This is a genomic window from Billgrantia kenyensis (assembly GCF_013697085.1).
GTDB classification, from domain to species: Bacteria; Pseudomonadota; Gammaproteobacteria; order Pseudomonadales; family Halomonadaceae; genus Halomonas; species Halomonas kenyensis.
The window spans coordinates 1-104,346 of record NZ_JACEFT010000017.1; the positions used below are offsets into that span (position 1 = coordinate 1).

97 protein-coding genes, 7 tRNA genes and 1 pseudogene are annotated in these 104,346 nt (G+C 64.4%); 37 read left to right on the plus strand and 68 right to left on the minus strand.

Annotation, left to right across the window (positions count from 1 at the left end; genetic code table 11):
- Positions 1-158: pseudogene (locus tag H1D44_RS13215) on the minus strand (S-(hydroxymethyl)glutathione dehydrogenase); the annotation flags it as partial.
- Positions 159-272: 114 nt separating this feature from the next.
- Between H1D44_RS13215 and H1D44_RS13220 the strand changes: the two are divergent.
- The gene (locus H1D44_RS13220; protein ID WP_181515333.1) at positions 273-1,178 is read left to right on the plus strand and encodes a LysR family transcriptional regulator; all 906 of its coding nucleotides are present in this window, start codon (positions 273-275) and stop codon (positions 1,176-1,178) included.
- Positions 1,179-1,225: 47 nt separating this feature from the next.
- Here the strand turns inward: H1D44_RS13220 and H1D44_RS13225 are convergent, their stop codons facing one another.
- The 6 genes from H1D44_RS13225 to H1D44_RS13250 form a co-directional block, all read right to left on the minus strand.
- Positions 1,226-2,215 carry a branched-chain amino acid ABC transporter permease gene (locus tag H1D44_RS13225; protein WP_181515334.1) on the minus strand — a complete coding sequence of 330 codons (990 nt, stop codon included), beginning with the start codon at positions 2,213-2,215 and terminating at the stop codon, positions 1,226-1,228.
- Positions 2,216-2,219: 4 nt separating this feature from the next.
- A complete protein-coding gene (locus H1D44_RS13230) occupies positions 2,220-3,107 on the minus strand; it encodes a branched-chain amino acid ABC transporter permease (RefSeq protein WP_181515335.1) in 888 nt (295 codons plus the stop codon).
- 65 nt (positions 3,108-3,172) lie between these two features.
- Positions 3,173-4,393: an ABC transporter substrate-binding protein gene (locus H1D44_RS13235; protein WP_181515336.1), complete on the minus strand. Its 1,221-nt coding sequence runs from the start codon at positions 4,391-4,393 to the stop codon at positions 3,173-3,175.
- 195 nt (positions 4,394-4,588) lie between these two features.
- Entirely contained in the window at positions 4,589-5,341 is a 753-nt protein-coding gene (locus H1D44_RS13240; RefSeq protein WP_238984452.1) for an ABC transporter ATP-binding protein, read from the minus strand.
- Complete coding sequence (locus H1D44_RS13245; RefSeq protein WP_181515337.1) at positions 5,338-6,111, minus strand: ABC transporter ATP-binding protein; 774 nt, start codon at positions 6,109-6,111, stop codon at positions 5,338-5,340. Before H1D44_RS13245 ends, H1D44_RS13240 begins: the two co-directional genes overlap by 4 nt.
- Positions 6,112-6,391: 280 nt before the next feature.
- Positions 6,392-7,771 carry an L-serine ammonia-lyase gene (locus tag H1D44_RS13250; protein WP_181515338.1) on the minus strand — a complete coding sequence of 460 codons (1,380 nt, stop codon included), beginning with the start codon at positions 7,769-7,771 and terminating at the stop codon, positions 6,392-6,394.
- A 162-nt stretch (positions 7,772-7,933) separates the two neighbouring features.
- Between H1D44_RS13250 and H1D44_RS13255 the strand changes: the two genes are divergently transcribed.
- Positions 7,934-8,893: a LysR substrate-binding domain-containing protein gene (locus H1D44_RS13255; protein ID WP_181515339.1), complete on the plus strand. Its 960-nt coding sequence runs from the start codon at positions 7,934-7,936 to the stop codon at positions 8,891-8,893.
- 79 nt (positions 8,894-8,972) lie between these two features.
- On the opposite strand, the gene rpoD is transcribed toward H1D44_RS13255, so the two are convergent.
- From rpoD to rpsU, 3 genes are all read right to left on the minus strand, one after another.
- Positions 8,973-10,832 (minus strand): RNA polymerase sigma factor RpoD, encoded by a 1,860-nt coding sequence (rpoD, locus tag H1D44_RS13260; protein WP_181515340.1) that lies wholly within the window; start codon positions 10,830-10,832, stop codon positions 8,973-8,975.
- Positions 10,833-11,071: 239 nt separating this feature from the next.
- A complete protein-coding gene (gene dnaG / locus H1D44_RS13265; RefSeq protein ID WP_181515341.1) occupies positions 11,072-12,892 on the minus strand; it encodes a DNA primase in 1,821 nt (606 codons plus the stop codon).
- Positions 12,893-13,032: 140 nt separating this feature from the next.
- Positions 13,033-13,248 carry a 30S ribosomal protein S21 gene (gene rpsU / locus H1D44_RS13270; protein ID WP_010629611.1) on the minus strand — a complete coding sequence of 72 codons (216 nt, stop codon included), beginning with the start codon at positions 13,246-13,248 and terminating at the stop codon, positions 13,033-13,035.
- A 217-nt stretch (positions 13,249-13,465) separates the two neighbouring features.
- On the opposite strand from rpsU, the gene tsaD reads away from it, so the two are divergent.
- On the plus strand, positions 13,466-14,503 hold the full coding sequence (gene tsaD / locus H1D44_RS13275; protein WP_181515342.1) for a tRNA (adenosine(37)-N6)-threonylcarbamoyltransferase complex transferase subunit TsaD: 1,038 nt from the start codon (positions 13,466-13,468) through the stop codon (positions 14,501-14,503).
- A gap of 26 nt (positions 14,504-14,529) precedes the next feature.
- Here the strand turns inward: tsaD and plsY are convergent, their stop codons facing one another.
- Positions 14,530-15,117, minus strand: a complete 588-nt coding sequence (gene plsY, locus H1D44_RS13280; RefSeq protein ID WP_238984453.1) for a glycerol-3-phosphate 1-O-acyltransferase PlsY — start codon at positions 15,115-15,117, stop codon at positions 14,530-14,532.
- Between the two features lie 137 nt (positions 15,118-15,254).
- Between plsY and folB the strand changes: the two genes are divergently transcribed.
- From folB to H1D44_RS13295, 3 genes are read left to right on the plus strand one after another with little or no spacing between them, the layout of a single operon-like run.
- Entirely contained in the window at positions 15,255-15,620 is a 366-nt protein-coding gene (gene folB, locus H1D44_RS13285) for a dihydroneopterin aldolase (protein ID WP_181515344.1), read from the plus strand.
- A complete protein-coding gene (gene folK / locus H1D44_RS13290) occupies positions 15,620-16,117 on the plus strand; it encodes a 2-amino-4-hydroxy-6-hydroxymethyldihydropteridine diphosphokinase (RefSeq protein ID WP_181515345.1) in 498 nt (165 codons plus the stop codon). Before folB ends, folK begins: the two co-directional genes overlap by 1 nt.
- Positions 16,118-16,177: 60 nt before the next feature.
- Positions 16,178-17,107, plus strand: a complete 930-nt coding sequence (locus tag H1D44_RS13295) for a DHH family phosphoesterase (protein WP_181515346.1) — start codon at positions 16,178-16,180, stop codon at positions 17,105-17,107.
- A gap of 15 nt (positions 17,108-17,122) precedes the next feature.
- On the opposite strand, the gene H1D44_RS13300 is transcribed toward H1D44_RS13295, so the two are convergent.
- The 8 genes from H1D44_RS13300 to H1D44_RS13335 form a co-directional block, all read right to left on the minus strand.
- The gene (locus H1D44_RS13300) at positions 17,123-18,256 is read right to left on the minus strand and encodes a tRNA nucleotidyltransferase/poly(A) polymerase-related protein (RefSeq protein ID WP_181515347.1); all 1,134 of its coding nucleotides are present in this window, start codon (positions 18,254-18,256) and stop codon (positions 17,123-17,125) included.
- Entirely contained in the window at positions 18,253-18,591 is a 339-nt protein-coding gene (gene glpE, locus H1D44_RS13305) for a thiosulfate sulfurtransferase GlpE (RefSeq protein WP_181515348.1), read from the minus strand. The genes H1D44_RS13300 and glpE overlap by 4 nt, the downstream gene beginning before the upstream one ends.
- Before the next feature lie 28 nt (positions 18,592-18,619).
- Positions 18,620-19,447 carry a symmetrical bis(5'-nucleosyl)-tetraphosphatase gene (locus H1D44_RS13310; protein WP_181515349.1) on the minus strand — a complete coding sequence of 276 codons (828 nt, stop codon included), beginning with the start codon at positions 19,445-19,447 and terminating at the stop codon, positions 18,620-18,622.
- Between the two features lie 68 nt (positions 19,448-19,515).
- The gene (gene apaG / locus H1D44_RS13315) at positions 19,516-19,914 is read right to left on the minus strand and encodes a Co2+/Mg2+ efflux protein ApaG (RefSeq protein WP_181515350.1); all 399 of its coding nucleotides are present in this window, start codon (positions 19,912-19,914) and stop codon (positions 19,516-19,518) included.
- Positions 19,911-20,723 carry a 16S rRNA (adenine(1518)-N(6)/adenine(1519)-N(6))-dimethyltransferase RsmA gene (gene rsmA / locus H1D44_RS13320; RefSeq protein WP_181515351.1) on the minus strand — a complete coding sequence of 271 codons (813 nt, stop codon included), beginning with the start codon at positions 20,721-20,723 and terminating at the stop codon, positions 19,911-19,913. The genes apaG and rsmA overlap by 4 nt, the downstream gene beginning before the upstream one ends.
- Positions 20,724-20,749: 26 nt before the next feature.
- Positions 20,750-21,802 (minus strand): 4-hydroxythreonine-4-phosphate dehydrogenase PdxA, encoded by a 1,053-nt coding sequence (gene pdxA, locus H1D44_RS13325; RefSeq protein ID WP_181515352.1) that lies wholly within the window; start codon positions 21,800-21,802, stop codon positions 20,750-20,752.
- Between the two features lie 5 nt (positions 21,803-21,807).
- A complete protein-coding gene (locus tag H1D44_RS13330) occupies positions 21,808-22,473 on the minus strand; it encodes a SurA N-terminal domain-containing protein (RefSeq protein ID WP_181515353.1) in 666 nt (221 codons plus the stop codon).
- Between the two features lie 48 nt (positions 22,474-22,521).
- Positions 22,522-24,969 carry an LPS-assembly protein LptD gene (locus tag H1D44_RS13335; RefSeq protein ID WP_181515354.1) on the minus strand — a complete coding sequence of 816 codons (2,448 nt, stop codon included), beginning with the start codon at positions 24,967-24,969 and terminating at the stop codon, positions 22,522-22,524.
- A gap of 137 nt (positions 24,970-25,106) precedes the next feature.
- Between H1D44_RS13335 and H1D44_RS13340 the strand changes: the two genes are divergently transcribed.
- The 3 genes from H1D44_RS13340 (at position 25,107) to H1D44_RS13350 (ending at position 27,288) form a co-directional block, all read left to right on the plus strand.
- Positions 25,107-26,141: an aminoglycoside phosphotransferase family protein gene (locus H1D44_RS13340; protein ID WP_181515355.1), complete on the plus strand. Its 1,035-nt coding sequence runs from the start codon at positions 25,107-25,109 to the stop codon at positions 26,139-26,141.
- The gene (murU, locus tag H1D44_RS13345; RefSeq protein WP_181515356.1) at positions 26,138-26,803 is read left to right on the plus strand and encodes an N-acetylmuramate alpha-1-phosphate uridylyltransferase MurU; all 666 of its coding nucleotides are present in this window, start codon (positions 26,138-26,140) and stop codon (positions 26,801-26,803) included. Before H1D44_RS13340 ends, murU begins: the two co-directional genes overlap by 4 nt.
- 65 nt (positions 26,804-26,868) lie before the next feature.
- Positions 26,869-27,288 carry an OsmC family protein gene (locus H1D44_RS13350; protein ID WP_181515357.1) on the plus strand — a complete coding sequence of 140 codons (420 nt, stop codon included), beginning with the start codon at positions 26,869-26,871 and terminating at the stop codon, positions 27,286-27,288.
- An 82-nt stretch (positions 27,289-27,370) separates the two neighbouring features.
- On the opposite strand, the gene coq7 is transcribed toward H1D44_RS13350, so the two are convergent.
- From coq7 to phaR, 6 genes are all read right to left on the minus strand, one after another.
- Positions 27,371-28,015 (minus strand): 2-polyprenyl-3-methyl-6-methoxy-1,4-benzoquinone monooxygenase, encoded by a 645-nt coding sequence (coq7, locus tag H1D44_RS13355; protein ID WP_181515358.1) that lies wholly within the window; start codon positions 28,013-28,015, stop codon positions 27,371-27,373.
- A 162-nt stretch (positions 28,016-28,177) separates the two neighbouring features.
- Entirely contained in the window at positions 28,178-28,522 is a 345-nt protein-coding gene (locus tag H1D44_RS13360) for a histidine triad nucleotide-binding protein (RefSeq protein ID WP_181515359.1), read from the minus strand.
- A 52-nt stretch (positions 28,523-28,574) separates the two neighbouring features.
- Positions 28,575-29,447, minus strand: coding sequence for a phosphoribulokinase (locus tag H1D44_RS13365; RefSeq protein WP_181515360.1), 873 nt, complete (start codon positions 29,445-29,447; stop codon positions 28,575-28,577).
- A complete protein-coding gene (locus H1D44_RS13370; RefSeq protein ID WP_181515361.1) occupies positions 29,447-29,887 on the minus strand; it encodes an acyl-CoA thioesterase in 441 nt (146 codons plus the stop codon). The genes H1D44_RS13365 and H1D44_RS13370 overlap by 1 nt, the downstream gene beginning before the upstream one ends.
- 45 nt (positions 29,888-29,932) lie before the next feature.
- The gene (gene purD, locus H1D44_RS13375) at positions 29,933-31,228 is read right to left on the minus strand and encodes a phosphoribosylamine--glycine ligase (protein WP_181515362.1); all 1,296 of its coding nucleotides are present in this window, start codon (positions 31,226-31,228) and stop codon (positions 29,933-29,935) included.
- Between the two features lie 115 nt (positions 31,229-31,343).
- Positions 31,344-31,808 carry a polyhydroxyalkanoate synthesis repressor PhaR gene (phaR, locus tag H1D44_RS13380; RefSeq protein WP_181515363.1) on the minus strand — a complete coding sequence of 155 codons (465 nt, stop codon included), beginning with the start codon at positions 31,806-31,808 and terminating at the stop codon, positions 31,344-31,346.
- A gap of 95 nt (positions 31,809-31,903) precedes the next feature.
- On the opposite strand from phaR, the gene H1D44_RS13385 reads away from it, so the two are divergent.
- Positions 31,904-32,617, plus strand: coding sequence for a 16S rRNA (uracil(1498)-N(3))-methyltransferase (locus tag H1D44_RS13385; RefSeq protein WP_181515364.1), 714 nt, complete (start codon positions 31,904-31,906; stop codon positions 32,615-32,617).
- A gap of 9 nt (positions 32,618-32,626) precedes the next feature.
- Here H1D44_RS13385 and rloA3 read toward each other — a convergent pair whose 3' ends face one another.
- Positions 32,627-33,223: a retropepsin-like aspartic peptidase RloA3 gene (rloA3, locus tag H1D44_RS13390; RefSeq protein ID WP_181515365.1), complete on the minus strand. Its 597-nt coding sequence runs from the start codon at positions 33,221-33,223 to the stop codon at positions 32,627-32,629.
- 122 nt (positions 33,224-33,345) lie between these two features.
- On the opposite strand from rloA3, the gene H1D44_RS13395 reads away from it, so the two are divergent.
- The gene (locus tag H1D44_RS13395; protein ID WP_181515366.1) at positions 33,346-33,930 is read left to right on the plus strand and encodes a PRC-barrel domain containing protein; all 585 of its coding nucleotides are present in this window, start codon (positions 33,346-33,348) and stop codon (positions 33,928-33,930) included.
- Between the two features lie 53 nt (positions 33,931-33,983).
- Here the strand turns inward: H1D44_RS13395 and H1D44_RS13400 are convergent, their stop codons facing one another.
- From H1D44_RS13400 to H1D44_RS13435, 8 genes are all read right to left on the minus strand, one after another.
- The gene (locus H1D44_RS13400; RefSeq protein ID WP_238984454.1) at positions 33,984-35,273 is read right to left on the minus strand and encodes a lytic murein transglycosylase; all 1,290 of its coding nucleotides are present in this window, start codon (positions 35,271-35,273) and stop codon (positions 33,984-33,986) included.
- A gap of 287 nt (positions 35,274-35,560) precedes the next feature.
- Positions 35,561-35,965, minus strand: coding sequence for a monovalent cation/H(+) antiporter subunit G (mnhG, locus tag H1D44_RS13405; protein WP_181515367.1), 405 nt, complete (start codon positions 35,963-35,965; stop codon positions 35,561-35,563).
- Positions 35,958-36,227 carry an MrpF/PhaF family protein gene (locus tag H1D44_RS13410; RefSeq protein WP_181515368.1) on the minus strand — a complete coding sequence of 90 codons (270 nt, stop codon included), beginning with the start codon at positions 36,225-36,227 and terminating at the stop codon, positions 35,958-35,960. The genes mnhG and H1D44_RS13410 overlap by 8 nt, the downstream gene beginning before the upstream one ends.
- Positions 36,228-36,254: 27 nt before the next feature.
- Entirely contained in the window at positions 36,255-36,728 is a 474-nt protein-coding gene (locus H1D44_RS13415) for a Na+/H+ antiporter subunit E (protein WP_181515369.1), read from the minus strand.
- Positions 36,725-38,299: a Na+/H+ antiporter subunit D gene (locus H1D44_RS13420; RefSeq protein ID WP_181515370.1), complete on the minus strand. Its 1,575-nt coding sequence runs from the start codon at positions 38,297-38,299 to the stop codon at positions 36,725-36,727. The genes H1D44_RS13415 and H1D44_RS13420 overlap by 4 nt, the downstream gene beginning before the upstream one ends.
- Positions 38,296-38,643: a Na+/H+ antiporter subunit C gene (locus tag H1D44_RS13425; RefSeq protein WP_181515371.1), complete on the minus strand. Its 348-nt coding sequence runs from the start codon at positions 38,641-38,643 to the stop codon at positions 38,296-38,298. Before H1D44_RS13425 ends, H1D44_RS13420 begins: the two co-directional genes overlap by 4 nt.
- Before the next feature lie 42 nt (positions 38,644-38,685).
- Positions 38,686-39,117: a Na+/H+ antiporter subunit B gene (locus H1D44_RS13430; RefSeq protein WP_181515372.1), complete on the minus strand. Its 432-nt coding sequence runs from the start codon at positions 39,115-39,117 to the stop codon at positions 38,686-38,688.
- Positions 39,110-41,443: a putative monovalent cation/H+ antiporter subunit A gene (locus tag H1D44_RS13435; RefSeq protein WP_181515422.1), complete on the minus strand. Its 2,334-nt coding sequence runs from the start codon at positions 41,441-41,443 to the stop codon at positions 39,110-39,112. The genes H1D44_RS13430 and H1D44_RS13435 overlap by 8 nt, the downstream gene beginning before the upstream one ends.
- Before the next feature lie 110 nt (positions 41,444-41,553).
- On the opposite strand from H1D44_RS13435, the gene H1D44_RS13440 reads away from it, so the two are divergent.
- The 7 genes from H1D44_RS13440 (at position 41,554) to H1D44_RS13470 (ending at position 47,801) form a co-directional block, all read left to right on the plus strand.
- The gene (locus tag H1D44_RS13440; protein ID WP_181515373.1) at positions 41,554-41,799 is read left to right on the plus strand and encodes a hypothetical protein; all 246 of its coding nucleotides are present in this window, start codon (positions 41,554-41,556) and stop codon (positions 41,797-41,799) included.
- Positions 41,800-41,891: 92 nt separating this feature from the next.
- Positions 41,892-44,702: a monovalent cation/H+ antiporter subunit A gene (locus tag H1D44_RS13445; protein WP_181515374.1), complete on the plus strand. Its 2,811-nt coding sequence runs from the start codon at positions 41,892-41,894 to the stop codon at positions 44,700-44,702.
- Positions 44,702-45,046, plus strand: coding sequence for a Na+/H+ antiporter subunit C (locus tag H1D44_RS13450; RefSeq protein ID WP_181515375.1), 345 nt, complete (start codon positions 44,702-44,704; stop codon positions 45,044-45,046). The genes H1D44_RS13445 and H1D44_RS13450 overlap by 1 nt, the downstream gene beginning before the upstream one ends.
- Entirely contained in the window at positions 45,043-46,599 is a 1,557-nt protein-coding gene (locus H1D44_RS13455) for a monovalent cation/H+ antiporter subunit D (protein WP_181515376.1), read from the plus strand. The genes H1D44_RS13450 and H1D44_RS13455 overlap by 4 nt, the downstream gene beginning before the upstream one ends.
- The gene (locus H1D44_RS13460; protein WP_181515377.1) at positions 46,596-47,093 is read left to right on the plus strand and encodes a Na+/H+ antiporter subunit E; all 498 of its coding nucleotides are present in this window, start codon (positions 46,596-46,598) and stop codon (positions 47,091-47,093) included. Before H1D44_RS13455 ends, H1D44_RS13460 begins: the two co-directional genes overlap by 4 nt.
- Positions 47,087-47,356: a K+/H+ antiporter subunit F gene (locus H1D44_RS13465; protein ID WP_181515378.1), complete on the plus strand. Its 270-nt coding sequence runs from the start codon at positions 47,087-47,089 to the stop codon at positions 47,354-47,356. Before H1D44_RS13460 ends, H1D44_RS13465 begins: the two co-directional genes overlap by 7 nt.
- A gap of 10 nt (positions 47,357-47,366) precedes the next feature.
- Complete coding sequence (locus tag H1D44_RS13470; protein WP_181515379.1) at positions 47,367-47,801, plus strand: Na+/H+ antiporter subunit G; 435 nt, start codon at positions 47,367-47,369, stop codon at positions 47,799-47,801.
- 49 nt (positions 47,802-47,850) lie between these two features.
- Here H1D44_RS13470 and hemH read toward each other — a convergent pair whose 3' ends face one another.
- The 11 genes from hemH to rnr form a co-directional block, all read right to left on the minus strand.
- A complete protein-coding gene (gene hemH, locus H1D44_RS13475; RefSeq protein WP_181515380.1) occupies positions 47,851-48,924 on the minus strand; it encodes a ferrochelatase in 1,074 nt (357 codons plus the stop codon).
- Positions 48,925-49,059: 135 nt separating this feature from the next.
- On the minus strand, positions 49,060-49,362 hold the full coding sequence (locus tag H1D44_RS13480; protein ID WP_181515381.1) for a DUF6482 family protein: 303 nt from the start codon (positions 49,360-49,362) through the stop codon (positions 49,060-49,062).
- 192 nt (positions 49,363-49,554) lie between these two features.
- Entirely contained in the window at positions 49,555-49,848 is a 294-nt protein-coding gene (locus tag H1D44_RS13485) for a hypothetical protein (RefSeq protein WP_181515382.1), read from the minus strand.
- Positions 49,849-49,925: 77 nt separating this feature from the next.
- Positions 49,926-51,314, minus strand: a complete 1,389-nt coding sequence (gene dnaB / locus H1D44_RS13490; protein WP_181515383.1) for a replicative DNA helicase — start codon at positions 51,312-51,314, stop codon at positions 49,926-49,928.
- A gap of 147 nt (positions 51,315-51,461) precedes the next feature.
- Entirely contained in the window at positions 51,462-52,958 is a 1,497-nt protein-coding gene (locus H1D44_RS13495) for a carbohydrate porin (protein WP_181515384.1), read from the minus strand.
- Between the two features lie 294 nt (positions 52,959-53,252).
- A complete protein-coding gene (gene rplI, locus H1D44_RS13500) occupies positions 53,253-53,699 on the minus strand; it encodes a 50S ribosomal protein L9 (RefSeq protein WP_181515385.1) in 447 nt (148 codons plus the stop codon).
- Between the two features lie 15 nt (positions 53,700-53,714).
- Positions 53,715-54,569, minus strand: a complete 855-nt coding sequence (locus H1D44_RS13505; RefSeq protein WP_181515386.1) for a YybS family protein — start codon at positions 54,567-54,569, stop codon at positions 53,715-53,717.
- 12 nt (positions 54,570-54,581) lie between these two features.
- Positions 54,582-54,809: a 30S ribosomal protein S18 gene (gene rpsR, locus H1D44_RS13510; RefSeq protein ID WP_102652548.1), complete on the minus strand. Its 228-nt coding sequence runs from the start codon at positions 54,807-54,809 to the stop codon at positions 54,582-54,584.
- A gap of 24 nt (positions 54,810-54,833) precedes the next feature.
- Positions 54,834-55,214 (minus strand): 30S ribosomal protein S6, encoded by a 381-nt coding sequence (gene rpsF / locus H1D44_RS13515; protein WP_181515387.1) that lies wholly within the window; start codon positions 55,212-55,214, stop codon positions 54,834-54,836.
- A 158-nt stretch (positions 55,215-55,372) separates the two neighbouring features.
- Positions 55,373-56,209 (minus strand): 23S rRNA (guanosine(2251)-2'-O)-methyltransferase RlmB, encoded by an 837-nt coding sequence (gene rlmB / locus H1D44_RS13520; protein WP_181515388.1) that lies wholly within the window; start codon positions 56,207-56,209, stop codon positions 55,373-55,375.
- A complete protein-coding gene (rnr, locus tag H1D44_RS13525) occupies positions 56,209-58,599 on the minus strand; it encodes a ribonuclease R (RefSeq protein WP_181515389.1) in 2,391 nt (796 codons plus the stop codon). The genes rlmB and rnr overlap by 1 nt, the downstream gene beginning before the upstream one ends.
- A 240-nt stretch (positions 58,600-58,839) precedes the next feature.
- Between rnr and H1D44_RS13530 the strand changes: the two genes are divergently transcribed.
- The 3 genes from H1D44_RS13530 (at position 58,840) to H1D44_RS13540 (ending at position 59,195) form a co-directional block, all read left to right on the plus strand.
- A tRNA-Leu gene (locus H1D44_RS13530) sits at positions 58,840-58,926 on the plus strand.
- A gap of 32 nt (positions 58,927-58,958) precedes the next feature.
- Positions 58,959-59,045, plus strand: a tRNA-Leu gene (locus H1D44_RS13535).
- Between the two features lie 63 nt (positions 59,046-59,108).
- Positions 59,109-59,195: transfer RNA gene (locus tag H1D44_RS13540), tRNA-Leu, on the plus strand.
- 120 nt (positions 59,196-59,315) lie between these two features.
- On the opposite strand, the gene H1D44_RS13545 is transcribed toward H1D44_RS13540, so the two are convergent.
- The 5 genes from H1D44_RS13545 to coxB form a co-directional block, all read right to left on the minus strand.
- Positions 59,316-60,200 carry a DNA/RNA non-specific endonuclease gene (locus H1D44_RS13545; protein ID WP_181515390.1) on the minus strand — a complete coding sequence of 295 codons (885 nt, stop codon included), beginning with the start codon at positions 60,198-60,200 and terminating at the stop codon, positions 59,316-59,318.
- 86 nt (positions 60,201-60,286) lie between these two features.
- Positions 60,287-60,562 carry an Lrp/AsnC family transcriptional regulator gene (locus tag H1D44_RS13550; RefSeq protein ID WP_086508531.1) on the minus strand — a complete coding sequence of 92 codons (276 nt, stop codon included), beginning with the start codon at positions 60,560-60,562 and terminating at the stop codon, positions 60,287-60,289.
- Between the two features lie 97 nt (positions 60,563-60,659).
- A complete protein-coding gene (locus H1D44_RS13555) occupies positions 60,660-61,010 on the minus strand; it encodes a hypothetical protein (RefSeq protein ID WP_181515391.1) in 351 nt (116 codons plus the stop codon).
- Positions 61,007-63,538 (minus strand): cytochrome c oxidase subunit I, encoded by a 2,532-nt coding sequence (gene ctaD, locus H1D44_RS13560; RefSeq protein WP_181515392.1) that lies wholly within the window; start codon positions 63,536-63,538, stop codon positions 61,007-61,009. The genes H1D44_RS13555 and ctaD overlap by 4 nt, the downstream gene beginning before the upstream one ends.
- On the minus strand, positions 63,535-64,644 hold the full coding sequence (gene coxB / locus H1D44_RS13565) for a cytochrome c oxidase subunit II (RefSeq protein ID WP_238984455.1): 1,110 nt from the start codon (positions 64,642-64,644) through the stop codon (positions 63,535-63,537). Before coxB ends, ctaD begins: the two co-directional genes overlap by 4 nt.
- Between coxB and H1D44_RS13570 the strand changes: the two genes are divergently transcribed.
- The gene (locus tag H1D44_RS13570) at positions 64,633-65,097 is read left to right on the plus strand and encodes a DUF2231 domain-containing protein (RefSeq protein ID WP_181515394.1); all 465 of its coding nucleotides are present in this window, start codon (positions 64,633-64,635) and stop codon (positions 65,095-65,097) included. The two genes, coxB and H1D44_RS13570, sit on opposite strands and share 12 nt — an antisense overlap.
- Before the next feature lie 54 nt (positions 65,098-65,151).
- Here the strand turns inward: H1D44_RS13570 and H1D44_RS13575 are convergent, their stop codons facing one another.
- On the minus strand, positions 65,152-65,571 hold the full coding sequence (locus H1D44_RS13575; protein WP_181515395.1) for a CopD family protein: 420 nt from the start codon (positions 65,569-65,571) through the stop codon (positions 65,152-65,154).
- Positions 65,572-65,850: 279 nt separating this feature from the next.
- Here H1D44_RS13575 and H1D44_RS13580 point away from each other — a divergent pair, with 279 nt between their 5' ends.
- A complete protein-coding gene (locus H1D44_RS13580) occupies positions 65,851-66,186 on the plus strand; it encodes a high-potential iron-sulfur protein (protein ID WP_238984456.1) in 336 nt (111 codons plus the stop codon).
- A gap of 93 nt (positions 66,187-66,279) precedes the next feature.
- Here the strand turns inward: H1D44_RS13580 and H1D44_RS13585 are convergent, their stop codons facing one another.
- From H1D44_RS13585 to H1D44_RS13635, 11 genes are all read right to left on the minus strand, one after another.
- On the minus strand, positions 66,280-67,836 hold the full coding sequence (locus tag H1D44_RS13585; RefSeq protein ID WP_181515396.1) for a SpoVR family protein: 1,557 nt from the start codon (positions 67,834-67,836) through the stop codon (positions 66,280-66,282).
- Between the two features lie 18 nt (positions 67,837-67,854).
- Complete coding sequence (locus tag H1D44_RS13590) at positions 67,855-69,138, minus strand: YeaH/YhbH family protein (RefSeq protein ID WP_181515397.1); 1,284 nt, start codon at positions 69,136-69,138, stop codon at positions 67,855-67,857.
- Positions 69,139-69,161: 23 nt separating this feature from the next.
- Positions 69,162-71,084: a PrkA family serine protein kinase gene (locus H1D44_RS13595; protein WP_181515398.1), complete on the minus strand. Its 1,923-nt coding sequence runs from the start codon at positions 71,082-71,084 to the stop codon at positions 69,162-69,164.
- 381 nt (positions 71,085-71,465) lie between these two features.
- The gene (locus tag H1D44_RS13600) at positions 71,466-72,101 is read right to left on the minus strand and encodes a hypothetical protein (RefSeq protein WP_238984457.1); all 636 of its coding nucleotides are present in this window, start codon (positions 72,099-72,101) and stop codon (positions 71,466-71,468) included.
- A gap of 26 nt (positions 72,102-72,127) precedes the next feature.
- Positions 72,128-73,123 (minus strand): hypothetical protein, encoded by a 996-nt coding sequence (locus H1D44_RS13605; RefSeq protein ID WP_181515399.1) that lies wholly within the window; start codon positions 73,121-73,123, stop codon positions 72,128-72,130.
- A 37-nt stretch (positions 73,124-73,160) separates the two neighbouring features.
- The gene (locus tag H1D44_RS13610; RefSeq protein WP_181515400.1) at positions 73,161-74,159 is read right to left on the minus strand and encodes a hypothetical protein; all 999 of its coding nucleotides are present in this window, start codon (positions 74,157-74,159) and stop codon (positions 73,161-73,163) included.
- Between the two features lie 152 nt (positions 74,160-74,311).
- A complete protein-coding gene (locus tag H1D44_RS13615; protein WP_181515401.1) occupies positions 74,312-75,400 on the minus strand; it encodes a WD40 repeat domain-containing protein in 1,089 nt (362 codons plus the stop codon).
- 42 nt (positions 75,401-75,442) lie between these two features.
- The gene (locus H1D44_RS13620) at positions 75,443-76,450 is read right to left on the minus strand and encodes a hypothetical protein (RefSeq protein ID WP_181515402.1); all 1,008 of its coding nucleotides are present in this window, start codon (positions 76,448-76,450) and stop codon (positions 75,443-75,445) included.
- A 38-nt stretch (positions 76,451-76,488) separates the two neighbouring features.
- Positions 76,489-77,907, minus strand: coding sequence for a hypothetical protein (locus H1D44_RS13625; protein ID WP_181515403.1), 1,419 nt, complete (start codon positions 77,905-77,907; stop codon positions 76,489-76,491).
- Positions 77,904-80,324, minus strand: a complete 2,421-nt coding sequence (locus tag H1D44_RS13630) for a hypothetical protein (RefSeq protein ID WP_181515404.1) — start codon at positions 80,322-80,324, stop codon at positions 77,904-77,906. The genes H1D44_RS13625 and H1D44_RS13630 overlap by 4 nt, the downstream gene beginning before the upstream one ends.
- Positions 80,314-85,779, minus strand: coding sequence for a vWA domain-containing protein (locus tag H1D44_RS13635; protein ID WP_181515405.1), 5,466 nt, complete (start codon positions 85,777-85,779; stop codon positions 80,314-80,316). Before H1D44_RS13635 ends, H1D44_RS13630 begins: the two co-directional genes overlap by 11 nt.
- A 312-nt stretch (positions 85,780-86,091) precedes the next feature.
- On the opposite strand from H1D44_RS13635, the gene H1D44_RS13640 reads away from it, so the two are divergent.
- The 3 genes from H1D44_RS13640 to H1D44_RS13650 are packed head-to-tail and all read left to right on the plus strand — an operon-like array spanning position 86,092 to position 89,437.
- The gene (locus H1D44_RS13640; RefSeq protein ID WP_220128090.1) at positions 86,092-86,598 is read left to right on the plus strand and encodes a putative pterin-binding protein; all 507 of its coding nucleotides are present in this window, start codon (positions 86,092-86,094) and stop codon (positions 86,596-86,598) included.
- On the plus strand, positions 86,598-88,361 hold the full coding sequence (locus H1D44_RS13645) for a sensor histidine kinase (protein ID WP_181515406.1): 1,764 nt from the start codon (positions 86,598-86,600) through the stop codon (positions 88,359-88,361). Before H1D44_RS13640 ends, H1D44_RS13645 begins: the two co-directional genes overlap by 1 nt.
- Positions 88,358-89,437, plus strand: a complete 1,080-nt coding sequence (locus H1D44_RS13650; protein ID WP_181515407.1) for a response regulator — start codon at positions 88,358-88,360, stop codon at positions 89,435-89,437. Before H1D44_RS13645 ends, H1D44_RS13650 begins: the two co-directional genes overlap by 4 nt.
- Here H1D44_RS13650 and H1D44_RS13655 read toward each other — a convergent pair whose 3' ends face one another.
- The 6 genes from H1D44_RS13655 to H1D44_RS13680 all read right to left on the minus strand — a co-directional run bounded on the left by H1D44_RS13655 (position 89,438) and on the right by H1D44_RS13680 (position 92,824).
- A complete protein-coding gene (locus H1D44_RS13655) occupies positions 89,438-91,447 on the minus strand; it encodes an FAD-dependent oxidoreductase (protein WP_181515408.1) in 2,010 nt (669 codons plus the stop codon).
- Positions 91,448-91,633: 186 nt separating this feature from the next.
- Positions 91,634-91,710: transfer RNA gene (locus H1D44_RS13660), tRNA-Asp, on the minus strand.
- Between the two features lie 3 nt (positions 91,711-91,713).
- A tRNA-Val gene (locus tag H1D44_RS13665) sits at positions 91,714-91,790 on the minus strand.
- Between the two features lie 37 nt (positions 91,791-91,827).
- A tRNA-Asp gene (locus tag H1D44_RS13670) sits at positions 91,828-91,904 on the minus strand.
- Positions 91,905-91,959: 55 nt separating this feature from the next.
- Positions 91,960-92,035 (minus strand) — tRNA-Val (locus H1D44_RS13675).
- Positions 92,036-92,173: 138 nt separating this feature from the next.
- Entirely contained in the window at positions 92,174-92,824 is a 651-nt protein-coding gene (locus H1D44_RS13680; RefSeq protein WP_338073468.1) for an alpha/beta family hydrolase, read from the minus strand.
- A gap of 242 nt (positions 92,825-93,066) precedes the next feature.
- Here H1D44_RS13680 and ccoN point away from each other — a divergent pair, with 242 nt between their 5' ends.
- The 11 genes from ccoN to fnr all read left to right on the plus strand — a co-directional run bounded on the left by ccoN (position 93,067) and on the right by fnr (position 104,206).
- Complete coding sequence (ccoN, locus tag H1D44_RS13685; protein ID WP_181515410.1) at positions 93,067-94,494, plus strand: cytochrome-c oxidase, cbb3-type subunit I; 1,428 nt, start codon at positions 93,067-93,069, stop codon at positions 94,492-94,494.
- A gap of 22 nt (positions 94,495-94,516) precedes the next feature.
- The gene (gene ccoO / locus H1D44_RS13690; protein WP_181515411.1) at positions 94,517-95,125 is read left to right on the plus strand and encodes a cytochrome-c oxidase, cbb3-type subunit II; all 609 of its coding nucleotides are present in this window, start codon (positions 94,517-94,519) and stop codon (positions 95,123-95,125) included.
- 2 nt (positions 95,126-95,127) lie between these two features.
- The gene (locus tag H1D44_RS13695) at positions 95,128-95,367 is read left to right on the plus strand and encodes a cbb3-type cytochrome oxidase subunit 3 (protein ID WP_181515412.1); all 240 of its coding nucleotides are present in this window, start codon (positions 95,128-95,130) and stop codon (positions 95,365-95,367) included.
- A complete protein-coding gene (gene ccoP, locus H1D44_RS13700) occupies positions 95,364-96,293 on the plus strand; it encodes a cytochrome-c oxidase, cbb3-type subunit III (RefSeq protein WP_181515413.1) in 930 nt (309 codons plus the stop codon). Before H1D44_RS13695 ends, ccoP begins: the two co-directional genes overlap by 4 nt.
- 129 nt (positions 96,294-96,422) lie before the next feature.
- Positions 96,423-97,862, plus strand: a complete 1,440-nt coding sequence (gene ccoG, locus H1D44_RS13705) for a cytochrome c oxidase accessory protein CcoG (RefSeq protein WP_181515414.1) — start codon at positions 96,423-96,425, stop codon at positions 97,860-97,862.
- 4 nt (positions 97,863-97,866) lie between these two features.
- Positions 97,867-98,376, plus strand: a complete 510-nt coding sequence (locus H1D44_RS13710; protein WP_181515415.1) for a FixH family protein — start codon at positions 97,867-97,869, stop codon at positions 98,374-98,376.
- A 30-nt stretch (positions 98,377-98,406) separates the two neighbouring features.
- A complete protein-coding gene (locus tag H1D44_RS13715) occupies positions 98,407-100,884 on the plus strand; it encodes a heavy metal translocating P-type ATPase (RefSeq protein ID WP_181515416.1) in 2,478 nt (825 codons plus the stop codon).
- Positions 100,881-101,114: a cbb3-type cytochrome oxidase assembly protein CcoS gene (ccoS, locus tag H1D44_RS13720; RefSeq protein ID WP_181515417.1), complete on the plus strand. Its 234-nt coding sequence runs from the start codon at positions 100,881-100,883 to the stop codon at positions 101,112-101,114. Before H1D44_RS13715 ends, ccoS begins: the two co-directional genes overlap by 4 nt.
- A complete protein-coding gene (locus H1D44_RS13725; RefSeq protein ID WP_181515418.1) occupies positions 101,114-101,815 on the plus strand; it encodes a sulfite exporter TauE/SafE family protein in 702 nt (233 codons plus the stop codon). Before ccoS ends, H1D44_RS13725 begins: the two co-directional genes overlap by 1 nt.
- 109 nt (positions 101,816-101,924) lie before the next feature.
- Positions 101,925-103,340, plus strand: coding sequence for an oxygen-independent coproporphyrinogen III oxidase (gene hemN, locus H1D44_RS13730; protein ID WP_238984459.1), 1,416 nt, complete (start codon positions 101,925-101,927; stop codon positions 103,338-103,340).
- Between the two features lie 119 nt (positions 103,341-103,459).
- A complete protein-coding gene (fnr, locus tag H1D44_RS13735; protein ID WP_181515419.1) occupies positions 103,460-104,206 on the plus strand; it encodes a fumarate/nitrate reduction transcriptional regulator Fnr in 747 nt (248 codons plus the stop codon).
- Positions 104,207-104,346: the final 140 nt, after the last annotated feature.

The following is a 104,346-nucleotide window of genomic DNA, read 5'->3' on the forward strand; positions in this document are numbered from 1 at the left end:
TCCGGATCGGCGCCGGAGAGGGTATAGGCATCGGTGTGGCAGACGCTGGTGGCCTTGATGTGGACCAGCACTTCACCTGCCCTGGGTCCTTCCACATCGATCTCGGTGAGCTCGAGAGGCTGGCCGGCGGCCATGGCGACAGCGGCGCGTGATTTCATTCACTTCTCCTGATATTGAGACATCCATCCCTATCAGTGTAGGAGCGAACGGCGTTATGATGACACCGAAATAGCGACACAACATTATTTCTGCACTGCAATAATGGAGTGATCATGGCGCATTGGGATGGCATCGAAGCTTTCGTGGAAGTGGTCAGGCTGGGCACCTTCGCCGCGGCGGCCCGCCGGCTCAATGTCTCCAATTCCCATGTCAGCCGCCAGGTTGCCCTGCTCGAGCAGGAGCTGGGCTTGCCTTTGCTCTATCGCACGACACGCCAAATTCACCTCACCGATGCCGGCGAACGTTACTATGCCCGCTGCCGAGAGCTGCTCGATGGCTTCCGAGAAGCCGAGTTCGACCTGCAGAGCCTACAGGAACGCCCCCATGGCGTGTTGAAGCTTGGATGCGCCACCACCTTCGGTGAGCGCTTTATCGCGCCGCTGGTCAATGACTTCCTGCGCCTGCACCCGCAGCTTGAAATGCGTCTTTACTTGACCAACCGCCAGGTGGATGTCATTGACGAGGGCTACGACGTGGTCGTTCGCATGGGCACCCTGCAGGACTCGTCGCTGGTGGCCCGTCGCCTGTGCGAGAGACGAGAGTTCGTTGTCGCTTCGCCCAGCTACTTTCAAGGCGTATCCCAGCCGCACTCCGTCGCAGAGCTCTCGCAGCACCGCTGTCTCATCGGCACCCGCGATCAGTGGCGCTTTGATATCGACGGGTTGCACCGCGAAGTTCGCGTGAGCGGACCCTGGCATGCCAACTCCGGCCTTGCCCTGCTGGATGCGGCACTGAAAGGGCTGGGGTTGGCGCAGCTGCCCGATTACTACGTCATGCCTTACCTTGCCCGGGGAGAACTGGTCGATGTGCTGACGGCGTTCCAATGTCGCGACGCGGGTGTATGGGCCGTCATGCCACATCATCGCCAGCATGCGGCAAAGGTTCGCCAGTTCGTCGACTATCTGGTCGACAACCTCCCCGGCCTGCTCGAGCAAGCCTGCGACGGCAATCCGGCATGAAAAAAGGCGCCCCTTGGGGCGCCAGGAAGAGGTCTTGCCGACTGCCTTCACTTGAAGTTCTTGCGATACATCTTCATCGCCTCACCGACGATACCGCTGCGGAAGCTGAGTACGCAGATCACGAAGATCACCCCGAGGATCGGACCTACCCAGGTGCCCAGCGGCGACTGCGCCAGCATGTGCTGCAGGCTGACTACCAGGCCGGCGCCGACTACCGGACCGAACAGGGTGCCCACCCCGCCCAGCAGGGTCATCAGGATTACCTCGCCTGACATGTGCCAGTGGGCGTCGGTCAGCGAGGCCAGCTGGAACACCACGGTCTTGGTGGAACCGGCAAGTCCGGCCAGTCCCGCAGAGAGCACGAACGCCAGCAGCTTGTAGGCATCGACGTTGTAGCCCAGCGACACCGCCCTCGGCTCGTTCTCGCGGATCGCCTTGAGCACCTGGCCGTAGGGCGAGTGCACGGCACGCTGCACGATGGCAAAGCCGATGAGGAAGATGACGAACACGAAGTAGTACATCGCCAGGTTGTTGCGCAGGCTGATGAAGCCGAACAGATGCCCCCGCGGCACGCCGTGCAGGCCATCCTCGCCGCCGGTAAAGGGTGCCTGGACGAAAAAGAAGAACACCATCTGCGCCAGGGCCAGGGTCACCATGGCGAAATAGATGCCCTGGCGGCGAATCGCCAGGGCGCCGAACGCCAAGCCCAGCAGCACGGCCGCCCCGGTGCCCACCAAGATGCCGAGTTCCGGGGTGATGGCGGGATAGCTCGACAGCAGGTAGCCGGTGACATATCCCCCAGTGGCCAGGAAGGCCGCGTGGCCGAAGGAGAGCAGCCCGGCATAGCCCAGCAACAGGTTGAAGGCGCAGGCGAACAGGGCAAAGCACAGCACCTTCATCAGGAACACCGGGTAGGCGAAGAAGGGCGCCACCAGGCCGATGACGATCAGCGCCAGGTAGAAGGCGTAGCGACGCTGGTTGGCGCGACGCTCACGCTTCATGGACGGGGTCAGGGTTTGGGTCTGAGTCGTGGCCATGTCGTCATGCCTCCTTGCCGAAGAGTCCGGCGGGCCTGAGCATCAGCACCAGGATCATCACCAGGAAGATCACGGTATTGGCCGCCTCGGGGTAATAGACCTTGGTCAGGCCCTCGATCAGGCCCATGCCCAGGCCGGTGAGCACGGCGCCGAGGATGGAACCCATGCCCCCGATCACCACCACGGCGAACACCACGATCAGCAGATTGGAGCCCATGGTAGGCGATACCGGATAGAGCGGTGCGGCCAGCACCCCGGCGAAGGCGGCCAGCGCCACGCCGAAACCGTAGGTCAGGGTGACCAGCAGCGGCACGTTGACGCCGAAGGCCTGCATCAGCGCCGGGTTCTCGGTGCCGGCGCGCAGGTAGGCGCCGAGACGCGTGCGCTCGATGATGTACCAGGTCACCAGGCACACTGCGATGGCCGCCACCAGCACGAAGGCGCGGTACTTGGGCAGGAACATGAAGCCGGTCTGGAAGCCGCCCTGCAGCGCTTCGGGGGTCGGGTAGCGAGCCCCTGACACACCGAAGAAGTTGACCAGTGTGCCTTCAAAGATCAGCGCCAGGCCGAAGGTGAGCAGCAGGCCGTAAAGATGGTCGAGATGACCGATGCGACGCAGCAGAAAGCGCTCGACCAGCATCCCCAGCAGGCCCACGAACAGCGGCGCCAGCACCAGCGCCGCCCAGAAATTGATGCCCAGGTAACGCATGCCCAGCAGCGTGGCGAAAGCCCCCAGCATGTACATGGCCCCGTGGGCGAAGTTGACGATCTTCAGCAGACCGAAGATCACCGCCAGCCCAAGGCTCAGCAGGGCATAGAAGGCACCGTTGATCAGGCCCAGCAGCAGCTGGCCCATGAACACCGCCAACGGCACTCCGAATATCATCGTCATGGCAGGTTCTCCTCGCCGTCAGAGGGGCGGCGGCCGGGGGCCGCCGCCGGTCTGTCTTGCTCGCTTCAGTTCTGCACCAGCTTGCACTGGCTTTCGGACAGCGGCCGGTAGGCCTCTGCGGCGGGAATGGTGGTCAGGATCTCGTAGAGATCCCACTCACCCTCGGACTCCTCGGGAGACTTCACGCGTGCCAGGTACATGTCGTGAACCATGCGGCCATCCTCGCGCAGCTGGCCGTTGCGAGCGAAGAAGTCATGGATCGGCTGGCTCATCATGTACTCGCGAACCGTCTGAGGATCGTCGCTGCCGGTAGCCTCCACGGCCTGGAGGTAGTGATAGGTGCTGGAGTAGATGCCAGCCTGCACCATGGTCGGCATGCGGCCCACGCGCTCGTAGTAGCGCTCGGACCATTCGCGCGCCTCGTCATCCATGTCCCAGTACCAGCCTGTGGTCAGCAACAGTCCCTGCGTGGCTTCGAGGCCCATGGCGTGGACGTCGTTGAGGAATACCAGCAGGCCGGCAAGCTGCTGGCCGGCTTCCACTACGCCGAACTGACTGGCGGTGTTGATGGCGTTGACGGTATCGGCACCGGCGTTGGCCAGGCCAATGATCTGCGCGCCGGAGCCCTGAGCCTGGAGAATGTAGGAGGAGAAGTCGTCGGTCGGGAACGGATGACGCACACGGCCGATGATCTCGCCACCGTTCTCTTCCACCACGCGGGTCACGTCACCTTCCAGGGCGTGGCCGAAGGCGTAGTCGGCGGTCAGCATGAACCAGGTCTCGCCGCCCTGCTGGACCACGGCCTGGGCGGTGCCGTTGGCCAGCGGATAGGTGTCGTAGACCCAGTGAATGTGATTGGGCGTGCAGTGTTCGTTGGTGATACTGGACGCGGCCGAGGCGGAAACGATGCCGAAGCTGTCATTCTCCTCCAGCACGCGGGTCACGGCGATGGTCACCGAGGAGGCCACCAGCCCGGCCACCATGTCGACATTACGCGTGTCGATCCACTCGCGTACGGTGTTGGCGCCCACGTCGGCGCTATTGCGATCGTCGGCGCTGAAAACCTGGATCGGCGCTCCGTTGACGCTGCCGCCGAAGTCCTCGACCGCCATGCGCAGCGCCTCGAGGCCGCCGGGTCCGGCGAGATCGCGGTAAACACCCGACATGTCTGCAAGATAGCCGATGCGGATTTCGCCATCGCTGATCTCGGCCTGGGCGGTGGTCGCCATGGCGGCGGTGGCGGCAATGGCAATGCTGCTGGCGAGGGTCTTCTTGATGAAGGTCATTTCCGTCTCCATAGCCCTGTCGGGCAGTTTGTTGTTGTCGCGAGTACTACAGATGAGTCGCGTGGTGGTTACGAAACAGTGGCGCAGTATTTGCTTTTATTCTTTCCTTAGACCGAAGTGCAATTAGGCTTTCGCCTGGGGACATCGCCGGCTCGCGGGCTGCGCGCACTTCCGCCGGCATCCTGACCTGCCCGGCTAGACGCCAAGCAAGGAGTTCAGGTGATCCCGCTTTGAGGGCAGCTCTGCCTTGCTGATCTCCTCGATGATTCGGCCGTGCTCCATCACGTAGTGGCGGTCGGCCAATGGGGCAGCGAAGCGGAAGTTCTGCTCCACCAGCACTACGGTCATGCCGCGATCACGCAGCTTGACCAAGACCTCACCAAGCTTCTGCACGATGACCGGAGCCAGCCCTTCGGTGATCTCGTCGAGCAGCAGCATGCGCGCGCCGGTGCGCAGGATGCGGGCCATGGCCAGCATCTGCTGCTCGCCCCCGGATAGCCGGGTGCCTTGGCTGCGGCGACGCTCGTAGAGGTTGGGGAACATCTCGTAGATTTCGTCGAGAGACATCCCGCCGGAGCGCACCGTGGGCGGCAGCAGCAGGTTCTCCTCGACGTCGAGGCTGGCAAAGATGCCGCGCTCCTCGGGGCAGTAACCGATGCCCAGGCGCGGTATCCGGTGCGCCTTCATGCCAATGGTCTCGGTGCCGTTGATCATGATCGAACCGGTACGCCGGCCGACCATGCTCATGATCGCCTTGAGGGTGGTGCTGCGTCCCGCGCCATTGCGGCCCAGCAGGGTCACCAGCTCGCCGCGCCGCACCTCCATGTCGACCCCGTGCAGAATGTGCGACTCGCCATAGAAGGCGTGCAGGTCACGAATGCGCAGCATCTCGGCGCCGTCATGATCGTTGTATTCGGTGCCTGTCGGCCGCTCCAACACCTGATTCATGCGCTGGTCTCCTCTGCCTCGGACTCGCTGCCCATGTAGGCCTCCCGGACCCTGGGGTCTGCCGAGACCGTCTGGTAGTCGCCCTCTGCCAGCACGGCGCCGCGTGCCAGCACGGTGATGCGGTCACACAGCCGGCTGACCACGCTGAGGTTGTGTTCCACCATCAGCACCGTACGCCCCTTGGCCACGCGCCGGATCAGCTCCACGATACGATTGACGTCCTCGGCACCCATGCCCTGGGTCGGCTCGTCGAGCAGCATCAGAGTCGGGTTCATGGCCAAGGTGGTGGCAACCTCGAGGGCACGCTTGCGCCCGTACGGCATTTCCACGGTCAAGACGTCGGCGTACTCGCGCAGGCCAACCTCATCGAGCAGCTCGATGGCACGCTCGTTGAGGTGGTCGAGGGTCCGCTCCGATTTCCAGAAATGGAACGAGGTGCCGATCGGCCGCTGCAGGGCAACGCGAACGTTCTCCAGCGCGGTCATGTGGGCGAAGACCGCCGAGATCTGGAAGGAGCGCACCATGCCCATGCGCGCAATCTCGTTGGCCTTCATGCCGGTGATCGACTTGCCGCGATAGAGAATTTCGCCTTGGGTCGGGGGAAGAAACTTGGTGAGGAGGTTGAAGACGGTCGTCTTGCCGGCGCCATTGGGCCCGATCAAGGCATGGATATGCCCCTCCTGAACCTGCAGGTTGACATCGTCCACGGCGGTGAAGCCGCGGAACTGCTTGGTCAACCCGCGAGTTTCCAGTATGAACTCCTGGGTCATGTGACGTCCTCTCTGGATCGCCTGGACGATCCATGCAGATTTGTTGTCGTTGTGGTGATAAAGGCTGCTGGTTGTGCTTGGCTCAGCCCCGGACTTTTAACCTTTACGTTAACGTAAGCTAGAGGACTCGAGACGAGGGAGCAACCATCCAAGGGTCGAACTCGACCAATGGCGTAGAAGCGCTGCTAATTCACTAGCTTGCAAACGAAAACGCGATGCCGCACAGGCATCGCGCTGAAATCGCGAAAGGGGTTTTCAAGCCGCTGTTTCCTGGCGGCTTTCAGCACTCGATGGCATTGACGGCAAGACCGCCGCGGGAGGTTTCCTTGTACTTGTCCTGCATGTCACGCCCGGTGTCACGCATGGTACGGATCGCCTTGTCGAGTGAAATGAAGTGCTCGCCATCGCCGCGCAGGGCCATCTGGGCCGCATTGATCGCCTTGACCGAAGCGATGGCGTTGCGCTCGATGCAGGGCACCTGAACCAGACCACCCACCGGGTCGCAGGTCAGCCCCAGGTTGTGCTCCAGGCCGATCTCGGCGGCATTCTCCACCTGCGCCACGCTGGCCCCCATCACCTCGGCCAGGCCCGCCGCCGCCATGGCACAGGCCGATCCCACTTCACCCTGGCAGCCGACTTCGGCCCCGGAGATAGAGGCGTTCTTCTTGCACAGGATGCCTACCGCCCCGGCCGCCAACAGGAAGTCCACCACGTCGCGCTCGCTGGCATCCGGCTGGAACTTCATGTAGTAGTGCAGCACGGCAGGGATGATGCCCGCCGCGCCGTTGGTCGGGGCCGTCACCATCCGCCCCCCGGCGGCATTCTCCTCATTCACCGCCAGGGCGAAGACGTTGACCCAGTCCATGGCACCGAAGGTCGTGGCGATCAGGCTCCGATCGTCGCTTGCCGCCAGCAGGCGGCGGTGCAACGCGGCCGCACGGCGCTTGACGTTGAGCCCTCCGGGAAGCACGCCCTCCTGCTGAAAGCCGCGGTCGACGCAGGCCCGCATGGCTTGCCAGATCTGCCACAGCCCGCGGCGTATCTCGTCTTCGCTGCGCCAGGCCTTCTCGTTCTCCAGCATCAGCTCACTGATCCGCATGTCATGCATGCGGCACAGCGCCATCAGTTCGGTGGCGGAGTTGAAGTCGTAGGGTAGCGTGGTGGTGTCCTGGTCGAGTTCGCCGCGCTCGGCCTGGGCCTCGTCGACGACAAAGCCGCCACCCACCGAATAGTAGGTGTTGCGCCACAGCTCGCCGCCATGGGCGTGCGCGACGAGGGTCATGGCATTGGGGTGATAGGGCAAGGACTCCTCGTGCCACTGCATGTCGCGGGCCCAGAGAAAGGGTATCGCCAGGCGGCCATCCAGCAGCAGCGTACTGGCCTCGAGCAGCTCCTCGATGCAGGGTCCGACCATGGCCGGGTCGATCCGGTCCGGGCGCTCCCCCATCAGCCCCATGACCACCGCCCGATCGGTGCCATGCCCCTTGCCGGTGGCGCACAGCGAGCCGTACAGCCTGACCTCGACGCGGGCCACGCGCTCGAGAAGATCTCGCTCCCGCAGCGCCTGCACGAAGTCGAATGCCGCCCGCATCGGCCCCACCGTGTGGGAACTGGACGGCCCGATGCCGATCTTGAACAGGTCGAAGACGCTGATGGCCATTGTCTACCTCCAAGCTGCAGGCTTATCCCAGCGATGCCGTCGCATATGAATAAGCCTGACTAAAACGTGGTTGCCTTCATGGCAGTAATGACCTTATGGTGAAGCCGATGTGCGCCGCCAGCAAACGAGAATATCTGCCCTTTCCTATAGAAATACTAAATCATGAGCCGACTGCTCCACGCCCAGACCCACGCCTGGCTGAAGGTTTTCGCCGTCAGCGCCCGACACCTCTCCTTCACCCGCGCCGCGGAGGAGCTGCATGTCACCACCGGGGCGGTCAGCCAGCAGATCAAGCAGCTCGAGGAGCGGCTGGGCTTCAAGCTGTTTCGCCGCCTGCCGCGGCGCCTGGAGCTCACCGAAGAGGGCAAGCGCCTGGCCGCCGTGGTCGACGAGGCCTACCAGTCGGTGGGCCTGGAAGTGAAACGGCTGCGCAGCGGGGTAATGAGCGGCGTGATTCGCCTGCGCAGCGTGCCGGCCTTCCTGAGCAAGTGGCTGATGCCACGCCTGCCGCGGCTGCAGGCTCGCTTTCCCGACATCGAGCTGCAGGTCATCGCCGAGGACAGCAGCCTGTCGCTGCGCGAGGGCGAGTTCGACCTGGCCATCGACCTCAACGATGGCCATTATCCGGGCCTGGTCATCACCCCCCTGATGGAGGAGGTCATCTTTCCGGTGTGCGCGCCGGCCCTGATGCGACGCCGGCCGCCGCTGCAAGCCCCGGCGGACCTCGCCTGGTACCCCCTGCTGCATGACGTCACCGCCTGGCGCGGCGGCCACGCCCATGCCGAGTGGGAGCACTACCTGCAGGCCATCGAGGCCCCGCCGCTCAACGTCCGTCGCGGCTACACCTTCAATCGCCATCGCCTGGCCCTGGAGGCGGCCGTGGCCGGCATGGGGGTGGCCATTGCCCGTCAGGCGCTGCTTGCCGACGAGCTGAAGACTGGCGCGCTGATCGCCCCCTTTCCCGCCCGCATTCACACCGGCAAGCGTTACGGCATCGTGCATACCAGCGGCGCGCTGGATGACCGCCGCGTGGCCGCCGTGCATGACTGGATCGTCGAGGAGACCCAGCGCCACACCCTCCATGCTGATACTGGGAGTCTGGATCGCCTGACCAGGCCCTGAGTGCAAGACGAAAAAAGCCCACAGCCTTGGCTGTGGGCTTCCTGAACCGGGAGGCTCCTGGACCCAGGAGCGCTCCAGATTACTCGTCGAGGAACGAGCGCAGCGGCTCGGAGCGGCTCGGGTGACGCAGCTTGCGCAGCGCCTTGGCCTCGATCTGACGAATACGCTCGCGGGTGACGTCGAACTGCTTGCCGACCTCCTCGAGGGTGTGGTCGGTGTTCATGTCGATACCGAAGCGCATGCGCAGCACCTTGGCCTCGCGAGCGGTAAGACCACCAAGCACGTTACGAGTGGCCTCGATCAAGCCCTCGCCAGTGGCCAGGTCGACCGGCAGCTGCATGGTGCCATCCTCGATGAAATCGCCCAGGTGCGAATCGTCGTCGTCACCGATGGGCGTCTCCATGGAGATCGGCTCCTTGGCAATCTTGAGCACCTTGCGCACCTTGTCCTCGGGCATCTCGAGACGCTCGCCAAGCTCTTCCGGCGTCGGCTCGCGCCCCATTTCCTGCAGCATCTGCCGGGAGACACGATTGAGCTTGTTGATGGTTTCGATCATGTGCACCGGGATACGAATGGTGCGCGCCTGGTCGGCGATCGAGCGGGTAATGGCCTGACGGATCCACCAGGTGGCATAGGTCGAGAACTTGTAGCCGCGACGATATTCGAACTTGTCCACTGCCTTCATCAGGCCGATGTTGCCTTCCTGAATCAGATCGAGGAACTGCAAGCCGCGGTTGGTGTACTTCTTGGCGATGGAGATCACCAGGCGCAGGTTGGCCTCGACCATCTCTTTCTTGGCTCGACGCGCCTTGGCCTCGCCGATGGAGAGCCGACGGTTGATCTCCTTCAGCTCAGACACCGGCAGTTGGACCATCTCTTCCTCGAAGGAAATCCGGCGCTGGGCTCGCTGGATGTCGGCCCGCAGCGGCTCGAGGCGATCGGCGAACTTGGCATTCGTCGACATGAAATCATCGACCCACGCCTGGCGTGACTCGTTACCCAGGAAGGACTTGATGAAATTCTTGCGCGGCACCTTGGCTTTCTTGACGCAGAGCTGCATCACCGCCTTTTCCTGGGTACGGACCTGCTCGACGCTGATACGCACCTGACCGACCAGGCGCTCGAAATGCTTGGGCACCAGCTTGATCGGCGAGAACAGTTCGGCCAGGCGCTCCATTTCGCTCCGCGCTTCCGCACTTCCACGACCATGCTTGGCCAGGGCCTCACGCACCAGTTCGTTCTGCTCACGAATCTGTTCGAAGCGCGCCCTTGCCTCTTCGGGGTCGGGGCCGCCGGTGCTCTCCTCCTCGGCCTCGGAGTCGTCATCGTCATCTTCGTCGCCATCGGAATCGGCGTCATCGCTGTCGCCGCTCAGCTCGGCTTCGGGAACCTCGGCCTCGGCCACACCGGGAATGCCTTCATCGGGATCGATGAATCCGGAGAAGAGATCGGACAAGCGCCCCGGCGCCTCTTCGTCCTGGGTGGCATCATACGCCTCGAGAATCGAGTCCACTGCGCCGGGCAGCCAGGCCAGGGCCGACATCACCTCGCGCGTACCCTCCTCGATGCGCTTGGCAATCTCGATCTCGCCTTCGCGAGTCAGCAGCTCCACGGTGCCCATCTCGCGCATGTACATGCGAACCGGATCGGTAGTGCGCCCCACGTCGCTCTCGACCGCGGCCAGGGCGGCCACGGCCTCTTCCGCAGCGGATTCGTCGGTGGAGTGATCGGACATCATCAGGGTATCTTCATCGGGAGCCTCCTCGACGACGCTGATACCCATGTCATTGATCATGCCGATGATGTCTTCCACCTGATCGGGATCGGCAATATCCTCGGGAAGGTGGTCGTTGACCTCGGCATAGGTCAGGTAGCCCTGTTCCTTGCCACGCGCGATCAACTCCTTCAGACGTGACTGCTGCTGCGCATTTCCAGCCATAGAAACCCTATCTCGACGAAGAAGAATGAAGCACCTGAAGCGCTGGGTGGAGAAATCTCATCAAGCCAGACAGTATAGCGTTTATCCACGCCTCCTCGCCAGCTCGACCCCATTTGCTCACAGACTCAGGTGTGTTAGTTTGTTCGGTTGTGCTGTCGCAGGGCCCGATCCATGCACCCTATGTGGTGATGGTGGAGAGGAATTCAACCCCACCCCTCGCCATCCGTGACGTCGACCAGTCAACTCCCCAGCCCAGCCAGCAGCGTCATGAGCTGCTTGCGCTCCTCGGGCGACAGTCGTTCGCCCGCCCCCTGCCTTGCCAGCAGGGCATCGATCTGCTCCTGGTGCGATGGCCGCATCTGGTGCCGACGAAAGTGCTCGACCAGTCCATCGAGCTCCTGAGCCCTGGCAGCGCGAGGAATCAACATCTCGCGGCGCGCCAGCGCCGCAAGGCGCTCCCCCTGAGCACTGCCCTGAAAATGGGCCAGTACCACCTGGGGGCTGCGGTAACGGCCGGCACGCAGCAGTCGCACCAGTTCGCGACAGAGCATGGCATCACCCTCTCCTTCGGGGCACCACTGCTCCTCCTCCGGCAAGCGCTCGACCAGCGCCGGCTCGTAAATCAGCAGCTGCAACACGCGTCCCACCAGCCCCAGCGCAGCCTCGCCGACCTGCGGCGTGGCACGCCCCGCCGCCTGGGCCTCGGGGGCAGGCGGCGAGCCGGGGGATGCAGCCGGGGAAGCGGTAGGCTCCTCGTGACCCGCCATGAGCGCTTCGAAGCGAGACTGATTGACACCGGTACGTCGCGAAAGCTCCCCTAACAGCAGCGTCTGCAGCATACCCTGCGGCAGGCGCCTCGCCGCCTTGAGCACCTCGCTGGCGAAGCGCTCGCGCTCTTCCACCTGCGCCAGGTCGCGACCCCGTGCCGCCTGGTCGAAGAGGAACTCCGACAGGGGGCTGGCGCAGGTAATACGATCCTCGAAGGCCTCGGCTCCCTCCCGGCGCACCAGAGTGTCGGGATCCTCTCCCTCGGGCAGGAACAAAAAGCGCGCCTGGCGCCCGTCGATCATCTGCGGCAGGACCGTTTCGAGCGCCCGACTGGCTGCCTGCCGCCCGGCCCGGTCGCCGTCGAAGCAGAACACCACTTCATCGACCATGCGGAACAGCCGCGACAGATGCTCCTCGCTGGTCGAAGTCCCAAGGGTCGCTACGGCGTTGCGTATGCCGAACTGCGCCAGCGCCACCACATCCATGTAGCCCTCGACGATCACCAGCCGCTCAAGCTTGGCATTGGCCTGCCGAGCCTCGAACAGGCCGTAGAGCTCGCGCCCCTTGTGGAAGACCGGCGTTTCGGGCGAATTGAGGTACTTGGGCTTGGCGTCGCCCAGCACCCTGCCGCCGAAGGCAATGGTGCGCCCTCTCACGTCGCGAATCGGAAACATCACCCGGTCGCGGAAGCGATCATAGGTGCGCCCGCTCTCCTCGCGCTGCACCAGCAAGCCATACTCGACCTGGACCGACTCGGGAATCCCCCTGGCGCCGAGATGGCGCTTGAGCCCCTCCCAGTCATTCGGGGCATAGCCGATGCCGAAATCCCTCAGCACCTCCTCCGAGAGGCCGCGCCCGGCCAGGTAATCGCGCGCCTGCTGCCCTTCCGGCATCTTCAATCGCTCGCGATAGAAGCCGGCGGAGACTTCGAGCAGGTTGACAGCCTCCTGGCGCTTGCGTTCGCGCGCCTGGGCACGGGGATCATCCGCCCCTTCGCGCGGCACCTCCAGTCCCAGCCGAGCTGCCAGTTGCTCCACGGCCTCAGGAAAGCGCAGCTTGTCGTACTCCATCAGGAAGCGTAGGGCATTGCCGTGAGCACCGCAGCCAAAGCAGTGGTAGAACTGCTTGTCGGCGCTGACAGTAAATGACGGCGTCTTTTCCTGATGAAACGGGCACAGACCGGAATGATTGCGTCCAGCTTTCTTCAGCTGCACCCGCTCGCCCACCACTTCGACCACGTCGACGCGTGCCAGCAGGTCATCGATGAAACGTTGAGGAATCTGGCCGACCATGTGCTAACAGCCACCTCCCGGCGGGGCAGCGATCTTGAGAGTGGAGCGGTCGTGAAAAACAAGCGGCCACCTGACGGCAGCCGCTTGGTCATCCTTCCGGCAGCGTCACTGCCCGAGGCAGGACGCAACCATAGCACGGATCAATAGAGCCGTTCGAAACGCTTGCGCTCACGCTGGAGCTTCTTGGCGTGACGCTTCACCGCGGCTGCCGCCTTGCGCTTGCGCTCTGCAGTCGGCTTCTCATAGTGCTCGCGACGACGCACTTCAGAGAGGATGCCGGCTTTTTCACAGGAACGCTTGAAACGGCGCAGCGCGACGTCAAACGGCTCGTTATCACGTACTTTGACAGAAGGCATTAAGCACTCACCTACCTTGAATTCTTGAGTTCGGTTTGAACGCACACCCAGGCTCACACAACCAATCGGCGGCTCGCCGGGCGCACGACCCAATTGTACAGCGCACGGTATTTTAGTCGCCGCCGGCAAGCATTGCAAATTCCCGCTTCCCGGAAACGGGATGACAGCGTCAGGATTTGCTAGAATCCCGGCTTTCAGTGTTCACGAGCCTGCATCCATGCGAGTCCTTGGCATCGAGACCTCCTGCGACGAGACCGGCGTCGCCATCTACGATACCGAGCGCGGCCTGCTGGCCGACGCCCTCTACAGCCAGGTCGCCATGCATGCCGAATATGGCGGGGTGGTACCGGAACTGGCCTCGCGGGACCATACCCGGCGCCTGCTGCCGCTGATCCAGCAGGTGCTGGACGATGCGGGAATGTCTCGCCACGAGCTGGATGCGATTGCCTACACCGCCGGCCCCGGGCTGGTGGGCGCGCTGATGGTCGGCGCCAGCACCGCTCACGGCATGGCCCGCGCCCTGGATCTCCCGGTGCTGGGGGTCCACCACATGGAGGGCCACCTGATGGCTCCCATGCTCGAGGACTCGGCCCCCGACTTCCCCTTCGTTGCCCTGCTGGTCTCCGGCGGTCATACACAGCTGGTGGAGGTCCAGGGGCTGGGCCGCTATCGCCTGCTCGGCGAATCGGTGGACGACGCCGCCGGCGAGGCCTTCGACAAGGCTGCCAAGATGCTGGGGCTGGCTTATCCCGGCGGCCCTCAGGTGGCAGCGCTGGCCGAAACCGGCGACCCGACGCGCTTTCGCTTCCCGCGCCCGATGACCGACCGACCCGGGCTCGACTTCAGCTTCTCGGGGCTCAAGACCCACACCCTGACCACGCTCAGGCAGCTGGAGCAGGCCAACCAGCTCGATGAGCAAGCTCGTGCCGACGTGGCCCGGGCCTTCGAAGAGGCGGTGGTCGATACCCTGGTGATCAAGTGTCGCCGCGCGCTCGACGACACCGGCCTCAAGCGGCTGGTGATGGCCGGCGGCGTCAGCGCCAACGCCCGCCTGCGCGAGCGCCTGGCACTGGAGGCGGAGAAACGCGGCGCCCGAGTGTTCTATCCTCGCGGGCGTTTCTGCACCGACAACGGTGCAATGATCGCTCTTGCCGGCGCCTTGCGCCTGCTGGCCGGAGAGCGGGATGAGGTCGGACTGATGAAGGCCGTGCCACGCTGGCCGATGGAACGACTCGAAGCGCCTGCCAGCCCATGAGGACCTGCAGCGCAGGCTCGCTTCGCCTACAGGGCGTGCTCGTCTCCCCGACCCAGGCGCCGGATATTGAGCAGATGGCGCACTACCACCAGCGCGGTAAAGGCCATGATCACGAGCACGTAATCCGGCGCCAGCCACAGGCTGGCCAGCGGTGCCGCAGCGGCACTGGCCAGTGAAGCCAGGGCTGCCGTGCGTACCCGCCAGGCCAACAGCGTCCAGAGGGCGGCACAGCACAGCGCCACCCAGGGCGTGAGCACCAGCAGGACACCGAAGGCGCTGGCCACTGCCTTGCCGCCACGAAAGCGATGCCAGGGCGGATAGCTATGGCCCAGCAGCACGGCCAGGCCCACCAATCCCTGGGCCCAGGGCGCCATCCCCATGGCAATGGCCAACCACAGCACCGGCATCCCCTTGGCCGCATCGAGCAGCAGGGTGGCGACAGCCAGTCGTCGACCATGCAGGCGTAGCACGTTGGAAAAGCCGGGATTGCCGGAGCCCACTTGGCGCGGATCGCCGACTCCCGCCGCGCGGCAGACCCAAAGCGCTCCCAGCAAGGAGCCACTGAGATAACCCAGGAAAGACAGGCCGAGTAGCGGCAAGACTCCTGCGTCCACTTCAACTCCCAACCAGATTTAAGGGGTGCCCCCGCGAATTCTGCCAGCCAGGGCGGCTCAGTGACAGCACCCAAACCTGTCCTTCCCTCCCTGCGCTCACGTACAATCGCACCTTTCCTGTTCTAATGGGAGCCTGCATGGATTGCGTATTGATCGAGTCGCTCGAGCTCGAGACGGTCATCGGCGTGTTCGACTGGGAGCGCACCATACGCCAGCGGCTGCTGCTCGACCTGGAGCTGGCTACCGACACAAGACCGGCCGCCGTCAGCGACGATCTGGCAAAGACGCTCGACTACGCAGCCATCTGCCAGCGCATCATGCGTTTCGCCGATGAGCATGACTTCGCCCTGGTCGAGACCTTCGCCGAGCGCCTGGCCCAGCTGCTGATGCAAGAGTTCGCCGTTCCCTGGCTGCGGCTTACGCTGCGCAAGCCCGGGGCGGTGCCCGCGGCGGCTTCGGTCGGCGTGCGCATCGAGCGCGGCGAGCGGCCGGAGGGCGCCTGATGGCCCTGGTCAGCGTCAGTATCGGCAGCAACATCGACCGCGAGCATCACGTCAGGGCCTGCCTGACTGCGCTTTCCGGCACCTTCGACGGACTGGCCGTGTCCCGCGTCTATGAAAGCGAACCGGTAGGCTTCGAGGATGGCCGCAATTTCTTCAATCTGGCGGCGACCTTCGAAAGCGATTGGACAGTCGGGGAGCTTCAGGCCTGGTGCAAGCGTATCGAGCGCGAGCATGGGCGCCGCAAGGACACGCCCAAGTTCAGCCCGCGCACGCTGGACATCGACCTGCTCACGGTAGGTAGCCTGGTCGGGGAACACGATGGCGTCATGCTGCCTCGCGACGAGATTCTGCATCACGCCTTCGTGCTGCTGCCCCTCTCCGAACTGCTCCCGGACACCCCACACCCCGAGGTCGGCCGAACCTACGCCGAACTGTGGTCCGAGTTCAAGGCAGGCAGTCAACGCCTGTGGCCCGTAGCGTTTGCTAGCAATACTTAGCCACTGCGGTAGACTCACGCGCAATGCTCTCGAGAATGCGACAACAAGAAGGAGTCGGCAATGTCCGCCAAGTTTCGCCTGGTCACGCGCAGTGATTTCGACGGTCTGGTTTGCGGGGCTCTGCTCAAGCATCTCGACCTGATCGATGACATCCTCTTCGTCCATCCCAAGGACATGCAGGATGGCAAGATCGAGATCAGCGAGCGAGACATCACCACCAACCTGCCCTACGTGGCTGGCTGCCACCTCGCCTTCGACCATCACCTGAGCGAAACGCTGCGCAACGTCGAGCGGGCCGACAATCATGTGATCGATGCCGACGCCCCCTCGGCGGCCAGGGTAGTATGGCGCCACTATGGCGGCCACGATGCCTTCCCCCAGCGCTGGGACGACATGATGGAGGCCGTGGACAAGGGCGATTCGGCCCAGTTCGACCGGGAGGAAGTCCTCGATCCGCAGGGGTGGGTGCTGCTCAACTTCATCATGGATGCACGCACCGGGCTCGGCCGCTTCCGCGACTTCCGCATCTCGAATTACCAGCTGATGATGAAGCTGATCGATTACTGCCGCGAGCATTCGATCGAAGAGATCCTCGACCTTACCGACGTACGCGAGCGCATCGACCTCTATCGGGAGCATAGCGACCTGGCCCGAGAGCAGATCCAGCGCTGCGCCCGGGTTCACGGCAACCTGGTGGTCCTCGACCTGCGCGACGAGGAGACCATCTACGCCACCAACCGCTTCGTCATCTATGCGCTCTACCCCGCGTGTAACATCTCTCTACACGTCATGTGGGGGCTCAAGCGGCAGAACACCGTCTTCGCCATCGGCAAGTCGATCCTCGATCGCAGCAGCCGAACCAACGTGGGTGAACTGTGTCTGGAGTACGGTGGTGGCGGACACTTCAACGCCGGCACCTGCCAGATCGACAACGACGAGGCCGAAGCCAGGCTGCGCGAGATCGTCGCCCGCATCAACGCCGACGGGTGAGCGGCCCCGGGACGCCTAAGGCGTGCCCAGCTCGGCCTCGATGATGGTCCGGCGGCGCCGGGCCAGTTCCTCCCCCAGCTTGCCACCGCGATAGCCTTCTGCCACGAGCGACTTCGCCTCCAGCTGCGATACTGCCACCCAGGCTCGCTCGAGCCGCTGCGCCAGCTCGGGGGCGTCTCTCTCCAGCAGGGCCAACAGGGGCAATACCCGCTCGCTGCGGCGCCAGGCATCGATGCCGTCGAGCCAGCGCTGCACGGCCTCGGCATCGATATCGCCCCGCTCGCGCAGCTCTCGTGTCAGTGCGGCCTGGCGGCCCAGGTCACGATAGCTGCGCGGCAGGCGCAGCCGCTCGGCCAACGTCTCCCGCTTCGCCTCATCGAGATGCTCCACCAGACGCGCCCAGCGCCAGCGAGGCAACGCCTCGTCGGCAAGCCCGCTGGGCAGGTGCTCGAGCCGCTCGAGCGCCGGGCTCAGGGTGGTATCGTCCAGCTCCGGCATCAACTCGCCCAGCGCCGCGCAATCGTGCAGGGTGCGAAAGTAGACCGCCGGGGCCGGCTCACCCAGTGCCTTCTCGGTCTCGGTCCAGACCCGCTCCGCCACCAGGTGCGCCAGTTCACCGCTCTCGGCCAGCTCCCGCATGAGGGCCCGCGTCTCGTCGGCAATATCGAAGCCAAGCCGCGAATAGCGTGCCAGGAAGCGCGCTACCCTCAACACCCGCAACGGATCTTCGACGAAGGCCGGCGAGACATGCCGCAGCACTCGCGCCTGCAGGTCATCCAGGCCGCCGTAGGGATCGACCAGCTCCCCCTCCGGCGTCTCGGCCATGGCATTGATGGTGAGATCGCGCCGAGCGAGATCCTCCTCCAACGTCACGTCAGGGCTGGCGTGCACCTCGAAGCCAGTGTAGCCATGCCCCGACTTGCGCTCCGTGCGCGCCAGAGCGTACTCCTCATGGGTGACGGGATGCAGGAAGACCGGAAAATCGCGCCCTACCGGCTTGAAGCCACGCCGCTGCATCTCTGCAGGCGTCGCACCAACCACGACCCAGTCGGTATCGACGGTGGGCCAGCCCAGGCGGGCATCACGCACCGCCCCGCCCACGCGGTAGATGGAAAGGCCTTCGGTCAGCCGATCCCGCGGTGCGCTCATGAGCCGCCGCGCCCCACCCGCTGCGGCAGACGATACTCCCACTCGGTAAAGCCGCCGTCGAGGCTGTACACCTCCTCGAAACCCTGCCCCGCCAACCAGGCCGCGGCCTGTTGACTCGAATGGCCGTGGTAGCAGACCACTACCAGCGGACGCTCACGGGGAACGGATGCCAGCAGCGCCGGCACGCTGTCATTGTCGAGGTGGCGACTGCCGGGAATGTGACCGGCCGCGAAGCTCATGGGGTCGCGGATATCGACCAGGGTGAGCGTGGTATCGTCGTCGAGCCAGGACGTCAGGGTGTCGATCGCCAAGTGCTGGAAAGTCGGGGTCGCCATCGAGGGCCTCCCTGATGAGAGAGTGGATTCAGCGGCGCAGGTGGCTGGAAACGCCGATGCGTTCACCGGTATCCAGATTCAGCGCGGTGAGATTTCCGCCCCACACGCAGCCGGTGTCAGTCGCTTCGGCACGTACCCGGGCGCCTTCAGCCCGCCCCTGGAGCGCCGCCCAGTGCCCGAACACCAGGCGAAGGTCGTCGCGGCGCGGGTAGCGAAACCAGGGGGCGAAACCCGCCGGCGCGCTGTCGAGCCCCTCCTTGGCGCTGAAATCGAGGCATCCGTCGGCATCGATGAAGCGCATGCGTGTCAGCACGTTGACGATGACGCGCAGGCGGTCGATGCCGTCGAGAGAGGCCTGCCAGCAGGCCGGCTCGTTGCCGTACATCTGCTCGAGAAAAGCGCCGCTGCGCTCGCTGCCGAGTCGTGCCTCGACCTCTCCCGCCAGGCCGGCCGCCTCATCGGCGGACCACTGCGGCAACAGCCCCGCGTGCACCATCACGGTGTCTCCACCGGCATCGAAGGCCTGGCGTACCAGCAGCGGCCGCGACTGCAGCCAGTCGAGCAGGGCCTCGCGGTCGGGAGCGGCCAGAATATCGTCGAGGGTATCCTTGCGGTTGAGCCGGGCACCGCCCCGCGCCACTGCCAGGAGATGGAGGTCGTGATTGCCGAGGATGGTGAACGCAGCATTGCCCAGCGCCCTCACCTCACGCAGGCAGGCCAGGGAGTCGGGGCCGCGATTGACCAGATCACCGGCCAACCAGAGTCGGTCGCGAGCGGGAGCGAAGTCGATACGCTCCAGCAGTTCGACGAATTCGGCATGACAGCCCTGCAGATCACCGATAGCGTAATCGGTCATGACACCTTCCCTTGCGGCACGTTTTCGAAACGGACATCGTGCATGCGCCTCACCGTGAGCGGCCGATATCAGTGTATCTGATTGGGTCCGGCCAGGCGGAAGGGCGCAATGGTCACTTCGAAGGGGCGCTGGCTGGCGGTATCGACACAGGTATAGGCCCCTTCCATCACGCCAACCGGACCGTCGAGGATGGCACGGCTGGTGTAGCAGAAGTTCTGCCCGGGCCCGATCATGGGCTGCTGCCCCACCACCCCCTTGCCACGAACCTCCTGAACCTCACCGCTGCCCTGGGTGATGCGCCAGTGACGGGCCAAAAGCTGAACGCTACGCTTCGAGTGATTGTGAATCGTCACCGTATAGCTGAAGACGTAGCGCGACTCCTGTTGGGATGACTCGTCGGCACGATAGGCGGGTTTCACGTCGACGAGGACTTCCTGATCCAGGGGAACGTCGGGAAGCTGGCTCATGGTGTCGCCTCCGTTGCGGCCAGATGATTGGCGATACGCACGAACTCCTCCACGCTCAGGGTCTGGGGACGCCGCGCCGGGTCGATACCCAGCGCTGTCAGGGACTCGCCATCGATCAGGCCCTTGAGATTGTTGCGCAGGGTCTTGCGCCGCTGGGCAAAGGCTTGGCGCACGACGCCGAACAGCAGCGTTTCGTCCGTCGCCGGCCAGGGTAGCTCGGCATAGGGAGCCAGGCGGACGATGGCCGAGTCGACCTTGGGTCGTGGCACGAAGGCCTCCGGCGGCACGGTGAACAGGTCGTCGACCCGGCAGCGGTACTGTGCCATGACCGAGAGCCGGCCCCAGTCGGCTCCCCCCGGCTCGGCCGCCAGGCGGTCGACAACTTCCTTCTGCAGCATGAAATGCATATCGGCGATGGCATCGCCCGCCTCGAGCAGATGACCTATCAGCGGAGTCGAGATGTTGTAGGGCAGGTTGCCTACCACCCTCAACGGCGGGCCTTCTCCGCGCAAGGCGCGAAAATCGAACTTGAGCGCATCGCCTTCGTGCACCACGAAATCGGGATAGTTGAAGAACTGCACGCGCAGTCCGGGGATCAGGTCGCGATCGAGCTCAATGACCTCGAGATGGCCGCCTGCCGATTCCAGCAGCGGCTCGGTCAACGCCCCCTGGCCGGGACCGATCTCCACCAGCCTGTCGCCAGGGCGCGGCGCGATGGCGCGCACGATCCGCGAGATAATGCCGGGGTCACGCAGGAAGTTCTGGCCGAAGCGCTTGCGAGCGCGATGGATCGGCGGGCGCGATGCCATGCAAAGAGTCCTTGTCTGTTCGTTCGTCAGGGTGTCGTCGCGGCTGAACCGCGATTGGCCATCTCGGCGGCCAGTGCCGTGGCCACCCGCAGGCTGCCCGTGTCGGCAATGCCCCGGCCGGCCAGGTCCAGCGCGGTACCGTGGTCGACCGAGGTACGCACGATGGGTAACCCCAGGGTGATGTTGGCGGCCCGGCCAAAGCCGGCGTATTTCAGCACCGGCAGGCCCTGGTCATGGTACATCGCCAGAACGGCGTCAATGCCGGCAAGATGGCGAGGCGTGAACAGGGTATCGGCCGGCAGCGGTCCGTCAAGTGCCATGCCCTCCTGGCGCAGGCGCTCGAGGCAGGGTTCGATCACCTCGATCTCCTCGTGCCCCAGGTGGCCGCCCTCCCCGGCATGGGGATTGAGGCCACACACGGCGATACGGGGCGTGACCAGGCCGAACCAGCGTGTCAGATCGGCATTCACGATGCGCAGAATACGCTCGAGACTTGCCTCGGTGATGGCATCCGCCACTTGCCGCAGCGGCAGGTGGGTGGTGGCAAGCGCCACCCGCAGCGCAGCACTGCCCCGCCAATCAGGCTCTCCGGCATGCAAGGCGCTGTCGGTGGCCAGCATCATCACCACCTCATCGACGCCGCAGGCATCGCGCAAATATTCGGTATGACCGCGAAAGCCGGCGTGGCCGGCATCGAGGATCACTCCCTTGTGCAACGGCGCGGTGACCATGGCGTCGGCACGCCCGCCGAGGCAGGCCTCGATCGCCACATCGAGTGTTTCCAGCACGTAGCCGGCATTGGCCACGGCCAGTTCGCCCGGCCGGCACGGCGCACGCAGTGCCACCGGCCATACCGGCAGCACGCCTGAACGGGCTTCCGGTACGGGCTCTCCCGGCTGCAGTTCAATCAGAGTGACGTCGAGATCCAGCAGCGCCGCCCGCTCGCTCAGCAACCGCGGGTCCCCCACGGCCACGACCCGTCCTGGCAAACGCTCGTCGAGCGCCAGCTGCAGGGTCAGCTCGGGGCCGACCCCGGCGGGCTCGCCGCTGGTCACAGCCAAGACGGGCGATGGAATCATCGCGCTCAACGGCCGCCTGCAAGGCGGTTGTCGACGAAGGCCTCGGCGCGGATCTCCTGCAGCCAGGCGTCCAAGGCCTCGTTGGCCTTGCGCTGGAAAACCATCTGGCGGGCCTGCTCCTGGCTGACGTTGCCCCCCTGCTGCTCGATGAAGCGCTCCACCTCACGGTTGCTGACGTTGACCCGCCCCCCGATCTGGCGTTGATGCAGCTCACGCAGGAGCATCTCGCGGCGGATCTCCTCGCGTACGCTGGCCATGGACAGCCCATCGGCTTCCACCGCATCGGCGAACTGGTCGAGGGTCATGCCGTTGCTCTCGGCAATCTCACGCATCTGTCGGTTGAGCGTGGTGTCGTCGATGCTGAGGCCGGCGTTCCCTGCCATCTGCAGCTGAATCTCCTCGAGGATGATCTGCTCGAGCACGTGCTCACGCAGCATCGACTCGGGTGGCAGCCCTTGCTCCTGCCCCTGGGCCATGAGCTGGCTGCGCGCCTGCTCCATACGCTCTTCGAGCTGGCTTTGCATGATGGCCTGCTGGTTCACCACGGCCACGATACGATCCAGCGACTGTCGCTGCACCGGCTGGAAATCCTGGGCCACGGCCGTCAGCGGCACAGCGCCAAGGCACAGCGCCAGCCCCAGGGCTCCCAGGGCAATTGGCGTAATCCGCATCTCTCTCTTTCCTCTCATATGATTCACTTGTCGAGCGACATTGCTCACTCAGAAATCGGTGGCCCGGTAGCCGGGAATGGCCCGCTCGAAGTAATCGCCGGCATCGCCGCCGACACCACCCAACCCCTTGAACACGAAGCGCAGGAACAGCCCACGCTCGGAAGAATCGTCCTCTACCCTAGCGGTACCCTGGTCGTCGATCCACTCACGCCAGACGACCTGCAGGCCATAGCAGCAGTCATTCCACTGCACGCCCGCCAGTTGGTCGAGCAGGCGCTCGTTGGTGTAGTCGTATACCGCACGGCCGATCAGGTCCACCCGTGGAGAGAGCTTCCAGGCAAATGAAAGATCATACTCTTCACGGTCGTAGTCGCGGAACTCATCATCGTCCGGCTCCACCGAGGGATCGAAGCCTTGGAGTTCCCAACGGTAGCCGAGGTTCAATACGTGGCCGGCGGGGCTGCGATAGCGCAGGTCCAGCGAGGTCCGCTCGGTGCGCTGCTGGTTATCGTCGTAGATCCACTGCCAGCGAGTACTCCAGGCGTCGCTGATCTGCCAGCCGAGCCGGGCAACCAGCGAGGAGCGGTCACGGGTGGCACTGTACCAGCTCTCGAAATCCCCGCCCTCTTCAGGCGGAGGGGGTAGCGTATCCGCGTTGCCATCCATGTCGATGTAGCGATCATCGAAGTAGAAAGCCTGGCCGATGCCCAAGGCCAGCCGCTCGCGGCCCTGGGCATCCTCCAGCAAACGCGAGTCGAGCCCCACCGAGAGCCGGTTCAGGTCTCCGACCCGGTCAGCGCCGGAGAAGCGATACGGTGACCACAGCTGGCTCCAGGAGAGCGCCCGCTGGCTGGTGTCGAAATCGGGGAATTCACGCTGGTCACGGGCCGGCACATAGGCGTAGTTGAGCCGCGGCTCCAGGGTTTGACGATAGGCACGGCCACCGAGATCCAGTTCACGTTCGAACACCAGGCCGCCATCGATGGAGCTCACCGGTATTCCTCGCTGCAGCGAGGTGTCGCGATCGGTCTGGCGCTCACCGTAGTCGAGGTCGTAGGCGGTATAGAGCCACTCCACCTTAGGCTCCAGGTGTCCCCAGCTCTCGTCGAAGCGCCAACCGGTGGCCGGCGCCAGGTGAAGGCGCGTGCCCACGGCAGCCTCGCGCTCACGTGACAGCGCCACCTCGTTCACGTCGCGCCAGAAATAGGTGACGTTGGAGCGCCACTCCTGGTAGAGACCACCCGGCTGCGACCAGCGTGCGTCGGCACTCAGGCTGGGCAGGCGGTAGAACGGCTTGTCACGATCGCGCAGCGGGTCATCCAGCCGCTGGTAGCCCTGGGCGCGGGCATCGAGACGCCACACGTCGCCGCGGTAGTCGACCTGGGCCAGACGCGGCATGTTGCTGGGGTCATCGCCGAAGATGCTGCCGTAGTCGTCGAAGTAGCGCCCGTCGCTGGCGGCCCCGTAGCGCAGGTTGTAGCGGGTGCGAGCATCGAAGAAGCCGCTATGGCGATAGTCGATGTACCAGCGATCTTCGCCCTCGAAGCGCCGTGAGGCCGCATTGGGATCGTCGCTGGAGCCACCGCCGTCACTGGAGAGAAAGGCGCCCTCTACCTGGCCGGCATCGCTGGGAAACAGGTAGCGATATTCGCCGCCAAGCAGCAGCCCTCGGTCGCCGATCCAGCGTGGCGTCAGGGTGGCATCATGGTTGGGTGCGATGTTCCAGTAGAACGGTTGGGCGTAGTCCAGCGCACCGCCGGAAAAACCCAGCTCCGGCCACAGGAATCCGGTATGGCGTCGATCGTCGATGGGGAAGCGCACCCAGGGCCAGTAGAATACCGGCACATTGCCCATCTCCAGGCGCGCGTGACGTGCAGTGCCGAAGCCGCTTTCGCGGTCGAGCACCAGGTCGCCCGTCACCAGGCTCCAGAGGTTGCTGCCCGGGTCACAGGTGGTGAAGCTCGCCGAGGTGAGGCGGAAGCGTCCGTCCTCCAGCCGCTCCAGCTGCAAGGCATCGCCCCGCATATGCTGGTCATGCACGACGAAGTGGGCGGCATCGATGTTGGCCGCCTCGCTGGTGAGGGAAATTTCGCCCGCCTCGCCACGCACCAGCAGGTTGATGTCGCGTAGGGCAAGTGGGCCATCGGCGAACGCACGCTCGCGCTCCGGCGGCATGCTTACCCGCGGTGATTCGAGCTGACTGTCGCCGCGGCGCAGGATTACCTCACCGCCGAGAATGGTTTCGCCGTCCTCGCCATAATAGGCACTGTCGGCCTCGGCGCGGATCTGCTCCGCCAGATCGGGACGAGGCAGCCGGTAGGCGGGCATCACATAGACACCACGGCAGAGTGCCGGGGTGGGCCGGTCGTCGCCCCATGGGTGCCAATCCAGCTGCCAGGCCGGCAATGGCTCGAGCGCCGCCGCCTGCGACGCATAAAGCGCAAGGCCGGATGAAATCAGGCCGGCCAGTGCCGCTCCTGCATGTCGCTTGCCCATGGTCCCTCGATGTCCTTGGCGAAGAGAATCGGTATTATACAGACCGTACCCAGCCTGTCGTATGCGACTGACCGGTCAGCATGCGGCGGTGCCCAGCGGGCGTCAACCGGCACCGTCCGAGACAGCAAGGAGCCAGCATGACCCAGGTCGACACCACGACGCGATTCGAGGCCCTGCGCCAGTGGGCCGCCGCGCAGCACCAGCTTTCCCCTGAGACACTTGATCTGCGCCTGGCCGCCGGCGATGCCAGTTTTCGCCGATACTATCGCCTCAACCTGCCGAGTGGTGGCTCGCGCATACTGATGGATGCCCCTCCCAAGCAGGAGGATAGCCGCCCGTTCGTCGACATCGCCCGCCGTTGGCGGGCCGGCGGCCTGCCGGTGCCGGCCCTGCACGCGATGGATCTCGATGCCGGCTTCCTCGAGCTCGACGACCTGGGCGATACCCCGCTGCAGCTGTGCCTGGCCGGCAATGAAGACCCGCAAACCCTGGCCTGGCACGAGCAGGCGCTGTCGCTGATCCACGAACTGCAGAACCGTGCTGGTCCTGGCGAGCTACCGGCTTATGATGCCGCACTGCTGGGCCGCGAGCTCGACCTGTTTCCCGAATGGTGCCTGGGCCGCTGGCTGGGCATGGCGATGCCAACCAGTTGGGCCGAGCTGCGCCAGGACCTGATCGATTCCGCCCTCGCCCAGCCGTTAGTGACGGTGCACCGCGACTATGACGCGATGAACCTGATGGTGCACGATGAGCAACTCTACCTGATCGACTTCCAGGATGCCGTCGCCGGTCCCATCAGCTACGACCTGATCTCGCTGCTGCGCGGACGCTACTGCCGCTTTCCCCCCGCGCGCTTCGCACGTTGGGTCGAGGCCTTCCGCCAGCGGGCCGTCGAGGACGGCCGGCTACCCAGCACCACCGACAGCGAGACGTTTCAGCGCCAGGCCCAGGCCATGGCAGCCCAGCGCTCGCTCAAGGTGCTGGGGGTTTTTTGCCGCCTGACCCTTCGCGATACTCGCTCGGGATATCTCGAACGCCTGCCACAGTTTCTTCATCACCTCGAGCAGAGCCTCGAGGCACTCCCCGAGCATGCCGCCTTCCAGGCCTGGCTCAAAGACACCTTCCGCCCCGCGCTGGAACGCCGCCTGAGCGAAGCCCGGGAGGCGACATGAAGGCGATGATCCTCGCCGCCGGACTCGGCAAACGCATGCACCCCTTGACCGACCACTGCCCCAAGCCGCTGCTCCCGGTGGCCGGCAAGCCGCTGATCGTGCATCACCTGGAGCGGCTGGCGGCAGCCGGTATCGACGAGGTGGTAATCAACGTCAGCTATCGCGCCGAGCAGATCGTCGAGGCCCTGGGAGACGGTAGCCGCTACGGCCTGCAAATCGCCTGGAGCCGTGAGGCGACGCCGCTGGAGACCGGCGGCGGCATCCACCAGGCGCTGCCGCTGCTGGGCGACGCTCCCTTCCTGCTGGTCAACGGCGACGTCTGGTGCGAGCTCGACCTGGCGCTCCTGCCTGGGCTGGGCGACGACCTGGCCCACTTGGTGCTGGTCGACAACCCCGCTCACCACCCCGACGGCGACTTCCACCTAGACGCCGCAGGACGGGTACATGACGCGGGCGAGCCGAAGCTGACCTTTGCCGGTCTGAGCGTGCTCGACCCGGCGCTGGTGGCCGGCCAGGCGCCGGGCGAATTTCCCTTGGCCCCGCTGCTGCGCGAGGCAATGCGTGCCGGCTGCGTCGGCGGCAGCCATCACCGCGGCGCCTGGGTCGACGTGGGCACGCCGGAGCGGCTGGCCGAGCTGGACCTGACCCTGCGCCAGCGCTGAGCCCAGGCTGGCGCAGTGGTATGCTCTTCGTCATCTACGTACACAGCGATAAGGAAGCCCAGCTCATGAAAGCCAGCGTCAAATGGACCGATGGTCGTCAGTTCGTTGCCGAATCAGGCAGTGGTCACAGCGTGGTGATCGACGGCCCGCCCGACCACGGCGGGCGCAATACCGGGCCGCGCCCGATGGAAATGCTGTTGATGGGTATGGGCGCCTGTGCCTCCTTCGACGTGCTGGAGATCCTCGAGAAATCACGCGCCGGCGTGACCGACTGCTATGCCAGCGTCGAGGCCGAGCGCGCCGATGCGGTACCTGCGGTCTTCACCAAGATCCACCTGCACTTCACCGTCAGCGGCCACAACCTCAAGGAAAGCCAGGTCAAGCGCGCCGTGGAACTCTCCGCCGAGAAATACTGCAGCGCCTCGATCATGCTGGCCAAGGGCGGCGTGGAAGTCACCCACTCCTACAGCATCATCGACGACTGAGCCGGTCAGCAAGATCAACGCATTCGGGCCCGCCAGTACGGGCCCGAATGCGTTGTTTTCCAGGCGTTCTCCCGGCGCGGGATCAGATCCGGTAGACGCTCTTGGTCATGACCTTGGCCATCAGCGACATGCCGAACTTGACCGGTGCCGGGAAGCGCGCCCCGCCGGCTTCCAGTGCAAGATGGGCGTGGTGCGCTTCGTCGATGGCCATCTGACGCAGCACGGCTCGGGAGCGATGGTCCCCCGCGGGCAGCTTGACCATGTGCTCCTCCAGATGCTTGCCCACCTGCTCCTCGGTGGCAGCAACGAAGCCCAGGCTGACCCGATCGCCGATGGCCCCGGCCACCGCCCCCAGCCCGAAGGAGGCGGCATAGAAAACGGGATTGAGCAGGCTGGTCTGGCTGTCGAGCTCCTGCAGCCGCTCGTCGCACCAAGCCAGGTGATCGATCTCCTCCTGGGCGGCCTGCTCCATCTGTTCACGCACCTGAGGTAGCTTGGCAGTGCAACCCTGCCCCTGATACAGGGCCTGGGCACACACCTCGCCGGTATGATTGACTCGCATCAGGCCCGCAGCGTGACGGCGCTCCTCAGCCGTCATGGCGTCATCCTGGATATCCGCCGTCGCCGGTGAAGGGCGACTGGCATGCGCCGCGTGGGGGATCAATGTTCGCAGCACGGTATCGAACTGGTGGACCAGGTTGTCGGCATGGGAATAGTGGCGGTTCATCTCACCCTCGAACGGTTCGCTTCACGTCGTGCTTGCCTGCCCGCGCAAGCTCAGGCCGGCAGGCTAGCACGGCAGCGCCACCCAACGGGGTGGCGCCATGAACAAGGTGCACCTGATGCGTCGCACGCCTCGACGCGCGCGGCTTTCACCGCAAAGCGCCAGCTAGCCAGCCGGCCAAGTAAAGCGGCGACCGGCCATCAGGTGCATATGAATATGATAGACCGTCTGGCCGCCCTGGTCATTGCAGTTCATCACCACGCGGTAGCCAGCATCGGCGTGGCCTCGCTCACCGGCCAGGCGGGCAGCAATGAGGGGTAGCCGGCCGACCAGTCCCTGGTCCTGCTCCTCGATGTCGTTGAGCGTGGCGATGTGCTGCTTGGGAATCACCAGGACATGGGTCGGCGCCTGGGGATTGATGTCGTTGAAGGCCAGCACCTGCTCGTCCTCGTAGACGATGTCGGCAGGAATCTCGCGCTTGACGATCTTGCAGAACAGGCAGTCTTGCATCGGCTCGAACTCCTCTCTCGCTTTCGTGGGCATGCCGCTGGCCGGTCCAGCGTCAGCGAAAACGCCGCTGGGCCAGCAGGTGGCGCACCAGCGGTGCCAGGATCAGCTCGATAGCCAGCGACACCCGTGCGCCCGGCACTACCAGGGTGTGGGGGCGGCTCATGAAGGAATCCTGAATCATGGCCAGCAGCCAGGGGAAGTCCACCGTCGAGGGGTCGCGGAAGCGGATCACCACGAACGACTCGGCGTCGTTGGGGATGTCCTGCACCTCGAAGGGGTTGGAAGTGTCTACCGTAGGCACGCGCTGGAAGTTGATATGGGTGCGCGAGAACTGCGGCTGGATATAGCGCACGTAATCGTTCATGCGTCCCAGGATGGTATCGATCACCGCCTCCTGAGAGTAGCCGCGCAGCTTGATGTCGCGATCGATCTTCTGAATCCATTCCAGATTCATGGTCGGCGCCACGCCCACCAGCAGGTCGACGTGCCGCGCGATATCATGCTCCGCCGTGACCAGGCCACCGTGCAGGCCTTCGTAGAACAGCAAGTCGGTGCCGCAGGGCAGGGGCTGCCACTCGGTGAAGGTGCCGACCTGATAGCCGGCCTCGATCATCTGCTTGTCTTCGGCGTGAATGTAGTGCCGATAGGTGCCGGTGCCGTGCTCGCCGTACTCCTGGAACAGCGCCTCGAGGCGATCCAGCTGGTTGGCTTCCACGGCGAAATGGGAAAGCTGACTCTTGCGCTCCGGCTCCTCGTGGAAGATCCGCGCCAGCTCCTCGCGGGAGTAGCGATGGAAGGCGTCGCCGTCGACGAAGGCGGCATGCACGTCTTCGCGGAGGAACATGCGCTCGAAGGTACGCTTCACCGTGGTGGTCCCGGCTCCGGAGGAGCCGGTCACGGCGATGATCGGATATTCACGGGACATCAGCCCCTCTCCACCTTGGCAAGGGCGTGGCGCACGCTGTCGGGAATCGCCACGCTGCGGCCTTTTTCCGGGTCGATCAGCACCACGTTGAGGCGCGCGGTCGCCACCGGGCGGCCACCTTCGGCATGCAGCACCCGGTGATAGACAACCAGCGCCTTGCCGGTGGGCTCGGCAATGGCCGTTTCCACCACCAGGGCATCCGGCCAGCGGGCCTCGGACTGGTACTGCACGGCCAAGTCGGCCACCACGCTGGGAAAGCCCCCCATATCCCACTCGCTGAGACCGAGGGCGCCGAAAGCCTGGATACGCGCCTCGTGCAGCAGCGAAACCAGGGTGTCATGGCCCAGGTGGCGGCCATAGTTCATGTCCGTGATACGCACCGACAACGGTTGGCGATGCACGATATCGGCGTCGGGATATTCCAGCTTGATGCGCTCCATGCTCGCTCCCTGGTGCTTGTTGTCAATCGGTAAAGGCAGACCGTCTCAGTTGGCCTGCTGCTCCCGGGCAATGGCGCGGTGGGCGATATCACGACGGAACTGCGCATCGGTCCAGCGGATCGCTGCCACGCCCTGGTAAGCCAGGTCACGGGCCTGGGAAACGCCTTGCCCCAGGGCGGTGACGCACAGCACGCGGCCTCCGCTGGTCACGATACGTCCCTGGTCGTCCTCGGCGGAGCCGGCATGAAAGACCTTGCAGCCGGTGGCTTCGGCCGCCTCGAGCCCCTCGATGGCGTCGCCCTTGCGATAGCTGCCAGGATAGCCGCCCGCGGCCATTACCACACCGACGGCAGCGCGCGGATCCCACTCGCAGGTATGGCCGGCCAGCGCGCCTTGCGCTCCGGCTAGGCACAGCTCGGCCAGCTCCGACTGCAGGCGCAGCATGATCGGCTGCGTCTCGGGGTCGCCGAAGCGACAGTTGTACTCGATGACCTTGGGGTTGCCTTCGGCATCGATCATCAGCCCAGCGTAGAGGAAGCCGGTATACGGATGTCCTTCGGCGGCCATGCCATGCACCGTGGGCATGATGACACGCTCCATGATGCGCTCGTACACGCTTTCGGTCACCACCGGTGCCGGCGAGTAGGCGCCCATGCCGCCGGTATTGGGGCCTTCGTCGCCATCCAGGGCACGCTTGTGATCCTGGCTGGTGGCCATGGGCAGCACGGTGGCCCCGTCGACCATGACGATGAAGCTCGCCTCCTCGCCCTCAAGGAATTCCTCGATCACCACCCGGGCTCCTGCGTCGCCGAAGGCGTTGGCCTCGAGCATGTCGCGCACCGCCGCCTCGGCTTCGGCCAGGGTCATGGCCACGATCACGCCCTTGCCCGCCGCCAGGCCGTCGGCCTTGATCACGATAGGCGCACCCTGCTCGGCAAGGTAGCGCAGTGCCGGCTCGACCTCGGTGAAAGTGCGGTATGCCGCAGTGGGAATGGCGTGGCGAGCGAGAAAATCCTTGGTGAAGGACTTCGAACCTTCCAGCTGGGCAGCACCTTGGGTGGGGCCGAAAATTGACAACCCTGCGTCACGGAAACGATCGACCACCCCCTCGACCAGCGGCGCCTCGGGGCCGACGATGGTGAGTTCGACGCCTTCGTCGCGGGCAAAGCTCACCAGACGCTCCAATTCATTGACCTCGATGGCGACGTTGGTCAAGCCCGGCTCATGGGCTGTGCCGGCATTGCCGGGCGCCACGAAAACCCGCTCGACGCGAGGCGATTGAGCGACCTTCCAGGCCAGGGCGTGTTCGCGGCCACCGCCGCCGATGATCAAGACCTTCATCCGCTTAATTTTTCCTGTCTCTTGCTGCGCGGGCCCGAGCGTAGGCCGGGCCCGAGGTTCGGCTGGGAAAACGTCGCGGCATTATGGCAGAAAGCTGTCCGACTCGCCGCCCTGCTCAGGATTTCTTGTCGTCATCCTCGTCCTGCTTGACGTTCTGCCCCTGGCCGATCGCCTGCTGCCAGAAGCGCATGTTCTCTTCGGCCATCTCACGCATCAGTTCCATGGGCGAGTGGCGCATGGCCTGCTGCCACTGGTCCTGCATGCGCTTCTGCTGCTCGAGCATCAGCTGAGTCCCCTGCTCCAGGTAGCGGGCCAGGGGCAACGGCTGCGCCATGTCGTATACGCGTATGAACTGAGCCAGCAGATCGTTGGAAAAGACCTCGGCATCGCCGTCGGCCTGCTCCTGCTCGATGATGATCGACAACAGGATGGTGCGGGTCAGATCCTCGCCGGTCTTGGCATCCTCGACTCGGAACGGCTCCTCGTCGAGCACCAGGCGGCGCAGATCCTCCAGCGTTACATAGCGGCTCTGTTGAGTATCATAGAGCCTACGGTTGGCATACTTGCGAATCACGCGCACGACGGCACTCCTTTTTTTTGAAGGCAGGCTTGCCCTTGGCTGCTATTGTGCACCGCGCAACCGCCCTTGCAAATCGAAGCGACCAACGAGACACGATGAACCTGATCCTGTTCGACCCGGAAGAGATCCAGCACGACCGCCTGGCATGCCTGCGCGACCCCCGCCGCCTGCGTCATCTGAAGGAGGTGCATCGCGCCCAGGTGGGCGATGTCATGACCGTCGGCATCCGCAACGGCGGCATAGGGCGAGGCGAGCTGACGCTACTCTCCGATGACGAAGCGCGCTTCACTCTCGACGACATCGGCATAACGCCTCCCCCGGCGCTGCCGGTACACCTCGTACTTGCCCTGCCACGACCCCGCATGCTGGCCAGGAGCCTCGAGCACGTCACCGCGCTTGGGGTCAAGGAGGTCACCCTGCTGCATACCCGCCGGGTGGAGAAGAGCTACTGGCAGTCCCCCGAGCTCGATCCGGCCAAGATCCACGAGCATCTGCTACTGGGTCTCGAGCAGGCACGCGACACGGTGCTGCCCGAGGTACACCTGGCCAAGGGCTTTCGCCCCTTCGTCGAGGATCGCCTGCCTGCACTTCTCACCGGCCGCCGCGGGCTGCTGGCGCATCCCGGCATGCCTGAACCCTGCCCGAGAGGCCTCGACGGGCCCGCGGTGCTGTTGATCGGGCCGGAAGGCGGATTCATCCCCTACGAAGTGGAGCGCCTGCTTGAGGCCGGCTGCACAGGCATCCACCTGGGCCCGCGCATCCTGCGAGTGGAGACGGCAGTGGTCGCGCTGCTAGCCCGGCTGTTCTGATCCGGCGGCTCAAGCATCATCAGGCTTGATGCCCTCCACTGGCTCATCGTCGTAGCGCATGACCTCGCTTTCATCATCACACTGCGGGCTGTTCAAAAACGTCCGCGTCACGTCGAGCAGCCCCAAATGGCCGATGGTGCGTCGTCCCAACAGCAGGGGGTAGTGCATCTCGCCACGATCGCGCAGGCTGAACTGCTCCTCGTGGACGGTATCGCCCATGCAGATCTTCATCAGCACCACGGGGCGTTCGTCACGCCCGCCGGCGCCGCGCACCCGGATATCACGATAGAGCGGCAGCTCAAGCTGCTCCTCGAAAGACTCGCCGCTGGCCTCGTCGGTCAGCTCGAGCCGAAAGCGCACCCACTCCTCGTCGTCCTTGTCGAAGGTCTCGATATCACGAGCATCCAGGGACGAGGTCAGGGCACCGCTATCCAGCTTGGCCTTGACTTCGACCCCCCAAGGCTCGAGCGTGCTCTTCTCGACCCAGCCGAAGACCGCCTTGTCCTCGTCGGCGATGGCCGGCGCCGCCAGCAGCAGCGCACCCGCGACACCGAGCAGGCAGCGTTGAACATTTTGCCTGGTATATCCGAAGCACTTTCCCTTCATGGACGAACCTCCTTTTGTCATCGACGCTTCATGGACCCTGCTCCGCCGCCGCGGTTCCAGCGACCCGACACTCTTACGTTTACTACACTATCTGTGTCACCAAGGATAAGGAGGGCAATACGATGACACAGCCACGCATCACAAGGACGACCCTCGCCGCCGCGACCGGACTTTTCGTTGCCGGGCTCGCCAGCGGCGTTCAGGCCCAGTTCGAACCGCAGGGGCTTTACTCGACTCGCGCCCTCTTCGATGCCGAGGTGCATTTCGAAGCGGCACCGGACACCCAGCCCGGTGAAGTGGTCGACATCCTGCTCGGTGATGACCGGCAGGTGCACGCCATCGTGGTTCAGCCCGACGACAACATGGGCCTGGAAGGCGACTATCTGGTCATCACCAATGCCAACTATCGCCTGGTCAACTACGAGGATGATGGCGATACGGTTCATGACATCATTGTCGATGCCGACCCGGAGGCGCTCGAAGCCATGCCACGCTACGATCAGGAGTGGTGGGACATGGCGCGCGAGCGAACCCGGGAGGCGTGGCACAGCGCCGGGGAAGGCGCCGACAGCGCGTGGCAGCAGACCCGCCGAGGCGCCGACCGCGTCGGCGAAGGTGCCGAGCAGGCCTGGGAGCGCACGCAGGAAGGTGCCGAACGGGCCGGGCGCACCATCAGCGAAACGCTGGACCGCTGGTCCGGCAACTAAAGCACAACGCTAGCCGATCGCCCCGCCCGGGCTTGCCAAGGCGGGGCTTCGTTTCAGCGCTGGAGCCGTTGAAGCAGGCTCAGGGTGGCAAAGCCATCCGGCGTGACGCCGATGCTGCGCTGGTACTCGCGCAATCCGCGTCGCGTGTTGGGCCCCATGATCCCATCCGGCGCACCCACATCGAAGCCGCGCTGGTTCAGCGCCTGCTGCATCTCGCGCACCTGGCTGCGCGAGAGCGGCTCTACGTCCCTCGGCCAGTCTGCGCGAATGCCTTCGCGCCCGGCAATCCTGTCAGCCAGGGTACCGACGGCCAGGGCATAGCTGGTGGCATTGTTGTAGCGCAGGATGGCCCGGTAGTTGGGTCCCACCAGGAAGGCGGGACCCTCGGCGCCCGCTGGAGCAAGCAACGAGGCTTGCTGGTAACCAGGCAGGCTGCCGCCATCGATGCGGCGCACCCCCTGTTCGGCCCACTCACTGCTCGAGCGGCGCGTGGACAGCTCGGTCTGGGCGTAATCGAAGTCGCTCGGCAACCTCACCTCGACGGCCCAGGGCTGGCCGGACTGCCAGCCAGCCCGTGCCAGGTAGTTGGCCGTGGAAGCCATGACATCCGGGATGCTGTTCCAGATATCGCGGCGCCCATCGCCGTCGCCATCCACGGCATAGCTCTCGAAGCTCGAGGGAATGAACTGTGTGTGGCCCATGGCGCCGGCCCAGGAGCCAATCATGCGCTGTGGTGCGATATCGCCTGATTCGATGATACGCAGGGCCGCCATCAGCTCACCGCGGGCGAAGTCACTACGCCTGCCATCGAACGCCAGGGTCGCCAGCGCCTCGAGGGTGGAGAAATTGCCGAAATTTCCCCCATAGTTGCTCTCGATGCCCCAGATCGCCACGATGATTTCGGCCGGCACGCCATAGCGCTGCTCCATGCGCTCCGCCGTGTCGCGATGCTCGGCGAGCTTGGCGCGTCCCTGGCTGACCCGAGCCTGGGAAACCGCGGTATCCAGGTACTGCCAGATCGGACGTACGAACTCGGGCTGCGAGCGGTCGAGTTCGATCACGCGGGGCTGATAACGCACCCCATCGAGTGCAGCTGCCAGTGTCGCCTCGCTTATCCCCTCGTTGCGCGCCTGGCGACGAAAATCAGCCAGCCAGGAGGTGAAGTCGGCAGGCGGCTCGACCACCGCGGCATTCTCAACTCCTCCCGGGGCGGTGGCCTGCCCTACCGCTTCGGCAACCGCTTCCCCCGCGCCATCATCAGCCGCACTGGCCTCGCTCACCGGGCCGCTCTGGCAGCCCGCCAGAAGCAGTGGCGCCAGGGTGATCATAAGGGTCCGTTTCATTCTCGCTCCTGCTCTCCTTGGCGATGTGAACAGCGATCATCGCGCAGAATGGACGGCGCCACCACCCCTTCGGGCAGGCCACGTGATCACGCAGCCACCCAGGTCGCCATGCCCCCGCATGGCCAGGCTAGTCAGACCTGCCCTCCCCCACGGCAGCCATGAAATACTCCCATGCGCCTGGCGCAATACGCAGCGCGGGAAAGTCGACGCCAGACCGCCAAGACTCATACCGGAACCAACGCAGGAAGCCGCCCGAAGGCGGCCTCTGCGCTAGATGAACGACGGATTTATTTGGGATCGCTGTCCCTTGGCTGATGAACGGCATTGGCATCCGTCTCCAAGCCGCTCTTCAACTCATGGGTAAGGGGATCGTAGTTAGGCCTCAGCTCGTCCTTCACCGTTCCACTCCACAGCTTGGAGCCGACGAAATAGCCTGCCCGGCCAATCACGTGCGCCGCCACCGGAGCGGTCATCAGCACGAAGACGATGATGGCGAAGGCTCGCGCCACCACGGCAACCTCGCCGAAGTGTACCGCCACCGCCAGCATGATCAGGATCACACCCAGTGCGGCCGCCTTGGTGGTCGCATGCATGCGAGTGAGCAGGTCGGGCAAGCGCAGGATCCCCATCGCGGCCAACAGCATGAAGAGGGCCCCGGTCAGGATCAGGAAGCCCTTGATGGTTTCAATCATCTCGCGGTCCCCCACGTTCCAGGAAGCGGGCAAAGGCGATGGCGGCCAGGAAGCCCATCAGGGCGATGACGATGGCCGCGTCGAGAAAGCTGGAAACATCGGTCTGGATGGCATAGACCCCCACCAGTCCCACCACGATACTGGCAAATAGCTCGAGCGCTACCACCCGATCGGGAAGGCTGGGGCCTCTCACGACCCGGACGAAGGCCAGGATCAGGGCAAGGCTCATCAGCACCTGGCTGATCAGAATCACAGTGGCCATATCACTCCCCACTCGCGACAGGCGAAATCAACGGAACAGCTCCAGTGCACGATATTCCATCTCCTTGAGGTTGCGGCGCAGTTCCTCTTCATCGTCGAGGAACATCGCATGGATATAGAGCACCTTACGGTCATCGGAGACGTCCAGGCTGAGGGTGCCCGGCGTCAAGGAGATCAGGTTGGCGACCATGGTGATCTCGAGCTCCGTACGCGCCTCGAGCGGCATGGCAATCACGCCCGGCTTCATGTGCCAAGGCGGTGTCAGAATGTCGAAGCCGACCCGCAGGTTGGCCTGCACCAACTCCTTGATGAAGAACGTCAGGAACCGGATGATCCGCGGAATTCGCGCAGGGTATCCGCGCAAGGCCTCGACCTGCGGCTCGATCAGCACCAGGGTGATGTAACCGAATACCAGCCCGACGACCAGGTTGAGCCCGGAAAAGTCACCGGAAAGAATGACCCAGGCCAGCGCCAGCAGCAGGTTCCAGATAGCTCCGGTCATGGCGTCTCCTCCTGCTCCGGCGCTTCGATCAAGACATCCTCGACGCCCACCTCTGCGCCCAGTACAGCATCGATGTACCCCTGTGGGTGCATGAGCTGGTCGCCGATCTGGTTCATCATCGCCATCAGCGGCTCGGCGAAGATACCCATCAGCAGGGCGAACAGGGCCAGCAGCGCCACCGGCAGGTACATCAGCCACAGGCTCGGCGGCACCATGCGGCTGTCGTCACCCACCAGCACCTCTTCGGCGGGTACCAGGTTGTCCTCCGGCAGGGTCTTCCAGAACACTTCGTTCCAGATCTTGACCATGGAGTAGAGGGTCAGCAGCCCCACCAGCAGGGCGACCGCCGTGACCACGTAGGCCTCCGCCTCGATACCCGCCCGCACGATGACGAACTTGGCGAAGAACCCCGAAAGTGGTGGCACGCCCGCCAGCGCGAAGGCCGACAGGAAAAAGGCCACCGCCAGCCACGGCCGCTCACGATAGAGACCGCCCATTTTCTTGAGCTCGTAGGTTCCCTGCAGTCGCCGGGTGATGCCGCTGATCAGGAACAGATTGGTCTTGACCACGATGTTATGCACCACGGCAAAGATACCCCCGGCGATCGCCAACGGCGTATATAGCGCCAGCCCCAGAATCATGTAGCCGATCTGGCTGACGATATGAAACGACAGGATGCGGCGGAACTCGAACTGAGCAGCCGCGCCGAGCACGCCTGTCACCATGGTCAACGCCGCTCCCCAGAGCAGGATGTCCTGGGTGTAACCGAGCGTCTGGTCGAAAAGCAAGGTGAAGACACGGAACAGGGCGTAGACCCCCACCTTGGTCAGCAGGCCGGCAAACAGCGCCGACACCGCCACCGGCGGCGTGTGGTAGGACGCCGGCAGCCAGAAGAACAGCGGAAAGGCCGCCGCCTTGATGCCGAAGGCCACCATGAACATCACCGCCAGCACTTCAACCATGCCCTGATGCTCGGCCACGGCCAGCCGCTGGGCGGCATCGGCCATGTTGAGTGTGCCGACCATGCCGTACAGCAGCCCCACCGCAGAAAGAAAGATGACCGAGGCCAGCAGGTTCAGGGTGACATACTTGATCGCCCCCTCCATCTGCGCCTTTTCCCCACCGAGAATCAGCAACGCGAAGGAGGCCACCAGCATGACCTCGAACCAGACATAGAGGTTGAAGACATCGCCAGTAAGAAAGGCCCCGGCTACCCCCGCCAGCAGCAAATGCATGAGCGGATAAAAGCCGAAACGCTCATGGCCCGGCCCGGTGGAGGCCAGCGAATAGATCGAGAGCGTCAGTCCGATGATGGCGGTCATCACGACCATCACGGCACTCAGCATGTCCGCCACCAGGGTAATGCCATAGGGGGCCTGCCAGCCGCCCATCTGGATCACCACATAGCCATCCAGTTTGACGGCGACCAGCAGCCACAGCGCCACGCCGAGCAGTGCGAGGTTGCCGGCCACGGCGGTGAAGCGCTGCATGGGACGAGAGCGCCAGAACAGCAGCGAAATGGCACCCGACAACAGCGGCAGAAGAATGGGGAGCGCGACTTCGGGCCTCACGTATCGGTTTCCTTCATCTTGTCCAGGTCATCGGCCTTGACGATCTCATAGGCCCTCCGGATCAGCACCACGGCGAAAGCCAGCACGCCGAAGGCAATCACGATGGCGGTGAGCACCACCGCCTGGGGCAAAGGATCCGCCACCGCCCCCGGTGGCGCCGGCAGGCCCTCCGGTATCAGCGGCGGCGCCCCCCGAATCATGCCTGCAGAGGTGAAGATCAGCAGGTTGGCGGCATTGGAAAGCAGCATCAGTCCGATCACCAGCTTGACGATCGAACGACGCAGCATGAGAAAGATGGCTGCTGCGTAGAGCATGCCAATGGCGACGGCCATCACCGGTTCCATAGCAATCCTCCCGGAGGGTTCGTCGATGGGATATTCGCGTGCTCAAGGCTCATCCTTGTCGACCTCCATCAGCGTCATGACCATGGCCAGCACCGAGCCCAGCACGGCGAGATAGACACCGATATCGAAAATCAGCGGCGTCGAGGCATAGAAGTCGACGCCCGGGATCGTCCACCACTGAGCGGTCAGAAACGGCTGGTCCACGAACCAGGCGGGAAACACCGAGATCATGCCCAGCAGCAGCCCCATGCCGATCAGGTCGCGTGGATCGACCATACGCAACACATCACGGGTGGCGCTGACGCCGAAGGCAAACAGGTAGAGGGTGAACGCACCTGCCGCCACCAGCCCGGCAATGAACCCACCACCCGGCTCGTCGTGTCCACGCAGCAGCAGGAACACGGAGAACAGCAGCTGCAGCGGCATCAGGATTCGCGCCGCCGTGTGCAGTATCAGAGTGCCCGATTTAACCATGGCCCGACTCCTTCTCCGGTGCTGACGGCTTGGCAGACTTGATCGGCGCCCTGAGCTTGAGCATGGCGATGACTCCGATCGCAGCCAGGGCCAGCACGAAGATCTCCCCCAGGGTATCCAACGAGCGATAGTCGACCAGAATCACGTTGACGATATTGCGTCCATGGGCCAACGGTACGCTGTTTTCGATCATGTATTCGGAAATAGGAATGAACTGATCGATACCCCAGGCTGTGAGGATCAACAGGGTGACCAGTACCCCCAGGCTGCCCGCCACCAGGATGTCGCGCACCCGCTCCAGCGGCGTCGACAGGCTGGCAAAGCGCGGCAGCCGGAACAGCACCAGCACCAGCAGGATCACCGTCAACGTCTCCACGAGAAGCTGAGTGATGCCCAGATCCGGCGCGCTGAAGAGGATAAAGGTCAGGGCGATGGAAAAGCCCATGATCCCCACCGATACCACGGCGCTGAGCCGAGAGCGGGAAATGGCGGCGAACAGCGCCCCCAGCACCATCATGGCCACCACGATGACTTCGTGGAATCGAACGTCGAACTCGAAGACGATCTCGAGCGGATGGCGCAGCAGCAACGAGTTGCCAATCAAGGCGATCAGTACCACTACCATTACGAGGATATAGTTGCGCATATAACCGTTCTGCAGGATGCGCGTCTGCCAGTCGGAGACCACTGTCACCCAGTGCATGATGGCTTCGTAGCCCGCTTCGGGCCCGCGGGCCACCACGGGATTGAGCCGGGCAAGATGGGCACGCACGCGGTCCCAGCGCCTGAACAGCGCATAGCCCAGCCCCAGTGTGACGATCGACATGACCAGGGGGATGTTGATGCCGTGCCACAGCGACAGAGAAACGGTGACCGGTTCGCCCATCACCGCCGAGGCTGCCGCGGTGAGCACCCCCATTCCGGCAAGCACCGGCACGACACCGAGCAGCAGCGACAGGGCTGCCAGGCAGGCAGGTCCCAAAAGCATCGACAGCGGCGCTTCGTGCGCCACGCGTGGCGTCGCACGGCGCTCGCCGAAAAACGGCCGCAACGCGATGATGGCCGCCACCGCGATGGTGAGGAAAGCCGAAACGAAGGCCAGCAACAGGATCAGCAAGCCGAAGGTTTGCGCTTCCAGCACCGCCTCGAACATCAACTCCTTGGCGATGAAGCCGAACAGGGGTGGCGCACCGGCCAGCGACAGCGCGGCAATCACGGCAATGATCGCCGTCACCGGCATCAGCGGCCGGAGTCCGCCCATGGCAGTAATGTCCTTGGTGCCGGTCTCGTGGTCGAGGATACCGGCCACCATGAACAGCGCCCCCTTGTAGAGCGAATGGGCGAGCAGGAAGGTGACGAAGGTGATCAGCGCCCCCTCGGTGCCGATGCCCAGCAGCATGGTCAGGGTGCCCAGCGCCATCACCGTGGAGTAGGCCAGCATCTTCTTGATGTTGGTGTGGCGTATGGCCAGGAAGGCGCCGGTGAACATGGTGAAGGCGCCCACTACCGAGAGAATGCCGATCCAGGCTTCGGTACCGCCCAGGCTCGGCTGCAGGCGAGCCAGCAGATAGATGCCGGCTTTTACCATGGTGGCCGAGTGCAGGTAGGCCGACACAGGGGTGGGGGCGGCCATGGCGTTGGGCAACCAGAAGTGGAACGGGAACTGGGCCGACTTGGTGAAGGCGGCCAGCAGCAGGCACAGCAGCATGGGCAGGTAGAGATCGTGCTCGCGCAGATCGACGCCGCCGGCAGTGATTTCCGCCAACGACCAGCTTCCGCTGGCGGTACCGAGCAGCACCAGCCCGGCCATCAGCGCCAGCCCGCCGCCGAAGGTGACGAACAGACCCTGGCGTGCCGACTTGCGCGCCTCGATGTCGGCGTGACTGAAGCCGATCAGCAGATAGGACGTGATGCTGGTCAGCTCCCAGAACACGAACAGGGTGATCAAGCCATCAGCCAGCACCAGCCCCAGCATCGAGACCATGAAGGCCAGCATCACGACATGAAAGCGCACCAGGTCACGGTGGCCCTTGAGGTAGCCGCCGGCGTAGATCAGCACGAAGGTGCCGATGACCGTGATCAACAGCGCGAACAACAACGCCAGGCCATCGATCATGAAGCTCAGGCTCATGCCCAGGGACGGCACCCAGTCCAGCTGCAGGTACAGCACCTCTCCCTGCATCACCGCCGGCACCTGACCGAGAAACCACAGCGCCAGCAGGGCCGGGAACACGGCCAGCACAAAGCTGGCACGCCCCCCGAACCACTGATGAAACAGCGGCGCAAAGGCGGCCAACACGAATCCTGACAGCACGGCAAATTGGATCATGCAGTTCCCTTCTGACAATTCATCCCCGCGACATGGTGCCTGAACACCGGCCACGGAACGATGGTGGGGTATCGCACCGCACCTCCCGAAGCGCTCAGGAGGCCCCCGTGTCTCGTCTCATCGCCACTCAAGAAATCCTTCTTCCGGCCGAAAAAATACGCCCAAAGAATGAGCGTCTGCGGGCGATCCAGGCTGTCTATTGCAGCGCAAAAGGATTAGACTTTGCGCCGCAGCTGGCGACGATGAACGTTGATTTCTCAGTGAAACGGCTTGCTAGTATAGCGATTTGGCAACGCTTTTTCATTCAACGCTCACGACGACCCGGTCTGCCGATCCCTGATCGCTACCATTAGCCTGTGGGTGGTACCCGGCACCCTGCGCCGCGACGATGCATCGCTATCGTGGCGACACATGCCTCGCCCGCCGCCAGAATGGACGAACCACCATGTCGTTGCTGTGGATTCCCCTTCTTACCATCGCCGGTATCTTCGTACCGGTCATCGCCGCCCGTTACGGCCGCAAGGCCTGCATCACCGCCACCCTGATCGCCCCGCTACTCGCCCTCGGCCTGGTGCTGCTGCATGCCCCCAGCGTGATCGCCGGCGACGTGGTCAGCCTACAGATACCCTGGATGCCGCTGCTGGGCCTCGACCTCGCCCTGCGTATCGATGGCCTGACGCTGCTTTTCTCGCTGCTCATCCTGGGTATCGGTAGCCTGATCCTGCTCTACGCCGGGCACTACTTGTCGGCGAAGGAGGACGACGGCCGCTTCCTCGCCTACATGATGCTGTTCATGACCGCCATGCTCGGCATCGCCATGGCGGACAACCTCATCCTGCTATGGCTGTTCTGGGAGCTCACCAGCATTTCCTCGTTCCTGCTGATCGGCTTCTGGGGCCACCGCAGCGATGCCCGGCGTGGCGCACGCATGGCGCTCACCGTCACCGGCGCTGGCGGCCTCGCCCTGCTGGCCGGCGTGCTGCTGATTGGCCAGGCCGTCGGCAGCTTTGCCATGGCGGACGTGCTGGCGTCGGGCGATCTTATCCGGGGATCTGCCAACTACCCCTTGATCCTGGCACTGGTGCTGTTCGGCGCGTTCACCAAGTCGGCCCAGTTCCCGTTCCACTTCTGGCTGCCCCACGCCATGGCCGCCCCCACCCCAGTGTCGGCCTTCCTGCACTCGGCCACCATGGTCAAGGCGGGGGTGCTGCTGATGGCACGCCTCAACCCGGCGCTGGGCGACACTGCGCTGTGGGCGGTCAGCCTGTCGCTAGTGGGGCTGGCGACCATGCTCTACGCCGCCTGGTTCGCCCTGCTGGAGCGAGATCTCAAGGGCATTCTCGCCTTCTCGACCGTCAGTCATCTGGGCCTGATCACGCTGCTGCTGGGTCTGGGCAGCCCGCTGGCCATCGTCGCCGCGGTCTTCCATATCCTCAACCACGCCACCTTCAAGGCGGCACTGTTCATGATGGTGGGGATCATCGATCACGAGACTGGCACCCGCGACATCGACCGCCTTGGGGCACTCTGGTCGATGATGCCATTGACCGGCACCATGACCATACTGGCCGGCTCCGCCATGGCCGGTTTCCCGCCGTTCAATGGCTTCCTGTCCAAGGAGATGCTGTTCGAGCAGAGCCTGATCAACGACCTGCTGGGCGCTCTCAGCCTGGTGATACCGCTGCTGGTAGTGGTAGCCGCCATGCTTTCGGTGGCCTACTCGCTGCGCCTCATCTGGAGTCTGTTCTTTGCCGAACCCAAGCTGACTCGCGAGCAGAAGGCACAGCCGCCCATGAAGGTTCATGACCCGGCGCGCGGCATGCTCGCTCCCGGCCTGTTCCTGGCCGCCATGAGCCTGCTGGTCGGCCTGTTCCCGATGACACTGGCGTCACCGCTACTCAACGCTGCCAGCCTCGCCGTGCAGGGCGAAACCACCCCGGTCTTCCACCTGGCACTGTGGCACGGCCTCAACCTGCCGCTTGCAATGAGCCTGGTGGCCGTCGCCGGCGGCATCATGGTGCTGCGCCAGCAGCGCTACATGGCCCGTATCGCTTCGCTCTTCCCCGAGCGCAACGCCGGGCTGATCTTCGAGGCCGCGGTGCAGCGCTTGATCAAGTGGGCGCTGTGGCTCACCCTGCGCCTGGAAAACGGCTCGCTGCAGCGCTATCAGGCCCTGCTGATACTCAGCGCACTGGTCATGGCCGCCATCGGCCTGGCCCATCTCGACAGCCTGACCGGCGAGCGCGGGCTTCAGCCGCTGGACGGCATGCTGTTCCTCGGTGCCGGGCTGATGGTGTTCGGCGCCATCGGCAGTGCCTTGAGCCACCGCTGGCGACTGGTCTCGCTGCTGATGCTGTCGGTAACGGGCCTGTCGGTGTCGCTGACCTTCGTGCGCTTCTCGGCACCCGACCTGGCCCTGACCCAGCTGTCGGTGGAAGTCGCCTCGATGATCCTGATGATCCTGGCACTGTTCTTCCTCCCCCAGCGCCCGCCCTTGCTGGTGTCCGGACGGCGCATCCTGCGCGACCTGCTGCTGGCTGTCTCGCTGGGCCTGGTCGTCGCCGTGCTCAACTACGCCATACTGACCCGGGAAACCTTGACCATCGCCGACTATTTCCTGCGCGAGAGCGTGCCAGGCGGTGGCGGCACCAACGTGGTCAACGTCATCCTGGTCGATTTCCGGGGCTTCGACACCTTCGGCGAGATCACCGTATTGACCCTCGCCGGGCTGGCCACCTTCAAGTTGCTCAACCGCCTGCGCCTGTTCATGCCATCCGGCAACATCGAGGGCATTCGCTGGTCGCGTCATCGCTACCCGCTGATTCTCTCCGTCGTAGCGCAGATTTTGCTGCCCCTGGCACTGCTGGTTTCGGTCTACATCTTCCTGCGCGGCCACAACCAGCCGGGCGGGGGCTTCATTGCCGGCCTCATCACCGCCACTGCCCTGCTGCTGCAGTACATGGCACGAGGCTACGACTGGACCCGGGAGCGGCTGCCGCTCAACTATTCGATAGTCGCCGTATCCGGCCTGGCCGTCGCCCTGGCCACTGGCCTGGGCAGCTGGCTGTTCGGCTACCCCTTCCTGACTTCGGCGTTCGGCCACTTCCACCTGCCCCTGATTGGCGAGTTCGAGCTGGCCACGGCGATGCTGTTCGATATCGGGGTCTACCTGGCCGTGGTCGGGGCCGTGCTGATGATTCTGATCAACCTGGGCCGCGTCACCACCGTCAACCGCCCAACGCTGGAGGAACGCTGATGGAAGCTCTCTTCTCGATCGTCGTCGGGGTGCTGACGGCCAGCGGCATCTACCTGCTACTGCGCGGACGTACGTTTCCGGTCATCATCGGCCTGGCCCTGCTGGGGTATGCAGTGAACCTGTTTCTGTTCTCCACCGGCGGCCTCAACACCCATGCCGCCGCGGTCATCGGGGAATCGCTCACACCCACCGACCCACTGCCCCAGGCCCTGGTACTCACCGCCATCGTCATCGGCTTTGCCATGACCGCCTTCGTCGTGATCCTGGCGATCCGCGCCCGCGGCGATCTCGGTTCGGATCATGTGGACGGCCAGCAGGGTGAGGAAGGAGACATACCGCGATGAGCCAGCACCTCGTCTCCCTGCCGATTGTGCTGCCCATGCTGGGCGCCTTGATACTGCTGCTCTCCGGCAAGGCCAGCGACACGACCCAGCGCCGGGTAAGCGTACTCTTCACCGGCCTGCTGCTGCTGGTCACCCTGCTGCTGCTGCGCCAGGCCGCCGCAGGGGAGCTGACCTTCTACGCGCTGGGCAACTGGCAGGCCCCCTTCGGCATCGTGCTGATGCTGGACAGGCTTTCGGCACTGATGCTTGTGCTGACGGCAGTGCTGGCCACCGGCTGCATTATGTTTGCCTGCGCCGGCGACGACATGCGCGGCAGCTACTTCCATGGCCTCTTCCAGCTGCAGCTGATGGGCCTGAACGGAGCCTTCCTCACCGGCGACATCTTCAACCTGTTCGTCTTCTTCGAGATCACCCTGCTCGCTTCCTATGCCCTGCTGATGCACGGCGGCGGCAAGGAGCGCGTCGCCGCCGGCCTGCACTATGTCATTCTCAATGTGGCCGGCTCGGCGCTGTTTCTGATCGCCCTTGGCGTCCTCTATGGCGCCACCGGTACGCTGAACATGGCCGACATGGCCCGCCGCGTGGCGCTGATGTCGGGAGACCAGGCCGCCCTGGTGACCGCCGGCGCCCTGCTGCTGATCGTGGTCTTCAGTCTCAAGGCTGCCCTGCTGCCGCTCTACTTCTGGCTGCCACGCACTTACTCCTCGGCGCCGGCTCCGGTTGCCGCGCTGTTCGCCATCATGACCAAGCTGGGTCTGTATGCCATTCTGCGCGTCCACAATCTGATCTTCGTCGACAGCATCGCCGAAACCGCCATCACCAACTGGCTGTGGTGGTCGGGCCTGGCGACGATACTGCTGGCAGCCATCGGCGTATTGGCAGCCCGCGACCTGAGGCCACTCGTGGCCTACCTGGTGCTGGTTTCGGTGGGCACGCTGCTGGCAGCGACTGCCCTGGATACTCCTGCTGCGACCTCCGCCCTGCTTTACTACCTGCCCCACACCACCTTGATCTGTGGCGCGCTGTTTCTCATCGCCGAGTTGATCGGGCAGCAGCGCGGCAAGGCCGGCACGCGACTGGTGCGCGCACGACGCCTGTACCAGCGCCATCTCCTCGGCGGCCTATTCCTGGTCGCTGCGGTAGGCGTGGTAGGCCTGCCTCCCCTGGCCGGATCGTTGGCCAAGCTGCTGCTGATGCAGGCCACCGAGGGCGGCGCCCGGATCTGGCTTTGGCCACTGCTGCTGCTGGCAGCGCTATGTGCCCTGATCGCCATGTCGCGTGCCGGCTCAGTGTTCTTCTGGGCCAGCTACAAGGGCGAGGTGCGTGCCGGCAAGGTCAATCGTGCCCAGCTCTCCGGCGTGCTGTGGCTGCTTGCCTGCGCCCCCCTGCTAGCGGCCTTCGCCGGGCCCATCAGCCACTACGCCCAGGCCACCGCCGACCAACTGGCCGCCCCCCAGATGATCATCGAGCAGTTGCTGGACAATGAATCGACACACGAGCTGGCCCGCAGCCACCTTCCGCCGCTTGCCGGGGCCTCGGGGGATACGCCATGAAGACGACTGGACGCTACTTGCCCACGCCCACCCTGTCGCTGGTGCTGCTGGTGGTGTGGCTGCTGATGGTGCGCAGCATCGCTCCCGGCCAGGTGTTGCTGGGGCTTGTCCTGGCCATTGGCATCCCGCTGCTGACTCGGCGCTTCTGGGAACCGCTACCGCAGGTCAAGCACCCGCTCAAGCTGGCCTGGTTCGTGCTTGTCGTGCTCTACGACATCGTCAAGGCCAACATTCACGTCAGCCTGCTGATCCTGCTGCCGCGGCGTGAGCCGCACCCCGGCTTCGTCGAGTACCCGCTGGAGGTCAAGGACCGCCTGACGGTGACGCTGCTCGCCAATACCATCACCATGACCCCCGGCACGGTATCGACCAACATCCGCCTCGACGGCTCCTCGCTGCTGATCCACGTCCTGGACCTGGACGATGAACAGGCCCTGATCCGCGAGATCCGCGATCGCTACGAGCGGCCGCTCAAGGAGATCTTCGAATGCTAGATACCGCCCTGTTGATCAGCTTGACCCTGATCGTGCTGGCCATGTCCATGAACGTCTATCGGCTGGCCATCGGCCCCGATGTGCCCGACCGCCTGCTGGCCCTCGACACGCTGTACGTCAATTCCATCGCCCTGATCGTGCTGCTGGGACTATGGCTGAATACCAAGACCTACTTCGAGGCGGCAATGCTGATCGCCATGCTCGGTTTCATCGGCACCATGGCCATCTGCCGCTACCTGCTGCGCGGCGACATCATCGAATAGAGGACGTGACATGACCTTCTACGTGATTGCCGAGGCCGTGATCTCCTTCCTGCTGCTGGCAGGGGGTATCTTCGCCTTTACCGGCTCGCTCGGCATGCTGCAGTTCAAGGACTTCTTCATGCGCCTGCACGGTCCCACCAAGGGCACCACGCTGGGTATCGGCTGCGTGCTGATCGCCTCGATGCTCTACTTCACCCTCACCCAGCGCGAGCTGCACGTGCAGGAGCTGTTGATCACGCTGTTCCTGTTCATCACCGCGCCGGTCACCGGCCACATGCTGGCCAAGACCGGCCTGCACATGCATCTGCGCTTCACCACCGGCACGCGAGGCTCGGTGCCGGAGTTCCGCGACGAGGACGTGGGCCAGAGCCGGGTAGCGCGGCCGGCACGGGCGAAACACCCCTGGAAATACCGCAAGCAGAAGCGCTCACGCATGTTCCGTTGAGACGATCAGGCCGCCAGTGGCGGCCTGATCGTCCATTCCCCGCGGTGATTCAGACCCAGCCCCCCAGCTCATTCTCGATGATCGCCAGCAGCGCCTGGATATGGTCATCACGGTCGTTCAGGCACGGAACATAGGTGAAGCGCTCTCCGCCGGCGGCCAGGAAACTGTCGCGGATCTCCTCCTGGATCTCCTCCAGCGTCTCCACGCAGTCGGCGGAGAACGCCGGCGAGACCACGGCGATATGCTTCTTGCCCTGGCGCGCCAGCTCGGCCACGTGATCCACGGTCTGTGGGCCGACCCACTCTTCGGGCCCGAACTGGGACTGGAAGGCGGTCTGGATGGCGCCCTCCTCCCAGTCCAGCCGCTCGCGCAGCAGTCGCGTGGTCTTCTGGCACTGGCAATGGTAGGGGTCGCCCTCCATGAGGAAGCGCTTGGGCACGCCATGGTAGGAGGCGACCAGCACCTCCGGCGGGCTCTCGGCGGCGGCATAGGTCTCGCGCACAGAATTGGCCAGCGCCGCGAGATACGCAGGGTGTTCGAAGTAGGCGGGTACGGTGCGGATAGCCGGCTGCCACTTGAGCTTCATCAGGGTACGGAACGCGTGATCGTTGGCCGTCGCCGTGGTCGGCGAGGCGTACTGCGGGTAGAGCGGGAAGAACAGGATCCGCTCGCAGCCCTCGGCCTGCATGCGGCGCAGCACGCTGTCGGTGGAAGGGTTGCCGTAGCGCATGCAGAAATCCACCAGGATCTGGTCACCATGCCGTTCACGCAGTCCCTCCGCGACCTTGTGCGCCTGGTCCCGGGTGATGGTCAGCAGAGGGCTCTCGTTTTTCTCGGTGTTCCAGATGCCACGGTAGGCCTCACCGGACTTGAACGGCCGGCGCGAGAGGATGATCAGCTGCAGCAGCGGCTGCCATTTCCAGCTCGGGTAGTCGACCACGCGCTTGTCTGAGAGAAACTCGTTGAGGTAGCGGCGCATCGACCAGTAGTCGGTGGCGTCCGGCGTACCCAGGTTGACCAGGACGACGCCTACCTTGGGCCGAGGGATTACGGGATGGTCCGCCGGAGCATGGGCAGGACGTTGCTGCTCCGGCGAGCCCGATTCCACTTGCGATGCGGCCATGCGCTAAGCTCCTTGTGGCGACCGATAAGGAGCTCACATTGTATCAGGCGCAAGCCGGTCAAGGCATCAAGTTATACTATGAAAGCGATTTGTATAACTTGGATCAAGGTTATCGGCCCGCTGCTCATGCAAGTGCTAAAACACCAGCGGCATGCGTGAGGTCAGCGGATCATGATAGTGGGCCTCGCGACCGATGACTTCGTCCTGCGGCACGTGCTGAACCAGGAAGGCACGGTGGATGCCGGCACGCTGCAGCTCGAGATAGACATCCTCCAGCGAACGGAAAACCATGGGCTTGCCGCGCCGGGTCAGCATGTGGCGCGCCCCCTCTACGTCCTCCAGCTCCACCTGGTAACAGTGGCTGCCGGAATGGGTGATCACCCGTACTTCGAAATTGTCGTGACGGGCGACGAAACCCTTGAGCTCTTGAAATTCCATGGTTCCCTCCATGTCTTGGTATCGTTCCGCTACGGAAGCACTGGCCCAATGCCTGTGCGCCCTCATGTCTGCAAGATACACGTCGGGCACAGCATGACTGTGCCCGATAGCAGTTGCATGACAGTAACGTATCAACCTTATGACAGCTTAGCTCCCTAAGGAGTTCCGGAGGTTGTCGCGCGCTGTCGGCAACTACTGGTAGTCCGAGGGGTCGATGGCCTTGGCCAGGGAGTTGCGATCGACCCACTTGCCGGCCTTGGTCTCCTTGTAGCGAAACACCACCCGATCGCCGACCGCCACGGCCAGCTCGGCATCCTCGGTCTGGTAGCTGTAGGCCTCGCCGTCGACGACGAGATGGAAGCGGTAGAGATCGGGCATGCCCAGCCACTCCTTGAACGGGCCCTCGCGCTCCAGCGACTCGATGATACCGCGCGCCTCCAGCTTGGGGGTGCGCTGGCGCTTGCCGCGCCGAAATCCGCCTGCCATGGTCTCTCCTCGCATTTCGTCAATCGGGGGCTCGGCATTATACGGCCCCGCACGAGAGGCTCAAGCGCCCAGCGGCCTCATTCGCCGAACGCTTCGCCGTAGCTGTCCGGGGCCAGGTCCTCGAAGCGGGTGTACTTGCCGATGAAGGCCATGTGCACCGCACCGATGGGGCCGTTACGCTGCTTGCCGATGATCAGCTCGGCCAGCCCCTGGTTGTCAGGGTTATCTGGATTGTAGACCTCGTCGCGATAGACGAAGGCGATCAGATCGGCATCCTGCTCGATGGCACCGGATTCACGCAGGTCCGACATGACCGGTCGCTTGTTGGGACGCTGCTCCAGCGAGCGGTTGAGCTGGGAGAGCGCCACCACCGGGCAGCCAAACTCCTTGGCCATGCCCTTGAGCGAGCGCGAGATCTCCGAGATCTCGCCGGTACGGTTCTCGGAGAAGCCGGGAATCTGCATCAGCTGCAGGTAGTCGATCATGACCAGGGCCAGGTTGCCGTGCTCGCGCACCACCCGGCGGATGCGCGAGCGCATCTCGTTGGGCGACAGCGCCGCCGTGTCGTCGATGAACAGCTGCTTGTCCTTGAGCAGGTTGACCGCCGAGGTCAACCGCGGCCAGTCTTCGTCCTCCAGCTGGCCGGTACGTACCCGGGTCTGGTCGATGCGCCCAAGCGACGACAGCATCCGCAGCATCAGCGACTCGGCGGGCATCTCCATGGAGAACACCATCACCGGCCGATCGCTGGCGATCACGGCATGCTCGACCAGATTCATGGCGAAGGTGGTCTTGCCCATGGAGGGGCGCCCCGCAATGATCACCAGGTCGGAGGGCTGCAGACCCGAGGTCATCTCGTCGAGGTCGCGAAAGCCGGTGGAGAGGCCGGTCATCTCCCCCTTCATGTTGAACAGCTCGTCGATGCGATCCACCGCCTTGGCCAGCAGCTCGCTCATGCCGATGGGCCCACCCGTCTTGGGCCGCTCCTCGCTGATCTGGAATACCAGGCGCTCGGCCTCGTCGAGCAGCTCATCGGCCGGCCGCCCCTGGGGGCTGAAGGCGCCGTCGGCGATCTGGCTGGCGGCGCGGATCAGCTTGCGCAGGGTGGCACGCTCGCGAACGATGTCGGCATAGGCACGGATGTTGCTCGCCGAGGGCGTATTGCGCGCCAGTTCAGCGAGATAGGCCAGCCCGCCGACGGTATCGAGCTGGTCGCGCCCCTCCAGTACCTCGGAGAGCGTTACCACGTCGAGCGGCTTGCCCGCCTCGGCAAGCCCGCTCATGGCGTTGAAGATGAGGCGGTGCTCATAGCGATAGAAGTCGTCGGCCACCAGGCGGTCGGCGACGTTGTCCCAGGCCTGGTTGTCGAGCATCAGACCGCCCAGCACCGACTGCTCCGCCTCCAGCGAGTGCGGCGGCACCTTGAGTGCGGCGGTTTCCTGATCGAGCTCGAGCGTGTCGTTCATGGTGCGGCAACCTTGATGGGAACGGGCCGTGCCATTCTACCCGATGGCCGATGCCCGCCCTACCTCTCGAGACGACAAAAACCGCGACCGATGGCGGTCGCGGCAAGGGTCGAAACAGCGAGCGAGCAGGGTCTTGGTACGGCAGGCCTAGAACCACACCTCGGTCTGGACACCAAAGCTCCACTGGCCACCGGTGAAGCCATCGCTGCCGAAGGCGCTGGCACCGTAGTCGTTGAGCTCGCTCGTCCAGTCGGTATAGGAGGCGAAGGCGCGAATCTCCGGCCGCTGCCAGAATCCGCCCACCTGGGGCTTGAAGGTCGGCGCGATGGTGAACTTGCCGAAGTCGCCGCTCACTGCGTTGCGACCGTCGAAGCCGTTGGGGTCGAGGTCCATGTACTGGTAGCTGGCCTCGTACTGCATCTCGAAGTTCTGGGTGATCTCGTTGACCAGCCGCGCATTGAGGGTCAGCCACTTGTAGTCGTCGCCCTCGACGTAGCGGTCCTTGCTCACCTCGCCGAACAGGACCGGGGCCAGGCGCCAGTTGGGCGCCACGTAGGTGGTTCCATAAATCCCCAGGCGGGTGGCCCGGGCATCGTCGGTCAGCTCACCGTCACTGCCGAGCCCCTTTACCTCGGCACCGAGCCCCTGGCCATGCAACAGCGCCACCTTGTAGTTACCCTCGCCCAGACCGAAGAAGCTGTCGCCGTGATAGGCCACCATGGTCTGGAAGCCACTGTCGGCGGCGACCTGGTTCTCGCCGATGTCGCGCTCGTCATTGTCGGCAGCAGAGAGTGCATTGACCATCCACTGCCAGTTGCCAAAGTAGTTGTTGGCGGTCAGGATCAGGCTGTCAGTGCTGCTCTCGTCCCCCGGGCGCTCGGGGCGCACCGGATAATCGCTGAAGCTGCGCCCGTAGAGCGAAAAGTTGGAGCGCCAGTTGTCGGCCAGCTGCACGTCATAGATACCGGCACCGGTACCGGCGAGGAAGACGAAGTCGCTGTCGAGCCAGTGGATGTCGAAGTTGTCACGGTCGAAACGCTTGCCGGCCCAGATCGAGGCGTTCTCGAAGGCGCCGGTGAAGCTCGGCAGATCGCTGAACTCGGCGTAGACCTGGCGCACGTTGAGGTTGGAATCATCATCCCAGTCGTTGCTGGTGGTGGTGCCGCTGGCCAGCATGGTGCGGTAATGCGCCTTGGCGCCATTGTCGAACCGCATGCGGTAGTTGAGGATCGCCTCGGCGTAGGTGTCCGGCTCGTTGCCCAGACGCCCCACGGCACCACCCAGCCCGCCGGCCGGCGTCACGTAGGGGCCACCGTCGTTGCTCCTGCGATCTTCACCCAGCAGCAGCCCGGAGCGGGCGTAGACGTTGAACGAGAAGCCCTCTTCGCCGCTGGCCTGGCGCTCGACACGGGCCAGACGCTCCTCTACGTCATCGGCTGCCGGGCTTCCCGCCGCCTGGGTCTCGGCAAGCTCGGCGCGTTGCTCGGCGGCGCTGGCGCGCTGCTCGGCGGCGGCGATGCGACTCTCGAGTTCGAGCAGGCGCTGCTCCAGGGCAGCGGTATCGGCGGCGGCGTGCCCGATCATGCCAAAGCTGGCCACAGCCACGGCAGCAACGAGCGGAGTTCGTAGCAAGGCGGTCTTCATCGCAATGGATCCTTTATGTTTTGTTCGTAGCGACTGGTTGTTTTCAAGCGGGAGCAGGCAAAGCAATGAACTGTATCGTTTAAGACGAGCCTCGCAAGAGTCGCTCGTCACCTGTCCCCTGCCCGAAGCGCAGCGGCTCCAGACCAGAAAAACTTAATCGTTTAAGTTTTTAGGGGCAAAGAAAAACCGTAATATTACTACCAATGTCTAAGCCACAAACGAAACAAGGGGCGCGGAGGAAAAATCCTCCGCGCCCCCTGGCATCGCTGTCACGCTCGGCATCAAGCCAAGAACTTACTCGGCGACCACGACCACACGGACGGTGGCGTCGACTTCGGCATGCAGGTGCAGGTCGATATCGTACTCGCCGGTCTGGCGAATCGGGCCTTCGGGCATGCGAACTTCGCTCTTGGCGACTTCGATGCCGGCCTGGCCCAGCGCCTCGGCCAGGTCACGTGGGCCGATGGAGCCGAACAGCTTGCCTTCGTCCCCGGCCTTGGCAACCAGCGACAGCTCGATCTCGGCCAGCTGGGCGGCGCGGGATTCGGCGATCGCCTTGCGCTCGGCGGCCTGAGCCTCGAGCTCGGCGCGCTGCGCCTCGAAGGCTTCCACGTTGTCCTTGGTGGCCGGCACGGCAAGGCCGTAGGGCACCAGGTAGTTGCGGCCATAGCCGGGTTTCACGGCAACCTTGTCGCCCAGGCCGCCCAGCTTGCCAATGTTGTCGAGCAGAATGACTTCCATCTCGTTAACCTCTTGTCAGTCGCTGCGGGGAGCCAGACGGCCGCGGAAATCCACGAACACGTCGATGAAGGCTGCCAGCAGCACGATCAGAATCATGGGCCAAGTGGTGATCAGCAGTACATAGAAAGCGATCAGCCACAGCCCGTTCATGCCCTTTATCCCGATAAAGCCGTGCACCAGGGCGATACCTGTCACCAAGAGCGGCACCCAGACCAGCATGGAGAGCGAGGGCAGACCCAGCACCATGCCAACCACGCCGAGCACGACCAGCAGGACGAGCTCTCGCGGCGACAGGCGCAGCGCGTGGAACTCCTCGCGAAAGCCGCCGGGATTGTAGAGCCCGGCCTGCCAGGCCCGTGCCAGCGCCAGGCAGCCCACAGCGGCAATCAGTATCACCAGCCCGGTGATGCCGCCGATCAGCAGCGTCGCCAGCTCCTCGGTATCGAAGCCCTGGCGTGCCAGCTCCGTCAGCATGCGATCGATCTCGGCCGAACCCTGACGCAGTTGCTCCAGCAGCGGCCCGGTGCCGCCCGGCGGCACGAAGACGCCGAGCTGGATCAACGCCGCCGAGGCCAAGGTGCCGATGATCAGCGCCTCGCTCCAACGCATGCGCGAGCGCAGCACCACCGCCATCAGCGCGACCAGCAGCACGCTGGCCAACGGAATGGCGTCGCCCTGGGTCCACCACCAGCCGGCAGGGACGGCAGCCGCCACCAGCACCGGCAGCGCCGGCGACAGGCCGCGGCGCAGCGTGACCAGGGCCACGATGGCGCCGCTCAGCCAGAACAGCCAGGGGATGACCGCGGCCAGCGCCGCCCCGCCTACGGCGTAGGGCGTGCCGCGCATCAGCCATCGAGCAATCGGCAGCATCGGGACCGCGGCTTACTGGTGGCTGTCGGTGTAGGGCAGCAGGGCCAGGTAGCGCGAGCGCTTGATGGCGGTCGCCAGCTGGCGCTGGTAGCGGGCCTTGGTACCGGTGATGCGGCTGGGTACGATCTTGCCGGTTTCGGTGATGTAGGCCTTGAGCGTGTCCAGATCCTTGTAATCGATCTGCTTCACGCCTTCAGCGGTGAAACGGCAGAACTTGCGACGGCGGAAAAAGCGTGCCATGTAGAGACTCCTCGGTACGTGCGATCAGTTGGCTTCGGCAGTTTCTTCGGCGCGCGGTTTCTCTTCGCGACGCGCACGCTTGTCGTCTGCCGGCTTCATCATCGGCGAAGCTTCGGTGATGGCTTCCTTGCAGCGCACCACCAGGCTGCGAATGATGGCGTCGTTGAAGCGGAAGATGTTCTCGATTTCATCGAGGGTCTCGCCGCTGCACTCAACGTTCATCAGCACGTAGTGAGCCTTGTGGATCTTGTTGATCGGGTAGGCCAGGTGACGACGGCCCCAGTCCTCCAGGCGATGCACGGTGCCACCGCTCTCGGTGACGATGCTGGAGTAACGCTCGACCATGGACGGCACTTGCTCGCTCTGGTCCGGGTGGACCATGAACACGATCTCGTAATGACGCATGGGATCTCCTTTCGGGTTGGCAGCTTCCGCGAGAGGCCTTTGCGCTCAGGGGAAGCAAGGAGGTGATAGTAAAAATAGCAGCGCCCGCTCACGCAGGAACGGGCGCATGCATTCTAGTGATCCGTGCCCAGACTTGCAAGGCGCGCATCGACCGGGACTCAGCTGCCGGCACCTCGACGCTGGCGCACCGCCTCGAAGAGACAGATCCCGGTCGCCACCGAGACGTTGAGGCTGGAGACGCTGCCGGCCATGGGCAGCTTGACCAAACCGTCACACCCCTCGCGAGTGAGACGGCGCATACCCTTGCCCTCTGCCCCCATCACCAGCGCCGTGGGGCCCAGAAAGTCGGCATCATAGAGCATGGATTCGGCCTCGCCCGCGGTGCCGGTGACCCACACACCGAACTCCTTGAGACGGCTCAGAGCACGGGCCAGGTTGGTCACCTGATAGACCGGCACGCTTTCGGCGGCGCCGCAGGCCACCTTGCGCACCGTGGCGTTGAGCGGCGCGGCCTTGTCCTTGGGCACGATCACGCCATGCACGCCGGCGGCATCGGCGCTACGCAGGCAGGCGCCGAAATTGTGCACATCGGTAATGCCGTCGAGCACCAGCAGCAAGGGCGGCGTATCGTGAGGCCAAGCCTCGAGCTTGAACCACAGCGCGGTGTCACTCTCGAAGGCCAACGGCGCAGCGAAGGCGACGACGCCTTGATGTGACGCCTCACGCGCCAGGCGGTCGAGTTCATCCCGCGAATGCAGCTCGACTTGCGCCCCGCCGCGCCTCGCCGTATCGACAAGCTCGGCCAGGCGCTGCTGCGCCTCGCCTTCCTGCACCCACAGCACCCTGGGCACCTCGCCGCGTGCCAGCAACGCCCGCACCGCATGCACGCCGAACACGGCATCCAACCCACCCGGCGTACCCGGCGGAACAGCGGGGTGACGCGTCCTTCCCTTGCGCCCGGCATCGCGCCTCGGCCCCTTGCGTCCCTGCGCCATCAGCCGCGTGACCTCGGCTTGCGTGGCCCACGACGGCGCCTGCCGCCCTTGCCACGCTCACTCTTCTCCTCGGCCTTGCCGGCAGCCGGCTTGGGCGTGATAGTGGCCGCCTGCCCGCTGCGCTTACGCGGCTGGCGCTTGGGCCGTGGCTTCTCGTCCTCGAGGGCGAAGTCGATCTTGCGATCGTTGAGGTCCACGCGCGCCACCTGCACCGTGACGCCGTCGCCCAGACGATAGCTCATGCCGGTGCGCTCGCCCTTGAGACGGTGCTTTTCAGGCTCGTAATGGTAATAGTCGGAAGGCAGCGAGGTGACATGCACCAGTCCCTCGACGTAGACCTCGTCGAGACGCACGAAAATGCCGAACTGGGTCACCGAGGCGATGGTGCCTTCATAGACCTCGCCAAGCTTGTCGGACATGAACTCGCACTTGAGCCAGTCCTCCACGTCGCGTGTGGCGTCGTCGGCGCGGCGCTCGGTCATCGAGCAGTGTTCGCCCAGCTCGAGCATCTGCTCGAAGGTATAGGGACACCACTTGCTCGGCGGGTCCACCTTGGCCCCTTCCGCACGCAGTACGGTATTGGTCTGGCGCGGCCCGCGAACTACCGAGCGTATCGCTCGATGCACCAGCAGGTCGGGATAGCGGCGAATCGGCGAGGTGAAGTGCGCATAGGCCGGATAGGCCAGGCCGAAGTGACCCTCGTTCTGCGGCGAGTAGACCGCCTGGCTCATCGAGCGCAGCATGACGGTCTGGATTACGTCGGCATCCGGACGGCCGCGGATCGCCTCCGCCAGCATCTGGTAGTCCTGGGGCGTGGGCTCGTCGCCACCACCCACCGACAGTCCCAGCTCGTTGAGGAACAGGCGCAGCTTGTCGAGACGCTCGGGGGAGGGGCGCTCGTGAATGCGGTAGAGCGCCGGCAGGTCGTGCTTGTCGAGGAAGCGGGCGGTGGCCACGTTGGCCGCCAGCATGCACTCTTCGATGATCTTGTGGGCATCATTGCGCGTGCGCGGCACGATCTTCTCGATCTTGCGCTCCTCGTTGAACAGGATCGCCGTCTCGGTGGTCTCGAAATCGATGGCGCCACGCTCCTCGCGGGCCTGACGCAGCACCTTGTAGAGTTCATACAGGCTGTTCAGCGGCTTGACCAGGTCGCGATGCTCCTCGCGCAGGGCATCTCCCTCGGCATCGTCACCGTCGAGAATCGCCGCCACCTTGTTGTAGGTCAGGCGCGCATGGGAGCGGAACACCGCCTCGTAGAAGCGGTAGCGGCTGATCGCCCCGCTCCTGGAGATGTTCATCTCACACACCATGGCCAGCCGGTCGACGCCCGGGTTGAGCGAGCACAGGCCGTTGGAGAGCAGTTCCGGCAGCATCGGCACTACCTGCCCCGGGAAGTAGACCGAGTTGCCACGACGGATCGCCTCTTCGTCGAGTGGCGTACCGGGGCGCACGTAGTGGGACACGTCGGCAATCGCAACGATCAGCTTCCAGCTGCCGGACTTGGTCTTCCAGGCGCATACGGCATCATCGAAATCCTTGGCCGTCTCATCATCGATGGTCACCAGAGGAATGTCGCGCAGGTCGATGCGGTGCTGCTTGTCCTGCTCGGCCACTTCGGCGGACATCTCGGCGATCTGGTCATGCACCTCCGGGGGAAACTCGGCGGGTATCTCGTAGCTGCGGATGGCAATGTCGATCTCCATCCCCGGATCCATCCGCTCCCCGAGCACCTCGACCACTTCGCCAACCGGCTGGACTCGGGTCTCGGGCTGCTGCACGATCCTGGCCGAGATCACCTGTCCGTCCCTTGCCCCGCCACAGGCGCTGTGCGGGATGATCACCTCCTGGGTGATGCGCGGATTCTCGGGAATCAACACGCCGAACTCCGAGGTGTTCTCACGGTAGACGCCGACGATGGTCTGGGTATTGCGCGACAGCACCTCGGCAATGGTGGCCTCGTCGCGGCCGCGGCGATCGCGGCCGCTGATACGCACCAGCACGTAGTCACCATGAAAAACCCGACGCATCTGTCGCGGCGGGAGCACCAGGTCAGGTTTCTTGCCATCATCGCGCAACACGAAGCCGAAGCCGTCGCGATGACCCAGCACCTTGCCCTTGATCAGGTCGAGCTTGTCGATCAGCGCATAGGCACCGGCGCGGTTGCGCAGCACCTGGCCGTCGCGCTCCATGGCGGCCAGGCGGCGCCGCACCGCTTCCTGCAGCTCTTCGTCGTCGAGCCCCAGCAGACGGCTCATCTTTTCATGGGTGATCGGCTTGCCGTACTCATCCAGGCGCGACAGCAGGTACTCACGGCTCGGCGCGGGCTTGTCGTACTTGTGGGCCTCACGGCTGGCATGGGGATCATCGCTTAGCGTCCAATGAGTCATGCGTGGGGCATCCTTGGCAATGTGGGCGACGTTCTGGGAAGGACGCGGGCAACGGGCCGCGGACGTAGGGTCTTGCTAATGAAGTCGTTTGTCATGACGGCAGTATAGCGCCGGTGCCGGTTCCGCCCAACCATGGCAGTAGCATGCCGCCTGATTACTCGCTCACTCGTGCAGTTTTTCTGCCCTTTCACCGCCCTGCTCTTGCATTGGGCCATAAATTGGGTAAGATACGCGTCGCCTGCCCAGATGGCGGAATTGGTAGACGCGCTAGCTTCAGGTGCTAGTGTCCTTACGGACGTGGAGGTTCAAGTCCTCTTCTGGGCACCATCGCTCTTTATCAGCTCGACTCGCTCGTGTTCGCCCAGGTGGCGGAATTGGTAGACGCGCTAGCTTCAGGTGCTAGTATCCTTACGGATGTGGAGGTTCAAGTCCTCTCCTGGGCACCATCCCAGACGCGAACACGACGACAGCCTAGAATGAGAGTAGCGAAAGCACGATAGGCATGATGCGCCCAGGTGGCGGAATTGGTAGACGCGCTAGCTTCAGGTGCTAGTATCCTTACGGATGTGGAGGTTCAAGTCCTCTCCTGGGCACCACTGCTCTACGAGCAGACCGCGTCATGCAAGCTGACAGATTCTCCGAATGACCCAAGAAGCCGCGACCGATCGCGGTTTTTTTGTGCCCGAACGCTGGCCCCGCCTCAGTATCTGGCCCCCTCAATATCTGGAGGGAAGCCGTGCAACCTCTTCGAGCGCCCACCCCGACGCCACCACCTCTCCCTCCAACACCTCGGCGACCTCCTCGGGCAGCCGCGGGAAGAAGTTGAGCCCGGTACGCGCTTCCACTTCGTCGATGCTCACCAGGTAGTCGTCCAGCGGCTCATCGCCGCGCACCTCCTGGGGCATGATGAAGGCCAGCGCCATGGGCTCCTCGGCCGGCACCACGACGATCTTGTAAAAGGCTTCGGGAATTTCGACCAGCCCCACCCGATTGGTCACATTGTCGAGAAAGCGCTCGGGAAAGACCGGCCCTGTGATCACCTGGACCACGCCGAAGCGCGGCACGAAGTGGTCGATCACCACCTCTTCCAGCCGCTGCCAGAGGCGGCGATTGAGGTCGGGACGCTGGGGCGAGATGTTGCTCATCAGGAACGACTGCTGCTGTGCCTGGCGCCCGTGCACCGCGGCGATGGCATAGTTGGGTGCCAGATGGCCGCGGTCGTAGCCGCTGCCCAGATAGCTGTCGGCGGCGATGGGCCACAGCGTTCGCCAGTCGCGGCGAAAGCTGGGCCTGGGGCCAGCCTGCGGGTCATCGACTTCGTGCAGCAGGTAGCTCACCCACAGTGGGTTGACCCTGATGTCAGACCAGCCCACCAGGAAGCCGTCGTTGCGCAGCACGCGATGCAGGGTCAGCGGTGTCAGGGTGTCCCAGGTGGGAACCCCCATCCAGCTCAGCTGGTCACGATACTCTTGCTCCTGCGTGTACCACAGGCCGCTGCCGACCAGCACGAAAACGAGCGTGATACCGAACTGCCGAACGCGGGAGCGCCAGCGCGGCAGTACGGAGCGACGCCGTCGTCCACGGGTACGTGCTAAAGCCATGAGTTCATCCGCAGGGCAGCCGCTGCCGGTACACCCGGGTACCGGCTCGATATGGTTGTGAGGGGATGGAAGTCGCTAGCGCCTTCCTACCAGCCAAGCGAGAACATGGTCTCGAGGTCATGCCGGGAATGCACCTGCATGGCGTTGAGGGTCTCGGTATCGCGAATGCCCTCGACGGCATTGAGGCGCTCGGTGACCAATTCGGCCAGGCTCTCGAAGTCCCGCGTGCGAGCGATGGCCACCAGGTCGTAGCGACCACAGGTGGAGTAGACTTCGCTGATACCCTCGACGTCGGCGAGCCGCTCGGCCACCGCCTTGACCTGCCCCTTCTCGGTGTTGATCAGAATTACGGCATTCTGCATCGGGCACCCTCCCCGTTGATGAGTCCTGCGGCCTGGCGTCGCCGCGCTGGCGCGAGTATAGCAGGCCCGCCACGACGGCTGAATCGTCGAGCCGACCCTACAGGCAAGGAGGCAGGAACACGATGGGGTAGCCGACGAACAGCGTGCTGACCGCCGAGAACAGAAACATCCCGGCCGAGATATAGGCGAAGTAGCACTCGCGGCGCAGCTCGGCCTTGCGGCCCGCCGCCACGCTGGCCCAGGCCAGCCAAAGCAGCAGCGCGGTGGTGACCAGGGTGGCCAGCCCCACCCCGACGTTGATGCCGGTGAGCATGTCGCTCTCGGGCTCGGGAGGGGCCACCGAGCAGGCCACCGAAAGCCCGGCATAGATCGCCACGAACCAGATGCCCCAGATCGTCAGGCCGCTGACCAGGTGAATCGGATGGGTCAGGCTCAGTAGACGCCTCATGACGCTCCCCCCAGCACGGTTGGCAATACCCAGATGGCCAGGAACAGGCTCCAGTAGACGACCAGGTGGAAGTACCAGAAGCGCAGCACCACTACCGGCTCCATCGGGACCTTGGCGCTGACGTAACCGTAGCCGACCCGAAGCCCCTGCAGCAGGCAGAGTGTCGCCCCCAGCAGCGCATGGATCAGCACGTAGAGCAGCGCCACCAGCAGGGTGGCATCGTGGGCGGTTTCGGTGGGTGCCAGCTGCGCCTGCCAGATCACGGCCATCAGCAACACCGACTGCAGCACGCCGAGCCCGCCGGCGAGATACATGCCTCCGCCGAGCCCGGCGTCGTTGCCCCGCCGCAGGCGGCGTACCAGCTTGGCCAGCCAGAACGTGCCCAGGGTCAAGGCTGCACCGCCCATTACCAGCATCGGCATTGAGAGCGGCGAGGAGTCCGGCATCTGCCACTCCGGCGCCACGGTCCAGAGGTAGAACCAGCCGAACAGCAGCGAGAGGTAGAGTGAGCCGTTGGCCAGGTGAGACACCGACATACACCAAACGCCGGGCCCATTCATGGTGTGGTAGTGCAGCGGAGGGTCGCTCGGCGCCATCGACGCTTCGGGTGCCTTGCCAGGATGCGCCCCATTTTCCCACGACCAGCGCAGCAGCAGTACCACAGCCACCAGGGTGGCGACGGCCCCAACCCAGTAGACTCGAACCAGCAGGCTGATACAGACGGCGGCAATGGCCAGCGCCGCGAACAGTGGCCACCAGGAATTACTGGGCAGGTGAATGGTCTCGCGCAGCTTTCCGGTCAGTGCATCGCTACCCCAGGTCTCACGCCGGCCATGGTCGATGTGAGCCAGGCCGTGCCGCCCCTCGTAGATGGTACGCGAGAGGTCCGGCTTCTCCCATAGCGGATGGCGCGTCTCCACCGTGGGCAGGCTGACGAAATTGTAGGCCGTGGGCGGCTTGGGCATCGCCCACTCCAGGGTATCGGCGCCCCACGGATTCTGCGGTGCCTTCCTGCCGAAGCGGAAATGCAGCGCAATGTCGAGAATCAGCAATGCCACCCCGGCGGACATCATGAACCCGCCGACCGAGGAGATGAGGTTGTAGATGTCCCAGCCCATGGCCGTATCGTAGGTGAAGACGCGGCGGCGCATGCCCAGCAGCCCGGTCCAGTGCATGACCAGAAAGGTGACGTTGAAGCCGATGAAGATCAGCCAGAAGCTCCACTTGCCCAGCCGCTCGGAGGGCATCCGCCCCGATACCTGGGGCAGCCAGTAATAGAGGCCAGCCATCAGCGGGAACAGCATGCCCCCCACCAGCACGTAGTGCATATGGGCGACCACGAAGTGAGTGTCATGCACCTGCCAGTTGAACGGTACTAGCGCCAGCATCACCCCGGTCAGTCCGCCCAGTACGAAGATGATCAGGAAGCCGATGATCCACAGCATCGGCAGCGTCATCCTCGGTCGGCCCAGCCACAGGGTCGATAGCCAGGCGAATATCTGGATGGCGGTGGGGATCGCCACCAGCATGCTCGCCGCCGAGAAGAAGGCCAGCGCCAACTGGGGTATGCCCAGGGTGAACATGTGGTGCACCCACAGCCCGAAGCTGACGAAGCCCATGATGATGATTGCTGCCACCACCCAGCCGTAGCCGACGATCGGGCGCCCGGCGAAGACCGGGATCAGGGTCGAGACGATGCCTGCCCCGGGCAGGAAGATGATGTAGACCTCGGGGTGACCGAACAGCCAGAACAGATGCGCCCACAGCACCGGGTCGCCGCCGCCAGCCACCTCGAAGAAAGGCATGCCCGCGGCACGCTCCAGCTCGAGCAGGATGCTACCGAGGATCAGCGGCGGGAAGCCGACCACGATCATCACTGCCATGGCCAGGATGTACCAGGCGAACAGCGGCATCTTGTGCAGCGCCATGCCCTGGGTGCGGGTGCGCAGGATCGACACCACCAGCTCGACCCCGGCAGAGAGCGCCGATATCTCGACGAAGGTGATCCCCAGCAGCCAGAAGTCGGACCCCGGCCCGGGCGAATATTCGCCGCTGCTGAGCGGGGTGTACATGAACCAGCCGCTGGCGGGTGCCATCTCCAGGAGCAGGCTGGAGAACAGAATGATGCCGCCGAACAGATAGCAGTAATAGCCGAAGGCGGTGAGTCGGGGGCAAACCAGGTCACGCGCCCCAATCATCTTGGGGATCATGTAGATTGCCAGCCCCTCGAGAATGGGAATGGCAAACAGGAACATCATCACCGTGCCATGCATGGTGAAGACCTGATTATAGATTTCAGGCGACATGAAATCGTTGTCGGGGAAAGCCAGCTGGGTGCGGATCAGCATCGCCAGCAGGCCACCGATCAGAAAGAAGACCGCCCCGGTGACCATGAAGCGCAGGCCGACGGTGGTATGGTTCACCACCGTCAGTGCACGCAGCCCCTTGGGATTGCCCCAGACCTCATCCATTCCCTGTTGCAGCCGCCGGACCTCGGGCGTCAGCGTCGCGTCCTTGGTATCGCTCATGGTTCCATCGTCTCCAGCCAGGCTCCGATATCCTGCAGTGTCTCGGTGTCGATATGGTTGTGCGGCGGCATCCGGTTGCCGGGCTTGAGGGTCTGGTGGTGCTCGAGCCAGTAGGCGATGGCGCCCTCCTCCATGGGCAACACACCGGCACCCAGCGTGGGCCGAGAGCCGATATCGGTCAGGTCGGGGCCGGGAATGTCATGGGCCATGTCGTCATTGATCAGCTCCTGGGGGAATCCTTCCACCGTATGACAGGCCGCACAGTGCTCGCCGAAGGCTTCCTGCGCCTCGTCGGCCCCTTGCTGCAGCTCTCGCGGGGCTCGGCGTTCGGCCAGCCAGGCCTCGTAGTCTTCACGCTCCATCGCCTCGACATGCAGCAGCATGTTGGTGTGCTGGGCGCCGCAGTATTCGGCGCACTGGGCACCGAACACGCCGGGAACATCGGCCTCGAGGCGAAGGACCGAGTGGCGTCCCGGCACCATGTCGCGCTTGCCGCCGAGGCGTGGAATCCAGAAGGCATGGATCACGTCGGCACTTACCAGGCGAAAGTCGACCGGCTCCCCGGCCGGCATCACCAGCCGGTTGGCGGTAACGACGTCAGGCTCGCCGTTCTCGCCCGGATAACGAATCTCCCACCACCACTGATGTCCGACCACCTCGATGAGCTCGGCTTCCCCCTCGGGCAGGGGTAACGGAATCATGCTACGGCCAGTAGGAGCGGCCAGGACCAGCAGAGCGACGATACTTGCCAGCGGCAGCAGGATGCCGCCGCCAATCACCCAGCGCAGCATGATGCGCTGCTCCTCACGCGGTGTTCGCTTGGGCTGCTCGCGTCGCCGAAAGGTATAGAGCCATAGCGCGAAGAGCACCAGCGCCACGACCATGCTGAAACCGAACATGGCCCACCATACCCAGAACTGGGCACTGGCCGACGGTCCGGCAGGATCGAGGATCGACATTTCGCCGGCACAGCCCGACAGCAGCCCCAGCAGCGGCAAGCCAAACAGGGCGAGTCGCCAGGAGCGGTTGACCCGCTGCCTCGCAGAGCGTTGAATGCCGGAAAGGGCAATGAAACCATCGCAAAGGACGCGAACATGGCTGAACAAACCCGACGCTCGATCAAGAGCCGTGCCGCCATCGCCGGCCACCCTCTTCATCCGACCATGGTGCACTTTCCCATCGCCTGCCTGATGCTGGTGGTGGGTAGCGACGCGCTGTTTCTCTACACGCAGGACATGTTCTGGGCGCGCACCAGCCTGTGGCTTGCCGGCATCGGTGCGCTGGGAGGCTGGGTAGCCAGCATCGCCGGCCTGACCGACCTGGTCACGGTCAAGCGGATTCGTGACATGATCCTCGGCTGGTGCCACGCGATACTGGCGGTGATGATGCTGTCCCTGGCATCGCTCAACTGGCTGTGGCGCTACCTCCACCCGACGGACCTGCTGCCATGGGCCGTGGGACTGACGCTGATGACGGCAGGGCTCATCGTGCTGGCCGGGATTCTTGGCGGCATGCTGGTTTACGATGAAGCGGTAGGCGTGGAAATCGACGACAAGTGAAGCAAGCCGTGCTTGGCAGGTCGAGTGGCGCATGGTGACTCTCCTTGTCATGCCTCAATCGAATGGCTTGCTGAGCACAAGCACCAGGACAGCCAGCATCAGCGTAGCCGCCAGAGCCGCGGTCAGAGCGCTTGCCGGGACCAGGAAACGGCGCTTGTCGCGCTCCAGGCGAACGATCATGGCCCCACACAGTACATGGCACAGCACCATGCCGCTCACTGCTGCAAGCTTGAGCACCAGCCAACCGCCGATCAGCTGCGCCACGATGAACAGCAAGGTGCCGCTCATGATGGCCAGCAGGGCGAAGGGCGTGGCGATATGAGTGAAGACGAAGCGCAGTAATTCCGGGGCAGGCATCTCGAACGAGGTAGTCTCCCGCACCCTGGCACTCACCCAGAGCATGGCGGGAAGATAAAGCAGCGCTGCACACCAGCACAGCAGCGACGCAATGTGCAGAATCTTTATCCACGGCATAACAGCATCCTTGCAGCAGCAGCGTTCCCCTACCCTAGCGAATGTAAGACAGCGGTGCCAGGCTCGCCGGCGTCATTGACAGCAACACGTCACGGCACTACTGCGACCCGCCCCTTGCTCACCGAACCCCCCGCGCTACCTGCCGCAACACGGCGAAACGAACCGCAATTGCCAAAGCGCGTGAAACGGTGTTTCCTCTGCTTAACACATGCGAACCATCCGCGCTCGAATCAGTCAGATAGCCAAGTCGGTCGCCGTGTCGACCCAGGAGACCCGTTGATGGCCAAGATGAACCAACCCAAGGCCCGACAGAGCCGGCGTGCCTTCCTACGCAATGGCCTGCTGGGGATGGCGGCACTGCCTCTGGGTGTCGGCATATTGTCGCGCCAGGCATTCGCCCAGACCCTGCCGAGGCTGAACCCCAGCATCGAGCAGGCCCAGGCATTGAACTATGTCGAAGTGGCCGAACAGGCCAGCGACCACCCCGCGTATGAGCCAGGCGAAACCTGCAGCAACTGCATGTTCTTCGAGAGTCGCAGTGAAGGCTGCCAGCTTTTCCCCCAGAACAGCGTCGAGCCGGGCGGCTGGTGCCAGTCCTGGATCAGCGCAGATTGAGGCGACTCGACCATGCCTGCATGGCTAGACCAGCCGGCGAGAGAAGGCCGCAGCCTCATCTCTCAGCGTTGACCGGCGCAAGCCATTCCGGCCCTACTCTTTGACTTCCTCATCGGGAAGCGGCCACTGATAGCGCCTGGTGACGCTGCCATCCTGGGCTATCGACTCCAGTCTCACGGGGAACCCCCATAGCTGGTGAAGATGGCGAATCACCGGATAGACGCTACGTCCCAGAGGGCGACGACGATCCTGCACGTGATGCAGCGTCAATGAGCGGTTACCGCGAATGTCGGCTTCGTAGACCTGGATGTTCGGCTCACGCAGCGACAAGGCATACTGGGCGGCCAGCGCTTCGCGAATCCGACGGTAGCCACGCTCGTCGTGGATGGCCGCGACTTCCAGCATCTCTTCCTGATCGTCATCCACGATGCTGAACAGCTTGAGGTCTCTCATTACCTTGGGCGAGAGGAACTGCTGGATGAACGACTCGTCCTTGAAGTTGCGCATGGCAAATTGGACTACCTCCAGCCAGTCGCCGCCGGCGGTATCGGGGAACCACTCCCGGTCCTCATCGGTCGGGCTTTCGCACATGCGCTTGATATCGCTGAACATGGCGAAGCCCAGCGCATAGGGATTGATGCCGCTGTAGAAGGGGCTGTCGAACCCGGGCTGGCTGACCACGGCGGTATGCGACTGCAGGAACTCCAGCATCAGCCCCTCGTCGACCAGCCCCTCGTCGTATAGGCGATTCATCAGGGTGTAGTGCCAGAAAGACGCCCACCCTTCGTTCATCACCTGGGTCTGTCGCTGGGGATAGAAGTACTGCGCCAGCTTGCGCACGATGCGCACGATCTCCCGCTGCCATGGTGCCAAGAGTGGCGCGTTCTTCTCGATGAAGTAGAGCAGGTTCTCCTGGGGTTCGGGGGGATAGCGGCCGCCTTCGTGCAGCCCCAGCGGATCCTCCTCGCTGTCGAGGCTGCCGAGCAGGGCATCCGACGAGCGCGGGCCCGGGATGGTCCGCCACAGGGTGTTGACCTGCGCCTGGAGGTACTCCTCGCGCTCCGCCTGGCGCCGCACCTCTTCCTCGGCGGAGATCGGCGAGGGGCGCTTGTAGCGATCCACGCCGTAGTTCTGCAGGGCGTGGCAGGCGTCGAGCAATTGCTCGACGGCGGTAACCCCATGGCGCTCCTCGCACTCGGCCACGTACTTGCGGGCGAAGACCAGGTAGTCGACGATCGAGCTGGCATCCGTCCAGGTACGGAACAGGTAGTTGCCCTTGAAGAAGGAGTTGTGGCCGTAGCAGGCGTGGGCCATGACCAGCACCTGCATCATCAGCGTGTTTTCCTCCATCAGGTAGGCGATGCAGGGGTCGGAATTGATCACCAGCTCGTAGGCCAGCCCCATCTGCCCGCGCCGATAGGCCTGCTCCACCGCCAGGAACTGCTTGCCGAACGACCAGTGGTGATAGCCTACCGGCATACCCACGCTGGCGTAGGCATCCATCATCTGCTCGGTGGTGATGATCTCGATCTGATTGGGATAGGTGTCCAGCCGGTACTCATCGGCCAGCCTGGCCAGCTCTTGCTCGTACGACTCGAGGATGTCGAAGTTCCAGTCGGAACCGGTGGCGATGGGCTTGCGTCGGGTCATGAGGCCTCCTCGTCCACGTCAATGGGCGGCGCGACGTTTGAACAGCTCGCGGAACACCGGGTAGATGTCGCCTGCCTCGACGATCTGGCGCATGGCGAAGCGGTCGGAATACTCGTCAGCCACGGTCTCGTACTCCTCCCACAGCGCCTGGTGCGCATGGGGCGTGATCTCGACATAGGTGAAATATTGTAGACGCGGCATCAGCTTCTTCATCAACAGCTCACGGCAATTCACCGAGTCGTCGTCCCAGTTGTCGCCGTCGGAGGCCTGGGCGACATACAGATTCCACTGCGATGGCGAGTAGCGCCGAGTGATGATCTCGTCGACCAGGCTCAGGGCACTGGAGACGATGGTGCCACCGGTCTCCCGCGAGTAGAAAAACTCCTCCTCATCGACCTCCTTGGCCGCAGTATGGTGGCGCACGAAGACAAGCTCGACTTTCTCGTAGTTGCGCTCGAGGAACAGATAAAGCAGCAGGAAGAAGCGCTTGGCAATGTCCTTGTGGGCCTGTGTCATGGAGCCCGAGACATCCATGACGCAGAACATCACCGCCTTGCTCGAAGGCTGCGGCTGGTTGATCAGGTTGTTGTAGCGCAGATCGTAGGTATCGATATAGGGCACCGCCTCGAGGCGCTTCTCGAGCCGCTCGATCTCCGCCTTGAGCTCGGCGATGCGCGACGGATTGCGCAGCACCGGATCCTTGCTTTCCTCCTCATCCAGCGCTTCCTGTGCTTCACGCAGCGCTCGCCGGATCGGCGCGCGCATGGCGATACGCCTGGCATAGGCCTCGCGCATGGAGCGCACGATGTTGATGCGAGACGGCACGCCGTCGCGGGTCACCCCGGCACGCACCGGCTTCACCTCATCGAGATCCTTGAGCGCCTTGCGCTCGAGGTGCGGCAGCTCGAGGCCGTCGAAGACGAAATCGAGGAACTCCTCCCGGCTCAGGGAGAAGGCAAACTCATCCATGCCCTCGCCCTGGTTGGAGGCACTGCCCTCCCCGGCTCCGCCTCCACCGCCGCCACCGCCGGGGCGACGAAGCCGGTCGCCCTCGATGAACTCCTTGTTGCCGGGGCTGACGATGGTACGTCTGCCGCCCGTCCCGTGCTGGAATACCGGCTCAGAGATGTCGCGCGTAGGGATCGAAACCTTCTCGCCCCGCTCCATGTCGGTGATCGAGCGGCGATTGACCGCCTCCTCCACCGAACGCTTGATATGCGTGCGGTAGCGATCGAGGAAGCGCTGGCGGTTCACCGCGCTCTTGTTCTTGGCATTGGGGCGTCGATCGATGAAATAGGTCATGCAGACCTCCTGGCTCGCGCCGCTTATTGCGATTTACGCACCCGCAGATACCACTCCGACAGCAGCCTGACCTGCTTCTCGGTATAGCCACGGTCCTTCATGCGGGCCACGAAATCCTCGTGCTTCTTCTGGTCCGCGGTGGATGCCTTGGCGTTGAACGAGATCACCGGCAGCAGCTCCTCGGTGTTGGCGAACATCTTGTGCTCGATCACCCCGCGCAGCTTCTCGTAGGACTGCCAGCTGGGGTTCATGCCGTTGTTCTGGGCACGTGCCCGCAGCACGAAGTTGACCACCTCGTGACGGAAATCCTTGGGGTTGGAGATGCCGGCTGGCTTCTCGATCTTCTCCAGCTCCTCGTTGAGCGACTGGCGATCGAAGAGCTCGCCGGTCTCGGGGTCGCGGTACTCCTGGTCCTGAATCCAGAAGTCGGCGTAGGTGACGTAGCGGTCGAAGATGTTCTGGCCGTACTCGGAATAGGACTCGAGATACGCCGTCTGGATCTCCTTGCCGATGAAGTCGACGTAGCGCGGGGCCAGGAACTCCTTGATGAAGCGCAGGTAGCGCTCGAAGGTTTCCTTGGGCAGATGCTCCTGCTCGAGGCGCTGCTCCAGTACGTAGAGCAGGTGCACCGGGTTGGCGGCGATCTCGTGATTGTCGAAGTTGAACACCTTCGACAGGATCTTGAAGGCGAAGCGGGTGGAGAGCCCGTCCATGCCCTCGTCGACCCCCGCTGCGTCGCGGTACTCCTGAATCGACTTGGCCTTGGGGTCGGTGTCCTTGAGGTTCTCGCCGTCGTAGACCCGCATCTTGGAGTAGATGCTGGAGTTCTCCGGCTCCTTGAGCCGCGAGAGCACCGAGAACTGCGCCAGCATGCGCAGGGTATCCGGGGCACAGGGAGCTTCCGCCAGCGAGGAGTGCTCGAGCAGTTTCTTGTAGATGTTGATTTCCTCGGTCACACGCAGGCAGTAGGGCACCTTGACGATGTAGACGCGGTCGAGGAAGGCCTCGTTGTTACGGTTGTTGCGGAAGGCCTGCCACTCGCTCTCGTTGGAGTGGGCCAGCACGATGCCGTCGAAGGGAATGGCTCCCATGCCCTCGGTGGGGTTGTAGTTGCCCTCCTGGGTCGCCGTCAGCAGGGGGTGGAGCACCTTGATCGGGGCCTTGAACATCTCGATGAACTCCATCAGGCCCTGATTGGACTTGCACAGCCCGCCGGAGAAGCTGTAGGCGTCCGGGTCGTCCTGGGAGTAGAGCTCGAGCTGGCGAATGTCGACCTTGCCCACCAGCGAGGAGATGTCCTGGTTGTTCTCGTCGCCCGGCTCGGTCTTGGATATGGCGATCTGATTGAGTCGCGAAGGGTAGAGGCGCACCACCTTGAACTGGGAAATATCGCCGCCGAACTCCTTCAGCCGTTTGGATGCCCAGGGCGACATCACGCTCTTCACATAACGGCGCGGAATGCCGTACTCCTTCTCGAGCAGCTCGCCGTCCTCCTCGGGGGAGAACAGTCCCAGCGGCGACTCATAGACCGGCGACCCCTTGATGGCATAGAACGGGATACGCTCCATCAACAGCTTGAGTCGTTCGGCCAGCGACGACTTGCCGCCACCCACCGGGCCGAGCAGGTAGAGAATCTGCTTGCGCTCCTCGAGCCCCTGGGCGGCATGACGGAAGTAGGCCACGATCTGCTCGATCGACTCCTCCATGCCGTAGAACTCGGAAAAGGCTGGGTAGCGACGAATCACCTTGTTGGAAAAGATTCGGGAGAGACGCGGATCCTTGGCGGTGTCGATTACCTCGGGTTCGCCGATGGCCTTCAGCATCCGCTCGGCGGCGCTGGCGTAGGCCATGGGGTCCTCGCGACACAGCTCCAGGTATTCCTGCAGGCTCATTTCCTCCTGCTGGACACGGGAGAAGCGGTTCTGCACATGGTCGAAGATGCTCATCGAAGCCTCCTGTTTGCCTTGCCCCCTGACCACCGAACCGGGTGGCCGCCGCGGGTTACTCATCAGCCTAGTCACTTCGGGGCGCAGTGGGCGGCAAAAAATCAACGCAAGGGAAGGATAACCATGAGAACGCAGGGCCTGCCAAGGGTTCGATGAGGCAGCGGAAAGGATTAAACGCTATTAGGACGCACGGCAATCAGGCAGGATGAGTCGCACGCCAGACCTGGCGCAGGGCTCGTCATTCGGCGCGCGGGGTCGCCAGCCGGAAGGGAAAGCGAGGAAGTGAAGCGAAGCAATAGATTACACCAGCATAGTCGGCACAACGCAGCAGGCGATCAACGCTAGCAGAGCGCCGGGGGCGCTGCCCCCGGCGCAAGCGATTCAGCGCGCCGCCTGTGCTCGCACTTCGCCCAGATCCCACGCCTTGAGCAGATCGACCGCCACATCGGGTGAATCGAGGCCCTGGCCCTTCACCTGCATGAGAATACGGCTATCGAGCATCAGGGTGGCCTCCACCCGGCCACGCTCGGCCTCCCACTTGACCAGGGCGGACTCACGCCCCATGCGCACCCGCTCCATGTTGGGCTGGGACGCCACCATGGCCGGATTGCTGAACAGCGCGGCCATACCCTGGACCATGGGGTTGTCGACCATCAACGAGGCTTCCAGGCGGCCTTCGCCGTCCTCTTCCCGGTAGTTTCGCTGCAGCATGGCGCCGCCACCCCCCATCAGAGCCGCCGCGCCACCGCCGCCGGCGGACTCCACCTCGCCTGCGCTCCAGCCGGACGGCGCATCGGGAAAGGTCCCGCCAAGACGCCCCGACATCAGCTTGCGAATGTCGTTGACAGCGAACTCGAGCTCGGTCAGCGCCGCGCCGTAGTCCCCCTCCTGATAGAGCTCGAGGCCCAGCTCGATCTGTTCGACGACCTCGTCGGCCAGGGCGGCGGCGCTTGCCAGCGGCAGGCTCAGCATCGTGCACAATAGCGTGAGTTTGGCCGGACGTTGCAAGAAAAGCATGTCATGTCTCCTGTGATACTTGGCGTTCACTGACCCAAGGCGAGTCGGCGAAGCTCCCCGCTCAGTTGGATGTTGTCTTCACCTTCGGCGTTGAGAGTGATCGTGGCGTCGTAGTACTCCTCACTCTCGGTCAATACGAGTTCACCCTCGAGCGTTTCCACCTGATGCTGTGAGAGCTGGGCACCGACAATCCCATCGCCCCGCTGCCGCTGAATCGGGTGAGTGCCCACCCCGATACCGCTGGGTATTTCAAGATAAATGCCATTGCCAATGATGGCCGTATCGCGGTTGTTCTGGGCATGCACCGTGATTCGGCTAAGCACATGCTCACTTTCGCCATCGACTTGCAGCTCGTATTCGGCCTCGGCCTGCCGAGTCAGGGGCAGGTCATGGATGGCACCTTCGGCCATGACCCGACGAGCCTCCTCACCACGCCCGTCGGCGGCCTCCAGACGCCAGGCGGCGCTGATCGTCTCGCCCAGCTCAACCAGCTCAAGCCCTCCCTCGACCTGGCGACTGAACGTCCAGGCCATGCCGTCCCCCCTGAGGTGTGCCTGGACCTGATCGTCGTCGGCATCGGAGAAGCCATTGACCTCGTAATAGCGGCCTGCCTCGGCACCTTCCGGGAGCACCAGCGTGACCCAAGCCCGCACCCTGTTGTCCGGTTCGTCCTCATGAAAGGCATCGGTGTAGACGGTCAGGGAATAGGGCCCTTCGGCATTGCTGCCGCGACGCGACGCCCCTCCCCCACGGGCCGGGCGGAAGACATCGTGCGTCACGCCACTGTAGCGGGGGTCTTCCGCCGTGGTGTACTCCCCTGCCGAGGTGACCGCCCCCTCTATCGTCAGGATCGATTCACCGCTCTCGGCCTGGGCAAGAAGAGACTCTAGCTCCCCCGCCGCTACCGAGCGCTCCTCGGCCTGGGCCGACGCCGAACCGTTGCCTTCACCGCATCCCGCCATCAGGCCCGCCACGGCGAGTGCCGCCCCGGCCATTGCATAGCCCCTGTACCCCTTGCTCATGGTGTGCCGCCTCATGTCGTTGCAAATGGTTGTCGTCTCAAGTTCCGGAGGAACGCTCTGGCGTGGCAGCGGCACCCTCGGTCGGGGCAGGAGTCTGCGACCCGCCGGCATGCCCCTTGAGTTGGCGGAACTTGCCCGACAGTCGTTCCAGCTTGGCGTCCCACTCAGGATCTGGCTGCTGGCCTTCGATGGTCTTGAAATAGGCCTGCATCATGCAGGTGACGGCAAAGGGCTCCAGTACCGCCACCTTGACGCTCCAGGCGAACAGCAGCGCCACGATCACGCCGGTCGCCGACCAGCCGCCGGGGATCAGGTAAGCCACCAGCGCCGCGGGTGCCAGCATGATGAGAAAGATCACGAACGACAGGCCATAGACGATCAAGGCCAGCCAGGCTGCGTTCTTGAACATCGGCTTGGCATTCTGTCCATAGAGCACCAGCGCGTCCCGAGAGGAGGCCCAGGCATTGTCGGAACGGGTGCGGATGCAGTAGGCCAGGATGACCTCATCGATGAAGCCCACCGCGATTCGCAGGAACAGCTGGATGAGACGCAGGAACTGCTGGGCTCCGGGAATCGGCAGCAGGCGAAAGACGCCTCGCACCAGGCCGGTGATGGCGCGTAGCACGCCCTTGATCAGCTGGTCGACGCCGAACAGCAGGCTGGCCTGGCCGAAGCGCTCCTTGACCACGACAGAGGCATGACTGATCTGGCCGCGCCCTTCGGGCAGGGGCTTGCCGTCGAGCAGCTCCACCAGCACGGCAATGTGGCCCGCCTTGACCATGTAGAGCAGGTACTCTCGCAGCACGTACATGATGGCGCCAACGATACCGAAGCCGACGACCCCGCCCCAGAAAGTGGACGCGGCTCGGAATCCAGCGTCGCCGAAGCCTCCGATACCCCAGCCCACGCCGGCGCCGACCCCGGTCATCAGCACGTAGGCCAGGGCCACGCCGAAATAGACGGCAAGGCGAAACAGGATGAAAGGCATTGTCTTCAGCATCAGGCCCAATGCCTGGCCGACCTTGAAGTCCCACATGGTTGCCCCCTGCAGAGAATTGCATTGCGTTTGCTATCAGGCCTCGGCCCTTGCGATAGACCTCCCCAGACTAGCGTCGCCGCGATGACGAGGCCCCGTTCGTTTGCAGGGGCAATCGCATCGACTGCGGCGATCGATATGACACTTCATCGTCAGTGACACAGCTGCGTGGTCCATTCGTCCGGCCCCGTGGGTCCACGCCGGCACTGTTGCTTTCGCCCTGCCTGAACGAGTGCCCACTGGCCGTCTTCGGCGGGAGCGAAGCGCAATCGATAGCGCAGGGCGCGCACGGCATCGTCCTTGAGATCGTCCAGCCTGAGCGTGACCTGGAGATCCCCGTCGTCGCGCAGCCAGTGACTCACCGTTTCCGACGTCACGGGGTTGAGCTCCTGGAGCCCAAAGAGCTCACGGGCTTGCGACACGGGGTCGCGGGTGGCGCTGACCTCGGGAAGCTCCAGAGCGTGGTAGGCGTCCTGGGAAGCCTCGACAACGCCCTCCTCACCGGCATGCCATACCCGGACTACCGGGTAGGGATAGGTCGGTGGCTTGCCCGCCCAGGCCAGACGCATGCCATCCGCACTCAAGGCAAGCGCATCGGCAGGGCCCTGCCGCGGCAACGGCAAGGCATCAGCCGCCGCCGCGGCGTCCAACGGCTTGACGGAAACCGGAATACCCTCTGCTCGCTCAGCCACAAGCCCCGTCTCCAGCTCATAGCGCTGCGCGTCCCTGCCGCAGGCAGCCCACACGCTGGCCCCATCGGCAGCGAAGGCAACTTCGCGACAGCCCTTGTCTCCGGCCAGGGCCTTGAGCAGATTCCCCGTGGCCGCACCCCAGTGCTTGAGCGACGCATCGGCCGCAACCCCCGGATTCCAGCTGGCGCTGACCAGGCTCGCGCCATCTGGACTGAAGGCCAACCCGGTGACAGGCAGTGCGGCATCGATCTCAGGGGAGCGATGGCCGTCAAGCCGGTGGATGAGCTCACCGGTCGCCACCTCGCGCAGCTCGAGCCTGCCTTCCATGGCCAGCGCGACCTGGGCTCCATCCGGAGAGAGGGCCAGTTGCTCCACCCGCTGCCTCGGGTGCTCACTCTCGATCTCGAATTCATGCAGCAGCTCGGCACCGGTCCAATCCGGCGCAACGCCACCCTCGGCGGAGCCAAGCGCACAGCCCGCCAGCAGGCCGAGACCCAGGCTCAGGCCCCAGGTTCGACGGCATGTTCCTGACAGCATTCGTTGTGACATCCTTCCCTCCCTTTGGGGCGGTAAGCCCTCCTGATCCCAACATCAGCTCTGAGGAGAGCCTGGGGCGGCTACCGGCTCCACGTTTTCGGCCTCCATGCGCAGATAGGCCTCCAGTTCGTCACGGATCTCCGGGACGATGTCTTCGGCGTGGGTAATACGCATGTAGAAGATCGAGAAATAGATCACCTTGACCGAGGTGGTAACGCGCTCCAACACTACGCTTATCAGCTTGCCCATCCACAAGGCGATCAGAATGGGCAGGACAGAGATGGGCAGAGTCTCCGGCAGCGGCCCGGCACCGGCCAGCGCCGAGCCTGCGAGTGGGTCGCCCAGGTAATAGGCAGACTGCGGGCTGCCCATCCAGGTGCCGATGGCCAGCCCCACGAGCACCATCAGGAGATAGATCGGAAACATGATCGTGCCTACGGCCCGGGCCGCCACGTCGATCCCGAACACACCGGCCAGGGTTTCCGGCACGCTCTCCTTGAGCCGCTTCATGCGCGACACGCTCTCGCGAATGCCGTAGCCGTCGATGACCACCGAGGGCAGCAGATAGTGGTTGACCAGGTCCCACACCTCTCGAAGCCCTTTCAGCAGTATTGCCATCAGCACGCCAACGCGACCGATACGCAGCGCCCAGCTCAAGGCCCCGTTGAACACCATCTCGAACAGCGCGATGAGTCGGCTGGCCCCCTTGAACTGCCTGACCCTGGCCTTGGCTTCCGATGCCGTGCGCCGATGACCTTGCAAAGCCTCGCTGACCAGCCAGCTCTGGCGGAGCTCCTGGCGCACATAGTAGAAGTGCTTGTAGATGAACATCCCCAGGGCCAGCAGCAGCGCCGGGGTGCCGATATCGCCATTGTTCACCCACAGGGCGAGGACACTGGTAAAAAACAGACTGACCATCACCACCCCGTAGACGGACATCCGCACCCAAGGCCGAAGAATTCCCGGGTCGCGGCCTACGATGCTGAACGTGTGCTTGAGCAGGTAGCCGAGCTGAACGACGCGTTCCTTGATGCCGGGTTGGCGTAAGTTATCGATTTGCATGGGGTCCTCCACTTTGGGCGAGCGACAGACGTATCGGCTCAATGTGGGACTCGAAGCGCAAGTGACTCGGTAGCCGACACACCGCCGTACTCGATTTCCAGCTCATCAGACGGCGCCTGGAGGCGATAGAGCAGCGTGAAGTGGCGCGGTTCGTCGTCGGCGGGCAGCCAGAAAGGCTCCTCCAGAGGGGCGGGGCCTCGCTGGAAAACGCCAACCAGCTCGCCTCCCGGCTCCTGCAGCCGGAACCGGTCGGCAACGGCCATCATGCCGCCCACCCCGCTGAGGTTGCTCATAGAGGCCTCGATCAGTACCAGCTGTCCTTGCTCCTCGGCATGAGCAGCGAAGGCATCGACGGGCTCCAGCGAATGAAACGTGACGCGGATCGGGTCGTCTTCGATCACGGCCACCGGCTCGTCATCGACAGGGATCGACTTACCCTCCTGCAGCGAAAAGCGCAGCGCCGGGCGGATCTCGGTGGAAATCTCGGTAGCACGAAACTGAGGCATGTAGGCCACCAGATCGATCTGCCCGGCATCCTCGGGTATCGCGAACACGGCACGTCCCCCTGTCCAGGCATCCGGCAGCAGCGCCGGATCGTCTTCGAGACTGCTCAGCCGCGAGTCACGTACATACGCATGTCGGCCATCCACGACCACCTGCAGCAGGCCGGGGGCTTCGATATATTCCATGACCCGCCGCAGCGAGCCCTTTTCATCCAGCTCTGCCGCGACATCCAGCGCCCGGGCGTCCACGGGGGTATGCCACTCCCCTTGGCCACGCAGGTCCACCACCAGCCACTGCATGCCTTCGGCTGCTCGTCGGCCCAGCCACTCTTGGTGAAGGCCCACCTCGTGCACCCCCAGGGCGAGCAGGTCATGGCCGTCGACACTCCGTGCCGCCTGGCGCAGGGCCTGGGGTTGCGTGATCTCGCCCAATAGCGGCACTGCCAGGGGGCCATACTGGTCGTGGTAGTAATGCAGCGAAAGCTGTGACAGCGACTTCTCTGGCACCACAAAGGCAATCTCGCCATGGCGCTGGGCACCGGCACGCGATAGCACGAACTGCCCTTCAAGGCCCGTGTCCTTCACCAGGGTCGGGCGCACCACCAGGCGATCATCCACCCGCAGGTAGAGCTGCCGCTCTATGGAAGCCACGAGCAAGGCTTCCTGGTAGCCGAGGCCGAATACCAGGTCGCTGGGCATCCAATTCTCGAAGCGAACTCCCAGCGTCAGCCAGCGTCGGCCCGGTGGCGGTGTCCGACCGTTCAACTCTTCAGCGAAATCAATCGAGGTGACATGCAGGGTAAGGGCACGATTGCATCCCGATGTCGGCAGCCCTTCGGCCACGGCCTGCTGACACGGCGCCTGAGACGGATGCGTATCCGCGCCGGCGAGAGCGGAGAAGCCGATCAGCAGCGTCAGCCAGGCAGCGAGAACACGATTCGGTCCGACGCTCATTGGCACCTCCCCCACGAGTCTACGATGAACTCGGCTCCGGCTCCGGCGACATCCCCGGCCGCCTTGCTGATACCCGCGGAGTTGAGACGGTCGAAGGTGCCGCCGGAAATCAGGTCCCGGCCGATGATGATGTTGATGTCGTGGGCCTCAGCGAGTCCGCCAAGGCCGTAGCTGACGGCACGGCCGATCATTTCCTGGGCCGCGGCATCCTGGGTACAGCACAGTGGGTCGCTCGAGGTGAACAGGCAGTCCCAGATGCTCTGCACCATGCCCACCGCGCCCATGGCGCTATCGCCGGCGCTGATCAATACCAGGATGGCTTCGACGTACTGGCCGCGGCGGTCCGGCCCGTAGCCCAGCAGATCGCCCGTTGCCGGATCAAGTTGCCACCAGACGGGCTCTTCACCGGCGTCCAGGACTGCCGGCATGGCGAGAGCGTGCTCCTGCTCCAGCAGGGCCTTGAAATGTGCCTGAAGGTCGGCATTCGGCTGCCAGCCCAGCGCCTCGAGCTCCCCCTGACGTCGGATAACCTGCCAGTCACGCTCCGCCGCCAGGCCATGCAGGAAGGCCCGGGCGGTGTTGCCCAAGGCCACGGTCGGTTCCACCGCGAGCTCGGCCTCCAGCAGCGTGTCCAGCGCCCCCTGGGCCAATCGGGTCTCGGCCACCGCCTCGCCCGAGGGCACGGCGATACGGTTGTCGAGGATGTCGAACCCTTCACGTCGCCGGTACTCTCCCGCCCTGAACTCCATCAGCTCGACATAGCCCAGCAGGTTGAGGCGGGTCAGCGCGACACGCTCCGGGTAAGGGCTGTAGGCCAAGCGCATCGCTGCCAGTTGATCCAGGGCATGGCGCCGCGTGCTACGCGACTCCAGCGCCTTGCCGACAAAACTGTCGTCGCCATGCGCGGCGAGATAGGCCCCAGCCATAGCGGTCTGCCGGTTCTCCATCAACCCTTCGTAATGCCATGCGGCCAGCTGTGCGGGTGGCACCCAGGCAACCTGGCCCAATACACCCAAGGTGCTGAGCAGTTCGACGGCTCGCTGCTGGCGCAGCTCTTCATCGACCTCAAAGGCCGCGACGTCGCCAGTTCGTCTTCCGGGACCCAGCAGGTCCATCAGCGGCCGCTCAATGGACTCTTTCTCTCGCCCGGGAGCCTCGACATGGAAGCGCACCACCACCGCAGTGAGTTCGGCGGGAGCCGCCGCCTCCCGCTCACGCGCCCCACGCCCGATGCCCTCAAGGGCACCGGTGGCTTCGCGAAAAGCGGCACCCGTGGCCGTTTCCTGGCCCGGCACTTCGACACTGCCATCGGCATTGATCAGCTTGTGACGCTCCAGGCTGTCTCCCATGCGCAGATAGGGTACCCACTGCTGTTGGCCAAACATCGCTTGCGGCAGCGTGTCGATCTCGAGGCTGCCGTCGAGCAGTTCTTGAGGCGATGGCAGCTCAACGGGATAGAGCTCCAGATGCATCTGCTGGCCCAGCAGTTCGGCAGCCGGAATGCGGTGAGACAAGGCCACCGCCTCGTTCAGACGACCGTCCTGGAGCTGCTCGGCGACCACCTCAACGGTCAGCCAGTGGCGAGCGTCGTCCGGAATCTCCTCCGGGTAAACCGGCTCGGCCTCGCCATCGGCGACCAGGCGCTCACGCGCGGCGTGATCGGGCAGCGCCGGATCGAAGTCCGACCAGCCGTCGGCGGTGCGCAACTGAACCCACCAGTGATCGGTCAAGGCGGGCTCCATGTCTTGGCGACCGGCAGCCTGCAGGGTGTCATCCAGCATGGCCAGCAAGGCCTGCGCTTGGTGCTGGCTCTCATCCAGCAGCCGCGACTGTCGCGCCTCGGCCGCCTCTCGCTGCGCCAGCAGCGCCTCGGCCATGTCATCGGGATCGCTTTCGAGACGCTCGGCCAGTGCCTCGATAGCGGCGTCCGAGAGGTCCATCTCGCTGGGGCCATCCGGCCGCCTGGCCACCGGCATATCGGCCCAGGCCGACTGGAGGCGTTCGAGGCCATCCTCGGTCAACGTGGTCCGGGCCAGGCGCACGGTATGACCGGCCTCCTCCATCAGCGCCGCCAGCAGCAGTGCCCGGTCCAGGCTGGAGCCCATGCGATCCTGCATGACGCCCTCGGCCCCGCGCAGCTCGCCGGCATAGGGCAGCCAGCGGGTCTCGTCACGCACCCAGGCAAACAGCGCATCGGGTTCGCTGCCCTGCGCCTGCTGGGCGGCAGTCACCCGCAGCGCCTCCCAGGGCAACTCGGCGTAGGCATCGCGCGCCGCGCGGTCGAGGTTCAGGACACGCTGTTCGAAATAGCGCTGATGGGCCTCGCTCATGCCGGGGGAGCCGGGGCACATCATGCCGGCCGATACCGACGACGCCAGCAATAAAGTGATGCTCAACAGGCCCAGCTTAATCTTCACGGCCCACCTCCAGTGTCTTGTCCTGATTGGCCCCGAGGTTGAAGCCTCTGCGTTGTTCACCGTCCTGAGTCTCCACCACCAGCTCGTAGTCGCCGACCTCGAGCTCGACGGGCTCGTCACCCACCCGCCCCTGGGCGACGACATCGCCTTCACTGTCGAGCACCCGCCAGGTCGCGGCCAGCGCCTGGGACAGGCCCGCGACCAGCTGCTCGCCGTCCTGGCTGTCGAAGTATTCGCCGCCGCCCTGGGCCGCGAAGCGCTCGAACTCGGCCTGCAGGCCGATCTCGTCGATATGGAAGCCGACGATGTTGAGGCGCACGTCCAGCCCCTCCTCGATCAGCTCGTCCACCGCCGCGGCCACGTCGCCGTCGCAGGTCTCCTCGCCGTCGGTGAGCATCACCACCAGCCGCGGCTGATCCTCGAAGCCGGCCAGGTCGTCGCGCACCGCCTCGATGGAGGCCGCCAGCGGCGTACGCGCCAGGTTGATCGCCTGAATGCCCGCGACCACCTCACGCACCTCGTCGTGATTGCCGGCGCGGGGCGAGACCAGCAGCTCGGTCTCGCAGCTGTGGGGCTCGGTGTGGCCGTAGGCGCGCAGGGCCACCGGCACGTCCTCGGGGATGCGCTCGTCGAGGGTCTGCTGGACGATGCGCCGGGCCACCTCGATGCGCCGGCCGCCCTCCATCTGGCGCAGCATGGAGCCGGAGGCATCGAAGATCAGGTGGACCACGCCGCCGGCCACCGCCGGCTGCTCCGGGTCGGCGCTGACCACCTGCAGGCTGCCGGGCTCGGGGGGCGACTGGTAGCGCGACTCGGCCTCGATGAAGAAGGTGGTACCCTGGCGCAGCTCGCGCATGCCGGTCTCGAAGGCGCGAATCAGATCATCGCGGTCGGTGGCGTAGGTATAGCGGCCGCCGCCGACGTTGGCCCAGCTCTTCATCAGGTTCTGGTACCAGCGGGTCTCGTCGCTCGGCCGCTCCTGGTTATGGGAGATCTCCAGCGCCAGAATGCGCGGCTGCACCCGGGCCAGGTCCCTCCACACGGACATCTCGCGGGACATCAGCTCGGCATCGGTGATCAGCACGATGATCGGCTCCAGCTCAAGCCGCTCCAGGGCTCGCGATGCCAGCTGCAGGGCGGGCTCGGAGTTGGAGCTGCGAAAGCCGCCTTCGTAGCCAGCCAGGGTACGGCGCAGCCTGACGGGGTCATCCGTCCAGTCGTGCATCAGCATGGGCCCGCCCAGGGGCATCAGGTTGGCCACCTCCTGCTCGGGGTCCAGGCCGTCGGCGAAGCGGCTGACCGCACGCAGGATCGACGGCTGGTGGTGGTTGAGGCTGCCGCTGGCATCCCACAGGAAGGCGATGGCACGCTTGGGCTCGGTGACGTCGAGGCGATAGTCGCCGGGGGCGATGTCGATGGCCACCCCCTCGCGCCAGCCGCCGGCATGGCGAGTCCAGTCCAGCGCCACCGGCTCCCCGTCGGGTCCTTCGAGACGGCTCTCGAGTCGGCCGTAAAGGCCCTCACGCAGTCGCACGGCCAGGGTGTTCTCCCCCTCGGCGACCTGCAGGCGATAGCTGCGGGTGTCGTTTGGCTCATGCACGCGCGCGCTGATGCGCGCCTCGAGCACCCATGGGTCGTCCGGGCTGCTGGTGGCATCCTCTACCTCGGCGGGCAGGTCCGGCTCGGCCAGCGCATGCTCGAAGGGGCCGGTCTGCTCATCCTGGCCCCAGTAGCCGAGGATCGACTCGCCGCGGCCCAGGGGCTCTGCCTCGAAGGCCGAGAGCCGGACCGGGCGCCGCCAGCGCGGGCTGCGCTCATCCTCGACATCGGGCTCGAGAATCTCCAGGCGCAGGTAGCGCGCCCACACTGGCGCATCGAGGGTCAGCTCGGCGCGCAGGTCGTCGTCGCGCTCCAGACGCCAGTCGGCCTGTCGCTCCCAGGGGCCCACCGGGCTCTCGGTAGCGGTGTAGACTCGCACCCTGTCGACCGTCAGGCCCTCCCAGTCGTCATCGTCCTGCCAGGCCAGCCGCTCGAGCCGGGCTGCCCGCTGCTGGTGGAAGCCGAATACCAGGCTGGCCGGGCTGCCGTCGTGACGGATGCCGCGGCGCATCCGGCGCTCTCTGGGAAGGTGCTGCGATCGGGCCGCCAGGGTGAACTCATGCAGCTTGCGATGCTCCGGCTCGCTGTAGATCCAGTGACCCCCGCGGCTGCCCGCCAGTAGATCGGGATGCGCTTCGGCCAGCGCCGCCGAGGGTTCGCCGAGAACACGCAGCTGGCCGATGCCGCTATCCGACCGGCGCGACAGCTGCCCCCAGAAACGCAGCGGGCGAACGCCCATATAGCGTGCTTCTACCGGTGTTTCCAGCGGGAAGATCTGCTCCCCGTCGGTGGCCTCCAGCGGCAGCACGGTCAGAGTCTCCAGGGCATCCGGTGAATCGCCCACGCTGATCTCGACCTCGCGCCAGCGCTCCACCGGAGCGTGGCCCGAGCGTTGGTTGATCACCAGGGCGTGAATCTCGCCGCCCTCGCCGGCCAGCTGCAGCGGCGGCAGCGCCTCGCCCGGCTCGCCCTGGAACATCAAGTAGCTGCCGGCCGAACTCAGGCCGTCGATCAGATACCCGAGACCGTCCACCAGGCGCTGGTACTCCTGCTCCAGGGGCTCGCCGCTGTCCGGGTCGACGAAGCGTGCCCCCAGCCCGGCCCAGGCCAGATCGGCCCGGCCCAGCAGCGCCTCTCTTGCGGCGTCATCCACCGCCGTGCCGCCTCCGCTCGTTTCCTCGGGGCTCAGCCGAGCCTCGGCGACCTCGGCACCGACGCGCACGAACAGCGCCACCGGTTGGTCGTCGGCAAGCCCCGGCGGCAGGGACCAGGTCAGGGTCAGCTCACGCTGCTCGCCGGGAGCGAGGGACAGGGTCTCCTCGAGCCCCTCGACGCGCCAGCCGGCATGGCTGGCGTGGGCCGCCAGGGGAATCTCATGGGCCTGTGCACCGCCATTCTCGAGGGTGAGCCGGGTGTCGACCGCCTGCGAGCGGCCATTCCAGGCGGCAACGGTCTGCTCCGATGCCTCCAAGGTCGCCTCGACGTCCGTCTGCCAGGCCTGCTCCCGGGCGTGGCGCTCGGCGAGCAGGATGTCGTCCACCTCCAACTCGATGTCGCCGAGCCGCCCGGAAGTGGTGCGCAGGTACCAGGGCCCCCCGGCCGGTACCTCGACGCGCTCCACTTCCGACCGGCGACGCTCGCTCTCCACCGCCTCGCGCTCCAGGGCATCACCGTTCTCATCGACGATCTCGAAAGGCGCCCGCGCCAGCCGGTTGGCGCCCAGGCGCGTCACGGTGACCGACCGCGGCGCCTCTCCCTCGGGCAGGCGAAACCACTGGTAATCCTGCCCCAGCTCGCTATGAGCCAGGCTCAGCATTCCATCGCTGGGGAAGGGGGCCGCATGGGCCTGGGTCACGCTCATGGCATGGCCCGGCACCTCGCCCCATGGTGAGACCAGGTCATAGCTCACTGCATAGGTTCCGGCAGGGCTGCGGTCGTTCATGGCCAGGTAGTACTCACCGGCCGGCAGCCGGCCGGTGAGTACCAGCGCTTCGTCGTCCCTGTCGAGACTGCCGGCCCGGGCAATCTGGTCCTCGCCCCAGTAGAGGGTCGGGCGGATGCTGCCCTCGTCGGGCGGCGTGATCTCGATGCGCACGCCGTTCTCCCCGGGCAGGTAGAAGCGATACCAGTCTACCCGTGAGGGGTGATGCAGATTGCCGCGCAGGGATTCACCGGCCTGGAGCTCGTTGGCGAGTCCGGGTTCGTGGTTGGGCTCGCGCTCCCAGCCCCGTCGATCAGTGTCGTGGGTCTCGGCCACCAGCCGGTAGTCGGTGTCTTCCCCATCGATCTGGACAATGTACTGCCCGGCAGCCAGCTGCAGGTTGTCGACCCCGACACCCTCGAGCTCGCCGAGTCCCGCGGTCACCCCACCGGCCAGGTAGTGGCGTCCGCCCTCGCTGGCACGATAGACCCTGAGCTCGTCGATGCCCTCGCCGACGGCCTGGATGCGCCAGCTGTCGCTGGAATCGGCGACATGGAGCTGGAAGTAGGCGCGGCGCTCGCCAAGCATGCTGCCGGTCAGGGGTATGCCATCGCCCAGAGGCATGGCCCAGTCGCGATGATCCACCGGCTCCACTACCTCGCCGTCGGCCGGCGGCGCGTCCGGTGCCAGGTTCACCCGCAGGGTATCGGGGTCGGGGCGTCGGTCGGCCAGCGAGACCGCCAGATAGTAGTCGCCGGGAGGTGGCTGCAGGCGCACGAAGCGTACCTCGCCCTCGCCTTCCCGACAGGCCTCCTGCTCGGTGATCAGATCGCCCAGGCAGGCCTCCAGCGTCTCCCCGCCAAGCCCTTCGGCCTGGAGCGTCCAGGCCCGGTCGATGAGCCGCTCGGCCGGCAGTGGAATACGGAAATACATGCGCTCGCCGGGCAGCAGCTCGGCCTCGAAGGCCTCTTCCGGCACCAGGGGGTGGGCCTCGGCCAGGGAGCCAGCCACCACTTCCGGTTCCGGGTCGGGCATGGGTCCCGCTTGCTCTAAACGCAGCATGACCCGGCCGATGGCCTGGCCTTCGGGATGGCGAATCTCCACCTGGCTGCCCTCGGGCAGCGCCTGGGCATCCCAGCGTTGGGCCAGGGCAAGGCCGCTTGCCTCTTCGGCTAGCGCAGCTCCCTCGGCATCGACCAGGCGAATGGCAAGTTCCGTGTCGAGCTCGCCCCAGGCCGCCAGGCGCCACAGCCACTCGTCAGCCTCGTCGAGCTCCAGCGGCAGCGACCAGTGATCGGTGTCGAGCTGGAAGACCCAGTCGCGCCCCGGTGCCGCCATCAGCGCATCAGGCGATGTCTCGCTGTCGGCACGACCATGCAGGGCCACCTCGCCGACGGGCTCCAGTGTCAGCTGGTACTCGCCGGAGAGCCCGGACAGGGTAATCAGGTAGTCACCATGGGAAACCAGCAGCGGTTCCCGGCCCTGCACCGGGCGCTGGGGAGGGGACTCCAGAACGACCAGCGCCTGCGGCTCTGCCGACGCCTCGGCCTCCGGTGTGCTCTCCTGCGCCTCACCGAAGGCCGCCACGCCTGCTGCCGGCTCATCGGCCGCTGCGGCGGGAGGCAGCGCAAGCGTGGCCGTCAGCGGCGCCTCGCCCTGCATCTGCAGCCGCATACGCCACAGTTGATCCGCCTCGGCATCATCCACTGCCCACAGGTACTTGTCGACGTCGCCTTCGGCCAGCTCGCCCACCAGCCGGGCAGCGCCGCGAAAGCGCTGGGCATGCTCGAGCGTATCGTTCGGCGGCTGGGAAAAGACCATGCGTGGGTAGGCATTGGCTGACTGAGACAAGCTGGCCGCACCTGCCAACAGGGCCAGGCTCAGTGCGCCGGACCATTTCAAGGCCGACGCAACTCGTGTTCCTGCGATTCGCATTGGACGCTCCCCGCCGCTGACGCTTCCTTTTTCTTATCCAGGGTTGTAGTTGTATGGCTCAGCCTAATTCATCAGAAACCTGACGACCCCGTTCAATCGAACGGGGTCGTTCTACCTGGCCTCCATCCGGCTCTGATCAGCGGCCACGATTCGCATTGAAGGCTCACCGCCACTACTGTTTCACTATGTAATCAACGGTACTGGTTGCCACACTCAGCCTAAAACAGCACGAATCCGATGCCCCCGTTCAATCGAACGGGGACAGCTACCGCGGTCGTCCGGAAGATGGCATGCCTTCAAGGAGCCAGCCCTATGACAGCAATGACTCGCCTGAGCATCGTCTTTCTCTTGCTCTTCTCCTGCTCCGTTGCGTTAGGCGATAGCCTCCCGCCGCCCCAGGGGCCGGTGATCCTGAGCATCAGCGGGGAGATCAAGCGCACCAATGTGGGCGATGAAGCCCATTTCGATCGTACTCTGCTGGCCGAACTGCCTCGCCATCGTCTCGATACCTCAACGGTCGTTACCGATGGCATCAACCGGTTCGAGGGCTACCTGATGCGGGACCTGCTGGCTCAGGTCGAGGCACGCGGGGAGAGCACGGTCGCCCTGGCGCTCAACGACTATCGGGTCGACATTCCCCTGACCGATTTCCACGACTATGACGTGCTGTTGGCCGACACCATGGACGGAGAGACATTGACGCCGCGCGACAAGGGGCCGCTGTGGATCGTCTATCCCCGCGACGAGCACCGTGAGCTCCAGGATATCCGCTACGACTATCGCTGGGTCTGGCAGCTGGAACGACTCGAGGTTCGTTGATGTCTCGCCTGCGCCGGCTACCCGCTCACTTCGCGCCGCTGCTGGTGATCGTTGCCTTTGCGACCTTCCTGGCGTTCTCGCTGGTCCGCCTGTTCCAGGTGGAACAGGACATGCGCGAGAACGTCGACGAGAACATGCTGTGGGTGATCACCCAGGCCCAAGTCGCCAGCCACCGCCTCGATGAAGCGGTCAACCGCCTCGCCCGCGGCGACGAGACGGCAAACCCGGGATTGCGCTTCGACAACTTCGTGAGCCGGCTCGAGCTGATTGCCCAGGGGCCACAGCAGCGCTATCTGGCCGACCTGGGGTTCAGCGACGCCATCCAGGAAGCGCTGCTTGGAATGCAAGCCATCGAGGCAATGCTGGTGGATATGGCTCCGGGTGATCTCACCCTCGCCGACCAGGTGCATGACGAGCTCGCTCCGCTGCTGCTGAAATTCAATCATATGGCCAATGCGGTCATGATCGAGGAGTGGGAAAACACGGGACTACGTCTGGACAAGCATCGTGAAAGCCTGCTGCAGGCGATCGCCTCCATCGTCGGCATTCTATTGAGCGGTGTGGTGATGGTCGGTCTGCTGCTACGCACGCTGAGCCAGAACACCGCCGCCAAGCGCGCCCTGGCAAATCACCGTGTCGAACTGGAGCGCCAGATCGAGCATCGCACCTGCGACCTCGAGGCCGAGCGCGCTCGCCTGGCTGCAGCCATCGACACGGCCCCGGACGGCTTTGCCGCCTTCGATGCCGAGGGCAAGCTGACACTGACCAACCCGCAACTGGTCGAGCTGCTGCCCTATGCGGCCGGCCCAGCCCATGACCAGCCGCTGGCCGCCGTGCTGGATACGATCCGCTCCCAGGCGGGCATGGATACGGCACGTGAAGCCACTGCGACCGGGACGGAGGGAAACTCCTTGCAGTGTGACATGGAGATTCCTGGTCAGGGCTGGCGACAATTGACACTGCGAACCACCTGGGACGGCGGACATGTGCTGAGGGTCGCAGATGTCACGCGCTACAAGCAGGCGGCACTCTCGCTGGAGGAGGCGTTGCAGCGCGAACAGGGCGTCAGCGACTTCTACCGCAGCTTTGCCGCCACCGTCTCGCACCAGTTCCGCACGCCGCTGGCGGTGATCGACTCGGGACTGCAGCGGCTGCAGCGCCGCGGCGATAACATGCAGCATGAGGAGCGCCACCAGCGCTACGTGCGCCTGCGCGACGCGGTAGCCCACATGACGCGACTGGTGGAAAGCGCACTGACTGTCGCCCGCATCGACGGTAACCAGGTCAGCCATCGGCCCGATAACTTCGATCTGGTCGCGATCGTCAGCCATACCTGCCAACTGCAGGAAGAAGCGGCGGGAAGCCAGCGTATTTTTGTGCAGCACGATGCCCCAAGCCCCCTGCGAGTTCGCTGCGACCGCGCCCTGGTGGAACAGATCCTCGCCAACCTGCTTTCCAACGCCCTGAAGTATTCACCACCCGGCTCGCCGGTCACGGTTCGGCTTTCCAGCGAGGATGGAATGGCCCTGTGCAGCGTGTCCGACCAGGGCATGGGTATCGCTCCCAACGATCTGCCCCATCTATTCGATCGCTTCTTCCGCTCACGGCGCGCCGCCACGGTCCCCGGCATAGGGCTTGGCCTCAATATCGCACGTTACCTGGCACGGATTCAGCGTGGCGATATCACCGTGAACTCCCGTGAAGGCGTGGGAGCCACCTTCTGTCTCACCCTGCCGCTGGATAACCGAGGTACCCTGCCATGACCGACATTGCATCCAATGCCATGCCGGCCCTGATTCTCTGCGCCGAGGATCATCACGAACTGCGCCGCGACATATGCGAGGAACTGCGTGAGGCCGGCTATGCCGTGGTCGAGGCGGCGGACGGGGAGGAGTGCCTGGAGCAAATCCGAGCCGTCTCTCCTGACCTGATCCTGTGCGATATCAACATGCCCAGCCGCAACGGGTACGAGATCCTGCAGGAGATCCGCAGCAAGCGCCCCGACCTGGCCGATACCCCGATCGTCTTCCTCACCGCACTCTGCGAACCCAGCGACATCGTCGACGGCAAGCGCTCCGGCGCCGACGACTATCTGGTCAAGCCGGTAGACTTCGACCTGATGCTCGCCACCATCGACGCCCGGCTGCGCCAGGTGGAGCGCATGCGCCTCAAGGCCAGGACCGAGATTTCCGAGCTACGCCAGGCCATGACCGACCTGCGACAGGAAGCCAGCAGCCAGGCTTTCATCGCTGCCACGCGCGCCCTCGACCTGGTCGCCCCCGGTATCATCCTGCTCAATCGAGAAGGCCAGATGCTGTTTGCCAACCGTACGGCAAGGCAGCTGGCAAGCGAGACCGAGGGGCTTGAACTGGAAAGGCCACGCCCTGCTGGCGCTGCGATCACCAGCCCGGCCTTGCGCAAGGCCATCCGCGAAACGCTAGGGCACAGCCAGGCGGGAGGGGACAGCGTCAACTGCCTTCGCCTGGCGCGCTCCAGGCAACAACGCGACCTGCTGGTACTCGCCTGCTCGCTGGCTCAGGAGAGCGCCAGCCTGACCCAGGAGCCAGCCGCGGTCATCCTGCTTTCCGACCCTGAACGGCGTCCACAGGTACCCTGTCAGGTGCTCGCCAGCCTGTTCGGCCTCACGCCGACGGAAGCGCGTATCGCCCTGGCCCTGGCCGAGGGGCTGCGCAGTGAGGAGATCGCCGAGCGCATGTCGGTCTCACCCACCACGGTAGCCTTTCATCTACGCAACCTGTTTCAGAAGACCGACACGCATCGTCAGGCGGAACTGATTGCCCTGGTGCTGTCTGGCTCCATGTCAGTGACGCTGGACTGACTACAAGCCAGCCGCCACCCGAGTACCCTGCTCGATGGCGCGCTTGGCATCGAGTTCGGCGGCTTCGTCGGCGCCACCGATCAGGTGCACTGCCACGCCGGCGGATTTGAGCGGCTCGAGCAGCTCGCGCACTGGATCCTGGCCGGCACAGATCACCACGCTATCAACCTGGAGCAGGCGCGGCTCCTCGTTGTGACGGATGTGCAGGCCCTCATCGTCGATGCCGACATACTCGCAGCTGGCCAGTGCCTCGACCCCGCGATGACGCAGTGACAATCGGTGCACCCAGCCGGTGGACTTGCCCAGCCCCTTGCCGGGCTTGGAGTGCTTTCGCTGCAGGAGATAGACCTCACGCGGCGTATCCGGGAGCTCCGGCGGGCGAATGCCGCCACGCTCGGAGACGCTCAGATCCACCCCCCATTCGGCACACCAGGCCTCGCGATCCAGCGCGGGATGCCCCACGTGAGTGAGCAGTTCGGCCACGTCGAAGCCGATACCCCCGGCGCCGATGATCGCCACGCGCCGGCCGACCCGCTCGGGATGCTGGATGGCCATGGGATAGCTTATCACCTTGGGATGCTCGATCCCCGGCATCTCGAGGCGGCGCGGACGCACCCCGGTGGCCAGGATCACGGCAGAGAAGCCACGCAGGGTCTGCACATCGGGCTCACTGCCAAGTTTCACCTCGACGCCGTGCTTGTCGAGCATCACCTGGAAATAGCGCAGCGTCTCGTCGAACTCCTCCTTGCCAGGGATCTTGCGCGCCAGGTTGAACTGGCCGCCCAGCTCGTCGTTGCGCTCGAAAAGCACGACTCGGTGGCCCCGCCGCGCTGCGGTGAGCGCCGCTGCCAGTCCCGCCGGCCCGCCGCCGACCACGGCGACATCTCGCACAGTCTCGGCCGGCTCGATCACCAGCTCGGTTTCATGACACGCCTGTGGGTTGACCAGGCAGGAGGTCAACTTGCCCTGAAAGGTATGGTCGAGGCACGCTTGGTTGCAGGCGATGCAGGTATTGATCTCAGCGTCCCTCCCCTCGGCCGCCTTGCGCACCCAGGCCGGGTCGGCGAGGAAGGGGCGGGCCATGGAGACCATGTCGGCGTGCCCCTCGGCCAGCACCCGCTCGGCCACCTCGGGCATGTTGATACGGTTGGTGGTGATCAGCGGAATGCTGAGCTCGTCCTTCATGCGCCGGGTCACCTCGGTGAAGGCCGCCCGTGGCACGCTGGTCACGATGGTAGGCACACGTGCCTCATGCCAACCGATACCGGTGTTGATCAGGCTGGCGCCTGCCGTCTCGATAGCGCGCCCCAGGGTCACGACTTCTTCCCAGGTACTGCCCTCCTCCACCAGGTCGATCATCGACAGACGGAAAATGATCAGGAAATCCTTGCCCACCGTCTGGCGGATGCGCGACACGATCTCGATGGCAAAGCGCATGCGATTCTCGAGCGACCCACCCCAGCGATCGTCGCGCTGATTGGTGCGCAGGCACAGAAACTGGTTGATCAGGTAACCTTCGGAGCCCATCACCTCGACGCCGTCGTAACCGGCTTCTCGGGCCAGGGTCGCGCAGCGCACGTAGTCCTCGATCTGGCGCTCCACCTCATCGTCTGTGAGCTCACGTGGCACGAAAGGGTTGATCGGTGCCTGGATCGACGATGGTGCCACCAGCTCCGGGGAATAGGCGTAACGTCCCGCATGCAAAATCTGCATGCAGATGCGTCCCCCCTCGGCATGAACCGCTTCGACCACACCACGATGCTCCACCACCTGTTCATCACGCTCCAGCGAAGCGGCACCTTGAAAGACCGCCCCTTCCGGATTGGGCGCGATGCCGCCGGTAACGATCAGCGCCACGCCCTCACGCGCACGCTCGGCATAGAAGGCCGCCAGGCGGGCGAAGCCGTTAGGCGCTTCCTCGAGGTTGGTATGCATGGAGCCCATCAAGACGCGATTGGGCAGCGTCAGGTGGCCTACCTCGAGCGGGCGGAACAGGTGAGGGTAGCGCACGCGAACTCCTCCTTGGGGTCAAGTCACGGTTGTTTTCAAACAACTGTATGATAGCCAGGCTCTCGGCGCAAAGAAAACAGCCTGCCACCCGACATCGGCGACCATGCCCCATCGAACAGGGACAGCGCGGTGGGAGTATAGACAATACGAAAAACCCCGAGCCGAGGCTCGGGGTTTGAAATCGGATGGCGGACCGGACGGGACTCGAACCCGCGACCTCCGGCGTGACAGGCCGGCATTCTAACCAACTGAACTACCGGTCCGCGTGGTGGGTGATACCGGACTCGAACCAGTGACCCCCAGCATGTGAGGCTGGTGCTCTAACCAACTGAGCTAATCACCCACGGAATCGCATCTGCGAAGGCATTGCCAGGGCATCGTGGCGGACCGGACGGGACTCGAACCCGCGACCTCCGGCGTGACAGGCCGGCATTCTAACCAACTGAACTACCGGTCCGCTGCTTGCTTCCTACGTGATCACACACCCGCAATCGCTTGTCGCTCGAAAGCGGTGGTGGGTGGTACAGGGTTCGAACCTGTGACCCCCAGCTTGTAAGGCTGGTGCTCTCCCAGCTGAGCTAACCACCCCTGGTCACGTGGCGCTGAATTCTACAGGGATCCGCCTGCTTGTCAATGCCTTTGCACCGCTAACGACCTGACACATGTATCGTCTGACGCCCGACAACAAGCCGGTCATGGCTGCAGCCCGCGCCACGCTTGCCTCTATCACTTCGACTCGCAGTGCGCAGCCATGAAACCCGCCATCGCCGCCGCCCCCTCCTCGATCAACTCAGCCTGTGTCCGCCCGGACTTTCGCCTCGGCTTCCAGTCGTGATCTCCTTCCTCCAGCCAATGCAACTTTACGCACTGAGGCAAGGCATAGTCTGCGACTTCCTCTCGAGTGCCGAACGGATCCCGCGTGCCCTGCACTACCAGGGTGGGGCACGTCAGGTCAGGCCAGTGTGCCAACCTCAGCCTGTCGGGTCTTGCCGGCGGATGGAAGGGATAGCCGCACAGCAACAGACCGGCAGCCTGGCCACGCGCCGCAAGCAGGCTCGCGGCACGCCCACCCATGGACTTGCCGCCGAGCCAGAGGGTACCTCCCCGAGGATGTGTCAGAATGTCGCACCACTGGGACAATTCTTCTACCAGGCGATCGATCGGTGGCGGCGGAATTCGCTTCGCTTCACGTTGCATGCGCTGCATGTAGGCGAAGTCCATGGCCAGGGTCTGAACCCCCTCACGGGCCAGCGCATCGCGCAGTTGATTCATGTAAAGGGACTGCTGGCCAGCCCCCGCACCGTGGGCAATCAGGACTCGACCTACTGCCCCCGTCCCTCTGACTTCGAGCGGGCCGTGCCCTTCCACGAGCCACACACCGGGCTCCCGGTCATGTTCCTGTTCACGCAGTTGTATTGGGCCAATGGTAACCGGTACTTTCGGCTCAAAGTTCGACACACGTCAAATTCCTATACCAGTTTCACGAGTAAGCTTGTTTCAGTCTGTCAGCCTGCTGCGCTAGAATCCGCCTTGCTTTCTGACCTGCATCACCCAACCGGGAGCACCGTCGTGGCCATCGCCACTTCGAGTTCTCCATTCGCGTTCGATGGGAACCTGACATGAGCACAGCACTAGAGCACCCGACCTACAACTACAAGGTAGTTCGGCAGTTTGCGATCATGACAGTGGTGTGGGGCATCGTGGGCATGCTCCTCGGTGTCATCCTCGCCGCACAGCTGGTTTGGCCGCAACTCAACCTCGATCTGCCTTGGACCAGCTTCGGCCGCCTACGGCCGCTGCATACCAATGCCGTGATCTTCGCCTTCGGCGGCTCAGCGCTGATGGCGACTTCGTACTACGTCGTACAGCGCACCTGCCAGACGCGCCTGTTCTCCGACAAGCTGGCTGCCTTCACCTTCTGGGGCTGGCAGGCGGTGATTCTGTCGGCGGTGATCACGCTGCCGCTGGGCTACACCACTACCAAGGAGTACGCCGAGCTCGAATGGCCGATCAACATTCTGATCGCCGTGGTCTGGGTAAGCTATGCCATCGTCTTCATGATGACCCTGAAGCAGCGCAAGACCTCCCACATCTACGTGGCCAACTGGTTCTTCGCCGCCTTCATCCTGACCGTAGCCGTGCTGCACATCGTCAACAACGCGGCGATACCGGTCACCTTCATGTACTCCGTTTCGCTCTACTCCGGCACCATCGACGCCATGGTCCAGTGGTGGTACGGGCACAACGCGGTCGGCTTCTTCCTGACTGCCGGCTTCCTCGGCATGATGTACTACTTCGTGCCCAAGCAGGCCGAGCGCCCGATCTACTCCTACCGCCTGTCCATCGTCCATTTCTGGGCGCTGATCATGATCTACATGTGGGCCGGCCCGCACCACCTGCACTACACGGCGCTGCCTGACTGGGCACAGTCGCTGGGCATGGTGATGTCGATCATCCTGCTGGCTCCCTCCTGGGGCGGCATGATCAACGGCATGATGACCCTCTCCGGCGCCTGGCATAAGCTGCGCACCGATCCGACCCTGCGCTTCTTGGTCGTCGCCCTGGCCTTCTACGGTATGTCGACCTTCGAGGGGCCGATGATGGCGGTGAAGACGGTCAATGCCCTCTCCCACTACACCGACTGGACCATCGGCCACGTTCACGCCGGGGCGCTCGGCTGGGTGGCAATGATCACCATCGGCTCCATGTACCACCTGATCCCGCGCCTGTTCGGCCGCACCGAGATGCACTCGGTAGGCCTGATCGCCGTGCACTTCTGGCTTTCCACCATCGGCACCGTGCTCTACATCGCCGCCATGTGGGTCAACGGTATCCTGCAGGGCCTGATGTGGCGTGCCATCAACCCCGACGGCACCCTGATGTACACCTTCATGGAGTCGGTCGAAGCAAGCGGCCCAGGCTACATCGTGCGCCTCATCGGTGGCCTGTTCTGGATCGTTGGCATGCTGATCATGGCCTACAACGTCTTCATGACCATCAAGCGCAGCGAAGCCGCTACCCAGCAGCCGCTTCCGCAGACAGCCTGAGCAAACGGGGATACCGACGCCAATGAAACACGAGATTGTCGAAAAGAACGTAGGCCTGCTTGCCGTGCTGATCCTGGTGGTGATCAGTTTCGGCGGCCTGGCCGAGATCGTGCCGCTGTTCTTCCAGAAGCAGACCACGGAGCCGGTTGAAGGGCTGCGCCCGCTCAGCGCCCTGGAGCTCGAAGGACGTGACATCTATCGTCGCGAAGGCTGCGTCGGCTGCCACTCGCAGATGATCCGCCCGTTCCGCGCAGAGACCGAGCGCTACGGACACTACAGCGTGGCTGGCGAGTTCATCTACGAGCACAACTTCCTGTGGGGCTCCAAGCGGACCGGCCCGGACCTGGCCCGTGTTGGCGGCCGCTACAGCGATGACTGGCACCGCGCCCACATGTACAACCCGCGTGACGTGGTACCGGGATCGATCATGCCGGCCTACCCGTGGCTGTTCGAGCGCACCCTGGATGGCAGTGACACGCCGCGCAAGATGGAGGCGCTGCGCCGCCTGGGCGTGCCCTATACCGACGAGGACATCGAGAACGCCACGCGTGAAGTCCGCGGCCAGCAGGAGATCACCGCGCTGGTGGCCTATCTGCAGCAGCTGGGGACCGTGCTCGAGGGAACGCGTTGATCATGGATAGCGGCACTTTTAGCGGCATCATTACCGGCCTGCTGATCATTGCCTTTGCGGGGATCACCTGGTGGGCCTACTCCCGGCGGCGCAAGCCGGACTTCGACGAGGCAGCCAACCTGCCATTCGCCGAAGACGACCAGCCCGCCAACCGTGACAGTAGCGCCTCGCAGGGGCACGCAAAGAGCGAGCCAGACAGCGAAGCCGATTCCCGAAATGACAGGGGAGACAAGAACACATGAGCAACTTCTGGGACGACTCCCTCTCCGGGTTCTGGAGTGCCTGGATCATCGTTTTGACGCTGGGCTCCATCGCCTTCGCTTTCTGGATCCTGTACGCCAACCGCAAGACCGACAAGGTGCCCGATGCCGACGGCAACGTGGAAACGACCGGACACGCGGCCGATGAGATCGAGGAGTACGATAATCCGCTGCCCCGCTGGTGGTTCCAGCTCTATGTGGCCACGGTGATCTTCGGTCTGGGCTATCTGCTGCTTTACCCGGGCCTGGGCAACTTCACCGGCCTGCTTGGCTGGACCCAGGAAGGCCAGTGGGAGCAGGAAGTGGCCCGTGCCGAGGAGCGCTTCACGCCGATCTTCGCCCAGTATCAGGAGATTCCGATTCCCGAGCTGGCGCGCGACGCTGAAGCCATGCAGGTCGCCGAACGCATCTACCAGAACAACTGCGCGGTGTGTCATGGGGCCAACGCTCGGGGCGGCTACGGCTTCCCCGACCTGACCAACGACGACTGGCTCTACGGTGGCGAACCCGAGCAGATCATGACCAGCCTGGTGCGCGGCCGCAACGGCCTGATGCCCTCGTTCCAGACCCTCGGTGAGAACAACATCGAGAACGTGACCCAGCACGTGCTGTCACTGTCTGGCCTCGAGCACGATACCGAGCGTGCCGAGCTGGGTGCCTCGGTCTACGCCTCGGTGTGTGCGGCTTGCCACGCTCCCGATGGCACCGGCAACACCGCCTTGGGCGCGCCCAACCTGACCAACGACATCTGGCTCTACCAGGCACCCGGTCAGAGCGTTGCCGATTCGGTTCGCCAGACGCTGCGCAACGGCCGCAACGGGCACATGCCGGCCCAGGAAGCCTACATCGGTGAAGAGCGTGTCCACCTCGTCGCCGCTTACGTCTACAGCCTGCGATTCCGCGACTGATAGATCCCGCCCGGGCAGGGCAGTGCGACCCGCCGTCGCACTGCCCTGCCTCGCGACGGGCTCCCGGTACAATGAAGCCACTTCATTGTTTTTCCCTTGCGGGCCACTGCTGCCTGCCGCGAGTCCGAAATGAGCGATAAGATTCCCACTCGAGACGTGACCCCCGACCCGGTGGGACATCACCCCCCCCATGCACCGGTACGGCAAGAGATGTACGCCAAGCGGCGTCACATCTACGTCAGAGAGATCAAGGGCTTGTTCCAGCGGGTGCGCCGCGCTGCGAACTGGTTCCTGATGCTGGCCTTCCTCGGCCTGCCCTGGCTCACCTGGGGTGACCGCCCGCTGATCTGGTTCGACCTGCCTGGTCGCGAGTTCCATATCTTCGCGGCGACGTTCTACCCCCAGGAGTTCGCTCTGCTCTCCTGGCTGCTGATCATCTGTGCCTTCGGCCTGTTCTTCATCACCGTATTTGCCGGCCGCGTATGGTGTGGCTATACCTGCCCCCAGAGCGTGTGGACCTTTCTCTACATCTGGGTGGAGCATCGCCTGGAGGGCTCACGCAACCGCCGCATCAAGCTCGATCGCGAACCGCTGAGCGCCGACAAGGCGTGGCGCAAGGGCGCCAAGCACGCCATCTGGCTGACCATAGCGCTGGCAACCGGCGTGACCTTCGTCGGCTACTTCACGCCCATCCGCGACCTGGTTCTCGAGCTGCCTACCCTCCAGGCCCATGGCTGGTCCTATTTCTGGGTTGGCTTCTTCCTGGTCTTTACCTATCTCAACGCCGGCTGGCTGCGTGAACAGGTGTGCATCTACATGTGCCCCTATGCCCGCTTCCAGTCCGTGATGTTCGATAGCAATACCCTGATCGTTTCCTACGATGCGGCCCGCGGCGAGCCCAGGGGTTCGCGCAAGAAAAACCTTAGCCACGAGCAGGCCCGCGCGACAGGTCTCGGGGACTGTATCGACTGCGACCTGTGCGTGCAGGTCTGCCCTACCGGCATCGACATTCGCGATGGACTGCAGTACGAGTGCATCACCTGCGCGGCCTGCATCGATGCCTGCGACAGCGTGATGGATCGCATGAACTACCCACGGGGCCTGATTCGCTACACTACCGAGAACGCCCTGGAAGGAAAGCGGTCCCATATCTTGCGCCCCCGCCTGCTGGGCTATTTTGCCGCACTGGCAGTCATGATCGGCCTCTTCGTCTGGGCCCTGGGCGACCGCATGCCGCTCGGCTTCGAGATAGAGCGCGAGCGCGGCCAGCTTTATCAGATGACCCGTGACGGGCGCATCAGCAATGTCTATACCTTGACGGTGCGCAATCTCGACGATCGTGATCACACCTACCGCCTCGAGGTCAGTGGCTTGCCCGACCTGGAGCTCGACACAGAAACGCTGCGCGTGCCGGCAGGCTCTTCGCGGCTGTTCGCCGTCCAGGTCACCGCCGATCCGGAGGTGCTGGCACTGCCCAGCAACCCCATTCAACTGATCCTGCAATCACAGGATGACGAGCGCGTTGCGCTCGAGCGCGACACTCGCTTCATTGGCGAAGCACGGAGATAACCCCATGACACCCCCTTCCCCCTGGTACAAGCAGTTCTGGCCGTGGTTCCTGCTCGGCATGCTGTTCACTTCGATCTTCGGCAGCTCGACGCTCGCGTTCATGGCGGTGCGTACCGCCGATGGACTTGTCCAGCAGGACTATTATGAACACGGCCGTGCCATCAACATGGTACTGGCCAAGCAGCAGCGTGCCGAAGAGCTGGACCTGGCCGCGGAGCTGCGCATCGACCCCATGACCAGCGATATCATCGTTCAGTTGCAGGGCCAGGAGCGCCCCGAGCGGCTCTACCTGAAGCTGATCTTTCCCACCTTGGGCGGCCGCGACCAGGAAATCGTCCTGGAGCACGTACGTGACGGTCGCTACCTGGGCCAGGCGCCAGACAACCTGCGCTATCGCTGGTACCTGCAGCTTCATCCCAGTGCGGAGGAGCCGGAGTGGCGCCTGGTCGGCGAAGGCGAGTTCCCCAGTGAGGAGGAGTTCGCGCTCAGCCCGGGATTGCCGACACGTGGCTGATCGCCGCCGCCCGCAATGCCAAGAACTGCCATGAGCCACGAAACCGCCGCGGTCGATCCCGCCGTCACCGACTGTTACCACTGCGGTAGCCAGGTGCCTGCGGGCGCGCCCTGGTCGATTACCGTCGATGACAGCACGCACTCGCTGTGCTGCCCCGGCTGTGAGGCGGTGGCCCATGCCATCGTCGACGGTGGACTGGCCAGCTATTACCGCTTTCGCACCGAACTCCCCGAGCGCCCGGACGAGCGCCAGGCGGTCAAGGCCGAGACCTGGGCGGTCTTCGACGACCCCGGCCTGCAGCGCCAGTTCGTCCACGCCGAGGCCGACAGCGATCGGGTATACGCCACCCTGGCGGTGGACGGCATCACCTGCGCCGCCTGTGCCTGGCTCATCGAGCATCGCCTCAACGCCCTGGAAGGGGTGACTTCGAGCGCCGTCAACCTGAGTCACCACCGCGTGCGTGTGGCCTGGGATCCCGCTCAGGTGGAGCTGTCGCGCATCCTGGCCGAAATGGCGGCCATCGGCTACAGCGCCCAGCCCTACGAACCGGATGCCGCCCAACAGCGCCTGCAATTCGAAGAACGCATGAACATTCGGCGCCTGATCGTGGCCGCGGTGGGCATGGCGCAGGTGATGATGTTCTCCATCCCCATCTACATGGCCGCTCCTGGCGAGATCAGTGAAGACTTCTACGCCCTGTTCCACTGGCTCTCGTTCGCCCTGGCCACGCCGGTGGTCTTCTTCTCGGCGATGCCGTTCTTCCGCAATGCGTTACGCTGTCTACGCACCCGAGTACTGGGCATGGACTTGCCGGTATCCATCGCCATCGGCGGAGCCTACCTGGCCAGCGGTTATGCCGTGATAGCCGACACCGGCGAGGTCTACTTCGACTCGGTAGCCATGTTCACCTTCTTCCTGCTCTTCGGTCGCTACGTGGAAGCGCGAGCCCGCCGCCGCAGCGGCCATACCGGCAACGCGCTGGCCGGCGCACTGCCTCTCTCCGCCGTGCGCCTGGAAGCAAACGGAGAGGAGCGCATCCTGCCTGCCAGCGAGCTCCATCCGGGGGACAGGGTGGTGATCAAGCCCGGCCACGGGGTACCCGCCGACGGCATCATCGAAGAGGGCGAGTCGAGCCTCGATGAGTCGATGCTTACCGGGGAGTACCTGCCGGTCACCCGGCGCGTCGGCGATACGGTCACCGGCGGTAGCCAGAACATCGAAAGCCCGCTGGTGATGCGCGTCACTCACGCCGGCAAGGAGGCCCGGGTGGCGAGCATCGTCGACCTCACCGACCGCGCCTTCGCCAGCCGCCCGCGCCTGGCCCAGCTCGCCTCGCGCATGTCGCACTTGTTCGTGCTGCGGCTGCTGGTAGTGACCGTCTGCGTAACCACGGCGTGGTGGTTCATCGACCCCAGCCGCATGCTGTGGGTGATGCTCTCTGTACTGGTGGTGACCTGCCCCTGCGCCCTGGCCTTGGCCACGCCCACCGCCTTGACTGCGGGGCATGGTCAGCTGCGCCGCCGTGGGATTCTGATCACCCGAGCCGATGCCATCGAGTCGCTGTCACAGGTCGACCGCGTGATCTTTGACAAGACCGGCACGCTGACCCTGGGCGAGATGCAGCTCGTCGACACTCGTACCTTCGAGGACTTCCCGGCTGAGCGGGCATGCACCGTCGCCGCCGCGCTGGAGGCCTACTCGGAGCATCCCATCGCGCGCGCCTTCCGGCCCTGGCGCCAGGCCACGGTGGAAGCCAGCGAGCGTTCGAGCCGAACCGGCCAGGGGGTCGAGGGAGTCATAGACGGCACCCGCTGGCGCCTGGGACGAGCCGACTTCGCCGCACCCGACCAGGCGCTGGAGGCGCCGGGCGAGGGCCAGTGGCTGCTGCTCAGCGAGTCCGGCCAGCCGCGCGCCTGGTTTGCCCTGCGTGACCGGCTGCGCGACGACGCCGGGGCCACCATCAGCGAGCTGAAGGCACGTGGCATCCAGGTCGAACTGCTGTCGGGTGATACCGTCGATGCCGTGCGCAGCATGGCCGAGAGGCTGGGTATCGATACCTGGCAGGCGAGCGCCAGCCCGGAAGACAAACTGGTACGCATTCGCCAGTGCCAGGAGGCAGGCGAGAAGGTCGCCATGATCGGTGACGGCATCAACGACGTACCTGTCCTTGCCGGTGCCGATGTCTCGATCGCCATGAACGGTGCCACCGACCTGGCCCGCACCAGCGCAGACGCGGTCTTGCTCAGCCCACGGTTGCTGCGTATCGTCGAGGCGACCGAGATCGCCAGAGCCACCCGCCGTATCATGCGCCAGAACATGATCTGGTCGGTGTGCTACAACTTCTCGGCCTTGCCCCTGGCTGCCATCGGCATCGTGCCGCCCTGGGTCGCGGCGCTTGGCATGTCGGGCAGCTCGCTGGTGGTCGTAGGCAACGCGCTGAGGCTCAACCGCTTCCGCCTTCGCCCCAGCTCGGCTCCAAGCCGCGACGCACAACTGGTGAATGCATGACCATTCTTTACCTGCTCATCCCGCTCTCCCTGATCCTGCTGGGCCTGGCAGTATGGGCCTTCTTCTGGGCAGTCAAGCACGACCAGTTCGAGGACCTGGAAGGCCCCGCCCACCGCATCCTGTTCGACGAGGACGAGAACGACCTCACCCAGGAAGAGCGCAAGCGGCGCCGTACCGCCCGACGCGAGCCTGCTGCCAACGACTCCGACGACGGCCCGGAACAGCGCTGATGGACCCCACCGGCCTCGGCCTGCCGCCAATGCTGGCGGCGTTCGTCTTCGGCCTGCTAGGCGGCGCCCACTGCATCGGCATGTGTGGCGGCATCATGAGTGCGCTGTCCTTCGCCGTCCCCCCCAGCATGCGCAGCCCCGCCCGCCTGACGGGGCTGATGCTCGGTTACAACCTGGGCAGGATCCTGAGCTATATGGTGGCCGGCATGCTTGTCGCCTCGCTCGGCACCCTGGTGGCCCTGCATCCCGCCGTCGGCGTGGGTCTGCAGGTGTTCGCCGCCGTAATGCTGATCCTGATGGCGCTCTACATCGCCGACTGGTGGAAGGGCCTGCTGAGAGTCGAGGCGCTGGGTCGTCACCTATGGCGTTACCTGGAACCTTTCGGCAAGCGCCTGATGCCGGTCGTGCATGTTCCACAGGCGATCGGCCTCGGCGCAATATGGGGCTGGCTGCCCTGCGGACTGGTCTATTCGATGCTGGCCTGGAGCATGGCCACGGCGGACCCACTGAGCGGAGCGTTTCTGATGGGCGCATTCGGCCTCGGAACCTTGCCCTCGCTGCTGGTCACCGGCCTTGCCGCACATCAGCTGGGAGCGCTGATCCGGCACCCGACGACCCGTGCCATTGCTGCTCTGACGATCATCGCCTTCGCCCTGTGGCAGCTCGCTTCCCTGGCGCCACACGGTGGGGCAGGCCACTAAAAATTGACCACCTCGGCGTACCATCGCCACTTCGTTTGACGCAGCTCAATCCGCCCTCCCCGGGGTACCGCTAGCATGATGCCATCGCTATGCTTCCGGAGTGCCTCCCATGTCTGTCCTCGCGCTGTCAGTACATCGATCGATGGCCGACCCGTTCGCCTGGGATGCTACGCTCCTACGGCGCTACGACACCCATGGGCCGCGCTATAGCTCCTACCCCACCGTCCCCTCGTTCAGCGAGGACTTTGGCGAAATGGAGTATCAGGCCGCCCTGGCTCGCAGCAATGCCGATGGCAGGCCCCTGTCGCTCTATGTCCATCTCCCCTTCTGCCGCAAGTCCTGCCATTATTGCGCCTGCACCAAGGTCACGACCAAGAGCAGCAAGGTGGTAGAGCCCTACGTTTCGCGCCTGGACCGGGAAATGGTGCTGGTCAGCCGCCAACTGGACACCCGCCGGGAGGTCGCCCAGCTGCACTGGGGAGGAGGCACCCCGACCTTTCTCAGCCTCGACCAAATGAGCGACCTGATCGACCGCATGCATGCCCGTTTCGGCCTCTCCAGTGCACGGGATCGGGACTACGCCATCGAGATCGATCCCCGCGAGGCCGATGTGTTCACCCTGCGCCACCTTCAGGCGCTGGGTTTCAACCGCTTGAGCCTCGGCGTACAGGACCTCGACCCCAAGGTCCAGCGTGCGGTGAACCGGGTCCAGCCACGTATTCTCACCGAGGCACTGATCGACGAAGCCGACCGCCTGGGCTTTCGCTCACTCAACCTGGATCTGATCTACGGCCTGCCCTTCCAGACTCGCGACAGCTTTGCCGCGACCCTCGAGCAGGTCATCGCCATGGCCCCGGCTCGCCTCTCGATTTTCAATTATGCGCACATGCCCGAGCGGTTCACTCCTCAGCGCCAGATTCGTGAGGAGGATCTTCCCAGCGCCGAGGAAAAGCTGGCGATCCTGCGCACCACCATCGCCATGCTCACGGAAGCGGGCTATGTGCATATCGGTATGGACCATTTCGCCCGGCCAACCGACAGCCTGGCCATCGCCCAGCGCGAAGGCACGCTGCAGCGCAATTTTCAAGGCTACTCCAGCCATGCCCAGTGTGATCTGGTGGGGCTCGGCGTCTCGGCCATCTCCTGCATCGATGACGTCTACGCCCAGAACCACACCAGTCTCGACGCCTACGAAGGTGCGTTGGATGCCGGCCACCTGCCGACCGCGCGCGGGATACGCCTGACCTTCGACGACCGGGTCAGGCAGCACGCCATCGAGCGTTTGATGTGCGACATGGAACTCGATCTGGACGAGCTGAGCGAGACGTTCGGTATCGACGCCCCCCGCTACCTGGCAGAGGCCCTGGAGAGGCTTGAGACACTGCAACGGGACGACTTGGTGATCCTCGAAGGGAAGCGTGTGATCGCCACTCCCCTGGGGCGGCTGCTGATCCGTCACCTGGCCATGGCCTTCGATGCCCGGCTACCGCTTCACCCCGATTCTCAGTTTTCGCGGATCGTATAATGTAACGAAGCACGACAGAGCTAATCGCAATGTTGCGGCCAAAGGTCGCAAGAGGCATTTCACCTATTCCAATAATGTTCCATAATGCCCTCCATAAAGTTGGATTGAGGAGATGGAGCATGCCGGTCAACGCGGCCAATGCACTCGGCAAGCGGCGCTCATTGCTGCATGAAACCCGCTGCCAGAACTGCAGCCTGAGTTCGCTGTGCCTGCCCCTTGCGCTGGAACTCGAGGACATGGAGCAGTTCGATGCGATCATTCGACGTCGCTCTCCCCTCAAGAAGGGTGAATCCCTGTTCCGTCAAGGCAGCGACTTCAGCAGCGTCTTTGCGGTACGCTCCGGCAGCCTCAAGCAGATTACCACCGAGGGTTCCGGTGACGATCAGGTCACCAACTTCTTCCTGCCCAGCGAACTGGTGGGACTCGACGGGATCGACGAGAAGCTCTACCCCGGTAGCGTGATCGCGCTGGAAACCACGACCGTATGCGAGATCCCCTTCGACCGGCTCGATGACCTCTCCGAGCAGTTGCCCGAACTACGTGGGCAGCTCTACCGCAGCATGAGCAAGGAGCTTCGCGACGACCGCAAGATGATGCGCCTGCTGTCGCGCAAGACCGCCGACCAGCGCCTTGCCAGCTTCTTCATCAACCTGTCGGATCGCTTCCGTCGGCGCGGCTATTCGCCATACAGTTTCCGCCTCTCCATGTCCCGGGCCGATATCGGCAACTACCTGGGTCTGGCCGTGGAAACGGTGAGCCGCATCCTGGGTCGCTTCCAGCAGCAGGGGCTGGTCGATGTCTCCGGTCGCGAGGTCAACATCCTCAACCTGGAAGCCCTGATCGTGCAGGCCCAGGACGAAAACTGACGTGCCTCACGCAACGAAGGCACGCTGAACGAAATGCCCCTAACGAAGAGACCCGTCCGGCCATGAACTGACCCCCAATAGTTGGACGGTTCATTCAGCCGGCGTCCAAGGCCTGAGTCCTGTACTGTACGGGGCTCAGG

Coding starts and splice junctions, on each gene's coding strand:
- ccoG (WP_181515414.1), top strand. CDS start 96,423: ATGAGCGATAAGATTCCCACTCGAGACGTGACCCCCGACCCGGTGGGA.
- H1D44_RS13505 (WP_181515386.1), bottom strand. CDS start 54,569: ATGCTGCCGATTGCTCGATGGCTGATGCGCGGCACGCCCTACGCCGTA.
- H1D44_RS13620 (WP_181515402.1), bottom strand. CDS start 76,450: ATGCAAATCGATAACTTACGCCAACCCGGCATCAAGGAACGCGTCGTT.
- H1D44_RS13585 (WP_181515396.1), bottom strand. CDS start 67,836: ATGACCCGACGCAAGCCCATCGCCACCGGTTCCGACTGGAACTTCGAC.
- H1D44_RS13395 (WP_181515366.1), top strand. CDS start 33,346: ATGACACAGCCACGCATCACAAGGACGACCCTCGCCGCCGCGACCGGA.
- H1D44_RS13580 (WP_238984456.1), top strand. CDS start 65,851: ATGGCCAAGATGAACCAACCCAAGGCCCGACAGAGCCGGCGTGCCTTC.
- H1D44_RS13245 (WP_181515337.1), bottom strand. CDS start 6,111: ATGACCCAGGAGTTCATACTGGAAACTCGCGGGTTGACCAAGCAGTTC.
- rloA3 (WP_181515365.1), bottom strand. CDS start 33,223: ATGAAGGGAAAGTGCTTCGGATATACCAGGCAAAATGTTCAACGCTGC.
- ccoS (WP_181515417.1), top strand. CDS start 100,881: ATGACCATTCTTTACCTGCTCATCCCGCTCTCCCTGATCCTGCTGGGC.
- H1D44_RS13495 (WP_181515384.1), bottom strand. CDS start 52,958: ATGAAGACCGCCTTGCTACGAACTCCGCTCGTTGCTGCCGTGGCTGTG.
- rlmB (WP_181515388.1), bottom strand. CDS start 56,209: ATGGCGCAGGGACGCAAGGGGCCGAGGCGCGATGCCGGGCGCAAGGGA.
- H1D44_RS13425 (WP_181515371.1), bottom strand. CDS start 38,643: ATGGAACCGGTGATGGCCGTCGCCATTGGCATGCTCTACGCAGCAGCC.
- H1D44_RS13385 (WP_181515364.1), top strand. CDS start 31,904: ATGAACCTGATCCTGTTCGACCCGGAAGAGATCCAGCACGACCGCCTG.
- H1D44_RS13710 (WP_181515415.1), top strand. CDS start 97,867: ATGACACCCCCTTCCCCCTGGTACAAGCAGTTCTGGCCGTGGTTCCTG.
- H1D44_RS13470 (WP_181515379.1), top strand. CDS start 47,367: ATGACCTTCTACGTGATTGCCGAGGCCGTGATCTCCTTCCTGCTGCTG.
- H1D44_RS13645 (WP_181515406.1), top strand. CDS start 86,598: ATGTCTCGCCTGCGCCGGCTACCCGCTCACTTCGCGCCGCTGCTGGTG.
- H1D44_RS13240 (WP_238984452.1), bottom strand. CDS start 5,341: ATGAATCAGGTGTTGGAGCGGCCGACAGGCACCGAATACAACGATCAT.
- rplI (WP_181515385.1), bottom strand. CDS start 53,699: ATGGAAGTCATTCTGCTCGACAACATTGGCAAGCTGGGCGGCCTGGGC.
- folB (WP_181515344.1), top strand. CDS start 15,255: ATGGATTGCGTATTGATCGAGTCGCTCGAGCTCGAGACGGTCATCGGC.
- H1D44_RS13465 (WP_181515378.1), top strand. CDS start 47,087: ATGCTAGATACCGCCCTGTTGATCAGCTTGACCCTGATCGTGCTGGCC.
- murU (WP_181515356.1), top strand. CDS start 26,138: ATGAAGGCGATGATCCTCGCCGCCGGACTCGGCAAACGCATGCACCCC.
- ccoO (WP_181515411.1), top strand. CDS start 94,517: ATGAAACACGAGATTGTCGAAAAGAACGTAGGCCTGCTTGCCGTGCTG.
- dnaG (WP_181515341.1), bottom strand. CDS start 12,892: ATGGTCGGCCAGATTCCTCAACGTTTCATCGATGACCTGCTGGCACGC.
- hemH (WP_181515380.1), bottom strand. CDS start 48,924: ATGGCCGCATCGCAAGTGGAATCGGGCTCGCCGGAGCAGCAACGTCCT.
- H1D44_RS13480 (WP_181515381.1), bottom strand. CDS start 49,362: ATGGAATTTCAAGAGCTCAAGGGTTTCGTCGCCCGTCACGACAATTTC.
- H1D44_RS13550 (WP_086508531.1), bottom strand. CDS start 60,562: ATGCAGAATGCCGTAATTCTGATCAACACCGAGAAGGGGCAGGTCAAG.
- H1D44_RS13235 (WP_181515336.1), bottom strand. CDS start 4,393: ATGACCTTCATCAAGAAGACCCTCGCCAGCAGCATTGCCATTGCCGCC.
- H1D44_RS13430 (WP_181515372.1), bottom strand. CDS start 39,117: ATGGTTAAATCGGGCACTCTGATACTGCACACGGCGGCGCGAATCCTG.
- H1D44_RS13415 (WP_181515369.1), bottom strand. CDS start 36,728: ATGACCGGAGCTATCTGGAACCTGCTGCTGGCGCTGGCCTGGGTCATT.
- H1D44_RS13400 (WP_238984454.1), bottom strand. CDS start 35,273: ATGAAACGGACCCTTATGATCACCCTGGCGCCACTGCTTCTGGCGGGC.
- H1D44_RS13250 (WP_181515338.1), bottom strand. CDS start 7,771: ATGGCCATCAGCGTCTTCGACCTGTTCAAGATCGGCATCGGGCCGTCC.
- H1D44_RS13330 (WP_181515353.1), bottom strand. CDS start 22,473: ATGCGGATTACGCCAATTGCCCTGGGAGCCCTGGGGCTGGCGCTGTGC.
- H1D44_RS13590 (WP_181515397.1), bottom strand. CDS start 69,138: ATGACCTATTTCATCGATCGACGCCCCAATGCCAAGAACAAGAGCGCG.
- purD (WP_181515362.1), bottom strand. CDS start 31,228: ATGAAGGTCTTGATCATCGGCGGCGGTGGCCGCGAACACGCCCTGGCC.
- fnr (WP_181515419.1), top strand. CDS start 103,460: ATGCCGGTCAACGCGGCCAATGCACTCGGCAAGCGGCGCTCATTGCTG.
- dnaB (WP_181515383.1), bottom strand. CDS start 51,314: ATGAACGACACGCTCGAGCTCGATCAGGAAACCGCCGCACTCAAGGTG.
- H1D44_RS13555 (WP_181515391.1), bottom strand. CDS start 61,010: ATGAGGCGTCTACTGAGCCTGACCCATCCGATTCACCTGGTCAGCGGC.
- ctaD (WP_181515392.1), bottom strand. CDS start 63,538: ATGAGCGATACCAAGGACGCGACGCTGACGCCCGAGGTCCGGCGGCTG.
- H1D44_RS13410 (WP_181515368.1), bottom strand. CDS start 36,227: ATGGCCACTGTGATTCTGATCAGCCAGGTGCTGATGAGCCTTGCCCTG.
- H1D44_RS13570 (WP_181515394.1), top strand. CDS start 64,633: ATGGCTGAACAAACCCGACGCTCGATCAAGAGCCGTGCCGCCATCGCC.
- H1D44_RS13370 (WP_181515361.1), bottom strand. CDS start 29,887: ATGGAGCGCATCAAGCTGGAATATCCCGACGCCGATATCGTGCATCGC.
- H1D44_RS13725 (WP_181515418.1), top strand. CDS start 101,114: ATGGACCCCACCGGCCTCGGCCTGCCGCCAATGCTGGCGGCGTTCGTC.
- H1D44_RS13640 (WP_220128090.1), top strand. CDS start 86,092: ATGACAGCAATGACTCGCCTGAGCATCGTCTTTCTCTTGCTCTTCTCC.
- rnr (WP_181515389.1), bottom strand. CDS start 58,599: ATGACTCATTGGACGCTAAGCGATGATCCCCATGCCAGCCGTGAGGCC.
- H1D44_RS13220 (WP_181515333.1), top strand. CDS start 273: ATGGCGCATTGGGATGGCATCGAAGCTTTCGTGGAAGTGGTCAGGCTG.
- pdxA (WP_181515352.1), bottom strand. CDS start 21,802: ATGATTCCATCGCCCGTCTTGGCTGTGACCAGCGGCGAGCCCGCCGGG.
- rpsR (WP_102652548.1), bottom strand. CDS start 54,809: ATGGCACGCTTTTTCCGCCGTCGCAAGTTCTGCCGTTTCACCGCTGAA.
- tsaD (WP_181515342.1), top strand. CDS start 13,466: ATGCGAGTCCTTGGCATCGAGACCTCCTGCGACGAGACCGGCGTCGCC.
- H1D44_RS13545 (WP_181515390.1), bottom strand. CDS start 60,200: ATGGCTTTAGCACGTACCCGTGGACGACGGCGTCGCTCCGTACTGCCG.
- H1D44_RS13230 (WP_181515335.1), bottom strand. CDS start 3,107: ATGACGATGATATTCGGAGTGCCGTTGGCGGTGTTCATGGGCCAGCTG.
- rpsU (WP_010629611.1), bottom strand. CDS start 13,248: ATGCCTTCTGTCAAAGTACGTGATAACGAGCCGTTTGACGTCGCGCTG.
- H1D44_RS13485 (WP_181515382.1), bottom strand. CDS start 49,848: ATGGCAGGCGGATTTCGGCGCGGCAAGCGCCAGCGCACCCCCAAGCTG.
- coq7 (WP_181515358.1), bottom strand. CDS start 28,015: ATGAACCGCCACTATTCCCATGCCGACAACCTGGTCCACCAGTTCGAT.
- apaG (WP_181515350.1), bottom strand. CDS start 19,914: ATGAGCCAGCTTCCCGACGTTCCCCTGGATCAGGAAGTCCTCGTCGAC.
- H1D44_RS13360 (WP_181515359.1), bottom strand. CDS start 28,522: ATGCAAGACTGCCTGTTCTGCAAGATCGTCAAGCGCGAGATTCCTGCC.
- H1D44_RS13615 (WP_181515401.1), bottom strand. CDS start 75,400: ATGTCACAACGAATGCTGTCAGGAACATGCCGTCGAACCTGGGGCCTG.
- hemN (WP_238984459.1), top strand. CDS start 101,925: ATGTCTGTCCTCGCGCTGTCAGTACATCGATCGATGGCCGACCCGTTC.
- H1D44_RS13575 (WP_181515395.1), bottom strand. CDS start 65,571: ATGCCGTGGATAAAGATTCTGCACATTGCGTCGCTGCTGTGCTGGTGT.
- H1D44_RS13300 (WP_181515347.1), bottom strand. CDS start 18,256: ATGAGCGCACCGCGGGATCGGCTGACCGAAGGCCTTTCCATCTACCGC.
- ccoN (WP_181515410.1), top strand. CDS start 93,067: ATGAGCACAGCACTAGAGCACCCGACCTACAACTACAAGGTAGTTCGG.
- folK (WP_181515345.1), top strand. CDS start 15,620: ATGGCCCTGGTCAGCGTCAGTATCGGCAGCAACATCGACCGCGAGCAT.
- H1D44_RS13450 (WP_181515375.1), top strand. CDS start 44,702: ATGGAAGCTCTCTTCTCGATCGTCGTCGGGGTGCTGACGGCCAGCGGC.
- H1D44_RS13625 (WP_181515403.1), bottom strand. CDS start 77,907: ATGAGCGTCGGACCGAATCGTGTTCTCGCTGCCTGGCTGACGCTGCTG.
- H1D44_RS13715 (WP_181515416.1), top strand. CDS start 98,407: ATGAGCCACGAAACCGCCGCGGTCGATCCCGCCGTCACCGACTGTTAC.
- rsmA (WP_181515351.1), bottom strand. CDS start 20,723: ATGGCATCGCGCCCGCCGATCCATCGCGCTCGCAAGCGCTTCGGCCAG.
- mnhG (WP_181515367.1), bottom strand. CDS start 35,965: ATGATTGAAACCATCAAGGGCTTCCTGATCCTGACCGGGGCCCTCTTC.
- glpE (WP_181515348.1), bottom strand. CDS start 18,591: ATGGCGACCCCGACTTTCCAGCACTTGGCGATCGACACCCTGACGTCC.
- H1D44_RS13335 (WP_181515354.1), bottom strand. CDS start 24,969: ATGGGCAAGCGACATGCAGGAGCGGCACTGGCCGGCCTGATTTCATCC.
- rpsF (WP_181515387.1), bottom strand. CDS start 55,214: ATGCGTCATTACGAGATCGTGTTCATGGTCCACCCGGACCAGAGCGAG.
- H1D44_RS13340 (WP_181515355.1), top strand. CDS start 25,107: ATGACCCAGGTCGACACCACGACGCGATTCGAGGCCCTGCGCCAGTGG.
- H1D44_RS13310 (WP_181515349.1), bottom strand. CDS start 19,447: ATGACCGATTACGCTATCGGTGATCTGCAGGGCTGTCATGCCGAATTC.
- H1D44_RS13595 (WP_181515398.1), bottom strand. CDS start 71,084: ATGAGCATCTTCGACCATGTGCAGAACCGCTTCTCCCGTGTCCAGCAG.
- H1D44_RS13445 (WP_181515374.1), top strand. CDS start 41,892: ATGTCGTTGCTGTGGATTCCCCTTCTTACCATCGCCGGTATCTTCGTA.
- rpoD (WP_181515340.1), bottom strand. CDS start 10,832: ATGGCTGGAAATGCGCAGCAGCAGTCACGTCTGAAGGAGTTGATCGCG.
- H1D44_RS13455 (WP_181515376.1), top strand. CDS start 45,043: ATGAGCCAGCACCTCGTCTCCCTGCCGATTGTGCTGCCCATGCTGGGC.
- H1D44_RS13610 (WP_181515400.1), bottom strand. CDS start 74,159: ATGTGGGACTTCAAGGTCGGCCAGGCATTGGGCCTGATGCTGAAGACA.
- H1D44_RS13650 (WP_181515407.1), top strand. CDS start 88,358: ATGACCGACATTGCATCCAATGCCATGCCGGCCCTGATTCTCTGCGCC.
- H1D44_RS13350 (WP_181515357.1), top strand. CDS start 26,869: ATGAAAGCCAGCGTCAAATGGACCGATGGTCGTCAGTTCGTTGCCGAA.
- H1D44_RS13295 (WP_181515346.1), top strand. CDS start 16,178: ATGTCCGCCAAGTTTCGCCTGGTCACGCGCAGTGATTTCGACGGTCTG.
- ccoP (WP_181515413.1), top strand. CDS start 95,364: ATGAGCAACTTCTGGGACGACTCCCTCTCCGGGTTCTGGAGTGCCTGG.
- H1D44_RS13225 (WP_181515334.1), bottom strand. CDS start 2,215: ATGGCCACGACTCAGACCCAAACCCTGACCCCGTCCATGAAGCGTGAG.
- H1D44_RS13255 (WP_181515339.1), top strand. CDS start 7,934: ATGAGCCGACTGCTCCACGCCCAGACCCACGCCTGGCTGAAGGTTTTC.
- H1D44_RS13635 (WP_181515405.1), bottom strand. CDS start 85,779: ATGCGAATCGCAGGAACACGAGTTGCGTCGGCCTTGAAATGGTCCGGC.
- H1D44_RS13365 (WP_181515360.1), bottom strand. CDS start 29,447: ATGTCCCGTGAATATCCGATCATCGCCGTGACCGGCTCCTCCGGAGCC.
- H1D44_RS13600 (WP_238984457.1), bottom strand. CDS start 72,101: ATGCTTTTCTTGCAACGTCCGGCCAAACTCACGCTATTGTGCACGATG.
- H1D44_RS13695 (WP_181515412.1), top strand. CDS start 95,128: ATGGATAGCGGCACTTTTAGCGGCATCATTACCGGCCTGCTGATCATT.
- H1D44_RS13460 (WP_181515377.1), top strand. CDS start 46,596: ATGAAGACGACTGGACGCTACTTGCCCACGCCCACCCTGTCGCTGGTG.
- H1D44_RS13605 (WP_181515399.1), bottom strand. CDS start 73,123: ATGAGCAAGGGGTACAGGGGCTATGCAATGGCCGGGGCGGCACTCGCC.